The organism is Phytohabitans sp. LJ34 (genome assembly GCF_052068095.1).
Taxonomy (GTDB): Bacteria; Actinomycetota; Actinomycetes; order Mycobacteriales; family Micromonosporaceae; genus Phytohabitans.
This window is the reverse complement of the sequence record NZ_JBQHDG010000019.1, coordinates 56788-169347: the sequence shown is the minus strand read 5'-3', so window position 1 is coordinate 169347 and position 112560 is coordinate 56788. Positions and strand designations below refer to the sequence as shown.

Here is a 112560-nt window from a genome sequence, read left to right as displayed (position 1 = left end):
CCGCGGGCGATGTACTCCTTCAGGATGTCGTTTTGGATCGTGCCGTTGAGCGCGGGGCCGGGCACGCCCTGCTCCTCGGCCACCAGCTGGTAGAGCAGGAGCAGCAGCGAGGCGGGCGCGTTGATCGTCATCGACGTGGAGACCTTGTCGAGCGGGATCCCGTCGAAGAGCAGCCGCATGTCGTCGAGCGAGTCGATGGCCACGCCGACCTTGCCGACCTCGCCGTGCACCATCGGGTCGTCCGAGTCGTAGCCCATCTGCGTGGGCAGGTCGAACGCGACGGAGAGGCCGGTCGTGCCGGCGGCGAGCAGTTGGTGGTAGCGCGCGTTGGATTCGGCGGCCGTGCCGAATCCGGCGTACTGTCGCATGGTCCACGGCCGGGAGGTGTACATCGTCCCGTAGACGCCGCGGGTGTACGGGTACTCACCCGGCACACCCAGGCGCGACGCGAGCTGATCCGGAAGGTCGCTCTCGTCGTATACGGGTTTGATGGGAAAGCCCGACTCGCTCATTAACGGATCCTAAGGCGACACGGCTCGACGTCGCGTGAGGGATACCACACAAGTTGTACGCTAGGCCGTCAACCAACCACAACCAGTGAACCCGGGCCCCGCGACTTTTCTCCGGGCGAGCTACCCCGCAAGATAGGGGGGTTGGTTCCCCGGCCCCTCGATCCCCCTCGGTGGCATAACCAGTGACTCAGATTCCGACGTGGAGTGGCGGACAAGTCAGCCCCACCAACGGACGCGCGGCACCAGGCACCACCATCGGCGGTCGATACGCGCTGCGTGCGGCCGTGGGGCACGGCGGCATGGGCACCGTCTGGCGCGCCGCCGACACCCTGCTTCGGCGAGACGTGGCGGTCAAGGAGGTCATCCTTCCCCCGGGGATGGCGCCCAGCGACCGCGACGCGATGTACGAGCGGACGCTGCGCGAGGCCCGCGCCGCCGCCGCGCTCCAGCACCCGGCCGTCGTGCAGGTCTACGACGTGGTCCACGAGTCCGGGCGGCCGTGGATCGTGATGGAGCTGCTCGACGCGCGCAGCCTCGCCGACATGATCATCGAGGACGGGCCGGTCGCGCCGCGCGCGGTCGCCAAGATCGGCATCGCGCTGCTCGGCGCGCTGGAGGTCGCGCACGCGATCGGCGTGCTGCACCGCGACGTCAAGCCGGCCAACGTGCTGATCTGCACCGACGGCCGCTGCGTGCTCACCGACTTCGGCGTCGCCCGGATGCCCACCGACGTGCAGCTCACCACGCCGGGCATGGTGCTCGGCTCGCCACACTTCATCTCGCCCGAGCGGGCGATGGGGCAAGACTTCGGGCCGCCCAGTGACCTCTTCTCGCTCGGTGTGACGCTTTACACGGCGGTGGAGGGCCGGCCCCCGTTCGACAAGGGTGACCCGATCGAGACCATGCACGCCGTGGTCGAAGACCCGCCCGCCCCGCCGAGCCGGGCCGGCGCGCTCACCCAGGTGCTCTTCGGCCTGCTGGAGAAGGACCCGTCCCGGCGCTACGACGTGATGCTCTCCCGCAACATGCTCCGCGAGCTGCTCGCCGGCCCGCTGGCCAGCAAGGCGCCGGCGCACATGATGACCGACCCGTACGCGGTGGTGCCCGCCCAGCGCTCCGGCTGGCAGCCACCGGCGCCGGCGCCCGCGCCGCAGCCGAGCGGGCAGATCGGCGGGCGGGCGATGCTCCAGCCCGGCGAGTCGCTCACCGACCGGCTCCGCGAGCTGCAAAAGGGTGGAGCCGCGCCGCAGTCGCCCGCGCCGGTCGGCGCGCCTCGCTACGACGAGCCCACCGGCGTCGCGCCCCGCTACGACGAGTCCACGAGCGCCGCACCGACCGCGCCGATCCCGCCGCACGCACAGGTCCAGTCCGCCGCGCGGTACGACGCGCCCACCGGCGCCCAGCCCGCCTGGGAGCGGCCCGGCTGGGGCCCGCCCGGTGCCAAGCCGGCCGGCCGGGGCGCGGCGCTTGTCGAGACCGCCCGCCGCACCGGCGCGCAGCTGGTCACGACCGTCAAGGGCTGGCCGCGCAACGTGCAGATCGCCGCCGCGGCCGGCGTCGCGGCCGTGGTGCTGCTCGGCAGCATCGTGCTGCTCAGCGGCGGTGGCGGTGACGGCGACAACACGCCGGCCCAGGCGGGCAACGTCTCGTCGGAGCCGGTGGCGCCGTCGTTCGAGACCCAGCAGCACGCCGAGCGCGGCGTAAGCCTCAACGTGCCCAAGGGGTGGAAGAAGACCGGCGGCAGCGGCGTCTTCTTCGACTACACCGACCCGGCCGACAAGGGACGCCGGGTGCGCATCCTGGTGGAAAACTCCAAGGCCGAGCCGGTGCGGTTCCTACAGAGCGCCGGTAACCGGCTCCGCGACAACGTGTCGAAAAACTGCGCGCGGCCCTACGCCGAGCTGGGCCTCACCGAGGTCGAGGTCGCCGGCAAGCCGGCCGCCGAGCTGGAGTACACCTGCGGCTCCGGCGGCGACATGCGGCACGGGGTCTGGCGCGCGGTCGTCGAGGGCGGCAAGGCCTACTCGTTCTACCTGACGGCGCCCGAGAGCAAGTTCGCCGACAGCAAGCAGATCTTCGACGAGATGGTGCGGACCTTCCAGCTCACCGCGTGAGCCGGTCGCGCGGTCTTACCGGACACGTGCTATCAAAGCGGCATGGAGGAAACCTCGGCGGAATTCGGGGCACGCGACGTCGTGGGCGACCGCGGCTCCCAGCCGCAGCATGAGGGCACCCACGTAGGGCGCGCACTCGCATGGCTCGATGACGACCCCGACCCGGCGAGCCGGGACGAGTTACGCGCCGTGCTCGACCAGCTGCCGGCCAGCGCCGCCGACCTGGCCGACCGCTTCGCCGGCACGCTGGAGTTCGGCACCGCCGGGCTGCGCGGCCCGCTGCGCGCCGGCCCCAACGGCATGAACCTCGCCGTCGTCACAAGGGCGGCGGCCGGGCTCGTCGGCTGGCTCGCCGCCCGCGGGGCGCAAGGTCCGCTCGTCATCGGGTACGACGCGCGGTACGGCTCGAAGGCGTTCGCCGAGCAGACCGCCCGGGTGGCCACCGGGGCCGGCCGGGAGGCGCTGGTGCTGCCCCGCCCGCTGCCGACGCCCGTCCTGGCCTACGCGATCCGCACGCTCGGCGCGGCCGCCGGCGTGATGGTGACGGCCAGCCACAACCCGCCCCAGGACAACGGCTACAAGGTCTACCTCGGCGACGGCGCGCAGATCGTGCCGCCCGTCGACCGGGAGATCGAGGCGGCGATCCAGGCGGTCGGCCGGGTCGCGGACGTGCCGCTCGGCGCGCCGGGCGAGGTGCTCGGCGAAGACCTGATCACGTCCTATGTGGATGGCGCGGTGGCGGTGGTCGACCCGGACACCCCGCGCGACCTCGCGGTGGCGTACACGCCGCTGCACGGGGTCGGCGCGGCGGTGCTGGCGGCGGCGTTCGCCCGCGCCGGCTTCGCCCGGCCGGCCGTCGTGGCCGAGCAGGCCGAGCCGGATCCGGCGTTCCCCACCGTGGCGTTCCCCAACCCGGAGGAGCCGGGCGCGATCGACCGGGTCGTCGCGCTGGCCACGGCCAACGGCGCGGACATCGCGATCGCCAACGACCCGGACGCCGACCGGTGCGCGGTGGCCATCCCGGACCCTGTGCGCGGCTGGCGGATGCTCCGCGGCGACGAGGTCGGCGTGCTGATCGCCGACCACCTCATGCGGCAGGGCAAGCGCGGGTTGTACGCCACCACGATCGTGTCGTCTTCCCTGCTCAAGGCGATGTGCGCGGCGCGCGGCGTGCCGTACGCGGAGACGCTCACCGGGTTCAAGTGGATCGTGCGGGCCGGCGAGGGCCTGGTCTTCGGATACGAGGAGGCGCTCGGCTACTGCGTGGCGCCTGACCACGTCCGCGACAAGGACGGCATCACCGCCGCCCTCACCGTGGCCGAGCTCGCGGCGGGGCTGAAGGCCGGGCTGGGCACGCTCGCCGACCGCCTCGACGAGCTGGCCTCGGAGTTTGGCGTGTACGTGACCGACCAGCTCTCGGTGCGCGTCGACGCGCCGCACGAGATCCAGGACATCATGGCCCACCTGCGGCAGAAGACGCCGGACGCGCTCCTCGATGACGCGATCACCTCGGTGGAGGATCTCCAGCCCGACGCCGACGTGGTGATCCTGCGCACCGAGAACGCCCGCGTGGTGGTCCGCCCGTCCGGCACGGAGCCGAAGCTCAAGGCGTACCTGGAAGTGGTCGAGCCGGTCGTGGACGAGGACGTGGCCGGAGCCCGCGAACGCGCCGCGGCGTCGGTGCGGGCCCTACGTACGGAGACGGCGGCCGCGCTCGGGATCTGGTGACCCGGTCAGCCGCCAGCCGGGGTCGCGGGGCGGGGAGTGCCCAGCGCCTGCTGGATGGCCTTGGCCAGCGCCGCGATGACCAGCGCGACGCTCGGGCGGATCGTGGACTCCTCCAGGCTCACGTTGCCGGTGAAGCCGGCGCCGCCGCCGATCTTCTCCAGCTGGTTGTGCGCCTCCAGGGTCTCCTCGACGGACAGGCCCAGCGTCGGCTCCATCCGCACGGCCGCGACGAGCGTGGCCAGGGCCGCCGTGCGCTCCGCGGGCACCCCGTCGCCGTTGAGCGCCTTGCTGAGGCGGTCTCGGACCTCGTTTTCCACCGAGGCGTCGATCGTGGGGTAGCGGTGCAGGTGGACGTAGCCCTCCATCGCCGTCTCGTCGACGTCGCAGATCACGCCGCGGGCGCACAGGTCGGCCAGCACCCGGCCACGCAGCCCGTGACGCAGCCGCTGCACCCAGGAGGCGGGCGTATGCGGGGTGTCGGACGCGATCCGGGCGAGGACGTCGTCGGCGATCGGCTCACCGATCGGCTTGTCGTTGGTGACGATGATCGTGCCGTCTGAGTACGCGATCCGACCGGCGAGTGCCAGCTCCACCAGCACGGCCGCGGCCATGCCCAGGTCGAGACCGATCCGGGAGCCGATGGCCTTGCCGGACTCGTTGTCATACGCGAGCAGCAGCAGTTCCTCGGCCAACGCAACGGAGCTCATGGCCCCGAACGGTATCCCGTTCACGCTATTCACGCACTCACCCTCCCAGCCTGGTCTCAGAAGCGGGGGCTGCCGCTCCTCAGAAGCGGGGCATGCCGCCGAACTGGCGGTCGCCCGCGTCACCCAGGCCGGGGACGATGAACGCCTTGTCGTTGAGGCCTTCGTCGATCGAGGCTGTGACCAGGCGCAACGGCAGGCCGGAGCGCTCGAGGCGCTCGATGCCGGCGGGCGCGGCGAGCACGCACAGCACGATGATGTCGGTGCATCCGCGGTCGGCCAGCAGGCGGCAGCAGTGCTCCAGCGAGCCGCCGGTGGCGAGCATCGGGTCGAGCACGAAGACCGGGCGGCCGGCGAGGTCGACGGGGAGCGACTCCATGTACGCGCGCGGCTCGAAGGTGTGCTCGTCGCGGGCCAGGCCCACGAAGCCCATCGACGACTCGGGCAGCAGCGCCAGCGCCGCGTCGGCCATGCCCAGGCCGGCCCTGAGCACCGGCACGAGCAGCGGCGGGTTGGCCAGGCGGGTGCCCTCGGTCGGCGCGACCGGCGTCTGGATCGAGTAGTGCTCGACGGCCAGGGTGCGGGCGGCCTCGTACACGAGCATGGTGGTGAGCTCGTGGAGCGCGGCGCGGAACGCCGCCGAGTCGGTGCGGGCATCGCGCATCGCGGTCAGGCGCGACTGGGCCAGGGGGTGGTCAACGACGAGTACGTCCACGGCGGTCAACCTACCGTTCTCGTGTCTAGACTCGCGGTATGACGGCGACAGCGACGTCGGCGGCGCTGGCCGACATAGGGCGTTCGGATGCGACATTGCGCGCATTCCTGCACGGACTGCCCGGGGTGGATCAGGTCGGCGCCGAGCAGCGGGCCGCCATGCTCGGGACGCGTTCGATCAAGACGACCGCCAAGGCGTGGGCCATCGACCTCGCGATCCGGATGGTCGACCTGACCACCCTGGAGGGCGCGGACACGCCCGGCAAGGTGCGGGCGCTCTCCGCCAAGGCCCGGCGCCCCGATCCGGCCGACCCGTCGTGCCCGGCCGTCGCCGCGGTGTGCGTCTACCCGGCGATGGTGCCGGTCGCTTTCGACGCCCTGCGCGGCTCCGGCGTGCATCTCGCGAGTGTCGCCACGGCGTTTCCGTCCGGGCAGGCGCCGCTCGACGTCAAGCTCGCCGACACCAAGGCCGCCGTCGCGGCCGGGGCCGACGAGATCGACATGGTGATCAACAGGGGGGCTTTCCTGTCCGGGCGCTACCAGGAGGTGTACGACGAGATCGTCGCCGTGAAGGACGCCTGCGGCAGCGCCCACCTCAAGGTCATCCTGGAGACCGGCGAGCTGGCCACGTACGACAACGTGCGCCGCGCCTCCTGGCTGGCCATGCTGGCCGGCGGCGACTTCATCAAGACCTCGACGGGCAAGGTGCCGGTCGCCGCGACGCTGCCGGTGACGCTGGTCATGCTCGAGGCCGTCCGCGACTTCCGGGCCGCGTCGGGCCGCCAGGTGGGCGTCAAGCCGGCGGGCGGCATCCGCACCACGAAAGACGCGATCAAGTACCTGGTGGTGGTCAACGAGACCGCCGGCGAAGACTGGCTCGACCCGGACTGGTTCCGCTTCGGCGCCTCCACGCTCCTCAACGACCTGCTGATGCAGCGCACCAAGCTGAAGACCGGACACTACTCCGGTCCGGACTACTTCACTGTGGACTGACGATGTTCGAATACGCTCCCGCGCCCGAGTCACGCTCCATTGTAGACATCAAGCCGTCGTACGGCTTGTTCGTCAACGGCAAGTGGGTCGACGGCGAAGTGCGCAACAAGACCGTCAACCCGGCCAACGAAGAGGTGCTCGCCGAGGTCGCCTGGGCGACTGAGTCCGAAGTGGATAGTGCGGTGCGCGCGGCCCGCGCGGCGTACGAGAACGTCTGGTCGAGGATGCCCGGCCGCGAGCGCGCCAAGTACCTCTTCCGGATCGCCCGCATCATCCAGGAGCGCGGCCGCGAGCTGGCGGTGCTGGAGTCGCTCGACAACGGCAAGCCGATCCGCGAGTCGCGCGACGTCGACGTGCCGCTGGTCGCCGCGCACTTCTTCTACTACGCCGGGTGGGCCGACAAGCTGGGGTATGCCGGCTTCGGCACCGACCCCCGCCCTGTCGGTGTGGCCGGGCAGGTCATCCCGTGGAACTTCCCGCTGCTCATGCTCGCGTGGAAGATCGCGCCCGCGCTGGCCTGCGGCAATACGGTCGTGCTCAAGCCGGCCGAGACCACGCCGCTGACCGCGCTCGTGTTCGCGGAGATCTGCCAGGAGGCGGAGCTGCCGCCCGGCGTGGTCAACATCGTGACCGGCGCCGGCGAGACCGGCCACGCGCTCGTCTCGCACCCGGGCGTCGACAAGGTCGCGTTCACCGGCTCCACCGACGTGGGGCGGGCGATCGCGCGCGCGGTGGCCGGCACCCGCAAGAAGGTCACGCTGGAGCTCGGTGGCAAGGCCGCCAACATCGTCTTCGAGGACGCCCCGATCGACCAGGCCGTCGAGGGCATCGTCAACGGCATCTTCTTCAACCAGGGGCATGTGTGCTGCGCCGGCTCGCGGCTGCTGATCCAGGAGTCGGTGTACGACGAGGTGCTCGCCTCGCTCAAGCGGCGGATGGCGCTGCTGCGCGTCGGCGACCCGCTCGACAAGAACACCGACATCGGCGCCATCAACTCGGCCGCCCAGCTGGAGCGCATCCGCACGCTCTCGGAGATCGGCTCCGAGGAGGGCGCTGAGCGGTGGTCGCCGCCGTGCGAGCTGCCGGATCGAGGGTTCTGGTTCGCCCCGACGATCTTCACGGGCGTCACCCAGGCACACCGCATCGCCCGCGAGGAGATCTTCGGGCCGGTGCTGTCGGTGCTCACCTTCCGCACCCCGGCCGAGGCGGTCGAAAAGGCCAACAACACACCGTACGGTCTCTCCGCCGGCGTCTGGACCGACAAGGGCTCGCGGATCCTGTGGATGGCCGACCGGCTGCGCGCCGGCGTGGTGTGGGCCAACACGTTCAACAAGTTCGACCCGGCGTCGCCGTTCGGCGGGTACAAGGAGTCCGGCTACGGTCGCGAGGGCGGCCGGCACGGGTTGGAGGCCTACCTTGACGTCTAGTCGCCTGGCGGTCCGCAAGACGTACAAGCTCTTCATCGGCGGAAAGTTTCCACGCAGCGAGTCGGGGCGGTCGTATCTCGTGCAGGACTCCAACGTCGCACTCGCCTCGCGCAAGGACGTGCGCGACGCGGTGGTCGCCGCCCGCGCGGCGGTGAAGGGCTGGTCAGGCACCACGGCGTACAACCGGGGGCAGATCCTCTACCGGGCCGCGGAGATGCTGGAGGGTCGGCGCGACCAGTTCGTGGCGCTCGGCGAGACCGAGGCGGACGTCGACGCCGCGATCGACCGCTGGGTCTGGTATGCCGGCTGGTCCGACAAGATCGCCCAGGTGTACGGCAACGCCAACCCGGTCGCCGGCCCGTACTTCAACCTCTCCTCGCCCGAGCCCACCGGCGTGGTCGGCGTGGTCGCCCCGCCGGAGTCGCCGCTGCTCGGCCTGGTGAGCGTGGTCGCACCGGCCATCGTCACGGGCAACACGGTGGTGGTGCTCGCCGCCGAGGGCCGCCCGCTCGCCGCGGTCACGCTGGCCGAGGTGCTGGCCACCTCCGACCTGCCCGGCGGCGTGGTCAACATCCTGACCGGCAAGGTGGCCGAGACCGGGCCCTGGCTGGCCGCGCACATGGACGTCAACGCGCTCGACCTGGCCGGGGTCCGGGAGGGGGCGCTGGCGGCTTCGCTGGAGGAGGCCGCGGCCGACAACCTCAAGCGCGTGGTACGCCCGCCGGCGGGCCCGGTGGACTGGACCGCAGACCCGGGCGTCGGCAGGATGACCGCCTTCCTCGAAACCAAGACCGTCTGGCACCCCAAGGGCATTTAGCCGGTAAGCTGAGGCGGCATATGGAGGGAGGCGAGGTGACCATTACCGAGTTCATACCAATCGCCGACGAGTGGACAATTGACGACCTGGAGAACCTCCCACAGGGCGTACGTGCCGAGGTCCACAATGGTAATTTGTATGTCATGTCTCCGGCCCGGCTGTGGCATCAGCACGTTGAGAGCGCGCTACGCGACATATTTGTAAGAGCTGGCCGATTTGCATTTACCCAAGTTGGCGTGCTGCGCACCCGCAAGGACGCTCGTGTGGCAGAAGTCGGCGTCTTCCACGACCGACCAACCGACCCGAATGCCGCATGGCACGATCCGGCCGCTTTGGCCTTGATCGCCGAAGTTCGGTCTCCGTCTTCCGATAAAAAAGATCGCAATCCCACATGGTATGCCGATCGAGGAATACCATAGTATTGGTTGGCCGAGCCAATTGAGGGCGATCCCTGGGGCGCTCAGATAATCATGTACGAGTTGGCACAGAAGCCATCCGACATGAGTGAATACGTCGAGCGGCGGCGGGCCACACTTGCCGAGCTGGAGCGCGACGGTCTGGGCTGAGCTGTCCTCATGATCGCGGGCCGCGAGACAAGCCCGGTAGCATCTATGGCGTGATGCGGCTGGGTGAGTTGGAACGTGCGGTGATGGACGTGCTGTGGGATCGCGGCACGCCGTTGACCGTGCGGGAGGTCGCCGAGGCCCTGCACAACCGCGAGCTGGCATACACGACGGTCATGACCGTGCTGGATCGGCTCGCCGGCAAGGAGATGGTCGAGCGCGAGCGGGCCGGGCGGGCGTGGAGTTACCGGCCGGCCGCGAGCCGTGAGGCGTATATCGCTCAGCTCATGCTCGACGCCCTCGACCTGTCCAGCAGCCGCGACGCGGCGCTGGTGCGCTTCGCCCGTTCCGTGAGCGGCACCGAGGCCGAGGTGCTGCGGGCGGCCCTGGCCGAGGAAGCCGCGGACGGCAAAGCGGACAGGAAAGACTGACCGCCATGGTGTACGCCGTGCATTTCGCCGTCGCCGTGCTGGCGTGCTACCTCACCGCCCAGGTGTTGACGCGGTCGACCTGGACATACGATTCGCCGCGCGTCGCGATCGTCTGCTGGCAGGCGGTGGGGCTCGCGCTCGGGCTGGCGGCCATCGGGCTGCCGCTGGCGGCCGGTCTCGCGCCCTACGACGACGGCGTCGGTGACGCTCTCGTGCGGCTCGCCTCGGGTGAGCTGGTGCCGGGCTTCGGGCTGGCGCACGCGGCGCTGGTCGCGGGTGGGTTCGGCGTGGGCGGGGTGCTGGTCGGCACGACCGTCATCTGTGGACTTCGCGCGCTGAGCGCGCAGCGCCGCCACCGTGACCTGCTCACGCTCGTCGCCCGCGACGACCCGGCCGCTCCCGGCGCGCTGGTGCTCGACCACCCGAGCGCCGCGGCCTACTGCCTGCCGGGTGTGCGGCCGACCGTCGTGGTCAGCGCCGGCACGCTCAGCCTGCTCGACCGGGCCCAGCTCGCGGCCGTGCTCACGCACGAGCGGGCACACGCCGACGAGCGGCACGACTTGGTGCTGCTGCCGTTCACGGCGCTGTGCCGGGCGCTGCCCTGGGCGGCGTGGGTGCGGGCCGCGCGCGACACCGTTGCGCTGCTCGTCGAGATGCGGGCAGACGACCGGGCTCGGCGGCACCACATGGACGATGCGCTGGCCGCGGCGCTCCTGCGCTTCGCCGCCGCGCCGTCCCGGGTGACGCCGGCGGGCGCGCTCGGCATCGCGGAGAGCCGGGCCGCGCGCCCGCTGCCGATCACGCTCAGCATCGCCGACAGCCACCTCGACGCCCGGGTGCGCCGGCTGCGCACCGCCGGTCGCCCGCCGCGCGTGCGGGGTGCGATCGCGCTCGGCGTCACGGCGACCCTCGTGGCCACGACCGTCGCGCTCTTCGTCGGATAACCCGCGCCCCTCACCGCGCTGGGCCGCACTGTACAGTCATCTACTACAGGACGTCGTAGAATTAGGTAGACGTCCTACATGTAGGCTGACTGAAGAGCCGCCGACCCGGGAGGGCCCATGGACCCGCTGCTCCTCGCGCGCCTTCAGTTCGCGACCACCACCTCGATCCACTTTCTCTTCGTGCTCGTCACGCTCGGTCTCGTCACGCTGCTGGTCTACTTCCAGACCGCGTGGTTGGTCACCCGCAAGCCGGTGTACGAGCGGCTCACCCGCTTCTGGGGCACCTTCTACCTGGTCAACTACGCGCTCGGCATCACCACCGGCATCGTGATGGAGTTCCAGTTCGGGCTCAACTGGAGCGGCCTCTCGCGCTACGTCGGTAACGTCTTCGGCGCCCCGCTGGCGATCGAGACGCTGGTGGCGTTCTTCCTCGAGTCGACGCTGCTCGGCATGTGGATCTTCGGGTGGCACCGGCTGCGGCGCGGGGCGCACCTCGCGCTCCTCTACGGCGTCGCGATCACCGCGTACGCCTCGGCGTTCTGGATCCTGGTCGCCAACTCGTGGCTCCAGCACCCGGTCGGATACGAGGAGCGCGACCGCATCGCCCACCTCACCGACTTCGGGGCGCTGCTGCGCAACGAGACGTTCGGCATGGCGCTCGGCCACGTGCTGTCGGCCGCGCTCACGACCGGCGGCTTCCTCGTGGCCGGCATCGCGGCGTGGCAGCTCATCCGCCGAAACCCCGACTACGAGGCATGGCGCAAGTCGCTGCGGATCGGCGTCGTCACGGCCAGCATCGGCATCACGCTGGTGATGGGCTTCGGCTTCGCCCAGTTCGGCTACCTCGGCCGCCTCCAGCCGACCAAACTCGGCGACGAGGCGGACAAGAACGCGGCCGCCGCCGACTTCGCCGCCCGCTTCGGTGGCAGCCCGGCTGACTACCTTCCCCCGGTGGGCGCCAGCGCGGCGCTCGGCTTCATGATCCTCATCGCGTTCGCGCTGATGTGGATCTGGGTGTTCATCCCGTTCTTCTACCGCGACTGGATCATCCGCCTGAAGGTGCCGCTCTACCTGCTGCTCGTCGCCACGCCGCTGCCGTTCGTGGCGGCGATCCTCGGCTGGCTCTTCCGGGAGATCGGCCGCCAGCCCTTCGTCGTGTACGGCCTGCTGCGCACCGAAGACGCGGTCACCGGCACCAGCGGCGCGGTGATGCTCAGCTCGTTCGTCGGCTTCACCGTGCTGCTGCTCGGGCTCGCGGTCGCCGACTGGGTGCTGCTCGCCCGCGTCGCGCACCGCGGCACGGCCGACCCAGCACTCGGCCGCCGGCCGGACGAGCCGCTGCCCGTACCCGCCGACCGGCCCGAGCCGGTCCTGGCCTGACGGAGGCACACCGTGGCGACCATCTGGTACGGCCTGCTCGGCCTCTTCTTCGCCGCCTACTTCGTGCTCGGCGGCTTCGACTACGGGTCCGGCCTCCTACTCGCCCGGGCCCGCACCGGCGAAGATCGGCGGGCGGTGCTCACCGCGCTCGGCCCGTTCTTCCTCGGCAACGAGGTCTGGCTGGTGGCGGCGGTCGGCATCCTCTTCGGAGCGTTCCCGATGCTGGAGGGCGAGCTGCTCTCCGGCCTGTACCCGGCCGTGGTGCTGGCGCTGGCCGGCGTGCTCGTGGTCACCGCCGCGGTGCAGTTACGCAGCCGGCCAGCACACGGCCGCACGGCGTGGGACCGCGCCATCATCGGGGGCAGCGCGCTCGCCGCGCTGGGTTGGGGCGCGGTCCTCGGCGGGCTCCTCCAGGGCGTGCCGCTGCACGAAGACGGTCACGTCGAGGGGGTGGGGCACATCGTCACGCCGTTCGCGGCGGCGTCCGGAGTGACGCTGCTCACTCTTGTGGCGGTGCACGGCGCCGCGTTCCTCGCGCTGCGGCTGCCCGGCGGCGGGCACGCCACCATCGGCCGCCGCCTAGCGCCGTGGGCGCTCGCCGCGGTCACGGCCACCACGGTCGTGGGCCTTCTCTCTCCCCGGGTACGCGACGCGGTGCAGCGCCCGGCGGCGGCGGTACCACTGCTGTGTCTGCTGGTGGCGGCGCTGGTGGTCGCCGGCGGCGCGCTCGCCCGGGGGCGGCCGGGCGTGGGTTTCGCCGCCACGTCGGTGGCGCTGGTCGTGCCGGTGGCGCTGGTCGGCCTTGCCCTCTGGCCCTACGCGCTGGTTTCCACCGTGGATCCGGCGGCCAGCCTGACCGTCGCCGACGCCGCCGCGAGCGGTCCCACGCTGCGACTGCTGAGCTGGCTCGCGGTGCCACTCGTTCCGGCCTTATTAAGCTTCCAGGTGATGTCCTGGTGGATCTTTCGCGGACGGATCGACGGCCGGGCGCCGGTGTACTGGTGAGTCGCCGCCCCTTCGATCCACGCCTGCTGCGCCGGGTCCCCGCGACCCGGCGTCAGTTCGCCGCGCTCGCACTCCTCGGCGTGGCCGCCGCGGTGGTCGTGATCGCCCAGGCCACGACGCTGGCGGCGCTCCTTGCCGCGGCGGCGGGCGGGCGGTTGGACCGGGCGGCGCTGGCCGGGTTCGTGGTGGCGGTGGCCGCGCGGGCGGGCGTGGTGTGGGGGCAGGGCGTCGTCGCGGCCCGCGCGGCGGCCACGGTCAAGGCGGCGCTGCGCGGCGAGCTGCTCGGTGCGGTGGGGCGGCGCGGCCCGCAGTGGGTGGCCGGGCAGCGGGCCGGCGAGATCGCCACCCTGGCCGGGCGCGGGCTCGACGCGCTCGACGCGTACTTCACCGGCTACCTGCCGCAGCTCGTGCTCGGCGTGACCGTGCCGGTCGCGGTGCTCGGGCGGATGGTCTTCGCCGACTGGAGCTCCGCGCTGATCGTGGCGGTGACGCTGCCGCTCATCCCGATCTTCGGGGCGCTGCTGGGTTGGCAGACCGAGGCGGCGACCAAGCGCCAGTGGCGGCGGCTGTCGATGCTGGGCGGCCACTTCCTCGACATGGTGGCGGGGCTTGCCACGCTGCGCGCGTTCGGGCGGGAGCGGGCGCAGGTCGAGGTGGTCCGCCGGATGGCCGACGAGCACCGCACGGCGACGATGCGGACGCTGCGGATCGCGTTCCTCTCCGGCATGGTGCTGGAGCTCGTCGCCACGCTCTCGGTGGCGCTCGTCGCGGTGCCGATCGGCCTGCGGCTGCTGGAGGGCGGCGTGGGGCTGGAGACGGCGCTGCTGGTGCTGCTGCTCGCCCCGGAGGCCTACCTGCCGCTGCGCGCGGCCGGCGCCCGCTTCCACGCGAGCGTGGAAGGGCTGACCGCGCTCGACGCGGCACTGTCCCTCTCCACTGTGGAGTCTCCGGCGACCGCCGGGGTCGCGCCCGGTCCGGTGCGGGAGATCCGGCTGGAGTCGGTCACGGTCGAGTACGACCGGACGGTCGCCCTGCGGGACGTCTCGCTGACCATCCGGGCCGGCGAGCGGGTGGCGATCATCGGGCCGAGCGGCGCCGGCAAGAGCACCCTGCTGGGGCTGCTGCTCGGCTTCGTACGGCCGACCGCCGGGCGGGTCCTGATCGACGGCGTCGACCTGGCCACCCTCGACCTCGACGCCTGGCGGAGGCGGCTGGCGTGGGTGCCGCAGCGGGCCCACCTCTTCGCCGCCTCGCTCGCCGGAAACATCCGGCTCGGCGCGCCCGACGCCTCCGACGAAGCGCTGCGGATGGCAGTCAAGGTCGCCGCGCTGGACGACGTGGTCGAGGCCCTGCCCGACGGGCTCGACACGGTGCTCGGCGAGCGCGGCCACGGCCTGTCCAGCGGGCAGCGGCAGCGGGTGGCGCTGGCCCGGGCGTTCATCCGCGACGCGCCGATCCTGCTCCTCGACGAGCCCACCGCCCGGCTCGACGGCGGCTCGGAGGCGGCCGTGCTCGAGGCGACCCGGCGGCTGGTGGCCGGCCGCACGGCGCTGATGGTAGCCCACCGCCCCGCGCTGCTGGCCGAGGCCGACCGGGTGCTCCGGGTGACGGACGGGCACGTGGTCGCGCTCGCGGAGGCGCCGGCATGAGCGCCGTCCTGCGGCTCGCCCGCCCCTACCTCGGCCGGCTGATCGGCGCGGGGCTGCTCGCCGCCGGCACCGAGGCGGCCGGCGTGGCGCTGATGGCGACCGCCACCTGGCTGCTGATGACGGCCGCGGGCCAGCCGCCGATCAGCGCGCTCACGGTCGCGATCGTCTCGGTACGCGCGCTCGCGATCGGGCGGGGTGTGCTCCGGTACACCGAGCGGCTCACCGGTCACGACGCGGTGCTGCGCATCCTCACGGACGTTCGGGCGCGAGTCTTCGCGACGCTCGCCGCCCGTCCCGGCCCCACCCGCTCCGGTGACGCGCTCAGCCGCGTGGTGTCCGATGTAGACGCGGTGCAGGACCTGCTGCTGCGGGTGCTCGTCCCCGGTGCGGCGGCGGCCGCCGTCGGCGTGCTCGCGGTCGGCGGGGCGGCCCTGATCTCTCCCGCCGCCGCGGCCGCGCTCGCGGTGGGCCTGCTTGTCGCCGGCGCCGCCCTGCCCGCGGCGGCCACCGCACTGACCCGGCGTACCGCCGAGCAGGTCGCACCGCTGCGCGGCGCCCTCGCCAACGACGCGGTCGACCTGACGCACGGGGCGGCTGACCTGGCCGCGTACGGCGCGACCGGCACCGCCCTCGACGCGGCCCGGCGCCGGGCCGGCGAGTTGTCCCGGCTGGAGCGGCGGCTCGCCACGGCCGGCTGGGCGGTGGACGCGGCAGGTGTGCTCGTCTCCGGCGCCACAGCGGGCGCGGTGGCGGCGATCGCGCTGCGGGCGGACGTCGACGGGGTGCTCGTCGGCGTACTGGCCGTCGGCACGCTCGCCGCGGTCGAGACCTGCCTGGCTCTTGTCGCGGCGGCTCGGCAGTGGGTCGCCTTGCGGGCGCCACTGGCACGGGTTTCCTCCCTGCTGGTGGAGGCGCCGCCGTCAGCGCCGTCCTCTGTGGACATTTCAGCTATCACCGTGCGATACCGCCCCGATGGGCCGGCGGCGCTCGACGGGGTCCGTGTCGACCTTCCGCCCGGCCGCCGGCTCGGCGTCGTCGGGCCGAGCGGCGCGGGCAAGAGCACGCTGCTGGCCGCGCTGGCCGAGTGGGGTGGGTCGCCGCGTGAGGTGGGTGGGCTGCTCGCCGAGGCGTACGTCTTCCACGCCACCGTGCGGGAAAACCTGCTCCTCGGCCGCCCCGACGCCACCGACGACGAGCTGGCCGCGGCCTGCGCGGCGGCCGGCCTCCTCGATTGGGTACTGGACCAGCCCGAGAGCTGGGAAACGGTCGTCGGCGAGGACGGCGGCCAGCTGTCTGGCGGGCAGCGGCAGCGGCTGGCGTTGGCCCGCGCGGTGCTACTCGACCCGGCTGTGCTCCTGCTCGACGAGCCCACCGAGGGGCTCGACCCGGCGGCGGCCGACGAGGTGCTGGCCGGGGTGCTCGCAGCGGCCCGCGGCGCGGTGGTGCTCGTCACCCACCGGCTGCGCGGGCTCGAGGGCATGGACGAGGTGCTGGTGCTGGAGGCCGGCCGGGTGGTGGCGCGGGGCACCCATGCCGAGCTGGTGGAGGCACCCGGCTGGTACCGCGACCAGTGGCTCGCCCAAGAGGTGGCCGAGCGCGGCTACCTCGCCGCCGGATAGGCCCTTAGGGCCGCTCCCGGATGCCGTGTACCGCCGGCGCGTGGCACGCTCGGGGCCATGCACGCGCCCATCGACGAGTACGTCCGCGCGCTCGACCGTGCCCTCACCGGACCCGGCCGGCTCAAGGGCGACATGCTCCGCGAGGCCCGGCACGGCCTGGCGGACGCGGCGGAGGCGTACCAGGAGGAGGGCCTGCCCCGCGCGGAGGCCGAGCGGCTCGCGGTGGCCGAGTTCGGCGAGGTCCGCGTGCTCGCCCCGGAGTACCAGGCGGAGCTGGGCCTCGGCGCGGCCCGGCGGCTGGCGCTGACGATGGTGTTGGTGCCGGCGCTCTTCGCCACCCTGGCCGACTTCATGTGGCGCGGCTCGCCGTGGTCGGCCGCGGGCGCCCATCCACCGGAGGGATACCTGCTCATCTCGCGGGCGCAGGATCACCTCGGGTACGTCTGGGCCGGGCTGGCGCTGGCCGTCTACCTGTGGCTGGCGTGGGCCGCCCGGCGCGGCCGCCCGACCGGGCGCCACACCGTGCGGGCGATCGGGCTCGCCGCCCTTTCGATCGTGGGCCTGACCTGGCTTGCCAGCACCGTCATCTACCTCTGGTCGGTGTCGCTCTGGGACACGGCGCTCACCTGGCCGCCGATGATCGTGGGCGGGCTGGTGGTGGCGGCGGCGTACGGCTGGCTCGTCAGGTCGGCGGTGACCTGCGTTACCGCAGCGCCGCGCCGCCGACCGGTCACGTCGTAGCCGGTCCCGTCGTGGTGGGTCCCAGGAATCGGCCCACCGTCGTGCTCAGCTCCTCCCAGCTGGCGCGCTCGCCGGCGAGCGCGCGATGGCCGGAGTCGGTGAGGCGGTAGGTGCGGCGCTCCCGGCCGTTGACCGTGCTCCACTCGCTCTCCACGTGTCCGGCCCGCTCCAGCCGGCGCAGCGCGGGATAGATGGTGCCGGTGGGCAGGTTGAGGGTGCCGCCGCTGCGGGATTTGAGCGCCTCGATGATCGCGTAGCCGTGCAGCGCGCCGCCCTCCAGGACGGAAAGCAGCAGCGCATCGAGGTGTCCGTGCAGGGCCTGCGACTTCATAGGTAGTAAGACTACCGATCTGCGCGGGCTTCTCCAACGGGGTGCGGGCGTTCGTCGCGCAGGACGGGCTACTACTGTGTGCGCAGAGTCGCCGACCCGACAGCCATCGGGCCGGTGCCAGACCTGAGCCCACACGGAGGTCAGCGTGGCCCGCCAGTCGCCCAACCGGCCGGACGCCGACAAGCCCGAGCCCGACCTCGAGATCGACGAGGATCTCGCCGAGGAGCTCGAAGAAGACAGCGACGAGCCAGAGTCGTCGGTCGGTGACTCGTCCTTGTGGGCCGATACGAAGATCGATCCCGTCGAGATCGCGCTGCCTTCCGGCGTGGGCTTCACGCTCCGGGCATACCGCCTCTCCACCTCGCTGACCCCCACCGAGGTCGGCGACCGTGACGACGACGACCCGTTCGAGGCGAGGGCCAAGCACGCCGTGCCGGAAGACGACGAGGACACCGTGGTGATCCTCGACGACGACTTCCCGGACGAAGACGACGAGGACGACGACACCGAGGAGATCGCGCGCCGCGGCAAGCACGCGCGCGACGAAGATTCGGAGGAGCCCTCGGCCGAGGAGTTCGACGACGAGGAAGAGGAGGCGGCGGCCGAGGAGGTGCCGGTCTTCCTCAGCCACCGCGGGCGGCTGCTGCTCTTCAAGAGCCCCGAGTCGCTGGTGACCTTCGTGCGCTCCGGCGCGCCCAACGACCTCGCTCAGGTCGACGGGTGGCCCGAGGTGGTCGAGCGGATCCAGCCGAGCCACGTGGCCCCGTCCGACGAAGACTCGTACGAGCTGGATCTCGTCGTGGAAAACCTGCGTGGTGGCCACGACACCTGGGACGTCAACCTGCTGATCGAGGCCGGCGAGGCGGCCCGCGACCTGGCGTACGCCCTGCGCCTCACGCCGGTCCTTACCGCCCTGTCCCCCGGGTCGCCCCTCGATGACCTTGACGAGGCACTTCGTTCCGCCGCGGGTGGTGGTCTGGGTGCCTTCCGGGGTCGACGGCGGCTCAAGAAAATCGGGGCACAACAGGCAAGTCTCGGCTGGCGCACGATTATCGGCAAGATCTCTGCCGCTGTGGACTGGCGCGACTGACCCCTCACCAGGGAGCATCAGTCCTTGGCACACGCTCAAGTCCGGGGAGGAGGACGACGCCGTGGCGCTCGTGCGCGTGTACTGCGGTCTGGCGTCGGCGGCCGAGTCTCGTTTGACGGTCGCTGTCGTCGATGACGCGGGGCGACTGCTCGACGTCTGCGAGGTCAGCGACGACCCTGGGGGTTATGCCCAGCTGGGCGCGCTGCTCGTGGAGCGTTCCAGCGGGCCGACCGGGGTGGCGATCGCCGCGGACAGCGACGATCACCTGGTCCCGTCGCTCCTCACCGCAGCCGGGCGCCCGCTCGCCATCGCCGACGACGACGCGGTCGACGATTACGCAGAGCGCTTCGCCGATGACGAATCGGTGGAGGAGATGGAGTCTCCCGCCGCCGAGCGGCGTGCGGTCGGCCTCGCGCGCGCCCTCCAGGCCGGTGCCCTCTCCGCGGTCGTCCTGCCCGTCCCGCGTGACCTGTTGGCCTACAAGCCGGTACTCGCCGCACACGCCGCACTCTGCAACGGCCGGCTCTCCGCCGCTGTCGCGCTGCGCGAGGTGCTTCGCGAGCTCTACCCGGCCGCCTTGCGCGCGTACCCCGACCCGGCCGAGCCGGTGTCACTCGCGGTGCTCGATGCCCTGCCCGAGCCGAGCCTGCTCAACGGCACCGCCACCGGCCGGGGGCGCGAGTCCACCTCCGCCACCGACGCCGTGATCAGCCAGCTCGCCGCCGAGGGCATCGCCGACGCCGAGACGGTCTCCGAAAAGATCACGGCGCTGCGGGTGGCCATCGCCGAGACCCCGCGCCGCGGCAGCACGAGCAAGGCGCTGGTGCCGGCGATCTCCGAGACCGTGCGCCAGGCGGTCGCCGCCGTGCGTGCCTGTGACCTCGGCTGCGACGCCCTCATCTCGACGCTGAGCGCCCGCCTGACCGCCCCTCCGGCCACGACGGCCACGCGCCGCACGCTGCGCCGGTCGACGGCTGGCACGGCCCAGTCCGCCGCACCGACCGGCGCCGGCCTGCACGCCGTCCGCCCGCCGGCCGAGGAGCCCGCGCCGACCCGTGTGGGCCGCCGGGCCCGCCCCGAGCCCGCCGCCGCGAGCGCCGCCCCCGCGATCCCGCAGGCGCTGACCACGCCGCCGGTAGCGCCCGCGCCCGTTACCCGCCCGCCGGTCGCGCCCCCGCCGGTCAACCGCCCCGCCGCCGCGCGCGGTGGAGACACCGGCCGCCGTCACGCCGAGCCGCCCGCCCGCCCCGCGGCCGCGCCAGCCTCGGCCCCGCCGATGGCACCGGCGTCCGCGCCGCCGGTCGCTCCGGCCTCCGCGCCGCCACTCGCTCCGGCCGCCTCGGCCGAGCCGGTCGTGCGCCCGCCCGTGGCGCCGCCCCCGGCGAGCCGCCCGATGGCCCCGGCGGCCATCAGCGCGCCCACGCCGCTGCCGATCCGCTCCTCGGCGCCGCCCGCGCGGCCGGCGCCCCCGACGGTGTATGGCAACGGCATGGCCGACACCGCACAGATCGCGATGCCGCTTTCCCGGCCCGAGCCGCCGCGCCCGCCGGAGCCGGCGCACCACCCCGAGCCGGTGAGCAACAGGCCCGTCTCCGCGCCGCCGCCTCCGCCGCCCGGCATCACGCCGATCGCGCCCGCCGCCGTGGTGCCTAGCCAGCGTGGTCTGGCGCCGGCCGACAGCGGCGAGCCGTTCCGCGCGACGCTCACCACCGCCGCGATCAACAACGCGCGCGCCGAGCGCCAGCGCCCCACGCCGATCCCGCCGCGCCCCAACACCCGGCACGACGCACCGCCGCCCGACCAGGGTGTCTCGCCCACTCCCGGTGGTTTTGGTGCTACGGATTTGAGCGTGCCCTTGCCGCGACACGCGCCCGAGCCCGGCTCCCGCGCCGCCTGGCCTTTGGTCAACTCGTCCGACAACGACCGCTCCCGTTTGGACACCGAGCCCTCACGGTCCCGCCTCGACGAGCCGGCGGCCCGGTCCCGCTCCGACGCCGACCTGCCCACCCGGTCGCGCCGAGACGAGCCGGCAGCCCCGTCCCGCCTCGACGCCGAGCTGGCCTCCCGGTCCCGCCTCGACGCCGAGCCGGCAGCGCGATCGCGTCTCGACGCGGAGCCGGCGACCCGATCGCGTCTCGACGCCGAGCCAGCGGCGCGGTCCCGTCTCGACGCCGAGCCAGCGACCCGGTCCCGTCTCGACGCCGAGCCAGCGACCCGGTCCCGTCTCGACGCCGAGCCAGCGGCGCGATCGCGTCTCGACGCTGAGCCGGCGGCCCGCGGAGGGGCCCACCAGCGGGCAAACGGCGACCAACCCTACTCGGGCTACAGCGAGCTCGACCGGCCCGCTCAGCAGGCCGCTACGGACGGCCGCGTAAAGCCGCCGTGGCAGGCGGACGACCTGCCCCAGGAGCCGCCGATGCTGCGCCTGGTGGAGCCGCCACCGCTGGCCGACCGCGCGCTCGACGACCGCCCGCTCACCGGCATGACCGCGCTGGACGCCCCGTCCCTGCGCCTCGTCGACGCCGAGACGAGCGACCGCGGTGCCCGCACCGCCCGCTCCCGGCGCGCGGTGGAGCGCAGCGCCGTGCCAGTGGCCGAAGAGGGCGACGGCGACCTGCTGATCTTCGCGCAGACCCGCTCCGCGTGGTTCGTCGGCCACCCGGAGGACGAAAACCAGATCGACTGGACCTCGTCCGCCGACACCGGCTGGCGCGCCGCCTCACAGGCCGCCACGCCGTCCGTGGGCGCCGAGACCACCTCGGGCCTGCCCCGCCGCGTACCCCAGGCCAACCTGGTGCCCGGCTCCGCCCTACCGCCCCGCGAGGAGCGCCCGCTGCGCATCGTCCGCGACGCGCAGAGCATCGCCGCCCACACGACCGGCTACTTCCGCGGCTGGCGTCGCGGGCAGGAGATCGGCGGGTACGCGGTCGGCGGCCGCCCGGGCCGCGAGTCCGCGGGCGGCTGGGACTTCAGCCGCGACTCGGTAGACCGCGAAGACGAGTACCGCTCCGCCGGCTACCGCTCCTAACCCTCACACCCCCGGCCCCGCGAAGCTCTCGCGGGGTCGAGGTGGCCTCGGCCTGTGCGGCTCCGAGGCGAACCAGAGCTACCGCGATGTCCGTCGTGGTCCAGACCGCTGCTCCCGCGGCCTCACCCGTCCGCCGTTGGTCACGCTCATCCCTGCGCGCAACCGGCCCGGCGAGAAGGGGCGGGGGGATGAGCTTGTGCCAGGCAGTGGTCGACGTTTGTCCACAATGCCTGTTCCCGGATCGGCGATCCGGGAAAGCAACAAGGGTTCCGTCGCCGAGAGTAACCGCTGCGGCGGTGTGAACGGCGCGAGATTCGGGATCTGGGAGAGTAAGGCGCTATTTCAACCCTACGTCTCCAAGATCTCGAAGTCTCGCCCCCATTGGCTGGTTACGCTGCGTCAGGATGGCAGAGTTAGGGCCGCGAAGACCCTTCGGGGCTTGTCCCGCGGACCTGGCAGTGCACGGCCGGGGGTTTCGGCGAGCGCTGGCGAGCCGCCGGCCGGAGCGGTGCCCGCGGGAACATACGGTCCGTCGGTGAGGCGGACGGGGCCCATAGGGGCCGCTCGACTTTGGAGTTTGATCCGCTTCTCCGTTCCTTTCGGGTTGTGGTTGGTGCGCCTCCGGCGGGGGGCCCCAGGCTCCGGACCGGGGGCGCCTCGCCTTGTTTTCGCGTTGTTGGTGGGTGGTTGCGGTGGGAGCACGCTGGCTGCGACTCGGGGGTTGACCGGGCCGCGAACACCATGACCGGCGGTAGCCGGCCCACCCTTCCACTGGTGGGGGATGCGGCTCGGCGTGTGGGCGGCGTCATGATCGTTCGCCCGGAAACGACGCGACACGCCGGCAAGAGTGTGGGTATCGGGCGAACGATCATCGGGGAAAGCAGCAAGGGCACGGCTCGACGCACAACCGCCGGACTAGCCGCCGATCATGGCCTTGCCTGCGGGCTTGTGCCGCGGACATGGCAGCGGAGGCCGGGGTTTCGGCGAGCGCTGGCGAGCCGCCGGCCGGAGCGGTGCCCGCGGGAGCATGCGGTCCGCAGGTGACGCGGACCGGGGTATATCCACATGGCACGCAGCCGCCGACGGGCATCGGCCCGCCGGCGGCGAGGTGTGGCGAGCCCTCAGGCGGGTGCTACCGCCCGGGAGCGGCGCATGCTCAGCACGTACTCCACAAGGGAGATGAGCACGTGCTTTGTGGACTCGCGGTTGCGGGCGTCGCAGCTGACCACGGGGATCTCGCTGGAGATGGCGAGCGCGTCGCGCACGTCCTGCGGGTCGTGGTACTGCATGCCGTCGAAGCAGTTGATGGCGACCAGGTACGGCAGCCGCCGGTGCTCGAAGAAGTCGATCGCCGCGAAGCAGTCGGCGAGTCGGCGCGTGTCGACGAGCACGACCGCGCCGATGGCCCCGCGTACCAGCTCGTCCCACATGAACCAGAAACGGGTCTGGCCGGGGGTGCCGAACAGGTAGAGGATCAGGTCGCGGTCGATCGAGATGCGGCCGAAGTCCATGGCCACCGTGGTGGTTGTCTTGCCCGGCACCTGCCGGGTGTCATCCACGCCGACGCCGGCAGACGTCATGATCGCCTCGGTGGTCAACGGCGTGATCTCCGAAACCGAGCCGACCAGTGTCGTCTTGCCAACGCCGAACCCACCGGCGATGACGATCTTCGCCGACGTCACGCGCCCCGTCAGCGGCGGGCGTTGCGACATGTCAGAGCCTGCGAAGTCCACTCAGCACCCTCTCCAGCAATTCAGTGCCCACCGCGTCGTTGGCGTCGTCGAGGGACGTCGGCTCGTACACCGCGAGCAGGCCGTCGGCGGCCATGTCGGCGATGAGGACCCGGGCCACCCCGAGCGGTAGCTGCATCCGCGCCGCGATCTCCGCGAGCGATTGCAGCCGGCCGTCACAGAGCGCGGCGATGTATTGATGCTCCCGGCCCTGACCGCCCTTCGTATTGCCCGCGGACCGTCCTCTTACGGTGGTCTCCACGAGCGCCTCGAGCGCGATCTCAAGCCTGGGACGGGTCCGGCCGCGGGTAACGGCATATGGTCGCACCAGCGCACCGGTCGGCTCGTCGCGTTCCGCCATCATCGCCGTTCACCCCCTCCTGTCGACCCGAACAAATCTCGAACAGAATCCGTGCATCAGCGGCCCCCCGTGTCGGACCGCTTGTGCGCTCAACCCAACATGCCCGCGGTCGTACGCGGAGCGGGCGTCAGCGCGTCGCCCACGCGGTCGACGAGCAGCGCCATCTCGTAGCCGACCTGGCCGACGTCGGAGCTGCGCGCTGCCAACACGGCGAAGGAGGAGCCGTCCGAGATCGACATCAGGAACAGGAAGCCGTTGTCCATCTCGACCACTGTCTGGAGCACCGCGCCGCCCTCGAAGCACCGCGCCGCTCCCTGGGTGAGGCTGACGAGCCCTGACGCGATGGCCGCGAGCTGGTCTGCCCGGTCGCGCGGAAGATCACGCGACGCTGCCAGCAGCAGACCGTCGGCGGACACCGCGACCGCGTGGGCCACGCCCGGCACCCGATCGGCGAAGTTGGCGAGTAGCCAGCCGAGATCCTGCGTTGTTGTCATCCCTCATGCTCCTTCTGGCCGCTCCCGGCCGCGGGGCCCAAACCGGTCTGCGGGGTCTCCCCCGAAGGTGTCGGCTGGTCGTCCTTGGGGTGCGTGCGACCACGCTGCACCCCTCGGTGGTACGCGGACAGCAGACCGCGCACCGCCTCTGGTGTACGACGCTGCACGGCAGCGGCGCCCTTGTCCACCCCACCGGGCACGAGCTGAGCCATCGGCACCCGCTTGGGGAGCCCGGCCTGGGTGGTCTCGGCGGCCGGCCGCTCAGCCGCGGCGCTGGCGGCGCGCCAGCCGTCGTCAGCGGCGGTCTGCCAGCCGCCCGCTGGCTCCCGGCGCGCGCCGTTGCCGTTGCCACCGGAGGGTGGCGGGACGGACGGGCGCGTGGCCGCGGCGGGCACCGGTGTGGCGGTGGGCGCGCTGGCCGTCGGGGTGCCCTGTGGGGCGGGGCTGGCCGGTCGTGCGGCGTCGACGGTGACGAAGTCACCGTTTGGCGCGGACGGTGTGCGCGGCTCCTCTGGCGCAGCACGCCGCCCGGTGCGGAACCAGGCCGACTCCAACTCGCGGAAGATCGGCAGCTCCATGGTCTCGTCTGCGAACCGCGGCTTGGCCGCCTGCCCGGCCTGTGCGGCGGTCGTCGGCCCCGTGGCCGCGGCCGGCGCCGGGGCGGTCGCCTCGGACGCGGGCGTGGCAGCGGCCGGCGGAGTGGTCGCGCTCGGGTCGTTTCGGCTGGTGACCTTGGGCAGCTCGGCGGTCATGTCGAGCGCCGCGGCGAGCTTTTCCGGGACCGGTGGCGTGGTCGTCGGGCCCGTCTCCGCCGCGCTGACCGGCGGCCAGGCCGGCGGCGCCGAAGAGGCCGGCACGACCGGCGGCGTGGCCTGGGTGGGCCGGGACGGGGTCACCGGTGGCGCCGACGCGGGCGGCGGCACCTGAGCCTGCGGCGGGACCGGCGGCGCGGAAACCGGCGGCACGGGCGGAGCGGACACCGGCGGCACCGGCGGGAAGCCGCCGCGCGTCTCCGGATTGGCCGGGATCTGGCGCGGGATGCCCGGCGCCGGAGGGGCGCTGGTCACCTCGCCGTCGACGGTCCAGTGGTCCTGCTGGCCCCGACGCTGCGGCAGCGGGTCGCCCGGCTGGCCGTTCGTCGGCGTACGCGGGCTGAACATCGTGCCCGAGCCGTTGGTGGTGCCGTTGGGCGCCGAGGCCGCGCCGGTGAGGTCGGACCAGGCGGGCATCGACCGCTGCGGCGGACCCGAGGGGCCGACCATGCGGCCACCGTTGAGCGGGGCGGGGTCGAACGGCCGCCCGGGCGGGACGGAGGGCGGACCACTTTCCAGGGCCAGCGGCGTGGGGCCCAGTGGCGGGCGCTGCACCGGCACCGGCATCGGCGTCGGCGGTGCGGTATGCGGGGTGCCCTGGAACTGCGGCACACCCGGCTCGTTGCGCCCGGAGAGCGCGCGCGGCACGAGCACCGATGTCGGCAGGGTCACGTCGGCAACGGTGCCACGCTCGCTAGCCGGCCGCAGCTCGACCTTGACGCCGTGGCGGGCGGCCAGCCGCGCGACCACGACGAGGCCCATCATCCGGGAAACGGCGACGTCGACCAACGGCGGCGTGGCGAGCCGCTCGTTGAGGTCGTGCATCTGGTCGGGCGTGATGCCGATGCCGCGGTCCTCGACGTACAGCACGGCGCGGTCGCCGACCCGGCGCGCCTCGACCATGACGTGCGAGTCGGGCGGCGAGAACGCGGTGGCGTTGTCGAACAGCTCGGCGACCAGGTGGACGAGGTCGTTGACCGCGCTGGAGGCGACCTCGATGTCGCGGTCGATCACGCCGAACTCGATGCGCGTGTAGTGCTCGACCTCGGACTGGGCGGCCCGCAGCACGTCGATGAGGGCGGCCGGCTCGCGCTGGACGCGGGTGGAGTCGGCACCGGCGAGGACCAGGAGGTTTTCGTCGTTGCGGCGCATCCGGGTGGCCAGGTGGTCGAGCTGGAAGAGCTCGGCCAGGCGGTCCGGGTCTTCCTCACCGCGCTCCAGCCGGTCGAGGTGGCCGATCAGCCGGTCGACCAGGATCTGCGAACGGCGGGCCAGGTTGACGAACATCGTCGCGACGGAGGCGCGCAGCGCGGCCTGCTCGGCGGCGGTGCGGACGGCCTCGAGGTGGACGGCGTTGAACGCCTCGGTCACCTGCCCGAACTCGTCCTTGCTCCGGACCGGCAGCGGCTCGGCGATCTGGTTGGCCACCTGCACCGGCGAGAGCTGGCTGGACAGGGCCGGGTCGCGGAGGCGGGAGACGGCCTGCGGCAGCCCGTACTGGGCGACGGAGAGCGCGCCGTGCCGCAGCTCGCGCAGCGACCGGGCCATCGAGCGGGCGACCGCCCAGGCGAAGAGGATCGCGAGCAGGAGGACGCCGAGCAGCACGCCGGCCTCGACGAGCAGCTGCTCGTACTCCTGGTCACGCAGCGTGGTGGCGCGGTCGACGATCTCGCCGTCGACGGAGGTCTCGACCTCGCGGACCAGGTCGGCCTTCGCCAGCAGCGCCGTATCCCAGCTCGCCGCGTCGAACGGCCGGTCACTCGTGTCGGAGCCGGCGAGGCTTTGCAGGTAGCCCGCGTAGCCCTCGACCTTGCGCAGGTCGGAGCCGGCGACCGTCTGGTCGAAGAACTCGCCGTCGGTGCTGGTGGCGACCGCCTTGAACGCCTGCACCGCCTGCTCCTGCCCGGTCTGCGTCTCGATGTACTCCCTACGCAGGTTGGGCGTGAACGCGCCGGTGCTGATGATGCTGAGGCCGACGATCCGCTCCTGGGAGATGAACTCCTTGTAGCGGGCGAGCGCGGCCCCGGCGCGCATCTGGTCGCCGAGGGTCGTGTCGCCGGCGAGCTGTGCCGCCGAGTCGCGCACCGAGATCAGGCTCGTGAGCAGCGTCGTGTAGTTGTTGGTGGTCTGGCTGAGCTGGAGCTTGGCGTTGGTCACCTGGCTGCGGATCGCGGGCAGGTCCGCGAGGCGCTGGTCGATCGTGGTGAGCGTGTCCCGGAAGTTGGCCGGGAGGTCGTCGGCGTTGAGCGCGTTGCGCTCCTGCTGGTAGGGCCGCTTGGTCTCGTCGACCGTCGGCTGCACCTTCGTGTACGCCTCGTTGTACCTCTGCTTGCCGGCCTGATCGGTGGCGCCGAGCAGCATCGCCGCGGCGGCCCGCTCGTTTTGCAGGTTGTGCACCAGAGCGCCGGATGCCTCGGAAAGCTGTGAGAGCGTGCGCGCTCGGTCGGCGTCGTTTGCCGTGCCGAGGTGCTCGATGAGGCCGTTGGTGCCGACCCCGATCGTCGCCAGCGTGGGCACGATCATGATCAGGCCAAGCTTGGACCAAATCGGGAGATCGCGAAGCCGGCCCAGCGGCCGGCGGAGACGCGACATGACAGAGTCCGCCGTCTTCGGCTGCTTACTCACGTCACCGCCCTCTCCAGCTCCGGCACCCGGCCCGTCAAACTGGGCACCGCTCATCGACCGACCCGGTCGGGTCGAACCCCCGAGATTCCATCACGACCCGTGTCAAAGAGAAAGGCCAGGTTCGCCCTAACCGTCCCCGCAATCGGGCGAAGGTAGCTATTGATAGCAATGCGTCCGCGCTCAATTACTGACTGTGACCGCACGTGCTGTCCAACTTGTCCCGCCTAGATCTGGGCCGTGATGACCACCTCGCCAAGGATGGCGACGCTGCCGCGTTGCCGACCATTGCCCGACCGGCCAACGACGGCAAGGCCGAAGTGCCGGTTTACGCACTGCGTGCATACCGCCAAGCAACCACTCGGTGCGCCCCGCCTGACCGAATCGCCACAGTTGAGGACCGGGCGGAGGCACCGTTCTACAACAACTTCGCGTAAGCGGGCTTGATGATCTCGTTGATGATCGCGAGGCGCTCGTCAAAGGGGATAAAAGCGCTCTTCATCGCATTGATCGTAAACCACTGCATTTCGGCCCAGCCGTAGCCGAACGCCTCCACCAGCAGCGCCATCTCCCGAGACATGGACGTGCCGCTCATCAGGCGGTTGTCGGTGTTGACCGTGACCCGGAAGCGCAGGTCGCGCAGCAGGCCGATCGGGTGCTCGGCGATCGACGGCGCCGCGCCGGTCTGCACGTTGGAGGACGGGCACAGCTCCAGCGGGATGCGCTTGTCGCGCACGTACGCCGCGAGACGCCCCAGCACGTCACCGGTGATGTCGTCGACGATCCGCACGCCGTGGCCCAGCCGGTCGGCGCCGCACCACTGGATCGCCTGCCAGATCGACGGCAGCCCGAAGGCCTCGCCGGCGTGGATGGTGAAGTGGAAATTTTCCCGCTGGAGGTACTCGAACGCGTCGAGGTGCCGGGTGGGCGGGAAGCCGGCCTCCGCGCCCGCGATGTCGAAGCCGACCACCCCGGTGTCCCGGTAGCGGACGGCGAGCTCCGCGATCTCCTGCGAGCGGGCCGCGTGGCGCATCGCGGTGAGCAGCGTGCCGATGCGGATCGGCCGGCCCGCGGCAGCCGCACGCGTCGCGCCATCGGCGAACCCGGCGAGCACCGCCTCGACCACCTGCTCCAGGGTGAGCCCGCGGGACAGGTGCTGCTCGGGGGCGAAGCGCACCTCGGCGTACACCACACCGTCGTCGGCCAGGTCGAGCGCGCACTCGGCGGCTACCCGGTGCAGCGCCGCCTCGGTCTGCATCACCGCGACCGTGTGCTCGAACGTCGCGATGTAACGCTCCAGGGACCTGGAGTCGCAGGCTGACACGAACCAGCTGGCCAGCTCGCCCGGGTCGGTGGCCGGGAGCGGATGGCCCACGTCGGCCGCCAGCTCGATGATCGTCGCCGGGCGGAGCCCGCCGTCGAGGTGGTCATGCAACAGGGCCTTCGGGGCCTTGACGATGTCCTCGTACGCGATTGCGACCATGGAAAGATTATGGACGCTGACGTGGTCGCAGAGCTGCGGTGCCCGGTTTGCGGCGAGCCGCTCGAGACCGCGCCCGGAGCGCTGCGCTGCCCGCACGGCCACAGCTTCGACATCGCCCGCCAGGGCTACGTCAACCTGAGCGCCGGGCGCTCCCCGCACCCGGGCGACACCGCCGACATGGTGGCGGCACGCGCCGAGTTCCTGGCCGCCGGGCACTACGACTTCATCTCGGCCGCCTTGGCGGAGGCGGCGTGCGCCGCGTACCAAGGCGGTCTGGTCCTGGACGCCGGAGCGGGCACCGGCCGGCACCTGGCGGCGGTGCTGGACGCCCTGCCGGCCGCGCCCGGTCTGGCCCTGGACGTCTCGAAGCCGGCGCTGCGCCGCGCGGCGCGCGCCCACCCGCGGGCCGGCGCCGCCCTCTGCGACACCTGGGGCCGGCTGCCGGTGGCGGACGGGGCGGCCGGGGTGGTGCTGGACGTGTTCGCGCCGCGCAACGGCCCGGAGTTTCGCCGCGTGCTGCGGCCGGGCGGGGCACTGCTGGTCGTGACGCCCGGTCCGGACCACCTCGCCGAGCTCGTCCAGCGGCTGTCGCTGCTCCAGGTCGACCCGGACAAGGCCGAGCGGGTGGCGGCCAGCCTCGACGGCCACTTCGCCCTCGCCGGCGAGACCGCGCTCACCCGCACCCTGACGCTCAGCCCACAGGAGGCGGCCACCCTGGTCGGGATGGGACCGAGCGCGTGGCACACCACCCCTGTGGCGCTGGACGGCCCGGTCACCGTGACCGCCTCGGTGCGGCTGGGCGTCTACGTGGAGAGGTCGACCTCTTCCCAGCCGGCCGGCGGATCGTGATAAGGCCCCCGGAAGATCACCGCCCACTCCAGGGCCCACCTCCGCTGGCCGATCGCGTTGGCGTCGATCTCGCCGGGCAGCGGCGCGCCGATCCGCTCGGCCTCGAGGTAGCCCCAGTCGAGGCAGTAGTAGAAGTCGAGCACGGTGGCGGCGTCGAGCGCCGAGCGGGGCGCGGCCAGCGTGCGCGAGCGCCACTCCGCGAACGTCTCCCCCGCGGGCAGGTTGGGCAGCAGCTCCACCAGCCGGTCGTCGGCGACCTGCTCCGGGTCGAGGTGCTTGGAGAGGCCGAGGAGCCAGGCCAGCGCGTACACGGCGTCGTGGTGCAGCACGAACGAGCGGTGGTCGCCACGCCCGCCCATCACGAACTGCCACTCCGGTGGCGTCACCTGGTCGACCAGGTGCGAGCCGAGCAGCCAGCTCATCGCCGCCTGGGGCGGCATACCGAAGCAGCGGGCGAGCACCACGTGCAAGATCGCGGCGCGCGCTTCGATCTCCGCGGTCGGCCGCAGCTCGACCTCGTCACCGGGCTCCCAGACCAGCGGAAAGTGCGGCGGCGGCTGCGGCAGCCGCAGGCGGCGCATCTCCTCGACGCTGGCCAAGCGCACGTGCCGCGGGTCGGGAGCCGGAACAGCCACTGGTCTACGTCCCTGCCAATCGTCGCAGCGCCCCCTGGCCTGGGAGAATAGCCGTTTCGGCCGAGCCGCACCACGCCCACTTCCCGATGGATCTCGGCAGCGGCGTTAGCGGTGGTCAGGGCCCGCGTCGCCGCACTCTGTGGGTGGCTTCGGCGGGCACCCCCCACCCAAAAGACAGATCTGAGCTACCGCGATGCCCGTCGTGGTCCGTGCCGTTGCTCCCGCGGCCGCACCCGTCCGCCGCTGGCCGCGCTCACCCCTTTTACCTCCAGTGTGATGGCCACAAACCCTTGGCTGGCTTCGCCGGCCTGGGTGAAGGTGGCCACCGCACTAGCTGCCTTCGTGGTCCGGGGCGGCGTCTCCATCTGGGACCTAGGCGATGCGTTCCATGACCAGGGCGCGCGGGCCCGGGGCGACGTCCGCGACCTCGACCGCGCTGGCCGCCTCCGCCAAGGCGGCGGGGATGCGGCTGGCGTCGTCGGCGCGCAGCTCGAAGAGGGCCTCGCCGGCGCGCACCGGGTCGCCGGGCCGCTTGTGCAGCACCACGCCGGCCGCGGCGCTCACCGGGTCTTCCTTGCGCGCCCGGCCGGCGCCGAGCCGCCAAGCGGCCACGCCGATCCCGAGTGCGTCCACTGTGGAGACGTAGCCGTCGCGGTCGGCGCGCACCGTCTCGGTCTCCCGCGCGACCGGCAGCGGCGCGGCCGGGTCGCCGCCCTGAGCGCGGATCATCGCGCGCCACGAGTCCATCGCCTTGCCGCTCGCCAGCACCTGCGACGGGTCGACGTGCAGCCCGGCGGCGGCGACCATCTCGTCGGCCAGCGCGAGCGTCAGCTCGACCACATCGGACGGTCCGCCGCCGGCCAGCACCTCGACCGACTCGGCCACCTCCACCGCGTTGCCGATCGCGAACCCGAGCGGCGTCGACATGTCGGTGAGCAGCGCGACCGTCGCGACGCCGTGTGCCTTTCCCAGATCCACCATCGTGCGGGCCAGCTCGCGGGCGTCGGCCGCCGACTTCATGAACGCCCCGGAGCCGACCTTGACGTCCAGCACGAGCGCACCGGTGCCCTCGGCGATCTTCTTGCTCATGATCGAGCTGGCGATGAGCGGGATCGCCTCGACGGTGGCGGTGACGTCGCGGAGCGCGTACAGCTTGCGGTCGGCGGGCGCCAGACCCTCGCCGGCCGCGCAGACGACCGCGCCCACGTCGCGCAACTGGGCGACGAACTCCTCGTTGGTCAGGCTCGCCCGCCACCCCGGGATGGCCTCCAGCTTGTCGAGCGTGCCGCCGGTGTGGCCGAGCCCGCGCCCGGACAGCTGCGGCACCGCGGCACCGCAGGCGGCCACCAGCGGCGTCAGCGGCAGCGTGATCTTGTCGCCCACGCCGCCGGTGGAGTGCTTGTCGACGGTCGGGCGGGACACCGCGGAGAGGTCGAGCCGCTCGCCGCTGGCGATCATCGCGGCCGTCCACCGGGCGATCTCCGCCGGCGTCATGCCGCGCAGGAGGATCGCCATGGCGAGCGCGGACATCTGCTCGTCGGCGACCTCGCCCCGGGTGTACGCGTCGACCACCCAGTCGATCTGCGCGTCGGACAGTGCTCCGCCGTCGCGCTTGGTGCGGATCACGTCAACCGCGGCGAAGCCCATCTCACTCTCCATTCGCCGGCGGGTCACCCTCGCCGACCCAGCGCATCTTGCCCTCTTCGTCGATCAGCACCACCCGAGGTGTACGCACCCGGCCCCACGCGATGGCGTCGTCGACGTTGCCCCAGGAGGGTGCCTCCTCCAGGATGCCGGTCTCCTTGCTGTCGGTGCCGGTGGAGCGGTCCCAGTAACCGGTCCAGACCCGCTGCCCGGCGGCCAGGTCGGGGTGCACGAAGACGGTGCCGCGCCCGCGCCACCGCAGCAGCCGGCTGGGTACCTTCGGCCCCTTCGACGCCTCGGCCGCGACGAGATCCTGCGGGCCGAACGCGTACGGCAGCAGCTCGTCGACCCGCAGCGGCCGGGGCACCGCCTCGACCAGGCACTCCGGGCCGCCGTGCTCGAACAGCAACTGCCGGCAGCGGCCGCACGGCATCAGCGGCTCGCCGTCACCGCCGACACACGAGACGGCGACGAGCCGGCCGCCGCCGGTCGCGTGCAGCGAGGACACCATGCCGCATTCGGCACAGAGCGTCACGCCGTACGACGCGTTCTCCACATTGCAGCCCACGACCACCCGCCCGTCGTCGACAAGCCCGGCCACCCCGACCGGGTAGTTCGAGTACGGCGCGTAGGCGTTGCGCATTGCTTCCACAGCCGCCACGCGCAGCTGCTCCCAGTCGATCTCCACGCGTCTTTCTTACCCCTTTATGTACGGCTTGCCATCAGCGGCAGGCGCGCGGACCCGGCCGACCAGGCCGGCGACAGCGAGGATCGTCGCCAGGTACGGCAGCATCGCGAGGAACTGGCTCGGGATCACGCTGTTGATCGCGCCGAGGTAGACGCCGAGCTGGTCGGCGAAGCCGAAGAAGAGCGCGGCCAGCAGCGCGCCCGTCGGGCTCCACCGGCCGAAGATCAGCGCGGCGAGCGCGATGAAGCCCTTGCCGCCGATCATGTTCTTGGTGAACGAGTAGAGCAGCAGCGTGTACGACGCGCCACCGATCCCGGCCACCACGCCGGCGAGCAGCACGTTGCGGTAGCGCAGCCCCAGCACCCGCACGCCGAGCGTGTCGGCCGCCGTCGGGTGCTCGCCCACCGACCGGGTGCGCAAACCCCAGCGGGTGCGGAACAGCCCGACGTGGATGACGAGCACGAGAACCAGCGCGAGGTACAGGAACATGTTGCTCTGGAAGAGCGCCGGCCCCAGCACCGGGATCTCCTTGAGCAGCGGGATGTCCCACTGGCCGAAGTGCGGCGGCTGGTTGTACTTGGCCTGGTCGGTCTGCATCAGCCGCTCGTAGAGGAAGCCGGTGAGGCCGAGCGCGAACAGGTTGAGCACGATGCCCATCACGACCTGGTCGACCAGGTAGCGGATCGTGAAGATCGCCAGCAGCAGCGAGATCAACGCGCCGCCGAGCGCCGCCGCGACGAGGCCGACCCAGGCGTTGGCCGCCATCGTGCCGACCAGCGCGCCGGCGAACGCGCCCATCAGCAGCTGGCCCTCGATCGCGACGTTGACCACACCGGAGCGCTCGCACAGCACGCCGGCGAGGGCGCCGAAGATCAGCGGTACGGCCAGCAGGAACGTGCCGCGCACGATGTTGACCAGCGGCATGAAGTTTTGCCCGGTGGGCGCGTCGCTGATCTGCCAGCACAGGAACGACAGGACCAGGCCGACGAGGCCGATGCCGAGCAGCCACGGAAACCACCGGTCGGCGAACATGGCGGCGCCCGCGGCGGCGGCGATCAGCCCGAAGAGGATCGCACCGACGATGCCGCCGATCGACAGCGCGGCGCCCTGAGCGTCGTCGCTCAGCGTGAACCGCACGGTCTGTGACGTGGCGAGCGAGCCGAACAGCACAGCGGCCAGCACACCGGCGGCGGCGAGGCCCGCGCCGACCTTTCGGGCGCGGGTCCAGAAGCCGGTCGCGACCGGTGCGACGACCGTGTCGTCGGCGGTGATCGTGGACACCGGGGTCACCAGCCCTTCGCCAAGCTCGTCGACAGGCGCGCGGCGCGGGCGGCCCGCAGCCGGAAGATCGCCTTCACCAGGGCCGGCGCGGCGATGAAGATGACGATCAGCGCCTGGAGCACGGTCACCAACTCCAGCGAGATGCTCGACACCGACTGCATCGTGTTGCCACCCGCGCGCAGCGCCCCGAAGAGCAGCGCGGCGAGCGCGACACCCCAGGGTTTGACCCGCCCGAGCAGCGCGACGAGGATGCCGTCGAAGCCGATCTGGGCCACCACCAGCGGGGTGAGCGCGTCGGCCGTGGAGCCGATGACCATGTTGGCCCCGCCGAGGCCGGCCAGTGCGCCGGAGATGACCATGACCGCGACATACGTGGCGGTCACGCTGATGCCGGCGGTCCGGGACGCGTCCGGGTTGTTGCCCACCGCCCGCAGCTCGAAGCCGAGCGTCGATCGGTCGAGCAGCCAGGCAACCGCCCAGACGGCCGCGACCGCGAGGACGATGCCGAGATGCACCCGCAGGTCGTCGCCGAGCAGCCGGGGCAGCTGGGCGGAGGAGTCGACCGGCTTGCTGATCGCGTCGGTGCGGCCCGGGTTCTGGACGCCCTTCTGGACGATGATCCAGGTCAGGAAGTAGATCGCGACGTAGTTGAGCATGATCGTGTTGATCACCTCGTGGGCGCCGGTGCGCGCCTTGAGGAAGCCCGGGATGAACCCCCACACCGCGCCGCCCAGCGCGCCCGCCAGCAGCGCCACGATCAGGTGGAGGACCGGCGGCAGCGGGATCAGGAAGCCGACCAGCGCCGCCATGATCACGCCGATGATCGCCTGGCCCTGCGCGCCGATGTTGAAGAGGCCGCCGCGGAAGGCCAGGGCCACCGACAGGCCGGTGAAGACCAGCGGCGTCGTGTACGTCAGCGTCTCCGAGATCGGCCGGAAGACCGGCACCCAGCCGCCGTCGCCGCTGATCCAGGCACTCACCGCGGACGGGTCGACGATCGAGCCCTTGAAGAGGTTGGCGTACGCCTCGCTGACGACTGTCCAGCTCGCCTCCAGCGCGTCCTGCGGCCGGGCGGTGAAGTAGCTGTACGTCTCCAGCACGTCGGGGTCGGAGATAATGATCAGGATGCCGCCGATGACGAGCGCGAGCACGACCGCCAGGATCGTGACGGTGACCGTGTTGGCGGCCCACAGGCCATGCAGAAACGCCTGGCCGAAGGACTCCCGCTCGTGCTGCTCCGGGGCCTTCTCCTCGGTGAGGCTCATCCTTCCTCCTGGACGACGCCGGCCATCAGGAGGCCGATCTCCTCGCGCGGGGTGTCGGGCGGGACGATAGCGAGGATCCGTCCCCGGTACATCACCGCGATCCGGTCGGCGAGGCCGATCACCTCGTCGAGCTCGCTCGACACCAGCAGCACGGCGGTGTCGATGTCGCGCTCGTGCACGATCCGGCTGTGGATGAACTCGATCGAGCCGACGTCGACGCCGCGGGTGGGCTGCGCGGCGATGAAGAGCTTGAGCGGGCGGGACATCTCCCGCGCCACGATGACCTTCTGCTGGTTACCGCCGGAGAGCGTGCCGACGGCCGATTCGTGAGACGACGTCCGCACGTCGAACTGGGCGATCCGCTCCCGGGCCGACTCCGCGATCGCGTCCGGCCGGAGCACTCCGCGCGAGCCGAAGGGCGGCCGGTCGTAGATGTCCAGCACGAGGTTTTCCGCGACCGTGAACTCTTTGACCAGCCCATCGACGCTGCGGTCCTCGGGCACGTACCCGACGCCGGCGCGGAGCACCTTCTTGGCCGACCAGCCCTCGATCCGCTGCCCGTCGAGCGTGACGGTGCCGGCCAGCACCGGGCGCAGGCCCATGATCGCCTCGACCAGCTCGGTCTGGCCGTTGCCCTGCACGCCGGCGACGCCGAGCACCTCGCCCGCGCGCACCTCGAGGTCGACGCCGGCGACCGCCTGGTGGCCACGCTCGTCGTTGACGACCAGGCCCGCGACCTGGAGGACCGGCGCGCCAGGCTCCTTGGCCTCCTTGGTCACGGTGAGGCTCACGCTGCGCCCCACCATCAGTGCCGCAAGCTCGTCGCGGCTCGCGTCGGGCGTGGCCGTGCCGACGGTACGACCGCGGCGGATCACCGTGATGCGGTCGGCGATGGCCTTGACCTCGCCGAGCTTGTGGGTGATGAAGACGATCGACTTGCCGGCGTCCTTGAGCGACCGCATCACGGCGATCAGCTCGTCGGTCTCCTGCGGGGTGAGCACGGCGGTCGGCTCGTCGAGGATGAGCAGGTCGACCTCGCGGGTGAGCGCCTTGACGATCTCGACCCGCTGCTGGATGCCGACCGGCAGGTCCTCGACCACCGCGTCCGGGTCGACCCGCAGGCCGTACCGCGTGGAGACCTCCTCCACCTCGCGGCGCGCGCGGCGGCGGTCGAGGAAGCCGACGATCCCGCCGCGCACGTTTTCCGCGCCGAGCATCACGTTTTCCGCGACGGTGAAGACCGGCACCAGCATGAAGTGCTGGTGGACCATGCCGATGCCGGCGTTGATCGCGTCCCGGGGGCTGCGGATCTGCACCGGCTTGTCATCGACCAGGATCTCGCCCTCGTCCGGCTGGAGCAGGCCGTAGAGGACGTTCATGAGCGTCGACTTGCCGGCGCCGTTTTCGCCCAGCAGGGCGTGGATCTCTCCTGGCTCCACCGTCAGGTCGATGTGGTCGTTGGCGACCAGCTCACCGAACCGCTTGGTGATGCCGCGCAGCTCGAGTTTCAGCGGAACCTCCCGGTCCGGGTGGTGACAAGGGCGCCCCCCATTGTGGGGGACGCCCTGATCACGAAGGCACGACTACTTGGGCTGAGCCGCCGAGGTGACCTTGACGGCGCCCGAGATGATGTCCTGCTTGAGCTTGTCGATCTCGGCCTTCAGCTCGGCCGGGACCTTGCTGTCGAACTCGTGGTACGGCGCGAGCGAGACGCCGTTGTTGGCCAGCGTGCCGAGGAAGCCCGGCGAGCTGGGCAGTGACTCGCCCTTGGCGCCCTTGGAGACGGCCTCCTTCACGGCGTCGGGGATGTTCTTGACGACCGTGGTGAGGAACGTCGAGCAGTATTGCTGGGCGCTCTCACACCCGTCGACGTCGACCCAGATCACGCTGAACTTGCCGTTGGACGCCTGCGCGGCCGCCGCGGTGCCGAGGCCGGCGCCACCGGCCACCGGCATGACGATGTCGGCACCCTGTGCGACGAGCGTGTCGCTCACCTTCTTGCCCTCGTCCTGCTTCACGAAGTCGTTGGTGAAGGAGCCCTTCTGCGTCTGCTTGTTCCAGCCGAGGACCTGGACGTTCTTGCCCTTGGCCTGGTTGTAGTGCGCGACGCCGTCGGCGAACCCGTCCATGAAGATGGTCACCGGCGGGATCGGCAGGCCGCCGTAGGTGCCGACCTTGCCCGCCTTCGAGTAGCCCGCGGCGAGGTAGCCGGCGAGGAACGCGGCCTGCGCGGTGTCGAACTGCATCGGGTACACGTTGGACACACCCGGGTTGGAGTCGACGATGCCGAACTGCTGGCTCGTGTTGGCCGACGCCACCTTCTTCGTGGCGTCGGTCATGAGGCCACCGACGGCCAGGATGAAGTTGCACTTTTGCGTCACGAAGCCGGTCAGGTTGGGCTCGTAGTCCGCCTCGGCGCTGGACTGGACGCTCTTCGGCTCGATGTTGCTATTTTCGCTGACGGCAGCCTGGATGCCCTTCCAGGCGGAGGTGTTGAACGAACGGTCGTCGATGCCGCCGACGTCGGTCACCATGCAGGCGGTGTACTTCTGAGCGGCTGGGCTCGACCCATTGCCACTCTCCTCGGGCGCGTCTCCACACGCGGCGGCGCTCAGCGCGAGCCCGCCCACCGCGAACAACGAGACGACCCGCATCCCACGCGCAGAGCGCAAGACGGTCTCCTTCCCCAAAGCACACCGCAAAGATTGCGGTGCTTCCACGGTCGGGAGCGTACGCTTCCGTACGCCCGACGGCTGAGATTCGTGCACTGTTGTTGAACCCCTGTTACCCGCCTGTGACCGGCAGGTTCAGAGATCACCAAACCGAACGCGAGCCGTGTTCCGGGTAGTAGAACAGGCTCCTGGGCCATCGGTAATACCCGGAGTGTCCAAAGCGAACCCGCTGACGCTCCCGCCCAGTCGTACTTTCCTCCAAGCGTCAGCGCCAGAAGACGGCGACCGCGGCGTTGACCAGCGTAAGCCCGCCGATCGCCAGGAAGTGGCCCTTGTTGACCACGTCGCGCTTGCGGGAGAAGAACACCATCACGAAGATCATCAGTGCGATGACCAGCTTGACGGCGAGCTTGGCCGGGGCCGGTTCGTCGTCCTCGTCGCGCAGCGGCGCGGCGAGCGCGATGCCGGTGACGAGCTGGGTGATCGAGCCCCAGAGCATCGGCGGGTTGATCCGGGTCGGCCCCGAGACGTACTGGACCACCACCCCGCCGAGCAGCAGCGCGAAGCCGATCAGGTGGGCGTACAGCAGGATGAGTCGCAGAGCCTCCACGGCCGGTGACAATACCGCCTCGCTTACGGAATGAGCATTCGTTTTATATAATTGCCGCCATGCCCCGAGTCTCGGACGAACACCTGGCCGCGCGGCGGCAGCAGATCCTCGACGCCGCATACACCTGCTTCAGCCGCAACGGCTTCCACAGCACGTCGATGCAGGACGTGATCGCCGAGGCAAACCTCTCGGTCGGCGCCGTCTACCGCTACTTCAAGAGCAAGACCGATCTGGTCACCGCGATCGCCGAGGCCGCACTGGAGGGCGCCGAGGACGTGTTCGGTGAGCTCACGGCGCACGAGCCGCCGCTGCCGCTGGCCGAGGCGATGGACCGCGCGCTCGGCTTCGCCGACTCGCAGACCGGCCCGCGCGGCGCGCTGCGGATCGCCATCCAGGTCTGGGCCGAGTCGCTGCGCGACCCGGCGCTGGCGGCGTTCGTCGCGGAGAAGTACGGCCGCTTCCGCGCGCTCTTCGCCGGGCTGGCCCGCCGCGCGCAGGAAAACGGCGAACTGCCCGCCGACGCCGACCCGGACGCGATCGGTGCGGCGCTGTTCGGCATGGTCCCCGGCTTCGCGCTCCAGCGCATCCTCGCCAACGGCCCGGATCGCAAGACGTACGCCGAGGCGATCCGGGTCCTGTTAAAGGGTTGAATCTCCAGTGGCTGGAGGTTTCACGATCGGTCTCATGCACATCGGAGAGCTCGCTCGACGCACCGGCCTGTCGGTGAAGACGATCCGGTACTACTCCGACCTCGGGCTCGTGCCCGAGGTCGCGCGGACCCGGACCGGACACCGGCGGTACGACGCGGAGAGCGCCCTGCGCCTCGACTTCGTGCGCACGCTGCGCGAGCTCGGCCTCGACCTGGCCACCATCCGGCGGCTGCTCGACCAGGAGGCCGACCTGCGCAGCGTGGCTTTGCGCCACGCGGAGGCCCTCGGAGCGCAGATCCGGGTGCTGCGCGTGCAGCGAGCGGTGCTGCGCGCGCTGGCCAAGCATGAGCCCACGCCACAGGAGGTGGACCGGATGAACCGCATCGCACGCGCCACGGCCGAGGAGCGCCGCCGCATCATCGCCGAGTTCTTCGACAGCGTCTTCGAGGGCATACCCGTCGATCCCGAGTTCGAGGGCCGGATGCGCTCGGTGGCGCCCGAGCTGCCCGACGAGCCCACCGACGAGCAGGTCGACGCCTGGCTGGATCTGCACGAGCTGGTCAGCGACCCGGACTTCCGGGCACTGCTGCGCCGGATGAGCGAGGGCTCGTTCGGCGGCGACGCGCCGGCGACCCCGGCGGTCGGCCAGCAGACCGCAGACCTGGTCGCGGAGAAGGCCGGCGCGGCCGTCTCGGCCGGCGTCGACCCGGCCTCCGCGGCCGCGGCCCCGATCGTCGACGACCTGATCGCGGCGATGGCCGCCACGTCGGGGCGGACCGACATGCCGGGGTACCGGCGGGAGGTGCTCGCCGCGCTGGAGACCTCGACCGACCCCCGGCCGGAGCGGTACTGGCAGCTCATGGCGATCATCAACGGCTGGCCGCCGATCCCGGCGCAGACCCCGCTTTACGCGTGGCTGCGGGATGCCCTGCGCGCCACCACGGGATAGCAACCTCTTGCGCGCGACGTAAGAAGTTGCTGGTGCGCTAGCGTATTCGCCATGGCGGCACGACTGCTCGACATCGCCCAGCAGGCCGGGGTCAGCGAGGCCACCGTGTCCCGCGTCCTCAACGACCGGCCTGGCGTGTCGACCGAAACCCGCCAGGCGGTGCTGACCGCGCTGGACGTCCTCGGTTACGAGCGTCCAGCGCGGTTGCGCAAGCGCAGCGCCGGCCTGGTGGGCCTCGTCGTGCCCGAGCTCGACAACCCGATCTTCCCGGCGTTCGCCCAGATCATCGAGTCCAACCTGGCGCAGGGCGGCTACACGCCGGTGCTGTGCACGCAGACGCCGGGCGGCGTGACCGAGGACGAGTACGTGGAGATGCTGCTCGACCGCCAGGTCTCCGGCATCGTGTTCGTCTCCGGCCTGCACGCCGACACCACCGCCGACCACGAGCGCTACCACAAGCTGCTCGACCGGCCGCTGCCGATCGTGCTGGTCAACGGGTACGTCGCCGGCATCGACGCGCCGTTCGTCTCGTGCGACGACACCGCGGCCGGCGAGCTCGGCGTGGCACACCTCGTCGCGCTGGGCCACCGGCGCATCGGGCTGATCTCCGGTCCCAGCAGGTTCATGCCGGTGCAACGCAAGATCGCCGGGTACCGGGCGGCGATGAAGAAGCTCGTCGGGCTCACCGACCCGGCGGTCGACGAGCTGATCTCGCTGTCCCTCTTCGGCGTCGAGGGTGGACAGGCGGCCGCCGGCCGGCTCTTCGATCGCGGCGTCACCGGCATCGTGTGCGGCTCCGACCTGATGGCGCTCGGCGCGATCCGGGCCGCCCGCCAGCGTGGACTGTCCATCCCGGACGACGTGTCGGTGGTGGGATACGACGACTCGCCCCTGATCGCGTTCACCGACCCGCCGCTGACGACCGTGCGGCAGCCGGTGACCGCCATGGCGGTCGCGGCCGTGCGCGCCCTGATCGACGAGATCAACGGCCACGCCACCCACCGCTCCGAGTACGTCTTCCGCCCCGAGCTGGTGGTCCGCGCCTCGACGGGCGCCGCGCCCGTGCCGGTGCCCGCTTGAAGCCGTGGACCGACCCACCTTTGACGGCAGGCCGGTCCACTTACGGGAGGAAAGCGACTCCCGGCGGCCCGTGGTGGCCCTGGGAGCCACCCATTTCCACAGTCGCCCGTCGGCGCGGAGCGCAACGAACGACCGGGCTCCTCCCTGTCCTACCCCGCCAGGCGCGAAGCTATGCGTGACATTCCGGCGCGTACTTCTTCCGGCGGCGGGGGCGGGGAGGCCTCGACCATCTGGTCTTCGCCGGCCGCGTCGCCGCCGGCCAGGCCAAACTCGTCGTAGTCGCCGAAGTCGGCGGCGTCGTCGGCCGTGGCACGGTCGTCTTCGGCCGCCATCCGGGCCGCCGCGATCTCGCCCTGGATCTCCTCGACGCTCACGTGCGGCAGCAGCGGCTCCACGACCGCCATCAGGTCTTCGTCGGCCACCACCGACTCGGCCAGCGCGAGCGCGTGCGGCCGCTCGTAGGGGCCGCAGACCACGGGCTCCCACTCTTCGTCGTCGCCGAGCGGGCCGAACGTCACGATCCACGGCAGATCACGTGCCGGCGAGTCCTCGGCCAGCTCCAGCGTCACCAGTGCCCCCATTCAAGTCATCATGAGCTGTCTGGGCGCCGTGGATCCTCGTTTTCGGACAAATCGGCGTCGGGCGGCGTCTCCGCCGCCAGGTCGGTCACCTCCCCGTGCGTGCTGGTCGCGGCCAGCGCGGCGCCGAAGAGCAGGAGCTGGTTGAGCAGATATAAGTAGAGCAGCAGGCCGACCGCGCCGGTCACCACGGTGTACGCCGGATTGCGGTCGATCCGGATCACCCATTCCCGGCCCAGAGTGTTGAGCAGCGTGATGCCGGCCGCGACCACCAGCACGGACGGCAGCAGGCGGCGGATCGGCATGCGGAGGCGAGGCACCACCACCAGCAGGGCGGTCGCCAAGACCAGGTTGAACGCCACGGTCAGCACCCACCGGACGACGGTGAGCGCGATGGAGTCGTCCCGGCTGAGCAGCCAGCCCACCAGCGCCTCGGCCGTGTCCGCGGCGGCCACCGAGAGCGCGAGCAGGAAGAAGACCACGAGAAGCACGGCCATGTCGATGATCCGGCGCACCACGAGGTTGCCGGGCTGCTGCGGCACCTCGTACAGGGCCCGCTGCGAGGAGCGGATCGCCTCCACCCAGCCGATTCCGGTGACCGTCAGGGTCAGCAGGCCGACGACGCCGACCGTGCCGCTGCTCTCCTGGATCTGCTGGAGCTGAAGGAACGGCAGGTTCTGGCTGAGGAAGTCGTCGACCGCCTGCCGCAGCGCCTCGTTCCGGTTGAGCACGAAGCCGAATGCCCAGTACGCGACGAGGCCCAGCGCGAAGACCGCGAAGAACCCGTAGTAGGCGATCGCCGCCGCCAAGCGGCCCCCCAGCACCGCGCCGTAGCGGTCGAGCGCTCGAAAGAGATGGTCGAACGCGCGGGACCGGCGACGGGCGGCGTCGAGCCGCCCGTTGATGCCCGCTTCCACCCGGGCGACGATGTTCACGCCGACATCTTGACGGATGCGCGCTCATCGCGCGCGTCAGCTCCCGAGACGAAAATCCCGGCGTGGCTGCCAGCGCGCCTCACCCGTGTGGGAGAAGAGGGTGAATGCGTCCACTTGAAACAGTGCGGAGAAGCCGGCGAGGTCCTCGTAGACCGCGTCGAGCGCCTCGGGCGACACGTCCTGCGCGACCGTCACGTGCGGGTGATACGGGAAGCGGAGCTCACGGTGGATGTCACCGGTCTTGCCGATCGCGGCGGCGAGCAGCTCGCACTCGCTGATCCCGGCCGCGACGACGACGAAGACCACCTCGGTCAGCGGCCGGAACGTGCCGGTGCCGCGCAGGTGCAGCGAAAACGGCGGATGCGCGGCCGCCACCGCGGCCAGGTGGTCCTCGATCGCGGGCAGCCGGTCGGGCTCGATCTCGGTCGGCCCGAGCAGGGTGAGGTGCGCGGGCACGTACGCGGCCTGCGGGTCACCCGCCTCGGCGCGGCGGCGGGTGAGGATGCCACCCCACGGCTCGGGAATGTCGATGGCCACCCCGATCCGGGTGACCCGATCATCGGCGGCGGCCACCCGGCTACGCGCCCCGGCCCGGCGACAAGAAACCCACCCGGTCGTACGCCCCGCGGAGGGTCTCGGCGGCGACCGCGCGGGCCTTCTCCGCGCCGATCGCGAGCAGCTTGTCGAGCTGGGCGGGGTCGTCGAGGTAGGCCCGGGTGCGCTCCTGCATCGGCTTGACGAACTCGACCACCACCTCGGCGAGGTCCTTCTTGAGGTCGCCGTACCCCTTGCCGTCGTACGCCGCGACGAGGTCGTCGATGGTGCGGCCGGTGAGCGCCGAGTAGATCGTCAGCAGGTTGGAGACGCCGGGCTTGGCCGCCTGGTCAAAGACGATCTCGCGACCGGTGTCGGTGACCGCCGAGCGGATCTTCTTCGCCGAGCGGGCCGGGTCGTCGAGCAGCTCGATGATGCCGGCCGGCGACGACGCCGACTTGGACATCTTGGCGGTCGGCTCCTGTAGGTCGGTGATCTTCGCGGTGTCGCGCACGATGTACGGCGCCGGCACCGTGAACGTCTTCCCGAAGAGCGTGTTGAAGCGCTGTGCCAGGTCGCGGGTCAGCTCCAGGTGCTGACGCTGGTCTTCGCCCACCGGCACCGCGTCGGCCTGGTAGAGCAGGATGTCGGCGGCCTGGAGGATCGGGTAGGTGAACAGGCCGACACTGGACCGGTCGGCGCCCTGCTTGGCCGACTTGTCCTTGAACTGGGTCATCCGGCTCGCCTCGCCGAACCCGGTGATGCAGCTCAGCACCCAGCTCAGCTGCGGGTGCTCCGGCACGTGCGACTGCACGAAGAGCGTGCACCGCTCCGGGTCGAGGCCGGCCGCGAGCAGCTGGGCCGCCGACAGCCGGGTGCGCTGGCGGAGCTGGGCGGGGTCGTGGCCCATCGTGATCGCGTGCAGGTCGACGACGCAGTAGAAGGTGTCGTGGGTCTCCTGCATCGCGACCCAGTTACGCACCGCGCCAAGATAGTTACCCAGATGGAACGAGTCGGCGGTCGGCTGGATGCCGGAAAGCACCCGGGGGCGGGGGGTTGCGTCAGACACCGACATGCCGGCCATTCTGACAGGAGTGGCCGGAACCGCGGACGCCGGCCATGGCTCATACGGGCAGAGATCGTAGACAAAGGCGGGTGGTCGGTGCCGGGACGGGACGCGCGGGCTGCGGCGGAGCAGGCGATGGGTGAGCTGTACCACGCCTGTTACCGGCGCTTGGTCGCGCAGGTCTACGCGTTCACCACCGATCTGACGGAGGCGCAGGACGTGGTGCAGGAGGCATTCGCGCGGGCACTGGCCCGGCCGCACGCACTGGCCGACGTGGACAACCCGGAGGCCTGGTTGCGCACGGTGGCGGTCAACGTGGTCCGCCGGCGGTGGCGGCGCCGCAAGCTGCTCGACACGATCCTGCTCCGCGACCGCCCGGTGGCCCGCATGGTGGAGCCGGCGCCCGGTCCGGAGCGAGCCGACCTGCGGGACGCGCTGGCCGGCATCCCCACCCCATACCGCGAGGTGATCGTCCTGCACTACTTCGCCGACCTGCCGGTCGAGGAGGTGGCGGCGGTGCTGGAGGTGCCTGTGGGCACGGTCAAGTCCCGCCTGTCCCGCGGCCGCGCCGCCCTCGCCGAGCGGCTCGGCGACTACCGCGACCTCGGCACCACCTCGACGGAGGTGGCCCGTGCCTGACCTGGAGACAAGGCTCGCCCGCGAGCGCGACGGCCTGCTCGACGCGATCGAGCAGCCGCCGCTGGAGCGAGTCGGCGCGCGGGCGACCGCCATCCGCCACCGCCGCCGGGCGCGGCGGGTCGGCGCGGTGCTGGCGGTCGTGGCGGTGGCCGGCTTCGCGGCGCTGCGGCCGTGGAGCACCGACCAGAAGCCGCCACCGGTGGCCGACCCAAGCCCTTCGCCGGGCGTCGTCTACACCGACGCCGGCATCACGATCAACGGCCTGACCGGCGACCCCATCCTCGACCTGCGCGGCCAGGTCACCGACGTCGACTTCACCGACCCCGACCACGGGTACGCCCTGGTGCGGTGCGAAGACGGCAGTACGCCCTGCGCACCGAGCCTCGCCCGCACCGTCGACGGCGGCCTCACCTGGGCCAGGGCCACCCTGCCGCCGACGGCGGACGCCGACCTCGACCTGACCGCGTTCCCGGACGGGCGGCTCGTCGTCGCCGGATACGTCTCCACCAACGGCGGGGAGACCTGGCTGGCCACCACCCGGCCCAACGGCGCGGCCACCGCGGTCGGCGCGGGCCAGCTCCTCCGCCTGGGCGGCGACACCGTCGAGGTCTGGAGCTCCATGTTCGGATACCGCGGCGAGCTGGTGAAGCAGCCGGAGGGCATGGCCGTGAAGTGGGTCGCGGGCGCACCCACGGCGACCGGTGCGTGGTGGGTCGGCGGCACGCGAAACGGCGCGCCGGCGGTGGCCGTGACCCGCGACGGCGGGCGGAAGTGGACCGTCCACCCGCTCGGCGCGACCGGTTCGACGGCGCAGGTGGCGGTGCTCGGCGAGCGGGTGTACGTCACGGTGCTCGGCGCCGAGCGGGAGATCTCCGCGATTTACCTGTCGACCGACTCCGGCCAGCGGTTCACGCCCACCACGGCCGGCCGGGTCGCACCGCCGGACAAGCTGGCCGGCGAGGTGGTGCCGCTGCTCGACGGGCGGCTGCTGGCCACCGGCGCCGACCGGCGGTGGTACCTCAGCGACGACGACGGACGCACGTTCACCCAGGCCGACGGCAACCTCCCGGCGGTCGGGCGGATCGTCCGCATACCCGCCGGCTACGTGGCGTTCGACCTCTTCGGTTCCGGCTGGACGGCCTTCTCGGTCGACGGTTCGACCTGGCGCAAGCTCCAGGTGTACTGAGCCGCTACGCGTTTTCCTTGATCGTCACCTCGACTGGGGCGCGGGTGGTCGGGACGGGCGCCGCGGGCGGCGACTGCGCGGCGATGCCCACCCGGGCCACCCGGCGGCCGTCGAGCTCCAGCACGCGCAGGCGCCAGGCGGCCGGCTCTCCGCCGTCGTCTTCCGGCACCACGGCCGTCACCTCGTCGCCGACCACCGGGAGCCGGCCCAGCCGCGCCATCACGAAGCCGCCGACCGTCTCGTAGGGCCCGGTCGGGAGCGGGAAGCCGGCCCGCTCGGCGAAGTCGGCGAGGTTGAGCCGGCCGTCCACCTCCGCACCGGCGGGGGCCGGGTCGGGTGCCGCGTCGTACTCGTCGTGGATCTCGCCGACCAGCTCCTCGATGAGGTCTTCGAGGGTGACGATGCCGGCCGTGCCGCCGTACTCGTCGACGACCACCGCCAGGTGGTGCCGCTCGCGGCGCATCTCGGAGAGCGCGGCGAGCACCCGCTTGCTCCCGGGCAGCCGCTTGACCTCGCGGGTCAGCTCGCGGATCGTCGCGCGGCCGTCGCCCGGCGGCCGGATCAGCAGGTCGCGCAGGTGCACGAAGCCCACGACGTCGTCGTGTGTGCCGTCGATTACGGGGTATCGGGTGTGTGTCTCCGCCCGTACCATCTGGGCCGCCTCGGCGAGCGTGAGCCCAGCGTCGAGAAAGGTCACGTCGGTGCGCGGCATCATCACCTCGCGGACAAGGCTGGCGCCGGCGGTGAGCACCTCGTCGATGATCCGGCGCTCCACCGGATCGAGCAGCGTGTTGGCCGCGATCAGGTCACGCAGCTCGGCCTCGCTGATCCGCTCGCGTCCCGCGGTGCGGTCGGCGCCGAGCAGCCCGGCGACCACGTCGGCCAGCCGGATCACGATCCGGGCGGCGGCGCGCCTGACCGGACCGGGCTCTCGTCGGGAACGCCCCGACGCCGTGGTATGCCGTCGGGGCACGGCGTTACCGCCGCCCGTGTCCTGCATGGGGAAATGCCGTGTCTCGCATAGGGAAATGGTAGACAGGCGCCAGCGCATGCGCGTCCCGGCCACTGTTCGAACATGTTTACTTTTGCTCGAACCTGGTGGAATACTTGCCTCGGTACCTTAGACCGATGAGAGAGGGCACCACGTGAAACTGCTCGTCACCGGCGGCGCCGGATACGTCGGCAGCGTCGTCAGCCGGATGCTCCTCGACGCCGGCCACGAGGTGGTCGTCCTCGACGACCTGCGCACCGGCCACGCGGTCGCGGTGGCGCCGGACGCCACGTTCGTGCGGGCGTCGATCCACGACGCGGCCCAGGTGCTCACGCCGGAGGCCGGGTTCGACGGGGTGCTCCACTTCGCCGGGCTGATCGCCGCCGGCGAGTCGATGGCCAAGCCCGAGCTCTACTGGGACGACAACGTCATCGCCTCCCTCGCCCTGCTCGACGCGGTGCGCGCGGCCGGGGTGCGGCGGTTCGTCTTCTCCTCCACCGCCGCGGTGTATGGCAACCCGACCGAGCTGCCCATCCGCGAGTCGGCGGTCAAGCACCCCACCAGCACGTACGGGGCGACCAAGCTGGCGTTCGACCTGGCGCTGACGTCCGAGTCGTTCGCGCACGAGCTGGCCGCGGTGTCGCTGCGCTACTTCAACGTCGCCGGTGCCTACCTGCGCCCCGGTGTGTCGATCGGCGAGCGGCACGACCCGGAGACCCACCTCATCCCGATCGCGCTCCAGGTCGCCGCCGGCAAGCGCGACAAGCTCCAACTCTTCGGCGACGACTACCCCACCGACGACGGCACCTGCGTGCGCGACTACATCCACGTCGAAGACCTGGCCCGCGCCCACCTGCTCGCGCTCGAGTCGGCCAAGCCCAGCGAGCACAAGATCTACAACCTCGGCAGCGGCAGCGGCTTCTCCAACCGCCAAGTGGTCGACGTGGTCCGCGAGGTCACCGGCCACCCGCTACCGGTCGAGATCGCGCCCCGCCGCTCCGGCGACCCGGCCTCGCTCGTCGCCTCGTCCGACCTGGCCCGCCAGGAGCTCGGCTGGACGCCGACCAGGACCACGCTGCACGACATGGTCTCCGACGCGTGGGCGTTCTACCGCGAGCACGTGTCATGAAGCAGTTCCTCACCGTCTACGGGGCCGAGCCCGACGGCGTGTGGGCGGCGCCCGGCCGGGTCAACCTGATCGGCGAGCACACCGACTACAACGACGGCTTCGTGCTCCCGTTCGCGCTGCCCCAGCGCACGGTCGTCGCCGCGTCCCGTGTGGACACTCCGGAGTGGACGGTGTGGTCGGAGCAGGCCGACGAGCGGATCACGTTCGACCTGTCCGAGCACGTGTCAGGCTGGGGAGCTTACGTCGCGGGCGTCGTGTGGGCGCTGCGCGAGGCCGGCCACCAGGTGCCCGGCGCCCGCATGGCCATCACCTCGGACGTGCCGCTCGGCGCCGGCCTGTCGTCGTCGGCGGCGCTGGAGTCCGCGGTGCTCACCGCGCTCGTCGACCTGGGCGGCCTCGATCTGCCGGTCGACCAGCGTCCACGGCTGGCCCAGCGCGCCGAAAACGAGTACGCCGGGATACCCACCGGCATCATGGACCAGTCCGCCTCGATCCGGTGCCGGGCCGGGCACGCGCTGTTTCTCGACTGCCGGTCCCTGGAGGTCGAGCACATCCCGTTCGACGTGGCGGCTGCCGGCCTCGCCGTGCTGATCGTCGACACCAAGGCGCCACACCGCCACGTCACCAGCGAGTACGCCGCCCGCCGCGCCACCTGCGAGGAGGCCGCCCGCGCCCTCGACGTGCAGGCCCTGCGCGACGCGACGCTGTCGATGGTGTCGGGCTTGGCCGACCCCGTCCAGCGCCGCCGGGCACGCCATGTGGTGACCGAAGACCAGCGCGTACTCGACACGGTGGAGCTGCTGCGCCAGGGCCGGGTGCGCGAGATCGGCCCGCTGATGACCGCCTCACACGCCTCCATGCGCGACGACTTCGAGATCACCGTCCCCGAGGTCGACACGGCCGTAGAGGGCGCCCTGTCCGGCGGCGCCTACGGCGCCCGCATGACCGGCGGCGGCTTCGGCGGCTGCGTGCTGGCGCTGGTCGACGCCGACGCGACAGACAAGGTCGCGGCCACGGTCGCCTCCGCGTTCGCCGACCGGGGTTTCACGCCGCCCGAGCCCTTCGTCGCCGTCCCCGGCCCCGGCGCCACCCGCCTGTAGCGGTTGGCCCCACCCACGCCCGGCCCCGGTCCCCCGCGTGTTGATCAGGGAGTTGGCGGGCGTGTCCGTCGGCGTGCCGCTACACAAACTCCCTGATCAACCACAGCTGGGGGTGAGCGCGACCAGCGGCGGACGGGTGAGGCCGCGGGAGCGACGGTCTGGACCACCGCGGACGTCGCGGTAGCCCAAATCTTCTAAGCGGTCTCGATGATCATGCCGGCGGCGACGGTCCTGTTGGTGGTCTCGTCGATGAGGATGAAGCCGCCGGTGGTGCGGTTGCGGCGGTACTCGTCGGCGAGCAGGGGGACGGTCGTGCGCAGGCGGATGCGGCCGATCTCGTTGAGCGTGAGCTGGGTGGCGCTTTCGTCACGGTGCAGCGAGTTGACGTCGAGCCGGTACTGGAGGCCGCGGACCACCGCGCGGGCGGCGCGGGTGGTGTGCTTGAGCGCGTACTTGCCGCCGACGGTCAGCGGGCGGGTCTCGTCCATCCAGCAGACCATCGCCTCGATGTCCTGCGCGACCGCGGGTGCGTTGTGCGGGCGGCAGATCATGTCGCCGCGGGAGATGTCGATCTCGTCTTCCAGGCGCACCGTGACCGACATCGGCGGGTAGGCCTCGGCTACCGGGCCGTCGGCGGTGTCGATCGCGGCGATCCGGCTCGTGAAGCCGGAGGGCAGCACCATCACCTCGTCGCCCGGCTTGAGCACGCCCGACGCCACCTGGCCGGCGTAGCCGCGGTAGTCGGTGACGGTGGTGGACTGGGGGCGGATCACGTACTGCACGGGAAAGCGCACGTCGACGAGGTTGCGGTCGGAGGCGATGTGCACGTGCTCCAGGTGGTGCAGCAGCGACGGGCCCTCGTACCAGGGGCTCTTGTCGGAGCGGCTGACAATGTTGTCGCCGTGCAGGGCGGAGATCGGGATGACCGTGAGATCCGGCGCCTCGAGCTTGGCGGCGAAGCTCGTGAACTCGTCCGCGATCCGCTCGTAGACCTCCTGCGACCAGTCGACGAGGTCCATCTTGTTGACGCACAGGACCACGTGCGGCACCCGCAGCAGCGAGCAGAGGAACGCGTGCCGCCGGGACTGCTCCACCAGGCCCTTGCGGGCGTCGACCAGGATCAGCGCCAGGTCGGCGGTGGAGGCGCCGGTGACCATGTTGCGCGTGTACTGGATGTGGCCGGGGGTGTCCGCGATGATGAACTTGCGCCGGGGCGTGGCGAAGTAGCGGTAGGCCACGTCGATCGTGATGCCCTGCTCCCGCTCGGCGCGCAGGCCGTCGGTGAGCAGCGCGAGGTTGGTGTACTCGTCGCCGCGGGCCAGGCTGACCGCCTCGACGGCCTCCAGCTGGTCGGTGAAGAGCGACTTGGTGTCGTAGAGCAGGCGCCCGATCAGGGTGGACTTGCCGTCGTCGACACTCCCGGCGGTGGCGAAGCGGAGCAGGTCCATCGCGCGGGTCTCCAGGACGGAGGCGGTCATCAGAAGTAGCCCTCCCGCTTGCGGTCTTCCATCGCCGCCTCGCTGACCCGGTCGTCGCCGCGGGTGGCGCCGCGCTCGGTGATGCGGGTGGCGGCGACCTCCTCGATCACCTTCTCCACGGTGTCGGCGACGGAACGGACGGCCGCGGTGCACGACGCGTCGCCGACCGTGCGGTAGCGCACCGTCTCGACGAACGGGGTCTCGCCGGCGCGGGCCGCGAGGAACTCGTTTACCGCGTACAGCATGCCGTCGCGCTCGACGACCTCGCGCTCGTGCGCGTAGTAGATCTCCGGCAGCGCGAGGCCCTCGGCGGCGATGTAGTGCCACACGTCGAGCTCGGTCCAGTTGGAGAGCGGGAAGACGCGGATCGACTCGCCCGCGTGGTGGCGCCCGTTGTAGAGCGACCACAGCTCGGGGCGCTGGTTTTTCGGATCCCACTGGCCGAAGTCGTCGCGGAAGCTGAACACCCGCTCCTTGGCCCGGGCCTTCTCCTCGTCGCGGCGGGCGCCGCCGAAGAGCGCGTCGAACCGGTACTTTTCCACGGCCGCGAGCAGCACGGGGGTCTGGATGCGGTTACGCATGCCGTCGGCCGACTCGCGCACCAGGCCCGCCTCCAGCGCCTCGGGCACGCTCGCGACGACAAGGTGCAGCCCCAGCTCCTCCACCCGGGAGTCGCGGTAGGTGAGGACCTCGGGGAAGTTGTGACCGGTGTCGACGTGCATCACCGGGAACGGGATGCGGGCCGGCGCGAAGGCCTTTTCCGCCAGGCGCAGCATCACGATCGAGTCTTTGCCGCCGGAGAAGAGCAGCACCGGCCGCTCCAGCTCGGCGACGACCTCGCGCATGATGAAGATGCTCTCGGCTTCGAGAGCGGCCAGGTGCGAAACCCGGTAAGTCTGCGTCTGGCTCACTCTTCCAGACCTTTCCGATCGGTTAACCCCGGATCACTCTACCTTCAGCTGCCGCCGCAGCGCCGCCAGCAGCTTGGGGGCGAGATCCTTCCGGCAGACCAGGAGATCCGGCAGCCGGGGATCGGCCTGATTGTATTTCAGCGCGGACCCGTCGATCCGGGAAGCGTGCAGCCCGGTGGCCGCCGCCACAGCGACCGGCGCGGCGGAGTCCCACTCGTACTGGCCGCCCGCGTGCACGTACCCGTCGACCTCGCCGCTGATGACTGCCGCGATCTTGGCGCCGGCGGAGCCCATCGGCACGAGCTCGGCGCGCACCTCCTCCGCGACCGCGGTGAGGAACGCCGGCGGCCGGCTGCGGCTCGCCGCCAGGCGCGCGGGGCCACCGCTGGCCGTCATCGGTGGATACGCCGGCGGGTAGTCCGTGGCCAGCACCCGGTGCTGCGCCGGCAGCGCCACCGCACCGGCCGCGAGCCGCAGCTGGCCGGTCGCGTGGCGGGACCAGAGCGCGACGTGCACCGCCCAGTCGGCCCGGCCCTCCTCGGCGAACTCGCGGGTGCCGTCGAGCGGATCGATGATCCACACGCGGTCGGCCTCGAGGCGGGCGGGCGGCCGCGGGCCGTCACCCTCGACCCACGCCTTGCGGGCGTGGTCGTCTTCCTCGGACAGCACCGCGTCGGCCGGACGCCACCGCGCCAGCTCGGTGCGGATCAGGTCGTGCGACAGCTTGTCGCCGGCCGCCTTGAGCGCGGCCGAGTCCTGGTGCCCGCGCTCGGCCCGCACCTCGAGCAGCAGCTCACCGGCGCGGGCGGCGAGCCACCGGGCGAACGCGCCGTCGACCACCGGGGGCGCCATCAGTACGCTCCCGCGGACCGGGCCACGGCGGACACGGTGCGCGCCATGATGACCAGGTCGAACGACAGGGACCAGTTCTCCACGTACCGCAGGTCCAACCGGACCGCCTCCTCCCACGGCAGGTCCGACCGACCGGAAACCTGCCACAACCCGGTCATGCCGGGCTTGACCGCGAGCCGGCGCCGGACGTCGTCCGCGTAGGCCGCCACCTCCTCCGGCAGCGGTGGGCGCGGGCCCACCAACGACATCTGGCCGCGTAGCACATTGAACAGCTGCGGCAGCTCGTCGAGCGAGAGCCGGCGCAACCACCGACCGACGGGCGTCACCCGCGGGTCGTCTCGCACCTTGAAGAGCACGCCGTCGTGCTCGTTGAGGTGCCGGATCTCCGCCAGCCGCGCCTCCGCGTCGAGGTGCATGCTGCGGAACTTGTACATCACGAACGGCTGCCCGTCCCGGCCCACCCTGACCTGACGGAAGAATACCGGCCCAGGTGAGTCTCGACGGATCCGGACGGCGAGAGTCAGTAACAGCGGCGACAGCAACGCGAGTAGCACCGCGGCGCCCACCCGGTCGACGACCTCCTTGACCACCCGGGCGCCGCCCTCCAGCCGCGGATGCTCGACGTGCAGCATCGGCAGCCCGTCGACGGGGCGGATCGTGGTGCGGTCACCGGCCACGTCGACGAGCGCGCTCGCCACGATCAGGTCGACCTCGTCGCGTTCCAGCCGCCACGCGAGCCGGCGCAGCGCGTCCCCGTCCAGCTCCGGGCAGGAAAGCACGATCACCGTGTCGGCGGCGGCCGCGTCGACCGCGTCGGCCGCGTCGTCGAACGTGCCGTACACCGGCAGCCCCACGTTTCCGTCACCGCCCGCGGGCAGGCACGCGCCGACGACCTCCAAGCCGTGGTACCGCTCGCGGCGCAGCTGCCGGGTGATGTGCACGACCGCCAACTCGTGCCCCACGACGATCACGCGGCGCAGGCACTCGCCCCGCTCGCGGGCCCGGTGCAGGTGCTTGCGGGCCGCGAAGCGCACCGCCAGGGCGCTCGCCGTCGCGACCGGCAGCGCCACCAGCACGTAGAAGCGGGCGGTGGGCAGGTCGAGGGCGTACGACACGATCGCGGCCGCCGCGATCAGGCTGAGGCCGGCGCGGATGACCCGCTGGTACTCGTCGGTGCCCACGTAGAGAAACCGGCCCTCGTACGTGCGGTGCAGCGCGAGCACGCCGACCAGCAGCGCCGGCAGCAGCAGGGAGAGCAGCAGGTACACCCGGTTGTACGAGGTCACCGTCTGGCCGAAACGCACCTCGAACGCCAGCGCGCCCGCGGCCACGCCGACGAGCAGGTCGCCGAGGAGCAGCCGCCGCACGTACCGCGACTCCCAGGCGGCGCGCCGGGACAGGGCGACGTGGCGGCCCGGCGACCGCCGCGACGGGCGGACCGGCAGCGGCGTCGGGAAGAGATCAAGGTCGTCTTCGACATCCCACAGCTGCCGCACCGTGCCCCCCGATGATCGCGTCTGTCGTGACCAACGGGTTGACCGGTCTGGGCGTCACGCCCCGTTATAGGCGTTCTGCGCAACTTCCACACCGCGGGTGACAACCGTCTCGACGACGTCAGCCGCCCGATCGACAAGGAACTCGAGCTCCTTGCGCTCGGCCGCGTTGAAGTCGGACAGCACAAAATCGGCCGGATCCTGCCGCCCCGGTGGCCGCCCGATGCCGAACCGCACCCGCACGTAATCCTTGCTGCCCAAGGACTTCGACATCGACCGCAGCCCGTTGTGGCCGCCCTCGCCGCCGCCGATCTTCGCGCGCACCGTCCCGTACCCGAGATCGAGCTCGTCGTGCACGGCGATGATGTTGCCGATGGGGATCTTGTAGAACTGGGACAGCGCCGCCACCGGCCCGCCGGACAGGTTCATGTACGTCAACGGCTTCGCCAGCACCACCCGCGGCCCACCCGGCACCAGCCGCCCCTCCGCGACCTCGGCCACCGCACGCTTGTGCCGGCCGAAACGCGCGCCGATCCGCGCGCCGAGCAAGTCGGCCACCAAGAAGCCGGCGTTGTGCCGGTTGCCCGTGTACTCCCGGCCAGGGTTGCCGAGCCCGACCACGAGATAGGTCTCGTCCATCACGCTGCCCTTTACGCAAAAGGGGGCCCGCCGGGCCCCCTTTCATCGCCTGTCGAATCAGGCCGACGCGGCGGCCTCGGCCGGCTGCTCGTCGGTGGCGCCCTCCGGAGCGGCTTCCTCCGCCACCTCGGCGGTCTCGCCCTCCAGCTCCTCGGCGCTCGGCGCCACGGAGACCACGGCGATGACCGTCTCGGGGTCGGCGGCCAGCTCGGAGCCACGCGGCAGCGTGACGTCGGCGGCGGTCACCCGCGAGCCACCCTCGAGACCCTCGATCGAGACCTCCAGGTGGTCGGGCAGGTGCAGCGCCTCAGCGACGATCGAAAGCGTGTTGCTCTCGGTCACGACCAGGGTGCCCCGGGCCGCCTCACCGATCAGCTGCACCGGAACGTCGACGGTCACCTTTTCGCCACGCTTGACGATCAGCAGGTCGACGTGCTCGAAGGTGTCCTTGATCGGGTCACGCTGGATCGCCTTCGCCAGGGCCAGCGTGGTGCTGCCTCCGACGACGTCGATCGCGAAGACCTGGTTGAGACCGCCGTGGCGGATCGCGGCGGCGAACTCACGAGCGGGAAGCGCGATGTGCACCGGCTTCTCGCCATGGCCGTAAAGGACGGCGGGCACCTTGCCGGCCCGACGGGTGCGACGGGCACCGCCCTTGCCGAACTCGGTGCGGGGCTCGGCGCTGATCTTTACCTCGGACACGGGAGTACTCCTGATGTTTCGTCTTTGCTGCATGAGGTCGGCGGCGGTGCCGGGCGAGGGGCGCGCGGGGCAGGGCCCGGAGCACCGCGTCGATCACGGTGCGCCGCGGAATGCGCTGTGTCAGCAGCAGCCCGCAGGACACCCTCGCCGTGGCAACCGCTCCAGTCTAGCGGAGCCGGACGCCGTGATCCGCCGGGGTGGCTCCCTCTAGCTCAATCCGCCAAACAGGGTCGTAACGGAACCGTCATCGAAAACCTCACGGATCGCGCGAGCCAGCAACGGCGCGATCGACAGCACGGTGATCTTGTCAAGGTGCTTCTCCGCCGGCAGCGCCAGCGTATTCGTCACAACCAGCTCGCTGATCCTGCTGTTCTTGAGCTTCTCCGTCGCCGGGTCGGAAAGCAGCGCGTGCGTCGACGCCACCACCACGTCGGCGGCACCCGAGTCGTACAGGATGTCGGCCGCCCGCGTGATCGTGCCACCCGTATCGATCATGTCGTCGACGATCAGGCAGACCCGCCCCTCGACCTCACCCACCACACGGTTGGCGACCACCTGATTGGGCTTCATCGGATCGCGCGTCTTGTGGATGAACGCCAGCGGGCACCCGCCCAACCGGTCGGTCCACCGCTCGGCCACCCGCACCCGACCCGAGTCCGGCGCCACCACCGACAGCGGCCGGCCGGCGTACTTGCGCTCCACATAGCCGGCCAGCGTGTCCATCGCGAACAAGTGGTCGACCGGCCCGTCGAAGAAACCCTGGATCTGCGCGGTGTGCAGGTCGACCGTGAGGATCCGGTTGGCACCCGCCGTCTTGAGCAGATCGGCCACCAGCCGCGCGGAGATCGGCTCCCGCCCGCGGTGCTTCTTGTCCTGCCGCGAGTACGGGTAGAACGGCAGCACCACCGTGATGCGCTTGGCCGAGCCCCGCTTCAGCGCGTCGACCATGATCAAGGTCTCCATGACCCACTTGTTGACACCCTGACCGATCGACTGCACCACGAACGCGTCCGAGCCGCGCACGGACTCCTTGTAGCGCACGAAAATCTCGCCGTTCGCGAAGTCGTACGCATCGGTGGGTGTCGGTGCGACGCCCAAAGCCGCACCGATCTCGTCGGCAAGCTCCGGAAAACCGCGGCCTGAGAAGAGCATCAGGCTCTTGCGGTTTTCCGCGACGATGCTGCCCATCGGCAATCCGCTCCCGTGGGTCGGTGGGGCTAACGAGTCACTCGGTTGCAGTATCTCCCGAGGTCAACCCATCCTGCCCGGCATCGCCCCCGCCGTGCGTTGTCTCACTTCGCGCTTTTCTCGCCGCCTCCGCGGCCGGGGTGCCCGGGCGCTTACGCTCCGTCCACCCCTCGAACGTACGCTGCGGGCCACCCGACACCGCCAGCGCACCCGGCGGCACATCCTCGCGGACCACCGTGCCGGCGCCCGTGTACGCGCCGTCGCCCACCTCGACCGGCGCCACGTACATCGTGTCGACACCACCCTTCACGTGGCTGCCGATCACCGTGCGGTTCTTACGGGTGCCGTCGTAGTTGGCGAACACCGACGCCGCACCGATGTTGGTCTGCTCGCCGATCGTCGCGTCACCCACGTACGACAAATGCGGCACCTTCGTGCCCTCGCCGATCTCGGAGTTCTTCACCTCGACGAACGTGCCCACCTTGGACTTGCGGGCCAGCCTCGTACCCGGACGCAGGTACGCGTACGGCCCGACACCAACCTCCGGACCCACCTCCGCGCCGACCGAGTGCACGCGGACGACCGACGCGCCCGCCCCAACCGTCGTGTCGATCAGCGTCGTGTCCGGGCCCACCACCGCGCCCGCCGCGACCGAGGTGGCGCCGCGCAGCTGGGTGTTTTGGTCGACGACCACGTCACGCTCCAGCGTCACGGTCACGTCAACCCACGTCGTCGCCGGGTCGAGGATCGTCACACCAGCCCGCATCCACGCCCTGTTGACCCGGTCACGCAGCAGCGCCCGCAGCGCCGCAAGCTCCGCGCGGTCGTTGCAGCCGAGCGTCTCCGTGACCTCCGACGCCACGTGAACGCCCACCGCCTGGCCGTCGGTCGCGAGCAGACCGAAGACGTCCGTCAGGTACTCCTCGCCCTGCTCGTTGTCGGTCGACAGCTTGCTCAACGCCTCACGCAGCAGAGCGCCGTCGAACGCGTAGATGCCCGCGTTGATCTCGCGAACGGCGCGTTGCTCGGCGGTCGCGTCGCGCTCCTCGACGATCCGCTCCAGGCGGCCGGACTCGTCACGCACGATGCGTCCCAGGCCGGTCGGGTCGGCCACCTCGGCGGCCAGCACGGTCGCGGCCAGGCCCGCCGCCTCGTGCGCCTCGACGAGCTCGCGCACCGTCTCCTGACGCAGCAGCGGCACGTCGCCGTTGAGCACGACCACCGTGCCGCCGGCGTCGCCCGCGGCCTCCAGCGCGATACGCACCGCGTGGCCCGTGCCGTGCTGCACGGCCTGCAACACCGGCTCGGCGGCGGGGGCCACGTCGGCGAGGTGCGCCTTGACCTCCTCGGCACCGTGACCGACGACGACGAGCGTGCGCTGTGCCTCAAGACCGGCGGCGGCAGCCAGCACGTGTCCGACGAGGGTGCGACCGAGCAGCGGGTGCAGCACCTTCGGGAGCGCCGACTTCATCCGCTTACCCTCACCGGCGGCAAGGACGACGACGGTACGGGACTGGGAGGACGTCACGAGGTAGCTCCCTCAGGGGTGGCTGTGGGTTGCGGCCTCATGGTAGTCGCGCACCCTGCCGGCCCTACCGGAAGGGGCGGGCGTTACGATCCGGACATTCCAGGGCTAGCTCGGGCGCCAGGACTCGAACCTGAACATACGGCACCAAAGGCCGCAGTGCTGCCAATTACACCACGCCCGACCAAATCGGACCTAACGGACCTCGTCGTCAGATCGCAAGGAGAACCTTACTCCGCCGACAACGCCGCGAACACGCCGGCCATCAGACCTCCGACGTGGACGTAGAGCTGTCGGCTACGAGGCACATTGATCACGAGGCAGCCATGGTAGTCGTCGCCCTGGTTGCGCCGATTTGTGGATGGCTTGTGCCGCTTGAGCGTGGGGCGCTTCATGTCGCCTACCGCGACGCCGATGCGATCCGCCCACCAACGACACGCGGCGAGCGCGTCGGCGGACTCGTGGATGTGTACCCGGTACGTAAGCTGCCGGCGCTCGACGCCAAGCATCTCGACGAATCGGAGGAAGATCTCGACCAGTCCGGGATCGCTGTTGGTGAAGTTCAATTCATGCTGCTCACGCCAGGGTTTGCTCTTGGAACCCTCACACCAGTACGCGACCGCGCCGGCGATCAACAGCTCGCGGTCCTTCAGCCGGCCGACCCACTTGGCCGCCTTGTCCCGGATGTCGGCCTCCAGCTCGTCGCGAGCGACCCGGTACTCGCCCCATCGGGCGTCGGTCATGACCTTGGAGTGGGCGCGCCGCCGGGCACGCTCCGCCTCAGGATCCTTGTCGTAGGGGATGTGCCGGACCCACAGGTAGGCGGTCGACTTCGACACCTCGAGCTCGTCGGCGATGGCGTTGACCGACATGCCTTGGCCGCGCAGCTCGATCGCTCGGGCGCGCAACTCGTCTTTGGCGTTCGGCCGGCGGGTCCACTCGGGCGGCGGAACGCCGCGGAGTAGATCTTGGAGCAGCTCTTTGCCGATGCCGAGCCGCTCGCGGATCTGGCGGGACGAGAGTGCTTCTTCGGTGCGTAGGCGCCGCGCTTCGGCGGCCAGGGGATGCGTCATGACGGGCACGCTAGGAGACGTGTGCGGGCGGTGGGGTCAGCGTCGCTCGGCGTGTAAATCGCTATGCCACGTCAACGTGCGATTGGGTCCGGCTCCAGAGGATTCACAGGAAGGAAAAGGGGTAGACCACTGTCAGACTACGGTTGCGTAAGTTACGGTGACGTAGGCGTAGCTTTGAACCCCCGGACGCCCAAAGCCCCACTTCAGCGCAGCGAGGTGACATGTCCACAGCCACCCTCGACGACACCACCGTCAAGAATCCGAAGCCGCTCACCGACGGCAAGCAGTCCACCGGCATCCTGATCGGCCTCTGGGCCTTCGTGGTGCTCCCGTTCCTCGCCGTCTTCGCCGCCGTGCCGATCGCATGGGGCGGCTGGCTCGGCTGGACCGACGTCGCGATCTTCCTCGTGCTGTACTCGGTCTCCGGCCTCGGCATCACCGTGGGCTTCCACCGCTACTTCACCCACGGGTCGTTCAAGGCGAAGCGGTGGCTGCGGGTGTCGCTGGCCGTGGCCGGCTCGTTCGCGGTCGAGGGCAACATCACGCAGTGGGTGGCGGATCACCGCCGGCACCACATGTTCTCGGACGTGGAGGGTGACCCGCACTCGCCGTGGCGCTTCGGCACGGGCTTCTGGGCGCTGACCAAGGGTCTGTGGTTCGCCCACATGGGTTGGCTCTTCCACCGCGAGCTGTCCAACCGTGACCGCTTCGCGCCGGACCTGGTGGCCGACAAGGACATCAACAAGGTCGACCGGCTGTTTCCCCTGCTGGTGACGATCTCGATGCTCGCACCGGCGGTCGCGGGCGGGCTGGTGACCTGGTCGTGGCAGGGCGCGCTGACCGCGTTCTTCTGGGCCGGTCTCGTGCGCGTCGGCCTGCTCCACCACATCACCTGGTCGATCAACTCGATCTGCCACGTCTACGGTGAGCGCCCCTTCGAGGTGCGCCAGGGTGACAAGGCGGCCAACTTCTGGCCGCTGGCGATCCTGTCGTTCGGCGAGAGCTGGCACAACCTGCACCACGCCGACCCGACGTGCGCCCGCCACGGCGTGCTGCGCGGCCAGATCGACATCTCGGCGCGCGCCATCTGGATCTTCGAGAAGCTCGGCGCGGCGTATGACGTCCGCTGGCCGAAGCCGGAGCGCATCGCGGCGAAGCTGGTAAAACCGACCTCGTGACTGACAGCCCGAGCACCAACGGGGTGGCGCCGGCCAAGACCGGCAGCCGGGTGCGGATGCCCGCGGCGCAGCGCCGCGAGCAGCTCATCTCGATCGGACGCGAGCTTTTCGCGGAGCGCGGGTTCGACGCGACCTCCATCGAGGAGGTCGCGTCGCGCGCGAAGGTCTCCAAACCCGTCGTGTACGAGCACTTCGGCGGCAAGGAGGGCCTCTACGCGGTGGTGGTCGACCGCGAGGTCCGTTCGCTGCTCGACCGGATCACCAACGCGCTGACCGCCGGCCATCCCCGCGAGCTGCTGGAGCAGGCGGCGCTGGCGCTGCTCGACTACATCGAGTCGGAGACCGACGGCTTTCGGGTGCTGGTGCGCGAGTCGCCGCTGTTGTCGTCCGGTGGCAATTTCAGCAGTGTGCTCAACGACATCGCGCACCAGGTGGAGCACATCCTGGGCGCCGAGTTCAAGACGCGCGGGTACGACCCGAAGCTGGCCGAGCTCTACTCGCAGGCGCTGGTGGGCATGGTGGCGCTGACCGGCCGCTGGTGGCTGGAGGTGCGCAAGCCGCGTAAGGACACGGTGGCGGCGCACCTGGTCAACCTCGCGTGGAACGGCCTGTCGCACCTGGAGGCGAAGCCGGCGCTCCTCACTCGGCGGGCGAAGTAGTGGCGGGTGCGGCGTTGCGCCGGTAGGCCTCCTCGGCTTCGACGTCTTCGGACGAGCCGACCTTGTCGTACAGGCCGGCGGTGAGCACCAGCAGCCCGAAGATGAACGACACGATGCTGTTGACCATCGAGAAGTTGAGGATGTTGGCGTCGGTCTCCATCAGCGTCATCATGGTCAGCCCGACCAGGATGAACACCAGGCCGGCACCGAGGTTGACCATGTGTTCGACGTTGCCGCCGATGACCGCGGCGGCGAGCAGCACGGCGCCGTAGACGACCGACAGGATGGCGAAGGCCAGGTTGGTGCGCAGGCCGAGCACCCACACGTCGCCCCGGTCGAAGAGCGGGTCACCCGCGGTCTGGATCAGGCCGATGATGCCGAAGACCAGGATGTACAGGCCGATCAGGCCGGAGAGCGTGCGGTACAGCGGTCGCATTGGATGATTGACCGGGATGTGCGCCATACCAGGATTGTCACCCGGTGGCGGCCTCTCCGCAGCCGCAAACGGCTACTCGAGCAGGAGCCTGGCGTCGCGCGATGCCCGGGCCTGCTCGTCGGTGCCGAGCTTGCCGTACATGCCGGCGAGCAGCAGCACGAGCGCCAGCACCATCGTGACGATGACGGTGGGCATCGTGAAGTTGAGGTAGTTGGCGTCGGTGCGCATCACGGCGAGGCCGGCGAGGCTGAGCCCGCCGAGTCCGTACCCGGCCGCCTTGTGGATCGCCACGTCGATGTTGCGGCCGACGGCAACGCCGATCAGGATGATCAGCCCGACGGCGATCGAGATGACCGAGTGGCCGAGGTTGGTGCCCTGCCAGAGGGCCTCGGCGTCGTTCTGGGCGAAGAACTCGTCGCCGCTCGTTTCGATCAGCCCGAGGACGCCGAAGACGATCAGATAGAGGCCGGCCAGCCCGCCGAGCGCCCGGTAGGTGGGGCGCAGCGGGTGGTTCACGGGAAAGTGGCTCGCCATGGCCCGTGATTCTGGACCATCGGTCTCATCCGGCCTCGGGCAGCCCCACGATCAGTGATCTGGCACCTGGTCGGCGAGCGCGAGCCAGGCCTCTTCCGTCTCGGCGCGCTCCGCCTGTGCGGCCTTGAGCTGCGCGTCGAGCTCGGCGATCCGGGCGTAGTCGGTGGCGTGGCGGGCCATCTCGTCGTGCAGCGCCGCTTCCCGCTGTTCGAGCTTGGCGACGGTGCGCTCCAGCCGGGCCAGCTCCTTGCGGGCGGCGCGCGTGTCACCTGCGGACGGCCGGGGTCCTCGTTCCGCCCGTGCTGGCGGCGTGGCCTCCTGGGTGACGGACGCCAGGTACTCCTCGACGCCGCCGACGAGGTGGCGGAGCTGGCCGTCGCCCATCAGCGCGTACACCGTGTCGGTGACCCGCTCGACCAGGTAGCGGTCGTGGCTGGCCACCACCAGCGTGCCGGGCCAGCTGTCGAGCAGGTCTTCGAGCGAGGCGAGGGTGTCGGTGTCGAGGTCGTTGGTGGGCTCGTCGAGCAGGAGCACGTTGGGCTCGCCGGCGAGGAGGCGGAGCATCTGGAGTCGCCGCCGCTCGCCGCCGGAGAGGTCGGACACGGGTGTCCACACGCGACGGTCGGTGAACCCGAACACCTCGGCGAGCTGTGCGGCCGACAGCTCGCGGTCGCCGAGCTTGACCCGCTTGGCGACCTCTTCGACCGCCTCCAGCAGGCGCAGGTGGCCGGGCAGCTCGGCCAGCTCCTGGGAAAGGAACGCGGTGCGCACCGTGGCGCCCACCCGCAGCGTGCCCTCGGTCGGTGCGAGCCGCTGCGCGAGCAGCCGCAGGAGCGTGGTCTTGCCGGCCCCGTTGGCGCCCAGGATGGCGATGCGGTCGCCCGGCCCGACCTGCCACGTGACCTGGTCGAGGATCTTCTTGGGTCCGGCGTGGAGGGTGACGTCGGCCAGGTCGTACACCTGCTTGCCGAGCCGTGCGGTGGCGAGCCTGCGCAGGGAGACGGTGTCGCGCGGCGGTGGCACGTCGGCGATGAGCGCGTTTGCCGCCTCGATCCGGAAGCGTGGCTTGGACGTGCGGGCCGGCGGCCCGCGGCGGAGCCAGGCGATCTCTTTGCGGAGGAGGTTTTGCCGGCGGGCCTCGGTGGCGGCGGCGACCCGTTCGCGCTCGGCGCGGGTGAGGGTCCAGGCCGCGAAGCCGCCCTCGTACGCGCGCACGGCCTGGTCGGCGACCTCCCAGGTGGCGGTGCAGACCGCGTCGAGGAACCACCGGTCGTGGGTGACGACCACGAGCGCGCCGCGGCGGCCGGTGAGGTGGTTGGCCAGCCAGTCGACGCCGGCCACGTCGAGGTGGTTGGTGGGCTCGTCGAGGATCAGCAGGTCGGCGGCGCGGACCAGCAGCGCGGCCAGCGCGACGCGCCGCCGCTCGCCGCCGGACATCGGCCCGACGGGCTGGTCGAGGCCGAGGTGGGGCATGCCCAGACCGTCCAGGATGGAACGGACGCCCGCGTCGCCGGCCCACTCGTGCTCGGCCGCGAACCCTTCACCGAGCCAGGCGGTGCCGATCACGACGTCGTGGACGGTGGCGTCGGCGGCCAGGTCGAGCGACTGTGGCAGCCACGCCACGCGCAGGTCGCGGCGGTGGGTGACCCGGCCCGCGTCCGGCTCTTCGATCTTGGTGAGCAGCCGCAGCAGCGTCGACTTGCCGGCGCCGTTGAGGCCTACGACGCCTACCCGGTCGGCGTCGTCGAGCCCGAGGGAGACGTCGGTGAGCAGGGGGCCGGCCGCGCCGTACCCCTTGGACACCCGGTCCAGGTTGACGATGTTGGCCATCAGACGACGCGGGCTCCGGCGACCGGGCCGTGCGCGGTGCGGGCTGCGCGGCACACCTCGGCCGCGGTCAGGTCTTCGGCGATCTGGGTGGCGTGCTGGCCGTCGGCGGCGAGGAACACGCAGGTGGGACCGGAGCCGGAGACGAGGCCGGCGAGCGCGCCGGCGGCGTGGCCGGCCTTGAGCACGTCGGCGAGGCCGGGCCGCAGGGAGAGGGCGGCGGCCTGGAGGTCGTTGTCGAGCGCCGCGCCGAGCACGGCCGGGTCGCGCTGCCGCAGGGCGGCGAGCAGCTGGTCGGCGCTGCCGAGCAGCGGGTTGCTGGCGTGGCCGGGGAGGCGCGGCGCCTGCCCGGCCTCCCGCAGGCGGTCGAGCTCGCGGTAGACGTCTGGTGTGGAGAGGCCGCCGTCGGCGATCGCGATCACCCAGTGCCACGAGCTGGGCCGGGCGAGCACCGGGCTGACCGCTTCGCCCCGGCCGGTGCCGAGGGCGGTGCCCCCGTATACGAGGAAGGGCACGTCGGAGCCGACGCCGGCGGCGACCGCGGCCAGCTCGTCGCGGGAGAGGCCGAGCCCCCACAGCGCGTCGCAGGCGACGAGCGCGGCGGCCGCGTCGGCGCTGCCACCGGCGAGGCCGGCCGCGAGCGGGATCTGCTTGCGCAGGTGGAGGCGGGCGTGTGCGGGCACCTTGGCGTGGGCGGCGAGGGCGCGGGCCGCGCGGATCACCAGGTTGCTCTCGTCGAGGGCCAGCTCGCCGGCCCCCTCACCTTCCATGGTGAGCGTAAGCGTGTCGCCGCGGCGTGCGGTCAGCTCGTCGTACAGCGAGATCGCGTGGTAGACGGTGCTGAGCTCGTGGTATCCGTCCGGCCGCGCGGGCCCGACGCCGAGGTGCAGGTTGATCTTCGCGGGGACGCGCACCTTCACCGGCCCGGACGCCGCGAGGCGCGGCCGGTCCAGCTCCTCGTCCGGCCGCCAAGCCTCGGTCACGGAGCGATGTCCTGCACTCGCGCTCGCACGTCCGTCAGACTACTCGGCGGCCCGGCTCGGTACGGGCGCGGCAAGCGCTATGGCGACGAACTCGTCCACCGTCAGCGACTCGCCGCGCGCGCCCGGATCGACGCCGGCCGCCTCCAGCACGGCCGCCGCGCGGTCGGGGCCGCCCGCCCAGCCGGCCAGCGCGGCCCGGAGGGTCTTGCGCCGCTGGGCGAATGCGGCATCGACGACCGCGAACACCCGCTCGCGCGGGGCGGCCGGCTGCTCACGCTTGGTGAAGGCGACGAGCCCGGAGTCGACGTTGGGTACGGGCCAGAAGACGCTCGGCGGCACCCGGCCGGCGTTGCGGGCGCCCGCGTACCAGGCGAGCTTGACCGACGGCACGCCGTAGACCTTCGAGCCGGGCCCGGCCACGAGCCGGTCGGCGACCTCCTTCTGCACCATGACCAGCCCGTGCCGCAGGGTGGGCAGCTCGGCGAGCAGGTGGAGGACCACGGGGACGGCCACGTTGTACGGCAGGTTGGCGACCAGCGCGGTCGGCGCCGGGTGGAGGTCGGCCGCGGTGATCCGCAGCGCGTCGGCGTGGTGCACGGTGAGGTTGGCGGGGTGGCCGGCGGTCTCGGCGAGCGCGCCGGCCAACACCGGGTCGATCTCCACCGCGTGGACGTGGCGGGCGGCGGGCAGCAGGCCGAGGGTGAGCGAGCCGAGACCGGGCCCCACCTCGACCACCACGTCATCGGAGTCGAGGGCGGCGGCGGTCACGATGCGGCGCACCGTGTTGGGGTCGTGCACGAAGTTTTGCCCGAGGCGCTTGGTGGGCGCGACCCCCAGCCGCGCGGCGAGCGCCCGGATCTCCGCCGGGCCGAGCAGGTCGGCTACCACGGCCCGAAGACGCGGTCGCCGGTCGCGGAGATCGCGGCGCAGAGCTCGTCGAGGTCGGCCCCGGTCGCGTCGGCCAGGTGGCGGACGGTGAGCGGGATCAGGTACGAGGCGTTCGGCCGGCCCCGGAACGGCATCGGCGTCAGGTAGGGCGCGTCGGTTTCGACGAGCATCTGCTTGATCGGCGTGACCCGGGCCGCGTCGCGCAGGGCCACCGCGCTGGCGAACGTGACCGTGCCGGCGAAGCTCAGCACGTACCCGCGGCGCACGCACTCGGCGGCGAAGTCGGCGTCGCCGGAGAAGCAGTGCAGCACCACCGCCTCCGGGGCGCCCTCGTCGTCCAGGACGCGGAGTATGTCGGCGTGCGCGTCGCGGTCGTGGATCACCAGCGCCTTGCCGTGCCGCTTGGCGATCGCGATGTGCGCCCGAAAGCTCGCCTCCTGCGCGGCCCGCCCCTCGTCACCGGTGCGAAACGTGTCCATGCCGGTCTCGCCGACACCGCGTACGCGCTCGTGGCCGGCCAGGTCTTCGATCACGCGCAACGCTTCGTCGAGATCACTCAGGCGTGGCGCCTCGTTGGGGTGCAGCGCCACGGTCGCGACGATCGCCGGGTGCTGGTCGGCGACCTCGACACCCCAGCGCGACGAGTCCACGTCGACGCCCACCTGCACCAGCCGGTCGACACCCGCCGCCGCGGCGAGCCCGACGAGCTCGGCCACGCCACCCGGCGCACCCTCCTCGGCCACGGTGATGTCCAGGTGGGTGTGGCTGTCGATCACGGGGACCGCCAGTGGCTCCGGTGGCGGCGGAAACTCCCCTTGGCGCTGGCGTCGCGAACTCCTCATCGCGCCCAGCATCCCACGGGCGTGTCGTGCCGGGTGTCACAGGTAGGCGTAACCCTGCGTTCACCCACCGGCACGGGCTGCGGCCTATTGTCGGCGGGGTGACAGTGACCCCTTCGCCCACACAGCCGCACATGGCGGGCGCGGGTTTGCACGTCACATACGAGGGCGTGATCTACACGGCCGAGGAGCTGGCGCACGGCGCGGCCTACGAGCTGTTCAGCAGCGACCCGGCCGACGGCTTCGAGCGCAACCCTCGTCCCGGCGCCGCCTACCCGTGGCACAGGTTCGTGCACGTCACCGAGGTGACCTCGGTCGACGGCGTGCGCGCGGCCGCGCCCGAGGGGCTTGAGGCGCCGCTCATGGTCCCGCTCAATAGGGCCCGCGGGTGGCACGACATCCACGCGCTCAGCCAGTCTCCGGCGTTCGCGCACGACCCGACCGTCAGCGGCATCCGGCGCACGGCCGCGATCCGCCGCGGCACCCGCATGTTCAAGGTGCTCTCGGCCCGCCAGCTCTCCGGTTACCTGCGGGGGTGGCTGCCGCACGGGTTCTGCTACCGCGAGCACGACGTCGCCCACCTGCGTACGCCGGCCAATCTGGCGCTGCTGCGCACCGACAGCGAGTCCGCGCGTGACGACCCGGACGTGGTGTTCGCGATCCGGTGGCGGGCCGTCGACCCGTATGACTTCGAGATCCCCCTCGGCGACAATCAGGGCGGCCTGGCCGGCATGCCCTCGCACGACCGCATGGGCGCGCCGGTGCTGGGCACCGGGTTCACACCGAGTGGGCGGTTCGTGATCCCCGAGTTCGTCACCACCGACTTCGCCGACCTGCCGCTGCCGTCCAATGCCACGCTGCTGGCGTATACGCCGGATGGCACCGAGGTCGCGCTGTACACGTATCAGCCGGAGCAGCGAGGCTGGCTGCGCATGGTCGGCCCGCAGTGGCGCCACCTGCTCCACAGCGTGCCCGACATCGCGCCCGAGCAGGAGTACGTGCCGAGCGACGAAAAGACCAAGTCCACCCGCCTGGTGGGGCGCTACCGCGGCCAGGAGTACGAGGCGGTGGCCGACCCGCCCGGCGAGTTCCGGGTGCTGGCGATGACCCGGGCCGCGCGCTACCCGGTGGAGGCCCTGGCCCGCCGCGCGGCCTACGCCCGCTGGCGCGGTGCCGATTGCCTGGTGCTCCGGCAGGAGTCGGGCTGGACCCGGCTACGCCTGTGCCGCCCCGACCCCGACAACGTGGCGGCGCTCGGCGCCCAGTGCTACGAGCGCGGCGTCTACGAGGCGTGGGCGCCGGCGGCCGAGATCACCGACCACCGCATCGTCAACATCGAGTACGCCCTCTAAAGACCAAGACCCTTTGAGCTGCCGCGACGTCCGTCGTGGCCCAGACCGCTGCTCCCGCGGCCTCACCCTCCGCGGTTCACAACCGGGACGACCCCGGCCTCGCGCGATTGTCAAGGTCGCGGAAGCACACCACGGTGCGGCACGCTTCCTCCTTGATCGGCGTGAGGGGATCGGCAATGCCGTCGCGGTCCATGCCGCTGCTCACGGACAGACGCGCCATCACCGTCAGTAACGGCCACAGCGGGCGTAAAACCGCGTCCGATGCCAGATCTTGGAGAGTTAGGGCGCTATTTCAGCCATAACTCTCCAAGATCTGAAAGCCCTACCCCGACACTGGTAACGCTACGTCAGGATGTCGGGGAGTAGAGGCATACGGCTGTCCGCGAACTCACCCGGGGGCTTGTCCCGCGGACTCGGCAGTGGACGGCCGGGGAATTCGGCTCGCCCTGGCGAGCCGCCGGCCGGGAACGGTGCCCGCGGGAGCATACGGTCCGTAGCTGACGCGGACCTGGGAAATCTGCCTCGAATTTGACCATGCATTGTGGCCAGGCGCGCCAACCCCGACCGCGAAGCTCTCTAGTGGCAGCTCCGTACCACGATCCGTTGGCAGACGGGGCGGCTTGATAGCGATCAAGGATCAACGCTGCGCCAACCACCCGACCGCGCCGCCAACGCGGTCAAGCCCCGACAAAACGGGGAAGCAGCGGTCGGGACAGTGCGGTAGCTCAAACCTTGGTTGAAGTGCCCTGAGGGTGAGCGGCTACCTGAGGCCGACGATGCGCAGGATTTCTTCCAGGGGCATCGAGCGCACCGCGGCGCGCACCAGGCTGACCGTCCACGCGGGCACGTCGCCGCGCTGCTCGGCGTCGTCGAGTGCCTTGTTGACCGCGGCCCGCACCGTGCGGTCGACGGTCGGCGGGTCCCAGTCGACGTCGGCGAAGCCGGGCTGGCCGGCCAGTGCGAGCAGGAAGCGCTCGCGCGACATGCCGAGCTCGCACGCCGCGCCGTGCAGCGCGCTGTATGCCACCCGCTGCACCAGCGCGTCGACGCCGTCGCCGGGGTAGGGATCGGGCGGGGCCGCGCACGGGTCGGTCTCCTGGTAGCGCCCGTGGTCGCGGGCGCCGGCGGCCACTTCCGCGGCGACCAGGGCGGGCCCGGCCAGCACGAGAACAGCGAGCACCGCGGTCGGGCCGGCACGCCACCGCGGGTACGCCATGGATGGCCGGCGCACCGCGAAGGCCGCGAGGACGGTCAGGAGGGCGAGCGCCGCGGCGGCAAGGAAAGCCGGGCGGAACGCCCGGGTGAGCACGGCGCTGAGGCGGTGGTCGACCTCCTCGACCACGGCGGTGGTCGCCTCCGCGCGGTCGGTGGTGTCGACGGCGGCGGCCAGGTCGGGCACGGCCCCGCGCGGCGCCCCGACGAACGTGTCGCGCACCGAGAGCGCGAGCCGCAGCTTCTCCTGCACCGGCATGCGGGCGTCGAGCAGCACGCCGGTGCCGGTGACCACGGCCTGCTGGGCGCCGTCGGTGAGCGAGCCGGCCAGCAGCGGCGCGATCACGACGAGGCCGAGCACCAGGCCGGCGTGCTTGGCCGCCACCACCGAGCCGCCCGACCGCACGATCGGGGCCGAGGCGGGCACCGCGGCCGCCGAGAGCACCCGCGCGACCACGCCGAAACCGGCGCCGCACAGGAAGAGCGCCACGGCCGCCCAGGCCAGGCCCGCCGCGGGCAGGAACGCCAGGCCCAGCAGGCCGGTGCAGAGCGCGAGAGTGCCACCCACGACGCGGACCGCGGGGCCGGCGCTCGCGGTCAGGCGGCTGGCGATGATCGTGCCGGCCGGCAGCGCCATCATCACGAACGCCGCCGCGAGCGGGCTGAACCGCCAGATCTCGACGAGCAGCAGCACGCCGAGGAAGAGCGCGCCGACGAGCCCGGCGAAGAGCGTGACGTAGCCGGCGGTCGCCCACAGCGGGTTGGTGGCCGGCACGTCGGGCTCAGGCTCCAGCGCCGGCGTGGGTGACAGCGCGAGCACGCCGAGCGCCAGCAGCGCCACCGGCACCTGAGCGAGGAAGATCACCCGCCAGTCGAACGCCTCCGTGAGCGCGCCGCCGAGCGCCGGGCCCACGGCCAGGCCCGCGGTGGCGGCACCGCTCCACAGGCGCCGGCCACGATCCCGCCCCACATGCGCGCTGAGCAGCTCGAGCGCCCCGGACAGCAGCGCGGCCGCGCCGATGCCCTGCACCACGCGGCCAGCGAAGAGGCCACCCAGCGAACCGGTGAGGCCGCACCACGCCGAGCCGGCCGCGAAGAGGGCGAGGCCGGCCATCGTGAGGGGCCTGGTCGGCAGCCACCGGCGCACGATCACCAGCGCCACCGCCGCGGCCGTCACCGCGACCGCGTAGCCGGTCAGCACCCAGGAGACGCCGACGATCGTCGTGTCGAAGCGCGCGTAGATCGCGGGGAGGGCCAGCGCGACGATGGATGCGTCGGCGAACGCCAACGCGACGACACCGGTCAGGGTGGCGGCCGGCATCTTCACGCCTGCCAGTCTCCCGGGTACGCGCTACGCCGCGACACCCTGAAAAGCCCCTTACTCCCCCGGATCTAGGCGAGCGAGCTCCTCGTCGACGATCGAGGGGTCGAGCTTGCGGAAGACCGGCTTGGGCGGGGCGAGCGCGCGACCGGCCTCGATCGGCACCGACTCCCACCGCGCGCCAGCCGTGTAGTCGCCGGTCAGGATCGGGTACGACGGGCCGCCGTCGAGATCCTCGACCTGGACGATCGAGGGCATCGGCGCGTGTACGCCGGCGCCGCCGAGCAGCTCGTGCACCTTCTGCGCGCTGTGCGGCAGGAACGGCGTGAGCAGCGTGTTGCAGTCGCTCACCGCCTGAAGCGCCACGTGTAGCACGGTGCCCATCCGCTCCGGGTCGTCCTTCATCTTCCAGGGCGCCTGGTCGGACAGGTACTTGTTGGCCTCGCCCACGACCCGCATCGCCTCGCCGATCGCCTGCTTCTGGCGGTGCTTTTCGAGCAGGCTCCCGACGCCTGCGAACGCCTTTCGGGAGGTCTCCAGCAGCGCCTGGTCTTCGGCCGTCAACTCGCCCGCGGGTGGGATGGCGCCGAAGTTCTTGGCGGCCATCGAGATCGAACGGTTGACGAGGTTGCCCCAGCCGGCCACCAGCTCGTCGTTGTTGCGCCGCAGGAACTCGGCCCAGGTGAAGTCGGTGTCCTGGCTCTCCGGGCCGGCCACGGCGATGAAGTAGCGGAGGGCGTCCGCGTCGTACCGCTCCAGGAAGTCGCGCACGTAGATGACCACCTGGCGGGACGAGGAGAACTTGCGCCCCTCCATCGTCAGGAACTCGCTGGAGACCACCTCGGTCGGCAGGTTGAGGCGGCCCAGCCGGCCGGGCTCGCCGCCGCGGTCGCCCTCACCGGAGTAGCCCAGCAGGAGCGCCGGCCAGATCACCGAGTGGAAGACGATGTTGTCCTTGCCCATGAAGTAGTAGGCGCGGACCGGCTCTTCGGACCACCACTTGCGCCACGCCTCCGGGTCGCCGGAGCGGCGGGCCCACTCGATCGAGGCGGACAGGTAGCCGATCACCGCGTCGAACCACACGTAGATGCGCTTGTCGGTGCGGTCGCGCCAGCCCTCCAGCGGGATCGGCACACCCCACTCCAGGTCGCGCGTGATCGCGCGGGGCTGGAGGTCGTCCAGGAGGTTTTTGGAGAAGCGCAGCACGTTGGGGCGCCAGCCCTCGCGCGAGTCGAGCCACTTGCCGAGCGCCTGGGCGAACGCGGGCAGGTCCAGGAAGAAGTGCTCGGTCTCCACGAACCGCGGCGTCTCACCATTGATCTTGGAGCGCGGGTTGATGAGGTCGATCGGGTCGAGCTGGTTGCCACAGTTGTCGCACTGGTCGCCACGCGCACTGTCGTACCCGCAGATGGGGCAGGTGCCCTCGATGTACCGGTCGGGCAGCGTGCGCCCGGTCGACGGGGAGATCGCGCCCATCGTGACCTTGGGGACGATGTATCCGTTGCGGTGCAGCCCTTCGAACAGCTCCTGCACCACGGCGTAGTGGTTGCCGGTGGTGGTACGGGTGAAGAGGTCGTAGGACAGGCCGAGCCCGTGCAGGTCTTCCACGATCACCCGGTTGTACCGGTCGGCCAGCTCGCGCGGGGTCACGCCCTCCTTGTCGGCCTGCACCTGGATGGGCGTGCCGTGCTCGTCGGTGCCCGAGACCATGAGCACGTCGTGGCCCGCCATCCGCATGTAGCGGCTGAACACGTCGGAGGGCACCCCGAAGCCGGAGACATGACCGATGTGGCGCGGACCGTTGGCATACGGCCAGGCGACAGCCGCGAGAACGTGACTCATAGCGCCCAAGCCTAGTTACTCGAGATTCGCCGACACGCGCGGAACGCTACGCGCTCGGTGCCGCTCGGCGTTGTCCAATGAAGGTTGTGACCGGATCAGCGCCACAACCAGGCGAAACGCACCTGCCCGACACTTCGGCGGGTTCAAGTCCGTGGGCGTCGGACGGGCCCGACGGCGCCTGGTGGCGCGGCGACCCGGCGGCCGCGGCGGCACGGTTCGCCGCGTTGCGCCCGATCGAGCCGATCCCGCCCGCCCCGACGGTCACCCTGGCGGCGCCACTGCCGGCCGAGCCCGTCCCGGCGGATCCGGCGGCCGGCGGCCACTCGCTGCCTGAGACGCTGCCCGCCCTGGTCGCGGCCCAGCCGCCCACCGCGGCCCAGGAGCCGGTCGCGGCCCAGCCGCCCACCGCGGCTCAGGAGCCGGTCGCGGCCCAGCCGCCCACCGCGGCCCAGGAGCCGGTCGCGGCCCAGCCGCCCACCGCGGACGGGGAGCCGGCGCCGGCGGTTGCCGAGGAGCGGCCCGCGCCGGCCACTTCCGATGCGGAGGCCGTCGAGGCGGAGACATTCGAGGCGGAGGTTGCCGAGGCGCGGGCCGTCGAGGCGCACGCCGTCGAGGCGCCGGCCACCGAGACACAGGCCGTCGAGGCGCCGGCCACCGAGGCGGGCGCCGTCGAGACACAGGCCGTCGAGACACAGGCCGTCGAAGCGGCGCCAGACGCGGAGGCCGTCGAGGAGCCGCCCGCACCGGAGCCACTCGACGAGCCGGCGGAAGCGGTCGCGCCACCGGCCGAGCCCGAAACACCCGAACCGGAGCCCGCCGCACAAGAAAAGCCCGCTGACGAAGAGTTCGAAGCCCCGTCGGCGCAGGCCACGATCACGCAGCCCATCGCCGTGCAGGCCGAGCGGGCCGAACGGGAGACCGAAGCGGCCCGGGAGACCGTCCGGATCGCGGCCGTGTCGGAGCCCGACGAGCGCCCGTTCTGGATGCCCGTCCAGGAGATGCCCCGCGGCTCCCGCCGCCCGCCCACGCACGGCCGCCCCGGCCGGCCACCCAAGCCGCCCCGCCGGCCGGCGACCGGCTTGATCGCGCTGCTGGTGTTCGCGCTGCTGGCGACGTTCTTCGCGTGGGTCAGCGCGGAGCCGCTCTGGCTGGCCGTCGGCCACGGCGACAAGGGCACCGCGACGGTCACCGAGTGCACCGGCAACGGCGTGTCGCAGCGCTGCCTGGGCGAGTTCACGGCCGCGGGCGGCGCCTTCACGGCCGAGCGCGTGCGCCTGCTCGGCGTCGGCGAGCAGGACGGCGCCGGCACCACCGTGACCGCCAAGATGGTCGGCTCGGACAGCGGCCGCGCCTACGTCGACGCGGCCAGCGGCGTCCTGCACCTGCGCTGGGGCCTCGGCATGGGCCTGGTCGTGCTCTGCGGCCTCGGCATCGTGTGGGCCACCGGCGCGCTGCGGCTCGAAGACAGCCGCTCCCGCCGCCGCGCCGCCCTCGCCGGCCTCGCCGCCCCGCTCCTCGTCGCGGTCGCCTTCCTGGCCGCGACCTTCTAGTGCGGTGGCCACAAACCTTCACCGGGTGAGCGGCGGCCTTCGGCCACCGCTCACCCGGGCCGGCGAGGCCGGCCAACGTTTGTGGCCACCGCGCTAGCGACCCCTGCGGACTTCACCCTGGTTGTCGGGTCGCGGCTCCGGACCGAAAAGGGTGGTGGCGTTCAAGCCCGCCGATCCGTTAGCGTGCCCCCGCCCGGCCCGAAGGGCCAGCGACCACCGGGGGATCTCATGGCCACACGCGGCACCGCCCTGCTCGGTTTGGGCCTCGTCGGCGTCGTGCTCGGCACTGCCGGATGCATCGGCACCGACCACCCCGAGCCGCGGCCGCTGGAGAGCAGCACCACCTCCGCCGCGGCGCTCCCCGAGGGCCGGGACGAGTTTCTCGAGGCGCTGCGACGGACTCAGGGGGCGAGCCATCGTTACACCGCGGGCGGCGACCTGCCCGATGGGGAACGTGTGCAGGCGTCCGGCGCCTTCGACTCCAAGGCGCGGCTCTTCGAGGCGAAGATCAAGACCAGTGGCGGGAAGTACCCGTCGCACACCCACCGGATCGTCGTCGGCAAGCACGACTACATGCGCAACGTAGGTGACAAGTACTGGGTCCACCTCGACCTCAGCCGGGTGAAGAAGGACAGCCTCGTCTACTTCGACATGAGCGATCCGACCGGCCTCACGGAGTTCGGCTCGCTGATCGGTTCGATGCGGCGCACCGCGCCGGGCAAGTACCAAGGGCACTTCAACCCCGAGAGTGGGCCCCGCCCGTTTCTGCCGCTGGGCGCGCCTGGCGTGGTGTCGCTCGGCATCCGCATCGCCGACTTCACGGCCACCACCGACGCCAAGGGGTGGGTCACGTCGATCACGGTGGAGCTGGAGCCCAGCAAGGGGCCGAAGCTGTCGATGACCACCACGTTCAGCGGCCACGGCACGAAGCTGCCGATCAAGGCGCCGCCGAAGGCGCAGGTGCGCGAGGCCGACGGCATGTACTACGCCAAGTGAGGGGCGTGCACCACCTCGTAGACCTCGCGGCGGCGCAGCCCGTACTCCTCGGCCACCGCCGTGATGGCATCCCTCCGGGTGGTACCCGCGGCCTCCAGGCGGGCGACCGCGGCCCGGACCTCGCTCGCGGGCGGTGCGGCGCGGTCGGCCGGCGTGGCTCCGCCGACGACCAGGGTGATCTCGCCGCGGGGCTGGCCCGCCGCGGCCCAGGCCGCGAGCTCGCCGAGCGGGCGGCGGAGCACCTCCTCGTAGGTCTTGGTCAGCTCCCGGCACACCGCCGCGGGCCGCTCCGCGCCGAACGCCTCCGCCAGGTCACCCAGGCAGGCGGCCACCCGGTGGGGCGACTCGAAGAAGACCATCGTGCGCGGCTCGCCGGCGAGCTCGCGCAGCCGGGCGCGGCGGGCACCGGCGGCGCGGGGCAGGAAGCCCTCGAAGCAGAAGCGGTCGGCGGGCAGCCCGGACACGGCCAGTGCGGTGGTCACCGCGCTGGGGCCGGGCACGGCGGTCACCGGTATCCCGGCGTCGAGCGCGGCCCGCACCAGCCGGTAGCCGGGGTCGGACACGCTCGGCATGCCCCCGTCGGTGATCAGCGCGACGAAGGACCCCTCGCGGAGCGCGTTGACCAGGTCCGGAGTGCGGCGTTCCTCGTTGCCCTCGAAGTAGGAGACGATCCGGCCGGCGACGTTGATCTCCAGGTCACGCGCCAGCCGGGTGAGTCTGCGAGTGTCCTCGGCCGCCACCACGTCGGCGGTGGTTAGGGTGTCGCGCAGGCGGACAGAAGCGTCGGCGACGTTGCCGAGCGGCGCGCCAACGAGCACCAACCTGCCACTACCGGACGTTTCACCCACAGCTAACGGCCTTTCATCGAAGTTCATGACACCAACAGATGGGCAGTGCGCGCCAGATCACACTCCGGCAGCCTACGATCGCGGGGTGACCCCGGCGGCGACAGCACAGACAGCCAGCCCAACGGCACCGGAGGCCGCACCCGAGGCGGCCGAGACGACCGGTGTCGTTGCCCATGGCGACGACAGGCCCGAGAGCGAGCCGGAGCGTTCCGGCGTCGCCGAGATCGTGCGGCGGCGGCTGCTGCCGTTCGACGCGCGGCTGGACCCGTACTCGTGGTTGGCCACCGGCGTCATCGTGCTCATCGCGGGCATCCTCCGCCTGGTCAACCTCAACAGGCCCAAGGGCCTGATCTTCGACGAGGTCTACTACCCCACCGACGCCTGGGACATGTTGCAACACGGCGTGGAGTGGGACGACAAGAACAACGGCCCGGCCTACGTCGTCCACCCGCCACTCGGCAAGTGGATGATCGCGATCGGCGAGCAGACCTTCGGATACAACGAGTGGGGCTGGCGGATCTCCGCCGCGGTCATCGGCACCCTCTCCGTCCTGCTCATGGTGCGCATCGCCCGCCGCATGTTCCACTCCACGGTGCTCGGCTGCGCGGCCGGCCTGCTGATGGCGCTCGACGGTTTCCACCTCGTGCTGTCCCGCATCGGCCTGCTCGACATCTTCCTGATGTTCTTCATCCTGGCCGCGTTCGGCACGCTGGTGATGGACCGCGACTCCCGGCGCGCCAGATGGCTACGCGCCCTGGAAGGCGGCCTCGACCCCACCGCACCCGGCCGCGCCGGCCGCCTGCCCATCCGCGTCCCGTGGTGGCGCATCGCCACGTTCGCCCTGCTCGGCTGCGCCTGCGCGGTCAAGTGGAGCGCGATCTGGTTCGTGCCCGTCTTCGTGCTGATGATCGTGCTGTGGGAGGTGGGCGCCCGCCGCTCGGCCGGCGTGCGCAGGCCCTGGCGCGACGCGTTCATCGGTGAGACCGGCTGGCTGCTGCTCGGCGCGGTGGTGATGGTGCTGACCTACACGGCTAGCTGGTCCGGATGGTTCCTCACCGACGACGGATACTTCCGCCACTGGCTCGCCGACAACGGCCGCTCCGAGCCACCCATCATCGGCGCGCTGCACAACCTGTGGCACTACCACGTAGAGGCCTACAAGTTCCACAGCGGACTCGACGACAAGCACCAGTACCAGTCCTGGCCCTGGCAGTGGCTGCTGCTCGGCCGGCCGATCGCGTTCCACTGGACCACCGACGGCGCCTGCGGTGCCTCCAGCTGCGCCTCGCACATCCTGCTGCTCGGCACGCCGCTGCTGTGGTGGTCGTTCATCCCGGCACTGGCCGCGCTGGCCTGGTTCGGCATCGCCCGCCGCGACTGGCGCGCCGGCGCGATCCTCCTCTGCGTGGCCGCCGCGCTGCTGCCCTGGTTCTACTTCGCCGCACAGCACCGCACGATGTTCGCCTTCTACGCGCTGCCAGCCGAGCCGTTCCTGATCCTGGCCGTCGTCTACGTGCTCGGCGCGATCATGACACCCGCCAGATCCCTGGCCACCACCGACGGCCGACCACCAGACTCAGGCGTCGACCGGCGCATGGTCGGCGCCGTGATCGCCGGCGCCTACGTGCTGCTGGTCGCCATCTGCTTCGCGTACTTCTATCCGATCTTCGTCGGACAATCCATCCCATACGAAGACTGGTCCGCCCGCATGTGGCTGGGCGGCCGCTGGATCTAGGTCCGCTCTCCACTCTCGACTTTCACAGAACGCCGCATGATGCATGACCAAGGCCCAGTGGGCAGCGAGTAGATCTAGACGCGTTTCGGGGTCAGGGTCGCCGCCCGTCGTGGCATTACGTCGAGGCGGATTTTCCCACGTCCGCGTCAGCGGCGGGCCGTATGTGCGGGTCCCCGGGGAAACGTGGAGCGCAGCGGAGCGTTTTCTTGGGGTGCTTTCCCGCGGGCACCGTTCCCGGCCGGCGGCTCGCAGAGCGAGCCGAAAGCCCCGGCCGTCCACTGCCAGCTCCGCGAGACAAGCCCCGAGGGGGGGTCTTTCGCGGGCAGTGGCAGACCCCAACCCCCGCCACCCTGACGCAGCGTAACCAGGCCCAGCGCCGGGACTTCGAGATTCTCGCATCGCGCACACCGCGGCGGCGGTTACTCGCGGCGACGAAACCCCGGTTACTTCCCGGATCGCCGATCCGGCAGCAGGCATTGTGGACAAACGTCGACCACCGCCTGGTGCGGGGTGAGCGTGACCAGCGGCGGACGGGTGAGGCCGCGGGAGCAGCGGTCCGGACCACGACGGACGTCGCGGTAGCTCAAATCTCTGTCTAAATAAGGGATTCAGCGGCCGAAATCCCCCCGAGCCCGAAGGGTCTCTAGACGACTTGTGGTCGTCCCCAAACCCAAAATCGTCTAGATCTACTCTTCGGACCGGCATGAATATCGAAGGCCAGCGGAGCGATCGCCGCACTGAGCCAAGCGCAGCGATCGCGCGAAGCCCAGCCCATGCCGTCATCCACCAGCGCCGGGGCCGCCATGCCACGCGCGCACAGTGACAATCAGTCGGCGGCTGACGGCTGGTCCCGCGGGGGCACGACGGGCGACCAAACGCGGACGTGGGGCATGTCAAAGCACCGGCAGCTCGACCAGGCCTCGGGCGCGAAACGTCGGCCGCCACCGCAGCTCCTCCACCGGCACGGCCAGCGCCAGATCCGGCAGCCGGCGCAGCAGCGTGCCGACGGCGATCCGCGCCTCCAGGCGGGCCAGCGGCGCACCCAGGCAGTAGTGGATGCCGTGGCCGAGCGAGAGATGCGGGTTTTCCGCCCGCCCGAGGTCGACCGTGTCCGGGTCCTGCCACCGCGCGGGGTCACGGTTGGCCGCCGCCAGCCCGAGCAGCACTGTCTCGCCCTTGGGGATCGTCACCTCGCCGATCGTCACGTCTTCGGTCGGGAAGCGGCGGATCGACACGGGCGCCGGGGGTTCGTGGCGCATGAGTTCGTCCACAGCGGACGGCAGGAGTGCCGGGTCGGCGCGGAGCGTGGCCGCCAGGCCCCGGTCGCGCAGCAGTGCCAGGACGGCGTTGCCGATCAGGTTGACGGTGTTTTCGTAGCCCGCGAAGAGCACCAGGAACGCCAGCGACGTCAGCTCGTCCTCGGAGAGCCGGTCGCCCTCGTCGCGCGCGGCGATCATCGCGGAGAGCAGGTCGGGGCCGGGCGTGGCGCGGCGGTGCGCGACGAGTTCGGACAGGAAGTGGTGGATCGACACGATCGCCGCGCCGGCCGCCTCCCGCGAGCTGGTGACCATGTCGTTGGTCCAGCCGCGCAGGCGCGCGAGGTCTTCGAGCGGCACGTCGAACATCTCGCCGACCACCCCGATCGGGAGCGGCTCGGCGTACGTGGCGATCAGGTCGACCGGCCCGCTGGCGGGCAGCGCGTCGATCAGCCGGTCGGCGAGGCGCTGCACGCCGGGCCGCATCTCCTCGACCCGCCGTGGCGTGAACGCCTGGCTCACCAGCGAACGGATGCGGGTGTGCTGCGGCGGGTCCATGTTGAGCAGGTTGGCGTCGAGCGCGGGCGGCAGCGTGAAGCCGGCCCAGCCGGTCGCGTGCCGCTTGTCGAGCGAGAGCCGCGGGTCGGCGAGGGCCGCCCGCACCTCGGCGTAGCGGGTCACCAGCCAGACGGGCGACCCGTCCGGCAGCGCGATCTTCCGAGCGGGTCCCACATCTGCGCTCACATCGCCACCTCGGTCTCTTCGGCGGGAAGTGCGTCGCGGCCGGCCACCGCGGCGGCCACCACCGGCGAGCCGGCGTAGGCGCGCGACACGCGGACGAGCCGGGCCACCTCCTGTGCCAGGTCGGTGCCCTCGTCCGGGCGGCCGGGCGCCGGCTCGCCGGCGCCGTCGCCTTCCTCGGCCGCTCGCGGCGATCCGTGTGCGTACGCCCGGACCGCGCCGCGCAGCCGGGCCGCCTCCATCACCGCCGCCAGGTCGTCTGAGCGCAGCCCCAAGCGCGTGCCTATCCGCCCGGCGCGGCTGGCGGCGGCCTCGTCCAGGTACGGACGGAGAGCCAGCGAGCCGTCGTACAGCTCGATCACCCGGCGGTAGAGGCGGCGGTCCAGGTTGGACAGCGGGGCGGCGACGGGCGGGTCGAGCGCGATCTGGGGCATCAGCCGGTGCAGGTCCGACCACAGTGGCTGGAGCTGCCGGTACTGCCGGCGGCGGCGCACCCAGCCGCGGAACTGGGACAGCCGCGGACCCCAGGCCGGCATGGTGAGCCCGAGGACGACCAGGAGCGCGCCGAGGCTCGCCGCGGGCGGTGCGAGCGGCTCCCACCGGCGGATGTCCGCGCCCGCCTGCGCGCCGATCACGTCGGCGACCCGGACGCCGGCGTAGACCAGCCCGCTCGCGGCGCCGACCGCGGTGGTGCGCAGGCCGCGCCGCAGCCACGAACGGCCGGCGACGTGCGCGTACGGCCAGCAGAGCCGGACCACGTCGACCATGCCGAGTGCGAACGCGGAGAGGTAGACGAGCAGGTACGCGGCGAAGATCGGGCGCTCGGCGTACGTGGTCACGAAGTCGGTGGTGTGCGGCTCGGTCGGCCCGGCGGCGAGGAACAGCACCACGAGCGCCACCGCCGCCACCGCGAGGAGGGTGAGCCGCGCGCGGGCCCGCCGCCGGGCCACCTCGGGCGGGTTGACCCACCACAGCACGAGCAGCTGCACCGTGCCGGAAAACGCCACCACGCACAGGTGTGCCCAGAGGGCGGCGAGGTTGGGTACGCCGGTGACGCGGTCGAGCCAGCTCCACACCGCCGGCGTGGACACGGTGAAGGTGGAGCCGAGCAGGGCCAGCGCGCCGCACACGGCGATCCGCGACGGGTTGCGCCCGCGGCGCAGGTCGCGGATCTTGACCGCGAGGCCGATCCAGGCCACGGCGGCCAGCGCCGGGTAAAGCACCTGGTGCATACGGTCTCCCCGATGCTACGGCTCGTCGGTCACGTATCCGCTGAGTCTGATGGCGTGCTCACCGGCTCACCCTAGTGAGCGCTCGATCCGCGCCACCACGTCCACGGCGTCCATCGGCACGTGCCAGGTGCGTTCCGGCGCCCAGGAGTGGGCTCGGCGCAGCAGCAGCTCGGCGATGATCTCCGCCTCGGCCTCCTCGCGGCGGTCGTAGCCGGCGTCGCGCGCGAGTGCCTGCCGCACGACGATCGGATCCAGTGTGGACAGCAGGGCGGGCGTGCCCGGTTCGGAGTCTTCGATGTGGCCGGTCGTGTGGCCGGCGATCAGGTGGCCCAGCTCGTGGGCGATGATGTGCTGCTGGTGGAGCGGGCGGGTGCCGCTGTCGTAGCAGAGGTAGTGCGCCCGGCTGCCGCTGATCACCAGCCCGGAGGGCCCGTCGGCGGGCATCGCGACCGGGAGCAGGTGGATCGGCTCACCGATCCGGTCACCCACCTCGCGACACAGCGCCTCCGCGTCGAACGGCACGGGCACGCTGATGTCGCGCACGAGCCGGGCGCACTGGCGGCGCATCCGCCGCCGGTCTTCGCTGCCCTCGTCCCAGCCCAGCCACGGGGTCACGATCGCGCCTCCCGCCCGGACGCGACGCTCGATCCGTCCGGCTTGTCTTCGTCGCTCAGCCCTTCGAGCTCGAGGCAGCGGTCGACGACCTGCTGCACGAGCCGCTGGCTGGCTTCGGAGAGCCCGGCGCTCTCCAGCACGGTGCGCAGCGCCACCCGCTTGGCGCCCAGCTGGCGCAGGCTGGAAAGCAGTTCGAGGTCGCGGTCGGTGCGGCGGGTAACGGCCTCGTCGAAGAAGTACGCCGGGGCGACCCCGAAGAACCCGGCCAGGGCCTGTAGGTGGCGCATCGTGGGGTTGGTGCGCTCGCCACGACGAAGCATCCACAGGTAGGTGGCCGACATGCTCTCGCCACCGTCGCGGATGGCGGAGGCGACCTCCTCGTTGCTGTACGGCCCGCGATCCCGGGGGTGGATCGTGCGGAAGAGCTGATTGATCTTGTCCGCGAGGGTGCGCGGCTCACCTGGAGTCGTCACCGGGGATCACCTCCGATGGACCGGGCCGACCGGTGTGGACCAGGAGCCTGTCCCGGCCCACACCGGTGACCGCCGCCGACACGCGCCCTCGGCGCCCTTGAGACGACGAGAGCGCCCCCCGTTATGGCCGGCGGTCCGGGACAAGCCTCGCGACCAAGGGGGCACAATGTCAACTCGTGTGAAAGAAACTCGATCCGAACGTTCATGTTAGTTGACACCGGGAATATCGGCGGGACAGCGACGAGCAGGCCCAACGGGCCCCGGAGCAGGGATCTTGTGCCCAACTATGTCCGATATACCCAAGCGCAAGATCAGGGCGGGGTTTTCTGGACTGGACACAAAGAGGCGCGCCCCGATCGCCTGCCACGGGGGAAGCGGGCGATAGGGGCGCGCACCGGTCAGCTTAGTCACCCCGGATCAACCGCACAACGGGTCACGGCTGGTCAGATTTCTGACGCAACGACCGTGACATCGACCACTATCCCTGTACCCGTGATCTTCGCGTGCGACATGTCCGGTATGTACGAATAAGGAGGAGGTTTCGCGACGTGCCCCCAAGCGAGCCGGTCTCACAACTCAAGTAGATCTTGAGGTTTCTCACGTAGACGGCGGTCGCTATACGTTCAATCGTCGCTATCCGGACAGTAACCACATTCTGGGCCGCCCATTACAGCAGGTCACAGCGTTTCACTAAACGTGAGTGGAGCGGCACGCCAACATTTCGGACAATTCTTTCCGCGATTCTGGCGTCCCCAATCGGAGGACCGAGAATGCGGATCAGTTGACACCCGCTCTTTACGCTCCCCCGGTGACTCGACCAGAGGGTTCCACGCCGGTGTTCGTCGACGCTAGCGGGCGGCGCCGCCGGCGAGTGCGCCGCATCGCGTACGCCGTCGGTGCGGCCTGCCTGACCTACACCTGCCTCGTCGGCGCAAGTGTCATCGGGCAGCCGGCGCGTCCGGGCGCGCTAGCCCCGCTCCCGGCGCCCGCCGACCGGCCGCTCCCAGCGGTCCGGCAGACCCAGCCACCGGAGCCGCACACCGCCGGCGTGCCACTCCCGCCCGGCGACCGCCCGAACGTCGAAGCCGTCCCGATGCGGGTGCAGCGGCGTGAGCCCGCCGGGCCGCCACCGCGGCGGCCGCCGCGCGCGCCGAAGCCGCCACTGATCGAGTCGACCCCGCTGCCCGCACCCACCACCCCGCGGCCGGCACCCACCGACCCGCCCGCACCCACGGAACCGCTGCCGCCGACCGACCCGCCACCGACCGACCCGCCGGCGCCCGAGCCGACCGACCCGCCGGCGCCGGAGCCCACGCCGGAGCTGCCCCTGCTCGGCCCGATCCTCGGCCTGCTGTCCGGCGGGTCCGCGCGGCGATGAAGCCCCGCCGCGCCGTCACCTTCGCCCTCCTGCTGGTCTTCCTGAGCGTGCTCTCCGTGGAGGCGTACGCGAGCGCCCGGTTCACCCCGGACGCCAGCGGCCCCGACGGCGGCACCCGCGACGCCGTGCCGGCGGAGATCAGCGCCGGCGGGCCGATCGTCAACGCCGGCGGCGGTCCGCCCCGCTCGTACCGGCTGCCCGCCAAGACCATCGCGCTCACGTTCGACGACGGGCCGGACCCGTGGTGGACGCCACGGATCCAGCGGGTGCTCGACCGGTACGGCGTCGACGCCACCTTCTTCGTCGTCGGCTCGCAGGTCGCCCGCCACCCGGACCTGGTGCGCCGCCTCGTCGCGAACGGCCACGAGCTGGGCGTGCACACGTTCACCCACCCGCGGCTGTCCACACTGGCCGGCTGGCGGCGGCGCGCCGAGTACTCGCAGACCCAGCTCGCGATCGCCCGTGCCGCCGGCGTACGCACGTCGCTGATCCGCTTCCCGTACTCCTCCCAGCCCGACGCGATCGACGACGGCGAGTGGGAGCTGATCCGCGAGGCCGGCCGGCTCGGCTACCTCGTCGTGGTCAACGACCGGGACAGCCGCGACTGGGCTCGGCCCGGCGTCGACGCCATCGTGCGCGACGCGACGCCGCCCGGCGACTCGGGCGCCATCGTGCTGATGCACGACGCGGGCGGCGACCGCGCGCAGACCGTGGCGGCGCTCGACCGGCTCATCCCCCGGCTGCTCGCCCGCGGCTACCGCTTCACCACCGTCACCGGCGGGCTCAACCACGCGCTCGCCCACCCCACCCTCGCCCAGAACCCGGCCGCGTCCACCGCCGACAGGTGGCGCGGCACCGCCCTCGTGTGGGCGGTGGGAATCGCCGACGGCGTGCTGGCCGGCATCACGATCGTCTTCGTCGCGGTGGGCGCGCTGGCGGCCGGGCGGACGCTGCTGCTGCTCGCCCTCGCCGGCCGCCACGCCCGCCGGCGCCGCTCACCCACGTGGTCCTGGGGCCCGCCGGTCACCGAACCGGTGTCGGTCATCGTGCCCGCGTACAACGAGAAGGAGGGCATCGCCGCGGCCGTGCGGTCGCTGGCCGGCGGCGACCATCCCCGCATCGAGGTCATCGTGGTGGACGACGGGTCGACGGACGGCACCGCCGGCATCGTCGAGGCGCTCGGACTGCCCAATGTGGACGTGATCCGCAAGCCCAACGGCGGCAAGGCGAGCGCGCTCGACGCGGGCGTGGCCGCCGCACGACACGAGCTCGTGGTGATGGTCGACGGCGACACCATCCTCGAGCCCGACGCGGTGCGCCGCCTCGTGCAGCCCTTCGCCGACCCGTCGGTGGGCGCGGTCGCCGGCAACGTCAAGGTGGGCAACAGGCACAGCCTCGTCGCCCGGTGGCAGCACATCGAGTACGTGATCGGCTTCAACCTGGACCGCCGCCTCTACGAGACGCTGCGGTGCATGCCGACCGTTCCCGGCGCGATCGGCGCCTTCCGGCGCCGCGCGCTGATCAGCGTCGGCGGCATGAGCGACGACACCCTCGCCGAGGACACCGACGTCACGATGGCCCTGCTCCGCGCCGGCTGGCAGGTGGTGTACGAGGAGGGCGCGCGGGCCTGGACCGAGGCGCCGGTGACGCTGGCCGAGCTGTGGAAGCAGCGGTACCGCTGGAGCTACGGCACCATGCAGGCGATGTGGAAGCACCGGCGGGCCCTGCTGGAGAAGGGGCCGTTCGGGCGTTTCGGCCTGCCCTTCCTGGCCCTCTTCGGGGTGGCGCTGCCGCTGCTCGCGCCGGTCATCGACCTGCTCGCCGTCTACGGGCTGCTCTTCCTCGGCTGGACCGAAACCGCCCTCGCGTGGGCAGGCATGCTGGCGCTGCAAGTGGTCACCGCGGCGGTGGCGTTCCGGCTCGACCGGGAGAGCCACCGTCCGCTGTGGGTACTCCCGCTTCAACAGTTCGCCTACCGCCAGCTGATGTACCTCGTGCTGCTCCAGTCCGTGGTGACCGCGCTGACCGGTGCGCGGCTGCGCTGGCAGAAGATGCACCGCACAGGGGTCACCGGCCGTGCGTGACCGTTACCTCGACACGCTCCGCGCCGCCGCGATCGTCCGGGTCGTCGTCTACCACGCGTTTCCGGTCGCCTGGCTCGGCTACGCGTTCCCCGCGATGGGCGTGATGTTCGGCATCGGGGGCTCGCTGATGGCGCTCTCGCTGGACCGCTCCGGCGGTGCCCCCGACCGCGTGCTGGCGAGCCGGCTGCGCCGGCTGCTGCCCGCCTTCTGGGCGCTCGGGGCGGTGCTGGTGCCCGCCATGCTGTGGTCCGGCTGGGCAGATCGTCCACATTGGCCGAAGCTGCTGCTCTGGCTGGTGCCGCTCGCCCCGCCGCCGGGCAGCACCTGGGCGCTGCCCGCGACCGAGGTGCTGTGGTACATCGTCACCTACCTCTGGTTCGTCATCCTGTCGCCGATCCTGCTGTGGTCGTACCGCCGGTGGCCGCTGCGGACCGCGCTGCTGCCACTCGGCCTGGTGTTCGTGGCGGGTGAGGCGACCGTGATGAGCGACCTGGCCACGTTCGGCGCGTGCTGGGTCGCCGGCTTCGCCCACCGCGACGGCGTGCTGCGCCGCATGGCCAAGCCGCTGCTGGCCGCCGTGGCTCTTGCCTGCGTCGGGGCTGGTGTCTCGTGGGTTTTGATCTTCACGCCCGGCGAGTTCGACCTCAACGACATCCCGCCCGCCCAGGCCCTCTACTCGCTCGGTTTCGTGCTCGTGCTGCTGCGGCTGTCACCCCGCCTGGACTGGCGCCCACTCGACCGCGTGGTGTCCGTGCTCAACCGCCGCGCCGTCACCATCTACCTCTGGCACAACCCGGCGATCGCGGCCTGCTTCGTGGTGGGCGACGCGGTCGGCGCGTGGCGGCTTGGCCAGGCGGGCTACCTGGCGGTGGCGCTGGTGCTGCTGCTGGTGCCGGTGACACTGCTGGGCCGGCTCGAGGACATCTCCCGCCTAAGCTCCGGGTATGGACGTGGTAGAGCGGCTGCGAGCGATCTGCACGGCGTTTCCGGAGGTGACCGAAAGACCTAGCCACGGCGCGCCGACCTGGTTCGTGCGAGACAAGAAGACTTTCGTCACGCTGTGGGAGCACGGCCACCACGACGCCGACTTCCCGCATCTGTGGTGCGCCGCGCCACCCGGCGCCCAGGGTGAGCTGATCGCCGAACGCCCCGAGCGCTTCTTCCGCCCGCCGTACGTGGGCCACCGCGGCTGGCTCGGCGCCCGCCTCGACGGCGAGGTCGACTGGGCCGAGATCGCCGAACTCTGCGAAGACGCCTACCGCACGATCGCGCCCGCGACCCTGGTCAAGCGGCTGGACGCCGAAACTCGACCCGCCACCGACCCGCGACCTTCTCGACCGTAACCGGCGACGGATACCGGTTGACGGACTCGATGTCTTCGCCGCCCGACCGGCTCACCTCATCGGGATCCGTCATGCCCCATATCCCAGGGCGCGCGTAAGGGCGTCTGATGAAAGGTGGTGGAGCTGAGGGGATTTGAACCCCTGACCCCCTCGATGCGAACGAGGTGCGCTACCGGTCTGCGCCACAGCCCCGCCGCTGAGCCGGAGCCCAGCAAGCCAGCCCGCACCCCGGCAAAACCTGGCAGCGGACCGGCGCCAAGGCTAACAGGTCGCCCAGGCGGACCGCGAATCAGATCCCGGCGCGGCGCGGTCAGGCCGAGTGGGCCGCGCCCGGCCGCCCGGCCTCGTACGCGCGGCCGCGCAGGCCACCCGCCCGGCGGTAGGAGACCGACGGTGCCTGGCCGCCGGTGTCCAGGCCCATCGCGGCCCGGCGGACGGCCTCGCGCTGGGCGGCCAGGCGGCGCTGCTGCTCGCGCCGCAGCGCTGCCCGGCGGGCCTGCTCGCGGCGTACCTCCGCCTGCCGTGCGGCCAGCCAGGCGGCCTCCCGTGCCTCATGGCGGCGACGGCGGCGTTCCTCCAGGGCCCGGTTGCGCAGGTGCACCATGTACACCACGAGCAGCGTCCCGGTCACGGAAACGCTGATCCAGAAGCCGGGTCCGACGACGATGACGCCGACCAGTTCGACGAGGTTGAGCAGAAACAGCGCCGCGAGCACCCGGCGGCGGCGGTAGATCGCCGGCGTGTGGCGGCGCACCGGTGGGCGGCGGCGGGGGCGGGCGGGCACCGACCGCAGGCGGCCGCGGCGGCCGGTGGGTGCGGGCGAGACCGGGGCAGCGGAGACCGGGATGCCGGAGACCGGCGCCGCGGGGCGCAGGGACAAAACCACCCTTGAAGCGCGGATCGGGCGGGGCCCAGGCACGGTGCGGCGGCGGCGCTGGCGCTGGAGCACCCGTGCCGTCGACTGCGCCCGCTCCGCCACCAGGCGTTCTGTCGCGTCGTACCGGCGTACCAGCGCCGGCGCGAGGGCGAGTAGCCCGGCGGCGGCGAGGACGGCGAGGAGCACCGAGGTCGGCACCCTCACCCCTCCCATCACCCCATACCGTGTCCCGGTTAACTGAGGTTAAAGGGGGCTGACCAGGATAGACGCGCGCCGCGCCGGCACCCGATGTTGAAAGATCAATTAGCGGTCGCGCGCAGGCGGTGCCATCTCGCCAGCAGGCCACCGTCCGCGGCGACCTCCTCGCTGGTCAGCGCGTACCCGATGTGGTCGCGCCAGGCGCCATCGATGTGCATGTACCGCGGGTGGTAGGCCTCCTCGCGGAAGCCGAGCTTTTCGACCACCCGGCGGGACGGTTTGTTTTCCGGCCGGATGTTGACCTCGACACGGTGCAGCCCGCCCGGGCCGAACGCGTGGTCGACCGCCAGCGCCAGCGCGGTCGGGATCACGCCCTGACCCGCGACGCGCGAGTCGATCCAGTAGCCCACGTACGCCGAGCAGAACGCGCGGCGCACGATGTTGCCCAGGTTGAGGTGGCCGACAAGGTGGCCGCGCAGGCACACCGCGAACGGCATGCTCTCGCCGCGCCGGGCCGAGCGGCGCTGGTCGCGGTGCACGTACCGGAAGGCGCTCGGCGAGTTGAGCTCGGCCCACGGGCCGGGTGGGGACGACTCCCACGGTGCGAGCCACTCCTGGTTGGCCCGGCGCACCTCTGACCAGGTGTTGGCGTCGGAGCGGCGGTAGGGGCGCAGCGAGACGTGCCCGTCGACTAAGACGACCGGCCATCCCGGCGACACCCCGAAGATCATCTGCGCCGGTCCAGCAGCAGCACATCCACGGTGGAGCCGGCGGTCGCGGTGGTGACCTTCTCGCCCAGGACCAGCAGCCCGTTGGCGTCGGCCAGCCCGGACATCGTGTACGGCCCGCCGGGCAGCGGCTGCACCGTGTATCCCCCGCCACGCCGCTCGGCGACGTGGGCCGGCCGGAACTCGCGCAGCCCCGCCGGCGACGGCACGGTCTCCAGCAGGTGGGCGCGCACGCTCGGCCGGAAGACCGGCTCGGCCCCGGCGAGCAGCTGGATGGCGGGGCGGGCCAGGACCTCGAAGCCGATCAGTGCGGCCGCGGGTTCACCCGGTAGACACACGATCGGCACCTCCTCACCACCGACCGTACCGAATCCCAGGGTGGTTCCGGGATACAGTGCGACCTCCTCGAACGTCACCGCGCCATCGCGGCGGGAGAGGATGCGGCGCATCATGTCGCCCGGTCCGGTGCCGGTGCCTCCGGTGGTCACGATGAGGTCGGCGCGCAGCGTCTGGTCCTCGAGAAGCCCCCGCAGCCCCTCGGGGTCGTCGTCGCAGATGCCCACCCGGTAGGCCATCGCCCCGGCCTCCACCGCCGCGGCGGTGAGCGCGTGCGAGTTGGCGTCGACCACCTGGCCGGGCTGGCTGGCCCGACCGACGTCGACGAGCTCGTCGCCGGTGGCCACGACGACCACCCGCGGGCTGGAGCGGACCACCACGTGGCCGATGCCGGTGGCCGCGAACACCGCCACGAGCGCCGGGTTGATCTCGGTGCCGGCCCGGGCCAGCACCGTGCCGGCGGGAAGCTCCTCGCCGGCGCGGCGCAGCCCGTACCCCCGCTTGGGGGCCTGGAAGATCTCGACGGCGGCCATGCCCTGGTCGGTCCACTCCACCGGCACCACGACGTCGGCGGCGGCCGGCAGCGGCGCGCCCGCGGCGACCGAGAAGCAGGTCCCCGCGGTGAGCCGCACCGGCCGCCAGCTGGCCGCGCCGAGGTCACCCACGACGTTGAGCCGCACACCGCTCGCCCGCGGCGCCCCGTCGAGCGAGGCGGACGCGGCGGCGACGTCCTCCCACCGGGCCGCGTACCCGTCGACCGCGGCCTGGTCGAAGGCCGGGTAGGCGTGCGCCGCCACCACGTCCTGGGCGAGCACGTTGCCGTACGCCTGGGTGAGGTCGAGGTCGAGCGGTGGCAGCGGCCGCAGCCTGCGCAGCACGCTGCCCAGGTAGTCGGCGAGCGGCGTCAGCTCGTTGGCGGCCGCCTCGGCATCGGCCGTGGCTGTCATGTCCGTGTCCCCACAAAATCACGCAGCCACGAAGTGAACGCCGGGCCCAGATCCTCGCGCTGGCTCGCGATCTGCACGACCGCCTGAAGGTAGCCAAGCGGCATGCCGGTGTCGTAGCGGGTGCCGCGGTAGACGATGCCGTGCACCGGTGTCCCTTCGGAGAGCAGTAGCGCCATCGCGTCGGTCAGCTGGATCTCGCCGCCGCTGCCCGGCTTGGTGCGCTTGATCGCGTCGAAGATGGTGCCCGGCAGGATGTATCGCCCCAGCACCGCCAGGTTGCTCGGAGCGTCTTCCATCGCGGGCTTCTCCACCAGGCCGGTCACCCGCACCACCTCGCCGATGTCGGCGACCTCCGGCTCGGGGTCGGCGACGGAGGCGATGCCGTAGCGCTTGGTCTCTTCGGGCGCCACCTCCATGAAGGACAGCACGATGCCGCCGGTGCGCGCCTGAAGCTCCAGCATCGCCGGCAGCAGCGGCTCGGCCAGGTCGACGAACTCGTCGCCGAGCAGCACCGCGAACGCCTCGTCGCCGACGTGCGCCTCACCGACCCCGACCGCGTGGCCGAGCCCGAGCGGCTCGTGCTGGCGGCAGGCGTAGATATCGGCGATCTGGCTGGGCCGGCGCACCGCCGCGAGCCGCTCCTGGTCGCCCTTCTCCTCCAGGCGCGCCTCCAGGTACGGCTGGCGGTCGAAGTGGTCGATCATCGATGTCTTTCCGCGCCCGGTGATGAGCAGGACGTCGCTGATCCCGGCGGCCGCGGCCTCCTCCACGATGTACTGGAGGACCGGGCGGTCGACGACCGGCAACAGCTCCTTGGGCACCGCCTTCGTGGCGGGCAGGAAACGGGTGGCCAGGCCGGCGGCCGGGATGACCGCCTTAACGGCTCGCCGACCAGAGGGGAGGGTGGTGGCTGCGTGCTCCGACATGCCGCGAGACTATCGGCCACGGCTCTGTCGCGGCGGGTGAGTCCCAGGTGACGCGCCGCCGGCCCGGGGTAGATCGTCGTCGGGCGGGGCCGCGCCGGCCAGCACGGGTAGCTCTCGGGACTCCGGGCGCTTACCATCCGCCGCGATCCGGTACGTGTCGCGTCCGGCCGCTTTCGCCGCGTACAGGGCGTCGTCGGCCGCATCCAGCACCTGCGCTCCGGTCACGCCGTGGTCCGGATAGACGGCGATGCCGATCGAGACCGACACCTCGATGACCTCGTCACCGCAGGTGATCGGCGTGTCGCGGACCGCCGCGCCCAGGCGCTGGGCCACGGTCGCGCCACCCCGCGCGTCGGTTTCCGGCAGCAGCACCACGAACTCCTCACCCCCCTGCCGGAACGCGAGGTCGACCTCGCGCACCTCGGCTCGCACCCGCCGGGCGAACTCGGCGAGCACCGCGTCACCCGCCGCGTGCCCGTGGGTGTCGTTGACCTCCTTGAACCGGTCGAGATCGAGCGCGAGCACCGCGAGCATGCGGCCGAAGCGGCTGGCCCGCTCGACCTCACGGCGCACCGATTCCTTCAGATAGCGGTAGTTCCAGAGCCCGGTGAGCGGGTCGGTGAGCGAGAGCCGCTGCGCCTCCTCGTGTACCCGCACGTTGTCCACGGCCACCGCCGCCTGCCCCGCGAACGTGCGGAGCGTGACGAGGTCCGCGTCGTCGAACTCGTCCATGCCCAGCCGGTCGTACAGGGCGAGCACGCCGAGCGCGGGCGGCTCGAGGTCCGCGCCGTGGGTGGGGCTGGCGAAGGGCACGGCCACGTACGTACGGCAGCGGGGCTCGTCGTCCAGCATCGGCGGCCCGTCCCGGTCGACCCGCCCGCGCAGCGGTTCGCCAGTGGCGGCCACCGTCCCGAGGAGACCTCGACCCACCGGCACCCGGGGATCGGGATCCTCCAGCCCTTCCGCGCACTGCGCGACGAGTACCCCAGTCGCCGGGTCGAGCAGCAGCACCACGCCGGCCCGCGCGCCGGTCGCGGCGAGTGCGGTCTGGAGGATCACCTGGAGGATGCGGTGCAGGTCGTGGGTGCTGGAGAGCGTGTCACCCAGCACGGCGAGGTGGTTGCGGAGCTGGTCACGGCTGGCGGTGAGCGCCCGCACGTACGACTGGGTCTCGCGGGTCATCCGGTTGAACGCCGCGGCCAGCCGCCCCACCTCGTCGCGGGCCCGCACCGGAACGCGGGCGGCCAGGTCGCCGCCGGCCACCCGGTCGGCGGCACGCCCGAGCTCGGCCAGCGGACGGGTGGTCGAGCGGGCCAGCCACCAGGCGGCGAGCACCGCGAGCAGCCCGGCCAGCACCACGGCGGCCACGAGCACGGCGTAGATCCCGTCCGGCTCGCTGCGCGGCACCGAGAGCGCGAGCGGCAGCGGCTGGCCGGGCGAGGGGTCGAGGCGCCGCACGTAGCGGCCGGGTGCCGACTCGGCGACGGACTCTCCACGTACCCCCAGGGCTGCCTGGACCACCGCGTCGCGGTGGCGGGGCGACTCGGTGGTGTAGGTCGGACCGGCCCGCGTCGTGACCGCCGCGCCCGCCGCGTCGGCGAGCCGGCGCACGAAGGCCGCGTCGACGGCCTGCGCGGCCTCGACCCAGCCGAGGACGGCGCCGGCGGCGTCGCGCATCTCGACCCGCACGGCGAGCGCCTGGAACCCCTCCGGTGCCGCCCCGGAGCAGTCGGCCCACGGCCGCGCCGGGCCGCCGGGCGTGGTGACGCCGTCGACCTGCACCACCGCGGCGAGCCCGCGGGCGATCACCTGGTCGGCCACCGCGAGGCGCAGCTCTGGCGTGGACGGGAGGGCGACGGCGTCGGCCACCGCGTGCAGCTGCTGGCAGAGGGCGCCGACCGAGGACCGGACGGTGGTCGCGGCGACGTCCAGCCGATCGACCGACCGGTCGCGGCTCACCGCCGCCACGGTGGCGCCCACGAAGAAGGCTCCGAGCAGCACAGGACCGAGCACGACGGCGAGGAAAGCGGTGGTAAGCCGCCCACGCAGCGTCACCGATCCCCCTCTCGGTTTCCTCCCTCTCGGTGCGATGCTGACACAAGGGGAATAACGCGGCCGGGTTATGGCAGGAGTGTTGCGTGCCGGATTTATCGGATCTTCCGCGAAAAGCGACCCTACGGGCCGCGCTGCTCAACCGCCGCCGGTCGTTGCCGGCACCGTCGCTGGAGGACGCGTCGGCCCGCGTCGTGGCCGAGCTTGCCACTCTGGTACGCCGCCAGGGGCCCGCCTGCGTCGCCGGCTACGTCCCCGTCGGGGCGGAGCCGGGCGGCCCCGGGCTGCCGGACGCGCTCGCCGGCATGCTGAGCCCGGAGGGGCGCGTGCTGCTCCCGGTCGTGCTGCCCGACCTCGACCTCGACTGGGCCGTCTACCACGGTCCGTACTCGCTCACGCCCGGCCCGCACGGGCTGCGCGAGCCCAGCGGCCGCCGGCTGGGGCCGGACTCGATCGCCACCGCCGAGATGGTGGTGGTGCCGGCCGTGGCGGTCGACGTGCGGGGCGCGAGGCTGGGCCGGGGCGGCGGCTCGTACGACCGCGCGCTCGCCCGGGTGCCACCGGAGACCCTGGTCGTGGCCCTGCTGCACGACGGCGAGGTGGTCGAGGAGGTGCCCGACGAGCCGCACGACCGGCGGGTGGGCGCGGTGATCACGCCAGGTCACGGCCTGGTGATGTTGCCCGCTTGAAGTGGACGCGTGGACGTTCTTGGCGCATGATTAGCACTCGGATTAGTGGAGTGCCAGTCTGCGGAGGATCCGTTGCCCACCTACCAGTACGCCTGCACCGCGTGCGGCCACCAGCTCGAGGCGGTGCAGTCCTTCACCGACCAGCCGTTGACCGAGTGCCCGGCGTGCGAGGGCCGCCTGCGCAAGCTGTTCAACTCCGTCGGCATCGTGTTCAAGGGCTCGGGCTTCTACCGCACCGACTCCCGCTCATCGGCCGACAAGTCCTCCACCGACTCGTCGTCCTCCTCGGAGAAGTCGTCGTCCTCGACCTCGTCGCCGGAGAAGTCGACCACGTCCTCCTCCACGACGTCCTCGTCCTCGTCGACGACGTCATCGTCGTCGTCCACGTCCAGCTCGACCAAGCCGGCCGCGGCGACGACCTCCTAGCAGATCTACCGGCCGTCGGGGCGTTATCCACACCCGGGCCGGTTATCCACAGGCGCCCGGGCGCACCGAGCAGACCTCACCGGCGGCCACCTACCGTCCTCGGCATGCGGGAGCCCACCCTCGACCCCGTACGCCGACCCCGGATGCCGCGCGGCCGCACCATGCTGCGCGCCGGGCTGATCGCCGCGCTGCTGCTGACCGCGGTCGCCGCGCTCTACGCCCGCGACCCCGCCGCCTGCCCTCCACCACCGCCGGCGGCCGTCGCCTCGGCGCCTTCCGTCGACCCGAGCGGTCGCCTGGCCGTGCCACCGGGTGCGGTGGGCGTGCCGGTGCGGCTGGCCGAGCCCGCTGTGCTGGCGCTCGTCCACCCAGGCGACCGGGTCGACCTCCTCGCCGCGAGCGGCGCCGGTGCGGCCACGGCGTCGCCCCGACAGCCCGCGCTTCAGGCACGGGACGCGCTCGTGCTGGGCGTGGTGGGCGCCGACGGCGCGGTGCTGCTGGCCCTCAGCCCGGAGCGGGCACGCGCGATCGTCGGCCTACCCGACGGCACCCGCTTCGGCGTGATCGTGCGGCCGAAGTGACTACTCCCAGTGCGGGGGTCGATCCTCCAGCAGGCGGTCGTCGTTGGAATGCGACCACTCGCCCCAGCCACGATCGGTGTCGTCGCGAGTCTGGTCCGGCAGCACCGGGAGATCGTCCTCATCGAGGTCGACCAGGCGGTCCGGATCTTCGCGCAGGTCTTCCGCCCCGTTCACGCCAAGCAGCGTACCGAGGCATGGTTAACCGCGGGGGACCGGTTGGCGTTGATAGCGTCGGTCAGCGTGACGACCCGCAACGGCGGCCCGGCCGACGACGAGTTCTGGCGGCGGCCAGCGGACGGCAGCACCCCGCCCCCGCCCGCGCCGCCTCCCACCGAGCCGGCTCCACCGGCATACCCGGGCCCACCGCCCAGCGCACCGCCGCCGAGGGGGTGGCGTCCGCCGATCGTCATGCAGCCGGCCGCGCCCCGCGAGCTCCCCCGGCAGGACAGCGTCGGGATCGACGAGGAGGAGCGAAGCGCGCGCACGCTGACGTACGGGATCGGCATGATCGCCGCGGCCGTGCTCGTGGTGGTCGTCTGCCTGCTCTGCTCGCGCGCGCTCTTCTGACGACGCTCCCAGTGCGGTGGCCACAAACGGTGGCCGGCTTCGCCGCCCGGGTGAAGGTTTGTGGCCACCCCACTAGAGACCTTTCGGAGTCGGGGTGGACTGGCTTTGAATTCCTGTTAGGACGGAGATTGGGCTACCGCGATGTCCGTCGTGGTCCGGGCCGTTGCTCCCGCGGCCTCGCCCTTCACGGTTGGTCGCGGTCACCCCTCCGGGGAGGGGATTTGCCGGCAATGTCTGTTGACGGCAGGGCTTCGTCGCTGACAGTAACGGCCGCAGGGTATGTGAGCAGCTCCGATGCCAGATCTTGGAGAGTTAGCGCGCCATATCAGCCCTAAGCCTCCTAGATCTCGAAGTCCCGGCCCCTGGGCTGATAGCGCCGTGTCATAACCGGTGCGACCCGCGGGCACCCCCGTCCGACAAGGGTCCGGCCCGGTGGGCTTGCGGCGCGGACCTGGCAGCGCGGGGCGGGGGTTTCGGCGAGCGCCAGCTCGCCGCCGACCCGCGCGGTCTCCGGCGGGAGCAGCGATCCGCGAGTGACACGGACCCGGGCAAACTCAAGCTCGAGGCGCACCACGACGGCGCCACCTGATCCCGAAAGGTCTCTAGATGCCGCTCCAGACGGCGTCGGCTCCTGAGTCGCCGGTCAGGAAGACGTAGACGCCGGTGACGCCGGCCAGGATGATCACCGCGGCGCCGAGCACCCAGGTCAGCCAGAGTGGCACGCCGCCTGCGGTGCCGCGGCCGCTCGTCAGGCCGTTGGTGACGAAGACGAGCAGCAGTGTGCCGGCACCGAGGCCGAGGCTAAACCAGAAGGTCAGATCGCCGTACCCCTGGTGGTCGTTGACCTTGTCGAGGATCTCCTGGCCGTAGTTGGCGGCGACGAGCCGCTCCTCCAGCCGCTCTCCGGACTTCCGGGCCACGAACGCCGCGGCCGGTCCGGCGATCGCGAGCAGCGCGGCGGCCCAGCCGATCCGCAACCGCACGCGAGGGACCAAGGTGTAGACCACCGCGGCAAGCCCCAGCAGTGGGATGAAGACCACCGCGGCGTGCACCACGAGGGGATGCGTCGGCAGGCCCATGATCTCGTCGAACACGAGTCCTCCTTCAGGGATCCACGTAACCGCGAGATCATCGTACGATTTGTCCGTCTCGCGGATGTGGCCCCTTGTCAGTGGGGTTACGCGGACAGAGTCGAGGCGGTTCATCCAGGTTCCGCCTGCCTTGCTGGTGACGAATCCACGTGCTGTTATTGCTAGATGCACGGCGAGGAGCTATTGCGGTCGCGTGGCCTGCGGGTAACGCGACCGCGGCTCGCGGTGCTCGATGTGCTGGCCGGCGGTGGCCATCTGGAGGTCGACGAGATCGCTCGTCGAGTGCGCACCCGTCTCGACTCGGTCTCCACCCAGGCCGTCTACGACGTGCTCGGCGCGCTTTCCCGCGCCGGCCTGGCCCGCCGTCTCGAGCCCGCTGGCAGCCCCGCCCGCTACGAGGCCCGCGCCGGTGACAACCACCACCACGTGGTCTGCCGCGGCTGTGGCGAGGTGGCCGACATCGACTGCGCCGTGGGCGAGGCGCCCTGCCTCGACCCCCACGTCTCGCACGGCTTCCAGATCGACGAGGCCGAGGTGACGTACTGGGGCCTGTGCCCGATCTGCCAGGCTCGCAAGGCCGATGACATCTGAGGATCTCGGCCTCTTCGGTCCCGATTCGGTGAGCTGGCGCGTGCACGAGGAGCCGATCCTCTTCGTCGGCGGCCTGCGCTCGCTCTACCTCCAGGCCCTGCATCCCCTGGCGGTCGCCGCCGTGGTGCAAAACTCCGACTACAAGGCCGACCCGTGGGGCCGGCTGGTGCGCACCTCGCAGTACGTGGGCACCACCATCTACGGCACCACCGCCCAGGCCGAGGCCGCCGGCCGCCGGGTGCGCGCGCTGCACGCGCGGCTGCGCGCCACGGACCCGCGCACCGGCGCCGAGTTTCGGGTCGACGAGCCCGACCTGCTGCGGTGGGTGCACGTGGCCGAGGTCGAGTCGTTCGTCTCCACGGCCCGCCGCGCCGGCGTGCGCCTGACCGCGGCCGAGGTCGACGCCTACTACACCGAGCAGCGCCGCGTCGCCGCACTGGTCGGCCTCGACCCCGCCACCGTGCCCGGCACGGCCGCCGAGGTGGCCGAGTACTACGAGCGGGTCCGTCCCGAGCTGGGCATGAGCAAGGCGGCGGCGGAGACGTTCTTCTTCCTCAGCCACCCGCCGCTCCCCTGGCGCCTGGGCCTCACACCGGTGCGCCTGGCCTACATGGGTATCGCCGCCACCGCCTTCTCGCTGCTGCCGCCGTGGGCCCGCCGCATGTACGGCGCACTGGGCCTCCCCCTGGCCGACGTCTCCGCCGGTGTATCCGTGCGCGGCCTACGCCTGCTCGTGGCCACCCTGCCCAAGCGCTACCGCACCGGCCCGATCTACAAGCAAGCCATGGAGCGCGCCGCCCGCCGGGCCGTCGACTCCGTCCCCGGCTAAATCGTTGGACGCGCCGGGCCGCCCGCGGCGATCGTGGGCGTATGCGCCAAGAGGAGATCTGGGACGTCGAGGCCGCCGAGAGCTATGACACGCCAGGTCGCGGCATGTTCGCACCCGAGGTGCTCGGCCCGACCGTAGACCGCCTGGTCGCCCTGGCCGACGGCGGGTCCGCGCTGGAGTTTGCCATCGGCACCGGCCGGGTGGGCATCCCCCTCGCCGAGCGGGGCGTGCCCGTCACCGGCATCGAGCTGTCGCGCCCGATGGTCGAGCGCCTCCGCGCCAAAGTGGACGAAGCGACGCTCCCGGTCATCATCGGCGACATGAGCACGACGGTCGCCCCCGGCGATTACACGCTGGTCTACCTGGTCTTCAACACGATCTCCAACCTGCTCGAACAGGCCGAGCAGGTCGCCTGCTTCCGCAACGCCGCCCGCCACCTCACACCCGGTGGCCGGTTCGTCATCGAGCTGTGGGTGCCCGAGCTGCGCAAGCTCCCGCCGGGTCAGCAGGCCGTGGTGTGGCACACCGAGGCGGGCTACATCGGCCTGGACACCTACGACGTGCTCCGCCAGCACGTCGTCTCGCACCACTTTCACTTCGGCGAGGGCAAGGAGGCGCGACTAGGCCGCAGCCCGCACCGTTACATCTGGCCGGCCGAGCTCGACCTCATGGCCCAGATGGCCGGGTTTGAGCTGGAGAGCCGGCACGCCGACTGGTCCGGCGCCGACTTCACCGCCGACTCCCGATCACACGTCTCCGTCTACCGCCTCCCGCCGACGCCCTCGACGCCGGCCACGGTCTAGAGGCCTTTCGGCTTCGGCCGCTAAGCCCTATCCAGAGACCTTTCGGAGTCGGGGTGGCTTCGACCCCCTATTTAGACAGAGATTTGAGCTACCGCGGCGTCCGTCGTGGTCCAGACCGCTGCTCCCGCGGCCTCACCCGTCCGCCGTTGGCCACGCTCACCCTGCGCGCAACCGGCCGGGAGGAAAGGGGGCGTGGTGACGGAGCTCGCGCCGGGCGGTGGCCGGCGTTTGTCCAGAATGTCTGTTCCCGGATCGGCGATCCGGGAATGCAATGGGGTCGTCGTCGCCGCGTGTAACCGCCGCTACCCCGACTCCGAAAGCTCTCTAGAGCGAGCTACCGCGACGTCCGGTCGTGGTCAAGACCGCTGCTCCCGTGGCCTCACCCATCGGCCGGGGGTGGGGTGAGCACGCGGTCGACGGCGGCCCAGGGGTCCTTGGCCGGTGCCTCGACGCCCGCCGGGCAGCTCTTGCGGAAGTCGCACCAGGTGCAGATCGGGCCGGGTGTCGTCGGGAACGCCGCGTCGGGGTCTGCCCCGTCGGCGACCGCGCGCTCGGCGGCCACGATGTCGCGGGCGGTGTCTTCGGCGCGGGTGACCTGGCGGGCCAGCGACTCCGGCGTGTGCTCGTGTGCCGCGACCGTGCCGGACGGGAGGTGGTGCAGCTCGACCCGGCGGCAGGGGCGGCGGAAGACCCGCTCGGCCGCGTACGCGTACAGCGCGAGCGCCTGGGAGCCTCGGGCGTCGTCGGCGTCGAGGCCCGAGCGGCCGGTCTTGTAGTCGACGATCGCCAGCTCGGGTCCGTCGGGACCGGTGCGGGAGTCGATGCGGTCGGCGCGGCCGTTGAAGGCCAGCACCGCGGTCTTTACCGCCACGACCCGCTCGACGCCGAGTGGCTCGACGGCCGGGTCGAGGGTCTCCACATAGGACTCTAGCCACTCCAGCGCCCGCCGGTATGCCGTGCGCTCCTGCGCCTCGTCGCGGTAGCCCTCGCGCACCCAGGTGCCCTTGAGCAGGGTGGGCAGCGCCTCGGGGCGGCGGCGGTCGGCGGGCAGGGCGAACCAGTTTCGCAAGGCGGTGTGCACGCTCGCGCCCAGCGAATTGTGCGCCCACGGCGGGCCCTTGGGCGGCGTCGGACGGTCAACGTAGGAGTATCGGTAGCGGCGCGGGCAATCCTCGTAAGAGCCCAGCTTGCTGGGCGTGCAGACGAAGAGCCGCTCCGGCATGCCCTCGAAGCCGAGCTGCTCCGGCACCGGCCGCCCGGCGCCGCGCGTGCGCGGGGTCGCGGAAGTCACCCCACGATCCTCCCACTGGCGTACGACAATCGGCGGCTTCACCCGCCGTTCGTGTACTCCCGCACGAAAGCGGCCACCGCGTCGGCGATCAACTGCACGGCGATGGCGGCCAGCAGCAGGCCGGCGATCCTGGTCAGCACCTCGATGCCGCTCGGGCGGAGCACCTTCACGATCCCGCCCGAGAAACGCAGCGCCAGCCAGACCGCGGCCATCGCCGCGACGATGCCGACCGCGACCGCGACGTGGTCGGCCACGCCGTCGGCCCGCTGGACGAAGAGCATCGTCGCCACGATCGCGCCGGGGCCGGCGAGCAGCGGCGTACCCAGCGGCACCAGCGCGATGTTGGAGGTGACCTGCTGGTTGGGGTCGCCGGTACGGCCGGTGAGCAGCTCCAACGCGATAAGGATCAGCAGCAGGCCGCCGGCGCCCTGCAACGCGGGCAGGTCGACGTGGAGGTAGTCGAGGAGCGTCTGGCCCGCCACCGCGAAGACTACGATCACGCCGAACGCGAGCGCGACGGCCTGCGTGCCGGCCCGGTTGCGCTCCCGCGCGGAAAGGGTGCCGGTGAGCGCGAGGTAGATCGGCACCATGCCCGGCGGATCCATGATCACGAGGAGCGTGACAAAAACCTCGCCGAACAGCTTGAGATCCACAAGGTCACGCTAGAGGACTGATCATGCTCCGAGGACGGGTACACCCGAGGCGGCCGCCACGATCGCCTCGTACACGGCGGGCTCCGTCGTGTACGCGCCGAGCTTGACCTGCTTGTGCGTGCCGTGGAAGTCGGACGAGCCGGTCACCACCAGCCCCAGCTCGGTGGCGAGCCCGCGCACGTGCTCGCGCTCGGCGGGCGAGTGTGCCTCGTGGTCGGCCTCCAAACCGAAGAGGCCGGCCGCGGCCAGGTCCACGATCAGCGAGTCGGGCACCACCTTGCCGCGCTTGGTGGCCTTCGGGTGGGCGAAGACCGGCACGCCACCGGCCGCGCGCACCAGCCGCACCGCCTCGAACACGTCGGTGTCCTCTTTGGGCACCCGGTAGCGCTCGCCCAGCCACCGATCCTCGAACGCCTCGTCGGTGTCGGCCACCAAACCGGCCCGGATCAGCGCCCGCGCGATGTGCGGCCGCCCGACGGTGCCGCCGGCGGCGTACCCGTGCACCTCGTCCCAGGTCACGTCGACCCCGTCGGCCCGCAACAGCTCGACGATGCGCTGAGCCCGCTCCACGCGGCCGCGCCGCACCCGGGCCAGCTCGGCCACCAAGGCTGGTGCGGTGGGGTCGAAAAGGTACGCAAGCAGGTGCAGCGGGATGGCCGGCACCTGCCCGTACCACCGGCAGGACAGCTCGGCCCCGCGCACCAGCACGAGGCCGGCGGGCCGGGCCTGCTCGGCGGGCGCCCAACCGGCCGTCGTGTCGTGGTCGGTGATGGCCAGCACGTCGAGGCCGGCCTCCGCGCCGGCGGCGACCAGCTCGGCGGGGGTGAGGGTGCCATCGCTGGCGGTGGTGTGTGCGTGCAGGTCGATGCGCATCAGACAAGCATGGGGTCCACCACGAGCAGGCGGTCGTTGCCGTCGGCGCCGGGCACCGGCACCTCTTCGACCTGCGGCTTCTTTCCCGCCTTGACGCGCATGAGGTCGCCCTCGCGGGAGACGTGCACAAGCGTGTCGCGGCCGGCCCAGGCGGCCTGGTCGCTCAGCGCGGGACCGGCGTCGGCCGCGCTGGCCTTGCCGTTGAAGGCGACGCGCAGGTCGACGAGCCGCGCCCGGCCGGCGCCGGCGGCCACCAGCCAGTGACCGTCGGGCGAGACCGTGCCGGCGCCACGCGGGTTGAGCTGAAGGGCGCAGGCCGTCTTGAGCACGGTCAGCGCGTTGACCGCGTCGAGGAGCGCGAGGCACGGGCGGTCGCCCGCCTCGGCGGAGACCTGGCCGACGACCGTGCGGCCGTCGGGCAACGGCCCGTAGATCTCGGAGGTGCCCGCCGTCCACACCGGGGTGTACAGCGTGTCCTGGCGCGGCCACCACACGTCGAACCCGTTTCGCGAAGCGCCGGAGGCCGAGCGCTCCATGAGCACGCCCTGCCCCACGAAGCTCACCGGCCGCCCTTCCAACGGCGCGGCCGTCTGCGTGGCGTCTTTGAGGGCGCCCTGCTCGACGACGGCGCTGAAGAGGCGGGCGCTGTCGCGCCAGGCGACCCGGCGGCCGTCGGGAGCCACCGCCACCGCGTCGACCGCGGGAAGCACCTGGATCGAGGAGCCGTCGGGCGCCACGTACCAGAGGGTGGCGCCGCCAGCGGGCGGGACACCGACGACGAGCCAGCCCTTGTTTGTCTCGTGTGCCCGCGTCACGGTGCCGATCTGGGGCAGCGTGATCGCGGTGCCGCTCGACGTACGCAGCTGGGTGGAGACGACAAGGTCGACCGGCACGTCGACGGCGGACATCGGGTCGCTGTCGAGGCTGCCCATGGGAGCCGGCACGGCGGTGGTCGGCTCGACCGCGGGCAGCGACTGGTTGATCTCCGGATCGGGGTCGGCCACCCAGGCGGGCCCCTGGTAGCGCCCCTCCTCAGGGTTGAGCCGGACCACGCCGACGGTGGCGACGGCTGTCGCGGCGACGAGCAGGACGGTGCCCGCGACGGAGCGACGCCGGCTGATGCGACGCCCCTTGCGGATCGCCTGCCCGCCGGGGTCGTGCCCGCCCACCGCCTGCCCCGGGGCGGCGGCACGCGAAAGCGTCTCCCGAAGTGCCTGCTCCAGATCGTCCGATGCCACGCCCATTGGACGCCTTGGCGACGGCCGCAGGTTGTCCGGCTCGCCCATCGTCACCCGCGCTCCAGACCGGCGGCGGGTGCCGGGATCGGCGGAATCGGCAGGACCGGTGCCGGCCGCACGCGGGTGGGTGCGGGCTTGGGCTCCGGCGCGGGGCCGGCTGGCCCGCGCTTTGCCCGGGCGTCGCCCTGGACGCCGGCTTCCGCAGCCTCCGGCGCGAGGCCGGCGGCACCAAGACGCTGGCGCAGCGTGTGCAGGGCGCGCGAGGTCTGGCTCTTGACCGTGCCGGTGGAGATGTCGAGCAGCGCGGCGGTCTGCGCCTCGGTCATGTCTTCGTAGAAGCGCAGGACCAGCACCGCGCGCTGGCGGGCCGGCAGCGCCTTGACGTGCCGCCACAGCGCGTCGCGCTCAAGCTGCTCGTCGATCTGGTCGGGGGCGGCCCGCTCGGGCAGGATCTCGGTGGGCCGCTCGCCGTGCCACCGCCGCCGCCACCAGCTCGTGGCGGTGTTGACCAGCACGCGTCGCGCGTACGGCTCGACGGCCTCGATCTCACCCAGCCGCTTCCACGCCAGGTAGGTCTTGGTGAGGGCGGTCTGTAGGAGATCTTCGGCCGTGGCCCAGTCACCGGCCAGCAGGTAAGCCGTGCGCAGCAGGGCAGCGGAGCGAGCCGCGACGAACTCGCGGAACTCCTCCTCCATTTCCTGCCTGGCGGCCGACACCATCGCCTCCCCATGACATGTGTCCTCCCGAAGGTTGTCACAGCCTTTGGGCAAGGAACATGGCACGGACGGCCAAACCAGCGTTAGGCCCCGTCGTCGGCCTTGATGTCTTCCGCGTCTTTACCGAGGCGCGCCTCGACCGCCTGCGGCTCGTACATCTCCTCGACCACGCGAAGATAGAGCTCATTGGGGTTGGGCAGGTGTTTGACCTCGCGGAGCGCCTGATCTTGGCCGGCCGACTCGAGCACGAACGTGCCGTAGTTGAGCATGCGGCCGAGCGGGGACTGCTCGTATTTCATGTCGGTGACGCGCAGCAACGGCATCATGCCGACTTTGCGGGTGATGATGCCGTTGACCACCATGACGCGCTTGTTGGTCAGGATGAACCGGTCGAAATACCAGTCGCCGACCTGCCACGCCACCCAGCCCATGACGCCGAACCAGACGATGACGGCGGCGGTGGTGAGGCCGCGGACATCCTGGCGGGCGAGGAAGCCGGAGAGGTAGCCGAGCGCGAAGGTCGCGGCGGTGCCGATCAGCAGCGGCGTGGTCAGGTGGATCCAGTGCCGCTTCCACTCCCCGCGGTAACGCTCCGTAGGGAAGAGGTATCGGGCGACCAGCGAGCTCGGCTCGTCTTCGAGCGGGAGCACGCGCCGCGGCCCGATCGGCATGCCCGCGGCGTCGGTGCGCAGGCCGGCCAGCTCGTCTTCGGAAAACTCGGGAGGCAGGTAGCCACCGCGCCCGTCGTCGTGGGCATAGCTGGCATTTTCGGAGTAGGCCGGGCCGTCCGAATAGGAAGGGCCGGTCGAGAAGGCGGCGTCATCGCTGTAGCCCGGGCCCTCGTCGCCCCGCGGCATGCGGGGAATGGGCTCCGTATCCCGCTGGCGGTGGGATCGGTCGGGCTCGTCAGGGTCGTCGGGGGGTCCGCCCGGTGCACTGCCCATGGACAGCTATGCGATCAGGCTCGTGACGAAGTCGCCAAGCCCCCGCCCGATGTCGCCAACCGTGCTGCCCAGAGACTGGAACACGTCGGCCGCGGAATCCGGCCGGTAGGCGATGAAGAAGAGCAGGAACGCGATGCCGCCCCAGGTGAGGATCTTCTTGACCATTGCGGGCCGTCCCTCCGCACTCCAGCCGAGCCGGTGCCGGCAGTACCCAGAGTATACAAGTGAGCGTCTTTACGTGTTCGGTTCAATCACTGGAAAACGCATTCACGCTCTCCCGTGCAAGTACGGCGACGGCGCGCCATACACGAGCTCGGGCGGCAGCCACTCAGAGAGGTCGTGCACGACGACATGCTCCGCGAGGAGGTAACCCGCACTCGCCGGCCAGGCTATCGCATACAGCCACATTCCCCTGGCTTCTCCGGCATAGGCGCTCCGATCCGTCGGCGACTTCACAGACCACAGTGGAGTCGGATGACCGCCCACTTTGATCTTTGCGTGCGGTCCACCGTGGTCACCCGCGGGCGGGCCCGCGTCGCCCAGCGCGTCGGCGATGAGCGCGCCCGGATCGAGCCCGGGCAAACCGCCGAACCTGTTGCCCAGACCGACGCCCGGCTCCTCGGCCACGAACACGAGGTCGGCCGGACCGCCGCGCAGCGGGGACGGACCGCTGCATGCCACGGCGGTGGCGCGCACGCCGGTGCGGTCGTCGCCGGCCCACGCCACGCCGGTCATCATCCAGCCCTGCTGGAGCGGCCAGGGGCACCACACCGGCACGGCCGGGCGACCGGTCGCCACCTGGGCTTTTTCGACCGCGGCCAGGACGCTCGCCACGATGTCCGCGCTGACGTGCTCGGCGACGTGGAGCGGCGGCACCGGGCCGTCGTCGTCGCAGCGCCACTCGGTGTGCATCAGGTCAGGCGGTCGCACCGGACCGCCACATCTAGGGCAACTCACCGCAACGCCCACCTCACTACGGTGCGGGCCTTGCCGCCTCCCCGTCAAGGCCTTCCGGCGGCGGCCCGGCGTGCGCGCGAATCCACGCGTGCATGGCGATCCCGCTGGCGACGCCCGCGTTGATCGAACGGGTCGACCCGTACTGCGCGATGGAAAAGACCTGGTCGCAGGCGCCCCGCGCGATGTCGGAGAGGCCCGGGCCCTCCTGCCCGAACAGCAGCGCGCAGCGCCGCGGCAGCGTCACCGCCTCCATCGGGTGAGCGCCCGGCAGGTTGTCGATGCCCACCACCGGCAAGTCGTGCGCGTGCGCCCAGGCGACGAACTCCTCGATCGTCTCGTGGTGGCGCACGTGCTGGTAACGGTCGGTCACCATCGCACCCCGGCGATTCCACCGGCGGCGGCCCACGATGTGCACCTCCGCCGCGAGGAAAGCGTTCGCGTTGCGCACCACCGTGCCGATGTTGAGGTCGTGCTGCCAGTTTTCGATCGCCACGTGGAAGTCGTGCCGCCGCTGGTCCAGGTCGGCCACGACCGCCTCGCGCCGCCAGTACCGATAGCGGTCGACGACGTTGCGCCGGTCGCCGTGCGCGAGCAGCTCCGGGTCGAGGCGCGGATCGGCCGGCCAATCGCCCGGCCACGGTCCGACCCCGACCTCGAGCTCATCACCACTCACGGTCATCAGAGGGTACGGGCTGCCGGCACCCCGCCGCGAAGCGGTGCTCAGGCGAGGGCCAGGGCGACCGCCAGGTCGTCGAGGAACCGCCGCTCCGCGGCGCTCACCTGCTCGCCGCCCAGCCCGAGCACCCCACCCGAGCGGGCCGCGCCGCAGACCCGGGCGGCCACGGACTGCACCCACTGGCGGTATGCCGCCGAGTCGGCCGGGTCGGCCCGCGCGGCAAGCACACCTGTCGCCCGCTGGCAGGCCTCCAGCACCTCGGCGAGGCCGGCGGCCCGGTCGGTGAACTCTTCGGCGGCGGGCCGGTCGTCGTCGGCCTCGGCGTAGATGGCGGACACCACGGCTCGGACCAGATCACTGTCGAACGCCCGCCCGGCGGCGATCGCGTCGAGGCCGGCGAGGCCCTCGGCGACCGTGCGGCGTGGGCCGTCCGGCTCGGCGGACGTGGCTGCCACGATCACCCGCGCGGGCAGGTGGGTGAGCAGCTCCCACTCACCCGGCGGGAACGCCATCGCGGCGACCTGGCCGCCGATACGCTCGCGAGCTTGCGAGCGGGCCATTGGGCTCAGCGATGACTCACCGCGCAGGCCGCGCGCTCCCGCGGCCGTGGGTGTCGGGTCTCCGGAAGCGGATTGGCTCGGCATAGCGACCTCCCGAGGTCAGCATATGCCCAGTTTGCGGCAATGCGCGGCTTGCCGCACGAGCTTGCGTGTCGGTGTTCAGCCCTTTGGTTCGGGGAAGCTGGGCCGCTCCGGATCCGCGCCGGCGAGCACCGCGGCGGCCGTGTACTCCTTCTTCGGCACCATGACCCGCCGGCGGAACACGCACACCAGCGTGCCGTCCTGCTTGTAGCCCTTCGTCTCCACGGACACCACGCCACGGTCGGACTTCGAGGTCGACTCGCGCTTGTCCAGCACGGTCGTCTCGCCGTAGATGGTGTCGCCGTGGAAGGTGGGCGCGACGTGGCGCAGCGACTCGACCTCGAGGTTGGCGATGGCCTTGCCGCTCACGTCGGCGACGGACATGCCCAGGAGCAGGGAGTAGATGTAGTTGCCGACCACGACGTTGCGCTTGAAGTGCGTGGACGTCTCGGCGTAGTGGGCGTCCAGGTGCAGCGGGTGGTGGTTCATCGTGAGCAGGCAGAACAGGTGGTCGTCGTACTCCGTGACGGTCTTGCCCGGCCAGTGCCGGTAAACCGCGCCGACCTCGAACTCCTCGTAGTACCGGCCGAACCGCATCCACGCCCTCCCTCACGCCTACCGCGTAGAGCAAGGATGCCTTATCGATGGTTAAGCCGGGGGTCGAGGGTAGAACACCGGAAAACTGACCCCGGACGCAATGAGCGGCGGGGCCCTCCCCGGCACCCGCCGCCCACGCTTGTGCAGTTGATTTTGCCGTGCAACTCGCACTGGAGAAAGGTTTCAGGGCGAGACGGAGGTCACAGTTACCTTTTTGTGACATTACAGTCGGTGAGAGTCGAACGACTTGTGACCTACCGTTACCGATCTTCAAGGCCGGCGGCGGCCAGCACGGACGAGGTTTTCACTGTTTCGGGCAGGTAAACTGGTGGAATCGCTCCCATCACCATGGGTAATTGGCCAGTCATCGCTGTTGGTCACTGTTTCGACGCTCGCCGTAGGGGCACCGTGAGAGTGCTGGTGAGGCCCGCCACGCCACGCCCGGTGTCCGGTTCGTCGGGAATGCTGACCGGCCTCGTTAGGTTTCAGTACGCGTAGGTGAAACCCCGTGATCGGAGAGATCAAATGGCGACCGTTGAGCTGACCACGGCGAACTTCGACGAGGTGACCAGCCAGGACGGCACCGTACTGGTCGACTTCTGGGCCAGCTGGTGCGGTCCTTGTGTCCGCTTCGCGCCGATCTACGAGCGCTCGTCGGAAAAGCACCAGGACATCGTGTTCGGCAAGGTCGACACCGAGGCGCAGCAGGAGCTGGCCGCCAAGTTCGACATCCGGTCCATCCCGACCATCATGGCCATCCGCGACGGCGTGATCGTGTTCGCGCAGCCCGGCGCGCTGCCGGAGTCGGCGCTCGAGTCGCTCATCGAGCAGGTGCAGGCGCTCGACATGGAAGACGTCCGCAAGAAGCTCGCCGCCCACAACCACTGACGTAGACCCGCCGCGGAGGGCGCCCCTCACCGTTGAGGGGCGCCCTCGCTATCTGACGTGCTCCTCGTACGCGGCGATGGTGTCGGCGAGGATCTCGGCACCCGGACGGGCCCAGAGGTCGGCGTGGAAGACCTCGACCTCGACCGGCCCGGTGTAGCCGGCGGCATCGACCGCCTCGCGAAAGCGCCGCAGCTCGATGCACCCCTCTCCCGGCAGCCCGCGGCCCAGCAGCACGCCCTCGGGCAGCGGGGTGATCCAGTCGGCCGCCTGGAAGCAGGCGATCCGCCCCTCCCGCCCGGCCCGCTCGATCTGCGCCCACACCGTGTCGTCCCACCACACGTGGTAGGTGTCGACGACCACGCCGACCGCCTCGGCCGGGTAGGGCGCGGCGAGGTCGAGCGCCTGGCCGAGGGTCGACACCACGCACCGGTCCGAGGCGAACATCGGGTGCAGCGGCTCGATCGCGAGCTGAACCCCCGCGTCCTGAGCGACCGGCACCAGGCTGCCGATCGCCTCACCGACGTGGCGGCGGGCCGCGTCGATGTCACGGCCACCGGGCGGCAGCCCGCCCGATACCAGCACCAGCACGGGCGCCCCGAGCCTATGCGCCTCCGCGACGGCGCGACTGTTCTCCTCGTACCAATGGGGGGTTTGGAAGAAACCCCCGCGGCACAGTGAGGTGACCTCGAGCCCGGCGTCTCTCACGAGCGCCGCGGTCTTCTCCAGGCCGAACTCCGCGACCTGCTCGCGCCACAGCCCCACGCGCGTGACGCCGGCCTCGACACACCCGGCCACCAGGTCGGGGATCGGCCACCGGTTGGCCGTCGCCTGGTTGAACGAGAAGCGCGTCACAGCTCTGGGATCTCGATGCGGCGGCCTTCGCGGGCGGAGCGCAGGCCCAGCTCGGCCAGCTGGACGCCGCGGGCGCCGGCCCACAGATCCCACGTGTACGGCGCGTCGTCGACCACGTGCCGCAGGAACAGCTCCCACTGCGCCTTGAAGCCGTTGTCGAACTCCTCGTTGTCCGGCACGACCTGCCACTGTGCGCGGAAGTCTTCGGTGGCGGGCAGGTCAGGGTTCCACACCGGCTTGGGCGTGCTGGCGCGGTGCTGGATGCGGCAGTTACGCAAGCCGGCGACCGCGCTCCCCTCGGTGCCGTCGACCTGAAACTCCACAAGCTCGTCGCGGTAGACCCGCACGGCCCACGAGGAGTTGATCTGCGCGACGATGCCGCCCTCGATCTCGAAGATGCCGTACGCCGCGTCGTCGGCGGTCGCCTCGTATCCCTCGCCGGCCTCGTCCCACCGCCGGCCGATGTGTGTGGTGACGTGCGCGCTGACCGCGCTGACCCGGCCGAAGATCTGCTCCAGCACGTAGTGCCAGTGCGGAAACATGTCCACTGTGATCCCACCGCCGTCGGCGGCCCGGTAGTTCCACGAAGGACGCTGGGCGGTCTGCCAGTCGCCCTCGAAGACCCAGTAGCCGAACTCGCCACGCACGGACAGGATGCGGCCGAAGAAGCCGCCCTCCACCAGGCGGGCCAGCTTGCGCAGGCCGGGCAGGAAGAGCTTGTCCTGCACGACGCCGTGCTTGATGCCGGCGCCGTCGGCCAGGCGGGCCAGGTCGACGGCGGTGGTCAGGTCTTCGGCGATCGGCTTTTCGGTGTAGATGTGCTTGCCCGCGTCGATCGCGGCGCGCAGCGCCTTCTCCCGCTGGGCGGTCACCTGGGAGTCGAAGTAGACCTCGACGTCGGGGCGGGCCAGCGCGGCCGTCAGGTCGGTGGTCCAGTCGGTGAGCCCGTGCCGGTCGGCGATCTCCCGGAGCTTGGTCTCGCTCCGGCCCACGAGCACCGGCTCCGGCCACAGCCGGGTGCCGTCGCGCAACGGCAGGCCGCCCTGCTCGCGGATCGCCAGCAGCGACCGCACCAGATGCTGCCGATATCCCATCCGGCCGGTCACGCCGTTGAGCGCGATGCCGATCGTCCTGCGGGCCATGGAAGGTCCAATCGTTCTAAGGTAAGCGCTTTCCTCGATCACGGTACTGGCGGTCGCTGTTGCGCTGCAAGGCCTTTCCTATATATGGGCAGGTCCACGGTATTCTCAGTCGGCAAATAAACCTGGGTGCCGTGGGCTGGCGCCGGTGCGCGTGGGTCGGAGGTCTCAGATGGCGACGCTTGCCGATGTGGCGCGGCGTGCGGGCGTTTCGCCGGCCACCGCGTCACGGATCATCAACGGCAGCTCAAAGCCGGTCACCGACGCGCTCCGCGAGCGGGTGCTGGCCGCCGTCGAGGAGCTTCAGTACGTGCCGAACGCGCACGCCCAGCTCCTGGCGCGCTCGCACCGCACCGCGATCGGCGTGATCGTGCACGACGTCTCCGACCCGTACTTCGCGGAGATCACCCGCGGCCTCCAGCGGGTCGCCACCGCGCACGGCCGGCTCGTCATCATCTGCAACAGCTACCGCGACCCGGTCAAGGAGCTGGAGTACGTCGAGCTGCTCCGCGCCCACCAAGTCGCCGCGATCGTGCTCGCCGGCTCCGGCTACCACGACGAAGACTTCACGAAGGCACTCGACGGCAAGCTCCGGGTGTACGAGAGCACGGGCGGCCGGGTGGCGGTGATCGGCCGGCACGAGCACGCCGGCGACGCGGTCGTGCCCGACAACGAGATGGGCGGCTACCTGCTGGCCAGCCACCTCTACGAGCTCGGCCACGAGCGGATCGGCGTGATCGCCGGCCCCAAGCAGCTCACCACCACGACCGACCGCCTCGCCGGCCTGCGCCGGGCCGCCCGCGAGCACGGCCACAAGCTGCCGGCGACCCGCGTGGCGTACGCCGACTTCGACCGCACGAGCGGTGCCGAGGCGGCCGCCGCGCTCCTGGATGCCGAGCCTGACCTCACCGCCATGGCCGCGCTCAACGACTCGATGGCCATCGGCGCGCTGTCGCTGCTGCGCTCGCGCGGCATCGCGGTGCCCGAGCGGGTGAGCGTCATCGGCTTCGACGACATGCCGATCGCCCGCGACGTGACGCCGGCGCTGACCACCGTGCGGCTGCCGCTCGTCGACATGGGCGCGCGGGCGATGACACTCGCTCTGGAGGAGCCGGCCGATCACACGGCGCCCCGGATCGAGCAGGTCGGCGCCGAGTTGGTCCGCCGCGACAGCACCGGCGCGCCACGCCCGTAATTGCTTGCACTGGACTCGTACGCATGTTCGAATAGACTGCATGCGCTGGGACAACCTGTCGGCTCCCCCCGACGGAGAGGTCCCTGACGGGCCAGCGCCAGCGGCTCCACCCCTGCCGCTGGCGCTGCCCGGCGCGGTGGCCCGCACGTTCGACACGCCGGGCTTCGCCGGCATGACCTTCTACGAGGTGCAGGCCAAGAGCATCATCAACAAGGTGCCGGCGTCGTCCCGCATGTCGTTCCTGTGGACGATCAATCCGTATCGCGGATGCGGCCACGCGTGCAGCTACTGCTTCGCCCGCGGCACGCACACCTACCTCGATCTCGACGCGGGCCACGACTTCGACACCAAGGTCGTGGTGAAGGTCAACGCGGGCGAGCTCGTGCGGCGCGAGCTCGCCGCGCCAAAGTGGCGGGGCGAGCACATCGCGATGGGCACCAACGTCGACCCGTACCAGCGGGCCGAGGGGCGATACCAGTTGATGCCGAGGATCCTGTCGGCGCTGCGCGACTTCGCCAACCCGTTCTCGATCCTCACCAAGGGCACGCTGATCCTGCGCGACCTGCCCCTGCTCCGGCAGGCCGCCGAGGTGACGCAGGTCGGCGTCGCGATGTCGGTGGGCTTCGTCGACGAGCGGATGTGGCGGTCGGTCGAGTCGGGCACGCCAAGCCCGCGACGCCGGCTCGACGCGGTGCGCACGCTGACCGACGCGGGCTTTCGGGTGAGTGTGCTGATGGCGCCGATCCTGCCCGGCCTCACCGACACCGACGACTCGATCGAGGCGACGGTGGCGGCGATCGCGGCCTCCGGCGCGGCCAGCGTCACGCCGATCCCGCTGCACCTGCGGCCCGGCGCCCGCGAGTGGTACGCGTCGTGGTTGACCCGCGAGTTTCCGGCTCTCGCCCCGCACTACCGCCGGCTGTACGGGCGGGGTTCCTACCTGCCGAAGGAGTACCAGCGGGAGGTGACCGCGCGGGTGCGCATTGCCGCGCGGCGGCACGGCCTCGACCGCGCCGAGCCGGGCGATGCCCGCCAGACCGAGTCGCCCCCGCCCCCACCCGAGCCGGAGCAGTTAACCCTTCTGTAGTTCGAACCTGCTCTACTTCGGAGCGTGCCTCCGCTGGATGAGCTTCTCGCCGCGGTACGAGCTCGGGTAAACCGATACGTCAACAGCGGCGATGCCGAAGACGTGCTCGACCCGGCCGGTGTGCGTGACGCGCGGGCGCTGCTGGCGATGACCGACGAGACCAGGGACGCCGGCGCGTGGATCCACGCGTACCACGCGGCCGGGCTGCTGCACCAC

109 protein-coding genes, 2 tRNA genes and 1 pseudogene (2 of these 112 cut by a window edge) are annotated in these 112560 nt (G+C 71.7%); 45 read left to right on the top strand and 67 right to left on the bottom strand.

Features of this window, described 5'->3' with window-relative positions:
• Positions 1-512: the start of an acyl-CoA mutase large subunit family protein gene (locus ACTMTJ_RS31050; protein ID WP_441222178.1), read on the bottom strand. The gene continues 1057 nt to the left of window position 1, outside the view; only the first 512 of its 1569 coding nucleotides appear in the window; its start codon is at positions 510-512; the stop codon falls past the left edge of the window.
• Between the two features lie 182 nt (positions 513-694).
• On the opposite strand from ACTMTJ_RS31050, the gene ACTMTJ_RS31045 reads away from it, so the two are divergent.
• Complete coding sequence (locus tag ACTMTJ_RS31045) at positions 695-2626, top strand: protein kinase domain-containing protein (RefSeq protein ID WP_441222176.1); 1932 nt, start codon at positions 695-697, stop codon at positions 2624-2626.
• Positions 2627-2668: 42 nt separating this feature from the next.
• Positions 2669-4354 (top strand): phospho-sugar mutase, encoded by a 1686-nt coding sequence (locus ACTMTJ_RS31040; RefSeq protein ID WP_441222174.1) that lies wholly within the window; start codon positions 2669-2671, stop codon positions 4352-4354.
• Between the two features lie 5 nt (positions 4355-4359).
• Here ACTMTJ_RS31040 and ACTMTJ_RS31035 read toward each other — a convergent pair whose 3' ends face one another.
• Positions 4360-5061, bottom strand: coding sequence for a GOLPH3/VPS74 family protein (locus ACTMTJ_RS31035; RefSeq protein WP_441222172.1), 702 nt, complete (start codon positions 5059-5061; stop codon positions 4360-4362).
• Positions 5062-5140: 79 nt separating this feature from the next.
• Entirely contained in the window at positions 5141-5773 is a 633-nt protein-coding gene (gene upp / locus ACTMTJ_RS31030; protein ID WP_441222170.1) for a uracil phosphoribosyltransferase, read from the bottom strand.
• A gap of 38 nt (positions 5774-5811) precedes the next feature.
• Between upp and deoC the strand changes: the two genes are divergently transcribed.
• From deoC to ACTMTJ_RS30970, 12 genes are all read left to right on the top strand, one after another.
• Positions 5812-6765: a deoxyribose-phosphate aldolase gene (deoC, locus tag ACTMTJ_RS31025; protein WP_441222168.1), complete on the top strand. Its 954-nt coding sequence runs from the start codon at positions 5812-5814 to the stop codon at positions 6763-6765.
• 2 nt (positions 6766-6767) lie between these two features.
• Positions 6768-8192: an aldehyde dehydrogenase family protein gene (locus ACTMTJ_RS31020; protein WP_441222166.1), complete on the top strand. Its 1425-nt coding sequence runs from the start codon at positions 6768-6770 to the stop codon at positions 8190-8192.
• The gene (locus tag ACTMTJ_RS31015; protein WP_441222164.1) at positions 8182-9009 is read left to right on the top strand and encodes an aldehyde dehydrogenase family protein; all 828 of its coding nucleotides are present in this window, start codon (positions 8182-8184) and stop codon (positions 9007-9009) included. The genes ACTMTJ_RS31020 and ACTMTJ_RS31015 overlap by 11 nt, the downstream gene beginning before the upstream one ends.
• 35 nt (positions 9010-9044) lie before the next feature.
• A complete protein-coding gene (locus ACTMTJ_RS31010; RefSeq protein WP_441222162.1) occupies positions 9045-9428 on the top strand; it encodes a Uma2 family endonuclease in 384 nt (127 codons plus the stop codon).
• A gap of 6 nt (positions 9429-9434) precedes the next feature.
• Positions 9435-9575: a hypothetical protein gene (locus tag ACTMTJ_RS31005; RefSeq protein WP_441222160.1), complete on the top strand. Its 141-nt coding sequence runs from the start codon at positions 9435-9437 to the stop codon at positions 9573-9575.
• Between the two features lie 50 nt (positions 9576-9625).
• Positions 9626-10003 (top strand): BlaI/MecI/CopY family transcriptional regulator, encoded by a 378-nt coding sequence (locus ACTMTJ_RS31000; protein ID WP_441222158.1) that lies wholly within the window; start codon positions 9626-9628, stop codon positions 10001-10003.
• Between the two features lie 5 nt (positions 10004-10008).
• A complete protein-coding gene (locus tag ACTMTJ_RS30995; RefSeq protein WP_441222156.1) occupies positions 10009-10947 on the top strand; it encodes a M56 family metallopeptidase in 939 nt (312 codons plus the stop codon).
• Positions 10948-11064: 117 nt separating this feature from the next.
• Positions 11065-12327, top strand: coding sequence for a cytochrome ubiquinol oxidase subunit I (locus tag ACTMTJ_RS30990; protein WP_441222154.1), 1263 nt, complete (start codon positions 11065-11067; stop codon positions 12325-12327).
• Between the two features lie 12 nt (positions 12328-12339).
• Positions 12340-13332 (top strand): cytochrome d ubiquinol oxidase subunit II, encoded by a 993-nt coding sequence (locus tag ACTMTJ_RS30985; protein ID WP_441222152.1) that lies wholly within the window; start codon positions 12340-12342, stop codon positions 13330-13332.
• Positions 13329-14981, top strand: a complete 1653-nt coding sequence (cydD, locus tag ACTMTJ_RS30980; RefSeq protein WP_441222150.1) for a thiol reductant ABC exporter subunit CydD — start codon at positions 13329-13331, stop codon at positions 14979-14981. The genes ACTMTJ_RS30985 and cydD overlap by 4 nt, the downstream gene beginning before the upstream one ends.
• Positions 14978-16600, top strand: a complete 1623-nt coding sequence (gene cydC, locus ACTMTJ_RS30975; RefSeq protein WP_441222148.1) for a thiol reductant ABC exporter subunit CydC — start codon at positions 14978-14980, stop codon at positions 16598-16600. The genes cydD and cydC overlap by 4 nt, the downstream gene beginning before the upstream one ends.
• A 57-nt stretch (positions 16601-16657) precedes the next feature.
• Positions 16658-17341: a permease prefix domain 1-containing protein gene (locus ACTMTJ_RS30970; protein ID WP_441222146.1), complete on the top strand. Its 684-nt coding sequence runs from the start codon at positions 16658-16660 to the stop codon at positions 17339-17341.
• On the opposite strand, the gene ACTMTJ_RS30965 is transcribed toward ACTMTJ_RS30970, so the two are convergent.
• A complete protein-coding gene (locus tag ACTMTJ_RS30965) occupies positions 17331-17672 on the bottom strand; it encodes a PadR family transcriptional regulator (RefSeq protein ID WP_441222144.1) in 342 nt (113 codons plus the stop codon). The genes ACTMTJ_RS30970 and ACTMTJ_RS30965 overlap by 11 nt on opposite strands.
• 145 nt (positions 17673-17817) lie before the next feature.
• Here ACTMTJ_RS30965 and ACTMTJ_RS30960 point away from each other — a divergent pair, with 145 nt between their 5' ends.
• Positions 17818-18762 carry a DNA primase gene (locus ACTMTJ_RS30960; protein ID WP_441222142.1) on the top strand — a complete coding sequence of 315 codons (945 nt, stop codon included), beginning with the start codon at positions 17818-17820 and terminating at the stop codon, positions 18760-18762.
• A 61-nt stretch (positions 18763-18823) separates the two neighbouring features.
• The gene (locus tag ACTMTJ_RS30955) at positions 18824-21790 is read left to right on the top strand and encodes a transposase (protein WP_441222140.1); all 2967 of its coding nucleotides are present in this window, start codon (positions 18824-18826) and stop codon (positions 21788-21790) included.
• A gap of 1121 nt (positions 21791-22911) precedes the next feature.
• On the opposite strand, the gene ACTMTJ_RS30950 is transcribed toward ACTMTJ_RS30955, so the two are convergent.
• The 5 genes from ACTMTJ_RS30950 to ACTMTJ_RS30930 all read right to left on the bottom strand — a co-directional run bounded on the left by ACTMTJ_RS30950 (position 22912) and on the right by ACTMTJ_RS30930 (position 29292).
• A complete protein-coding gene (locus tag ACTMTJ_RS30950; protein ID WP_173040105.1) occupies positions 22912-23502 on the bottom strand; it encodes a GTP-binding protein in 591 nt (196 codons plus the stop codon).
• Between the two features lies 1 nt (position 23503).
• Positions 23504-23881, bottom strand: coding sequence for a DUF742 domain-containing protein (locus ACTMTJ_RS30945; protein WP_441222264.1), 378 nt, complete (start codon positions 23879-23881; stop codon positions 23504-23506).
• Between the two features lie 89 nt (positions 23882-23970).
• Entirely contained in the window at positions 23971-24375 is a 405-nt protein-coding gene (locus ACTMTJ_RS30940; RefSeq protein WP_441222138.1) for a roadblock/LC7 domain-containing protein, read from the bottom strand.
• Complete coding sequence (locus tag ACTMTJ_RS30935) at positions 24372-27812, bottom strand: nitrate- and nitrite sensing domain-containing protein (RefSeq protein ID WP_441222136.1); 3441 nt, start codon at positions 27810-27812, stop codon at positions 24372-24374. The genes ACTMTJ_RS30940 and ACTMTJ_RS30935 overlap by 4 nt, the downstream gene beginning before the upstream one ends.
• 415 nt (positions 27813-28227) lie before the next feature.
• Complete coding sequence (locus tag ACTMTJ_RS30930) at positions 28228-29292, bottom strand: adenosine deaminase (protein WP_441222134.1); 1065 nt, start codon at positions 29290-29292, stop codon at positions 28228-28230.
• Between the two features lie 9 nt (positions 29293-29301).
• Between ACTMTJ_RS30930 and ACTMTJ_RS30925 the strand changes: the two genes are divergently transcribed.
• The gene (locus ACTMTJ_RS30925; RefSeq protein ID WP_441222132.1) at positions 29302-30141 is read left to right on the top strand and encodes a putative RNA methyltransferase; all 840 of its coding nucleotides are present in this window, start codon (positions 29302-29304) and stop codon (positions 30139-30141) included.
• Here the strand turns inward: ACTMTJ_RS30925 and ACTMTJ_RS30920 are convergent.
• The 8 genes from ACTMTJ_RS30920 to ACTMTJ_RS30885 form a co-directional block, all read right to left on the bottom strand.
• Positions 30096-30722, bottom strand: coding sequence for a DUF4272 domain-containing protein (locus ACTMTJ_RS30920; RefSeq protein WP_441222263.1), 627 nt, complete (start codon positions 30720-30722; stop codon positions 30096-30098). The genes ACTMTJ_RS30925 and ACTMTJ_RS30920 overlap by 46 nt on opposite strands.
• Positions 30723-31148: 426 nt before the next feature.
• On the bottom strand, positions 31149-32435 hold the full coding sequence (locus ACTMTJ_RS30915) for a thymidine phosphorylase (RefSeq protein WP_441222130.1): 1287 nt from the start codon (positions 32433-32435) through the stop codon (positions 31149-31151).
• Positions 32425-33108 (bottom strand): cytidine deaminase, encoded by a 684-nt coding sequence (locus tag ACTMTJ_RS30910; protein ID WP_441222128.1) that lies wholly within the window; start codon positions 33106-33108, stop codon positions 32425-32427. Before ACTMTJ_RS30910 ends, ACTMTJ_RS30915 begins: the two co-directional genes overlap by 11 nt.
• Positions 33109-33117: 9 nt before the next feature.
• Positions 33118-34389: an ABC transporter permease gene (locus ACTMTJ_RS30905; RefSeq protein WP_441222126.1), complete on the bottom strand. Its 1272-nt coding sequence runs from the start codon at positions 34387-34389 to the stop codon at positions 33118-33120.
• Positions 34390-34394: 5 nt separating this feature from the next.
• The gene (locus ACTMTJ_RS30900) at positions 34395-35654 is read right to left on the bottom strand and encodes an ABC transporter permease (protein WP_441222124.1); all 1260 of its coding nucleotides are present in this window, start codon (positions 35652-35654) and stop codon (positions 34395-34397) included.
• The gene (locus ACTMTJ_RS30895; RefSeq protein WP_441222262.1) at positions 35651-37105 is read right to left on the bottom strand and encodes an ABC transporter ATP-binding protein; all 1455 of its coding nucleotides are present in this window, start codon (positions 37103-37105) and stop codon (positions 35651-35653) included. Before ACTMTJ_RS30895 ends, ACTMTJ_RS30900 begins: the two co-directional genes overlap by 4 nt.
• 132 nt (positions 37106-37237) lie before the next feature.
• On the bottom strand, positions 37238-38308 hold the full coding sequence (locus ACTMTJ_RS30890; RefSeq protein WP_441222261.1) for a BMP family lipoprotein: 1071 nt from the start codon (positions 38306-38308) through the stop codon (positions 37238-37240).
• A gap of 283 nt (positions 38309-38591) precedes the next feature.
• Positions 38592-38936, bottom strand: a complete 345-nt coding sequence (locus ACTMTJ_RS30885; RefSeq protein WP_441222122.1) for a hypothetical protein — start codon at positions 38934-38936, stop codon at positions 38592-38594.
• Positions 38937-38995: 59 nt separating this feature from the next.
• Here ACTMTJ_RS30885 and ACTMTJ_RS30880 point away from each other — a divergent pair, with 59 nt between their 5' ends.
• Genes ACTMTJ_RS30880 through ACTMTJ_RS30870 form a run of 3 tightly spaced genes read left to right on the top strand, consistent with a single transcriptional unit; the run spans position 38996 to position 41615 of the window.
• Positions 38996-39586: a TetR/AcrR family transcriptional regulator gene (locus ACTMTJ_RS30880; RefSeq protein ID WP_441222120.1), complete on the top strand. Its 591-nt coding sequence runs from the start codon at positions 38996-38998 to the stop codon at positions 39584-39586.
• 34 nt (positions 39587-39620) lie between these two features.
• Positions 39621-40535 carry a MerR family transcriptional regulator gene (locus ACTMTJ_RS30875; protein WP_441222118.1) on the top strand — a complete coding sequence of 305 codons (915 nt, stop codon included), beginning with the start codon at positions 39621-39623 and terminating at the stop codon, positions 40533-40535.
• A 51-nt stretch (positions 40536-40586) separates the two neighbouring features.
• The gene (locus ACTMTJ_RS30870; RefSeq protein ID WP_441222117.1) at positions 40587-41615 is read left to right on the top strand and encodes a LacI family DNA-binding transcriptional regulator; all 1029 of its coding nucleotides are present in this window, start codon (positions 40587-40589) and stop codon (positions 41613-41615) included.
• A gap of 149 nt (positions 41616-41764) precedes the next feature.
• On the opposite strand, the gene ACTMTJ_RS30865 is transcribed toward ACTMTJ_RS30870, so the two are convergent.
• From ACTMTJ_RS30865 to trpS, 4 genes are read right to left on the bottom strand one after another with little or no spacing between them, the layout of a single operon-like run.
• On the bottom strand, positions 41765-42196 hold the full coding sequence (locus ACTMTJ_RS30865) for a hypothetical protein (RefSeq protein ID WP_441222115.1): 432 nt from the start codon (positions 42194-42196) through the stop codon (positions 41765-41767).
• An 8-nt stretch (positions 42197-42204) separates the two neighbouring features.
• On the bottom strand, positions 42205-43128 hold the full coding sequence (locus tag ACTMTJ_RS30860; RefSeq protein WP_441222113.1) for a YihY/virulence factor BrkB family protein: 924 nt from the start codon (positions 43126-43128) through the stop codon (positions 42205-42207).
• 36 nt (positions 43129-43164) lie between these two features.
• Positions 43165-43701, bottom strand: a complete 537-nt coding sequence (locus tag ACTMTJ_RS30855; RefSeq protein ID WP_441222111.1) for a 2'-5' RNA ligase family protein — start codon at positions 43699-43701, stop codon at positions 43165-43167.
• Positions 43702-43705: 4 nt separating this feature from the next.
• Complete coding sequence (gene trpS / locus ACTMTJ_RS30850; protein ID WP_441222109.1) at positions 43706-44737, bottom strand: tryptophan--tRNA ligase; 1032 nt, start codon at positions 44735-44737, stop codon at positions 43706-43708.
• A 126-nt stretch (positions 44738-44863) separates the two neighbouring features.
• Here trpS and ACTMTJ_RS30845 point away from each other — a divergent pair, with 126 nt between their 5' ends.
• Both ACTMTJ_RS30845 and ACTMTJ_RS30840 read left to right on the top strand, forming a co-directional pair.
• On the top strand, positions 44864-45367 hold the full coding sequence (locus ACTMTJ_RS30845; protein WP_441222107.1) for an RNA polymerase sigma factor: 504 nt from the start codon (positions 44864-44866) through the stop codon (positions 45365-45367).
• On the top strand, positions 45360-46553 hold the full coding sequence (locus tag ACTMTJ_RS30840) for a WD40/YVTN/BNR-like repeat-containing protein (protein ID WP_441222105.1): 1194 nt from the start codon (positions 45360-45362) through the stop codon (positions 46551-46553). Before ACTMTJ_RS30845 ends, ACTMTJ_RS30840 begins: the two co-directional genes overlap by 8 nt.
• 4 nt (positions 46554-46557) lie before the next feature.
• Here the strand turns inward: ACTMTJ_RS30840 and ACTMTJ_RS30835 are convergent, their stop codons facing one another.
• Positions 46558-47553: a hemolysin family protein gene (locus tag ACTMTJ_RS30835; RefSeq protein WP_441222103.1), complete on the bottom strand. Its 996-nt coding sequence runs from the start codon at positions 47551-47553 to the stop codon at positions 46558-46560.
• Positions 47554-47698: 145 nt separating this feature from the next.
• Here ACTMTJ_RS30835 and galE point away from each other — a divergent pair, with 145 nt between their 5' ends.
• Both galE and galK read left to right on the top strand, forming a co-directional pair.
• Positions 47699-48673 (top strand): UDP-glucose 4-epimerase GalE, encoded by a 975-nt coding sequence (gene galE, locus ACTMTJ_RS30830; RefSeq protein ID WP_441222101.1) that lies wholly within the window; start codon positions 47699-47701, stop codon positions 48671-48673.
• A complete protein-coding gene (galK, locus tag ACTMTJ_RS30825; RefSeq protein WP_441222099.1) occupies positions 48670-49773 on the top strand; it encodes a galactokinase in 1104 nt (367 codons plus the stop codon). The genes galE and galK overlap by 4 nt, the downstream gene beginning before the upstream one ends.
• A gap of 194 nt (positions 49774-49967) precedes the next feature.
• Here the strand turns inward: galK and ACTMTJ_RS30820 are convergent, their stop codons facing one another.
• The 10 genes from ACTMTJ_RS30820 to ACTMTJ_RS30775 form a co-directional block, all read right to left on the bottom strand.
• Positions 49968-51251 carry a sulfate adenylyltransferase subunit 1 gene (locus tag ACTMTJ_RS30820; protein ID WP_441222097.1) on the bottom strand — a complete coding sequence of 428 codons (1284 nt, stop codon included), beginning with the start codon at positions 51249-51251 and terminating at the stop codon, positions 49968-49970.
• Complete coding sequence (cysD, locus tag ACTMTJ_RS30815; RefSeq protein ID WP_441222095.1) at positions 51251-52162, bottom strand: sulfate adenylyltransferase subunit CysD; 912 nt, start codon at positions 52160-52162, stop codon at positions 51251-51253. Before cysD ends, ACTMTJ_RS30820 begins: the two co-directional genes overlap by 1 nt.
• A gap of 33 nt (positions 52163-52195) precedes the next feature.
• Positions 52196-53014, bottom strand: a complete 819-nt coding sequence (locus ACTMTJ_RS30810) for a 3'(2'),5'-bisphosphate nucleotidase CysQ (protein WP_441222093.1) — start codon at positions 53012-53014, stop codon at positions 52196-52198.
• The gene (locus ACTMTJ_RS30805) at positions 53014-54510 is read right to left on the bottom strand and encodes a sugar transferase (protein WP_441222091.1); all 1497 of its coding nucleotides are present in this window, start codon (positions 54508-54510) and stop codon (positions 53014-53016) included. The genes ACTMTJ_RS30810 and ACTMTJ_RS30805 overlap by 1 nt, the downstream gene beginning before the upstream one ends.
• Before the next feature lie 54 nt (positions 54511-54564).
• Positions 54565-55146 carry an aminoacyl-tRNA hydrolase gene (gene pth / locus ACTMTJ_RS30800; protein WP_441222089.1) on the bottom strand — a complete coding sequence of 194 codons (582 nt, stop codon included), beginning with the start codon at positions 55144-55146 and terminating at the stop codon, positions 54565-54567.
• A 57-nt stretch (positions 55147-55203) separates the two neighbouring features.
• Positions 55204-55848 carry a 50S ribosomal protein L25/general stress protein Ctc gene (locus ACTMTJ_RS30795; RefSeq protein ID WP_441222087.1) on the bottom strand — a complete coding sequence of 215 codons (645 nt, stop codon included), beginning with the start codon at positions 55846-55848 and terminating at the stop codon, positions 55204-55206.
• Positions 55849-56055: 207 nt separating this feature from the next.
• Positions 56056-57036 (bottom strand): ribose-phosphate diphosphokinase, encoded by a 981-nt coding sequence (locus ACTMTJ_RS30790; RefSeq protein WP_441222085.1) that lies wholly within the window; start codon positions 57034-57036, stop codon positions 56056-56058.
• 37 nt (positions 57037-57073) lie between these two features.
• Complete coding sequence (glmU, locus tag ACTMTJ_RS30785) at positions 57074-58564, bottom strand: bifunctional UDP-N-acetylglucosamine diphosphorylase/glucosamine-1-phosphate N-acetyltransferase GlmU (RefSeq protein ID WP_441222083.1); 1491 nt, start codon at positions 58562-58564, stop codon at positions 57074-57076.
• A gap of 109 nt (positions 58565-58673) precedes the next feature.
• A tRNA-Gln gene (locus tag ACTMTJ_RS30780) sits at positions 58674-58745 on the bottom strand.
• Positions 58746-58791: 46 nt separating this feature from the next.
• The gene (locus ACTMTJ_RS30775; RefSeq protein WP_441222081.1) at positions 58792-59634 is read right to left on the bottom strand and encodes a helix-turn-helix domain-containing protein; all 843 of its coding nucleotides are present in this window, start codon (positions 59632-59634) and stop codon (positions 58792-58794) included.
• Between the two features lie 221 nt (positions 59635-59855).
• Between ACTMTJ_RS30775 and ACTMTJ_RS30770 the strand changes: the two genes are divergently transcribed.
• Both ACTMTJ_RS30770 and ACTMTJ_RS30765 read left to right on the top strand, forming a co-directional pair.
• A complete protein-coding gene (locus tag ACTMTJ_RS30770; protein ID WP_441222079.1) occupies positions 59856-60812 on the top strand; it encodes an acyl-CoA desaturase in 957 nt (318 codons plus the stop codon).
• Positions 60813-60868: 56 nt separating this feature from the next.
• Complete coding sequence (locus tag ACTMTJ_RS30765; RefSeq protein WP_441222260.1) at positions 60869-61471, top strand: TetR family transcriptional regulator; 603 nt, start codon at positions 60869-60871, stop codon at positions 61469-61471.
• Here the strand turns inward: ACTMTJ_RS30765 and ACTMTJ_RS30760 are convergent.
• The 6 genes from ACTMTJ_RS30760 to ACTMTJ_RS30735 are packed head-to-tail and all read right to left on the bottom strand — an operon-like array spanning position 61452 to position 66993.
• Positions 61452-61934, bottom strand: a complete 483-nt coding sequence (locus tag ACTMTJ_RS30760; protein WP_441222078.1) for a DUF4383 domain-containing protein — start codon at positions 61932-61934, stop codon at positions 61452-61454. The genes ACTMTJ_RS30765 and ACTMTJ_RS30760 overlap by 20 nt on opposite strands.
• Before the next feature lie 45 nt (positions 61935-61979).
• The gene (locus tag ACTMTJ_RS30755; RefSeq protein WP_441222076.1) at positions 61980-62441 is read right to left on the bottom strand and encodes a DUF4383 domain-containing protein; all 462 of its coding nucleotides are present in this window, start codon (positions 62439-62441) and stop codon (positions 61980-61982) included.
• 51 nt (positions 62442-62492) lie between these two features.
• A complete protein-coding gene (locus ACTMTJ_RS30750; RefSeq protein WP_441222074.1) occupies positions 62493-64271 on the bottom strand; it encodes an ABC-F family ATP-binding cassette domain-containing protein in 1779 nt (592 codons plus the stop codon).
• Positions 64271-65251, bottom strand: coding sequence for a 4-(cytidine 5'-diphospho)-2-C-methyl-D-erythritol kinase (locus ACTMTJ_RS30745; RefSeq protein ID WP_441222072.1), 981 nt, complete (start codon positions 65249-65251; stop codon positions 64271-64273). Before ACTMTJ_RS30745 ends, ACTMTJ_RS30750 begins: the two co-directional genes overlap by 1 nt.
• 39 nt (positions 65252-65290) lie before the next feature.
• Complete coding sequence (gene rsmA / locus ACTMTJ_RS30740) at positions 65291-66139, bottom strand: 16S rRNA (adenine(1518)-N(6)/adenine(1519)-N(6))-dimethyltransferase RsmA (RefSeq protein WP_441222071.1); 849 nt, start codon at positions 66137-66139, stop codon at positions 65291-65293.
• Positions 66133-66993 (bottom strand): TatD family hydrolase, encoded by an 861-nt coding sequence (locus ACTMTJ_RS30735; RefSeq protein ID WP_441222069.1) that lies wholly within the window; start codon positions 66991-66993, stop codon positions 66133-66135. Before ACTMTJ_RS30735 ends, rsmA begins: the two co-directional genes overlap by 7 nt.
• 86 nt (positions 66994-67079) lie before the next feature.
• On the opposite strand from ACTMTJ_RS30735, the gene ACTMTJ_RS30730 reads away from it, so the two are divergent.
• Positions 67080-68330 carry a hypothetical protein gene (locus ACTMTJ_RS30730; RefSeq protein WP_441222067.1) on the top strand — a complete coding sequence of 417 codons (1251 nt, stop codon included), beginning with the start codon at positions 67080-67082 and terminating at the stop codon, positions 68328-68330.
• Positions 68331-69090: 760 nt separating this feature from the next.
• On the opposite strand, the gene ACTMTJ_RS30725 is transcribed toward ACTMTJ_RS30730, so the two are convergent.
• Positions 69091-70863, bottom strand: coding sequence for an MFS transporter (locus tag ACTMTJ_RS30725; protein WP_441222259.1), 1773 nt, complete (start codon positions 70861-70863; stop codon positions 69091-69093).
• Positions 70864-70920: 57 nt separating this feature from the next.
• On the bottom strand, positions 70921-72705 hold the full coding sequence (metG, locus tag ACTMTJ_RS30720; RefSeq protein ID WP_441222065.1) for a methionine--tRNA ligase: 1785 nt from the start codon (positions 72703-72705) through the stop codon (positions 70921-70923).
• 86 nt (positions 72706-72791) lie between these two features.
• Between metG and ACTMTJ_RS30715 the strand changes: the two genes are divergently transcribed.
• Together ACTMTJ_RS30715 and ACTMTJ_RS30710 are read left to right on the top strand one after the other, a co-directional pair.
• A complete protein-coding gene (locus tag ACTMTJ_RS30715) occupies positions 72792-74255 on the top strand; it encodes a hypothetical protein (protein WP_441222063.1) in 1464 nt (487 codons plus the stop codon).
• 228 nt (positions 74256-74483) lie between these two features.
• Positions 74484-75251: a hypothetical protein gene (locus tag ACTMTJ_RS30710; RefSeq protein ID WP_441222061.1), complete on the top strand. Its 768-nt coding sequence runs from the start codon at positions 74484-74486 to the stop codon at positions 75249-75251.
• On the opposite strand, the gene rsmI is transcribed toward ACTMTJ_RS30710, so the two are convergent.
• Entirely contained in the window at positions 75239-76126 is an 888-nt protein-coding gene (gene rsmI / locus ACTMTJ_RS30705; protein ID WP_441222059.1) for a 16S rRNA (cytidine(1402)-2'-O)-methyltransferase, read from the bottom strand. The two genes, ACTMTJ_RS30710 and rsmI, sit on opposite strands and share 13 nt — an antisense overlap.
• Here rsmI and ACTMTJ_RS30700 point away from each other — a divergent pair.
• Positions 76125-77834: a dolichyl-phosphate-mannose--protein mannosyltransferase gene (locus tag ACTMTJ_RS30700; RefSeq protein WP_441222058.1), complete on the top strand. Its 1710-nt coding sequence runs from the start codon at positions 76125-76127 to the stop codon at positions 77832-77834. The two genes, rsmI and ACTMTJ_RS30700, sit on opposite strands and share 2 nt — an antisense overlap.
• 893 nt (positions 77835-78727) lie before the next feature.
• Here the strand turns inward: ACTMTJ_RS30700 and ACTMTJ_RS30695 are convergent.
• From ACTMTJ_RS30695 to ACTMTJ_RS30680, 4 genes are all read right to left on the bottom strand, one after another.
• Positions 78728-79834, bottom strand: coding sequence for a cytochrome P450 family protein (locus ACTMTJ_RS30695; RefSeq protein WP_441222056.1), 1107 nt, complete (start codon positions 79832-79834; stop codon positions 78728-78730).
• Positions 79831-81063: an MAB_1171c family putative transporter gene (locus ACTMTJ_RS30690; protein ID WP_441222054.1), complete on the bottom strand. Its 1233-nt coding sequence runs from the start codon at positions 81061-81063 to the stop codon at positions 79831-79833. Before ACTMTJ_RS30690 ends, ACTMTJ_RS30695 begins: the two co-directional genes overlap by 4 nt.
• Before the next feature lie 66 nt (positions 81064-81129).
• Positions 81130-81678, bottom strand: a complete 549-nt coding sequence (locus ACTMTJ_RS30685; RefSeq protein WP_441222053.1) for a hypothetical protein — start codon at positions 81676-81678, stop codon at positions 81130-81132.
• Positions 81675-82151 (bottom strand): XRE family transcriptional regulator, encoded by a 477-nt coding sequence (locus ACTMTJ_RS30680; RefSeq protein WP_441222051.1) that lies wholly within the window; start codon positions 82149-82151, stop codon positions 81675-81677. The genes ACTMTJ_RS30685 and ACTMTJ_RS30680 overlap by 4 nt, the downstream gene beginning before the upstream one ends.
• An 808-nt stretch (positions 82152-82959) precedes the next feature.
• On the opposite strand from ACTMTJ_RS30680, the gene ACTMTJ_RS30675 reads away from it, so the two are divergent.
• The 4 genes from ACTMTJ_RS30675 to ACTMTJ_RS30660 are packed head-to-tail and all read left to right on the top strand — an operon-like array spanning position 82960 to position 86956.
• A complete protein-coding gene (locus tag ACTMTJ_RS30675; RefSeq protein ID WP_441222049.1) occupies positions 82960-83529 on the top strand; it encodes a hypothetical protein in 570 nt (189 codons plus the stop codon).
• Complete coding sequence (locus ACTMTJ_RS30670) at positions 83526-85613, top strand: bifunctional polysaccharide deacetylase/glycosyltransferase family 2 protein (RefSeq protein WP_441222047.1); 2088 nt, start codon at positions 83526-83528, stop codon at positions 85611-85613. Before ACTMTJ_RS30675 ends, ACTMTJ_RS30670 begins: the two co-directional genes overlap by 4 nt.
• A complete protein-coding gene (locus ACTMTJ_RS30665; protein WP_441222046.1) occupies positions 85606-86622 on the top strand; it encodes an acyltransferase family protein in 1017 nt (338 codons plus the stop codon). The genes ACTMTJ_RS30670 and ACTMTJ_RS30665 overlap by 8 nt, the downstream gene beginning before the upstream one ends.
• Positions 86606-86956 carry an MmcQ/YjbR family DNA-binding protein gene (locus tag ACTMTJ_RS30660; protein ID WP_441222044.1) on the top strand — a complete coding sequence of 117 codons (351 nt, stop codon included), beginning with the start codon at positions 86606-86608 and terminating at the stop codon, positions 86954-86956. Before ACTMTJ_RS30665 ends, ACTMTJ_RS30660 begins: the two co-directional genes overlap by 17 nt.
• A gap of 115 nt (positions 86957-87071) precedes the next feature.
• On the opposite strand, the gene ACTMTJ_RS30655 is transcribed toward ACTMTJ_RS30660, so the two are convergent.
• The 6 genes from ACTMTJ_RS30655 to ACTMTJ_RS30630 all read right to left on the bottom strand — a co-directional run bounded on the left by ACTMTJ_RS30655 (position 87072) and on the right by ACTMTJ_RS30630 (position 93023).
• A tRNA-Ala gene (locus ACTMTJ_RS30655) sits at positions 87072-87148 on the bottom strand.
• A 118-nt stretch (positions 87149-87266) separates the two neighbouring features.
• On the bottom strand, positions 87267-88031 hold the full coding sequence (sepX, locus tag ACTMTJ_RS30650; RefSeq protein WP_441222258.1) for a divisome protein SepX/GlpR: 765 nt from the start codon (positions 88029-88031) through the stop codon (positions 87267-87269).
• Positions 88032-88132: 101 nt separating this feature from the next.
• A complete protein-coding gene (locus ACTMTJ_RS30645) occupies positions 88133-88762 on the bottom strand; it encodes a GNAT family N-acetyltransferase (RefSeq protein ID WP_441222042.1) in 630 nt (209 codons plus the stop codon).
• Positions 88759-90042: a molybdopterin molybdotransferase MoeA gene (locus ACTMTJ_RS30640; protein WP_441222040.1), complete on the bottom strand. Its 1284-nt coding sequence runs from the start codon at positions 90040-90042 to the stop codon at positions 88759-88761. Before ACTMTJ_RS30640 ends, ACTMTJ_RS30645 begins: the two co-directional genes overlap by 4 nt.
• Positions 90039-90968, bottom strand: coding sequence for a UTP--glucose-1-phosphate uridylyltransferase (locus tag ACTMTJ_RS30635; RefSeq protein WP_441222038.1), 930 nt, complete (start codon positions 90966-90968; stop codon positions 90039-90041). The genes ACTMTJ_RS30640 and ACTMTJ_RS30635 overlap by 4 nt, the downstream gene beginning before the upstream one ends.
• A 9-nt stretch (positions 90969-90977) precedes the next feature.
• On the bottom strand, positions 90978-93023 hold the full coding sequence (locus ACTMTJ_RS30630; RefSeq protein WP_441222036.1) for a diguanylate cyclase: 2046 nt from the start codon (positions 93021-93023) through the stop codon (positions 90978-90980).
• 83 nt (positions 93024-93106) lie between these two features.
• Here ACTMTJ_RS30630 and ACTMTJ_RS30625 point away from each other — a divergent pair, with 83 nt between their 5' ends.
• Both ACTMTJ_RS30625 and ACTMTJ_RS30620 read left to right on the top strand, forming a co-directional pair.
• Positions 93107-93709: a 5-formyltetrahydrofolate cyclo-ligase gene (locus tag ACTMTJ_RS30625; protein ID WP_441222034.1), complete on the top strand. Its 603-nt coding sequence runs from the start codon at positions 93107-93109 to the stop codon at positions 93707-93709.
• A 45-nt stretch (positions 93710-93754) separates the two neighbouring features.
• Positions 93755-93874, top strand: a pseudogene (locus tag ACTMTJ_RS30620) (FmdB family zinc ribbon protein); the annotation flags it as partial.
• A gap of 62 nt (positions 93875-93936) precedes the next feature.
• On the opposite strand, the gene ACTMTJ_RS30615 reads toward ACTMTJ_RS30620, so the two are convergent.
• Positions 93937-94095, bottom strand: a complete 159-nt coding sequence (locus ACTMTJ_RS30615) for a hypothetical protein (RefSeq protein WP_441222265.1) — start codon at positions 94093-94095, stop codon at positions 93937-93939.
• A gap of 144 nt (positions 94096-94239) precedes the next feature.
• Here ACTMTJ_RS30615 and ACTMTJ_RS30610 point away from each other — a divergent pair, with 144 nt between their 5' ends.
• Complete coding sequence (locus tag ACTMTJ_RS30610; protein WP_441222032.1) at positions 94240-94716, top strand: flagellar biosynthesis protein FlgA; 477 nt, start codon at positions 94240-94242, stop codon at positions 94714-94716.
• Here the strand turns inward: ACTMTJ_RS30610 and ACTMTJ_RS30605 are convergent, their stop codons facing one another.
• Positions 94717-94890: a hypothetical protein gene (locus tag ACTMTJ_RS30605; protein WP_441222030.1), complete on the bottom strand. Its 174-nt coding sequence runs from the start codon at positions 94888-94890 to the stop codon at positions 94717-94719. It lies immediately after the preceding gene.
• 66 nt (positions 94891-94956) lie between these two features.
• On the opposite strand from ACTMTJ_RS30605, the gene ACTMTJ_RS30600 reads away from it, so the two are divergent.
• Positions 94957-95283, top strand: coding sequence for a translation initiation factor 2 (locus ACTMTJ_RS30600; protein ID WP_441222028.1), 327 nt, complete (start codon positions 94957-94959; stop codon positions 95281-95283).
• A 602-nt stretch (positions 95284-95885) separates the two neighbouring features.
• Here the strand turns inward: ACTMTJ_RS30600 and ACTMTJ_RS30595 are convergent.
• Complete coding sequence (locus tag ACTMTJ_RS30595; RefSeq protein ID WP_441222026.1) at positions 95886-96377, bottom strand: DUF2231 domain-containing protein; 492 nt, start codon at positions 96375-96377, stop codon at positions 95886-95888.
• Positions 96378-96539: 162 nt separating this feature from the next.
• Here ACTMTJ_RS30595 and ACTMTJ_RS30590 point away from each other — a divergent pair, with 162 nt between their 5' ends.
• The 3 genes from ACTMTJ_RS30590 to ACTMTJ_RS30580 are packed head-to-tail and all read left to right on the top strand — an operon-like array spanning position 96540 to position 98597.
• Positions 96540-96965: a Fur family transcriptional regulator gene (locus ACTMTJ_RS30590; protein ID WP_441222024.1), complete on the top strand. Its 426-nt coding sequence runs from the start codon at positions 96540-96542 to the stop codon at positions 96963-96965.
• Positions 96955-97794: an oxygenase MpaB family protein gene (locus ACTMTJ_RS30585; RefSeq protein ID WP_441222022.1), complete on the top strand. Its 840-nt coding sequence runs from the start codon at positions 96955-96957 to the stop codon at positions 97792-97794. The genes ACTMTJ_RS30590 and ACTMTJ_RS30585 overlap by 11 nt, the downstream gene beginning before the upstream one ends.
• Positions 97795-97835: 41 nt before the next feature.
• The gene (locus ACTMTJ_RS30580) at positions 97836-98597 is read left to right on the top strand and encodes a class I SAM-dependent DNA methyltransferase (RefSeq protein WP_441222012.1); all 762 of its coding nucleotides are present in this window, start codon (positions 97836-97838) and stop codon (positions 98595-98597) included.
• 379 nt (positions 98598-98976) lie between these two features.
• Here ACTMTJ_RS30580 and ACTMTJ_RS30575 read toward each other — a convergent pair whose 3' ends face one another.
• From ACTMTJ_RS30575 to ACTMTJ_RS30525, 11 genes are all read right to left on the bottom strand, one after another.
• Positions 98977-99819, bottom strand: a complete 843-nt coding sequence (locus ACTMTJ_RS30575; protein ID WP_441222257.1) for a RecB family exonuclease — start codon at positions 99817-99819, stop codon at positions 98977-98979.
• Positions 99820-99926: 107 nt separating this feature from the next.
• On the bottom strand, positions 99927-100541 hold the full coding sequence (locus ACTMTJ_RS30570; protein ID WP_441222010.1) for a MarC family protein: 615 nt from the start codon (positions 100539-100541) through the stop codon (positions 99927-99929).
• A 21-nt stretch (positions 100542-100562) separates the two neighbouring features.
• A complete protein-coding gene (locus ACTMTJ_RS30565) occupies positions 100563-101414 on the bottom strand; it encodes a PHP domain-containing protein (protein WP_441222008.1) in 852 nt (283 codons plus the stop codon).
• Positions 101414-102652 carry a hypothetical protein gene (locus ACTMTJ_RS30560; RefSeq protein WP_441222006.1) on the bottom strand — a complete coding sequence of 413 codons (1239 nt, stop codon included), beginning with the start codon at positions 102650-102652 and terminating at the stop codon, positions 101414-101416. The genes ACTMTJ_RS30565 and ACTMTJ_RS30560 overlap by 1 nt, the downstream gene beginning before the upstream one ends.
• Before the next feature lie 50 nt (positions 102653-102702).
• A complete protein-coding gene (locus tag ACTMTJ_RS30555) occupies positions 102703-103368 on the bottom strand; it encodes a SigE family RNA polymerase sigma factor (protein ID WP_441222004.1) in 666 nt (221 codons plus the stop codon).
• Between the two features lie 83 nt (positions 103369-103451).
• On the bottom strand, positions 103452-104312 hold the full coding sequence (locus ACTMTJ_RS30550; RefSeq protein WP_441222002.1) for a PH domain-containing protein: 861 nt from the start codon (positions 104310-104312) through the stop codon (positions 103452-103454).
• A 6-nt stretch (positions 104313-104318) separates the two neighbouring features.
• Positions 104319-104477 (bottom strand): hypothetical protein, encoded by a 159-nt coding sequence (locus tag ACTMTJ_RS30545; RefSeq protein ID WP_441222000.1) that lies wholly within the window; start codon positions 104475-104477, stop codon positions 104319-104321.
• A 102-nt stretch (positions 104478-104579) separates the two neighbouring features.
• Entirely contained in the window at positions 104580-105269 is a 690-nt protein-coding gene (locus tag ACTMTJ_RS30540; RefSeq protein ID WP_441221998.1) for a DUF6758 family protein, read from the bottom strand.
• Positions 105270-105285: 16 nt separating this feature from the next.
• Positions 105286-105948: a TrmH family RNA methyltransferase gene (locus ACTMTJ_RS30535; protein ID WP_441221996.1), complete on the bottom strand. Its 663-nt coding sequence runs from the start codon at positions 105946-105948 to the stop codon at positions 105286-105288.
• A 41-nt stretch (positions 105949-105989) separates the two neighbouring features.
• Positions 105990-106505: a hypothetical protein gene (locus ACTMTJ_RS30530; RefSeq protein WP_441221994.1), complete on the bottom strand. Its 516-nt coding sequence runs from the start codon at positions 106503-106505 to the stop codon at positions 105990-105992.
• 159 nt (positions 106506-106664) lie between these two features.
• On the bottom strand, positions 106665-107183 hold the full coding sequence (locus ACTMTJ_RS30525) for a MaoC family dehydratase (RefSeq protein WP_441221992.1): 519 nt from the start codon (positions 107181-107183) through the stop codon (positions 106665-106667).
• 525 nt (positions 107184-107708) lie between these two features.
• Here ACTMTJ_RS30525 and trxA point away from each other — a divergent pair.
• Complete coding sequence (trxA, locus tag ACTMTJ_RS30520; RefSeq protein WP_441221990.1) at positions 107709-108071, top strand: thioredoxin; 363 nt, start codon at positions 107709-107711, stop codon at positions 108069-108071.
• A gap of 48 nt (positions 108072-108119) precedes the next feature.
• Here the strand turns inward: trxA and ACTMTJ_RS30515 are convergent, their stop codons facing one another.
• Together ACTMTJ_RS30515 and ACTMTJ_RS30510 are read right to left on the bottom strand one after the other, a co-directional pair.
• Positions 108120-108923, bottom strand: a complete 804-nt coding sequence (locus ACTMTJ_RS30515) for a sugar phosphate isomerase/epimerase family protein (RefSeq protein ID WP_441221988.1) — start codon at positions 108921-108923, stop codon at positions 108120-108122.
• A complete protein-coding gene (locus ACTMTJ_RS30510; RefSeq protein WP_441221987.1) occupies positions 108920-110065 on the bottom strand; it encodes a Gfo/Idh/MocA family protein in 1146 nt (381 codons plus the stop codon). The genes ACTMTJ_RS30515 and ACTMTJ_RS30510 overlap by 4 nt, the downstream gene beginning before the upstream one ends.
• 169 nt (positions 110066-110234) lie before the next feature.
• Here ACTMTJ_RS30510 and ACTMTJ_RS30505 point away from each other — a divergent pair, with 169 nt between their 5' ends.
• The 3 genes in view from ACTMTJ_RS30505 to ACTMTJ_RS30495 are tightly spaced (at most 40 nt apart) and all read left to right on the top strand, a layout consistent with a single transcriptional unit that may run on beyond the window.
• Positions 110235-111257 carry a LacI family DNA-binding transcriptional regulator gene (locus ACTMTJ_RS30505; protein ID WP_441221985.1) on the top strand — a complete coding sequence of 341 codons (1023 nt, stop codon included), beginning with the start codon at positions 110235-110237 and terminating at the stop codon, positions 111255-111257.
• 40 nt (positions 111258-111297) lie between these two features.
• Positions 111298-112344 carry an Rv2578c family radical SAM protein gene (locus ACTMTJ_RS30500; protein ID WP_441221983.1) on the top strand — a complete coding sequence of 349 codons (1047 nt, stop codon included), beginning with the start codon at positions 111298-111300 and terminating at the stop codon, positions 112342-112344.
• A gap of 24 nt (positions 112345-112368) precedes the next feature.
• On the top strand, positions 112369-112560 hold the beginning of the coding sequence (locus ACTMTJ_RS30495; RefSeq protein ID WP_441221981.1) for a hypothetical protein. Its footprint extends 984 nt past the window's final position; only the first 192 of its 1176 coding nucleotides appear in the window; it begins with the start codon at positions 112369-112371; its stop codon lies off the right edge, out of view.

What these genes read in the sequence shown, in the direction of transcription:
- ACTMTJ_RS31040 (WP_441222174.1), top strand. Translation starts at nt 2,669, where the DNA reads ATGGAGGAAACCTCGGCGGAATTCGGGGCACGCGACGTCGTGGGCGAC.
- ACTMTJ_RS31035 (WP_441222172.1), bottom strand. Translation starts at nt 5,061, where the DNA reads ATGAGCTCCGTTGCGTTGGCCGAGGAACTGCTGCTGCTCGCGTATGAC.
- deoC (WP_441222168.1), top strand. Translation starts at nt 5,812, where the DNA reads ATGACGGCGACAGCGACGTCGGCGGCGCTGGCCGACATAGGGCGTTCG.
- ACTMTJ_RS31020 (WP_441222166.1), top strand. Translation starts at nt 6,768, where the DNA reads ATGTTCGAATACGCTCCCGCGCCCGAGTCACGCTCCATTGTAGACATC.
- ACTMTJ_RS30995 (WP_441222156.1), top strand. Translation starts at nt 10,009, where the DNA reads ATGGTGTACGCCGTGCATTTCGCCGTCGCCGTGCTGGCGTGCTACCTC.
- ACTMTJ_RS30990 (WP_441222154.1), top strand. Translation starts at nt 11,065, where the DNA reads ATGGACCCGCTGCTCCTCGCGCGCCTTCAGTTCGCGACCACCACCTCG.
- cydC (WP_441222148.1), top strand. Translation starts at nt 14,978, where the DNA reads ATGAGCGCCGTCCTGCGGCTCGCCCGCCCCTACCTCGGCCGGCTGATC.
- ACTMTJ_RS30970 (WP_441222146.1), top strand. Translation starts at nt 16,658, where the DNA reads ATGCACGCGCCCATCGACGAGTACGTCCGCGCGCTCGACCGTGCCCTC.
- ACTMTJ_RS30965 (WP_441222144.1), bottom strand. Translation starts at nt 17,672, where the DNA reads ATGAAGTCGCAGGCCCTGCACGGACACCTCGATGCGCTGCTGCTTTCC.
- ACTMTJ_RS30950 (WP_173040105.1), bottom strand. Translation starts at nt 23,502, where the DNA reads ATGTCGCAACGCCCGCCGCTGACGGGGCGCGTGACGTCGGCGAAGATC.
- ACTMTJ_RS30945 (WP_441222264.1), bottom strand. Translation starts at nt 23,881, where the DNA reads ATGGCGGAACGCGACGAGCCGACCGGTGCGCTGGTGCGACCATATGCC.
- ACTMTJ_RS30940 (WP_441222138.1), bottom strand. Translation starts at nt 24,375, where the DNA reads ATGACAACAACGCAGGATCTCGGCTGGCTACTCGCCAACTTCGCCGAT.
- ACTMTJ_RS30930 (WP_441222134.1), bottom strand. Translation starts at nt 29,292, where the DNA reads ATGGTCGCAATCGCGTACGAGGACATCGTCAAGGCCCCGAAGGCCCTG.
- ACTMTJ_RS30925 (WP_441222132.1), top strand. Translation starts at nt 29,302, where the DNA reads ATGGACGCTGACGTGGTCGCAGAGCTGCGGTGCCCGGTTTGCGGCGAG.
- ACTMTJ_RS30920 (WP_441222263.1), bottom strand. Translation starts at nt 30,722, where the DNA reads ATGCGCCGCCTGCGGCTGCCGCAGCCGCCGCCGCACTTTCCGCTGGTC.
- ACTMTJ_RS30915 (WP_441222130.1), bottom strand. Translation starts at nt 32,435, where the DNA reads ATGGAGAGTGAGATGGGCTTCGCCGCGGTTGACGTGATCCGCACCAAG.
- ACTMTJ_RS30900 (WP_441222124.1), bottom strand. Translation starts at nt 35,654, where the DNA reads ATGAGCCTCACCGAGGAGAAGGCCCCGGAGCAGCACGAGCGGGAGTCC.
- ACTMTJ_RS30890 (WP_441222261.1), bottom strand. Translation starts at nt 38,308, where the DNA reads ATGCGGGTCGTCTCGTTGTTCGCGGTGGGCGGGCTCGCGCTGAGCGCC.
- ACTMTJ_RS30880 (WP_441222120.1), top strand. Translation starts at nt 38,996, where the DNA reads ATGCCCCGAGTCTCGGACGAACACCTGGCCGCGCGGCGGCAGCAGATC.
- ACTMTJ_RS30875 (WP_441222118.1), top strand. Translation starts at nt 39,621, where the DNA reads ATGCACATCGGAGAGCTCGCTCGACGCACCGGCCTGTCGGTGAAGACG.
- ACTMTJ_RS30870 (WP_441222117.1), top strand. Translation starts at nt 40,587, where the DNA reads ATGGCGGCACGACTGCTCGACATCGCCCAGCAGGCCGGGGTCAGCGAG.
- ACTMTJ_RS30865 (WP_441222115.1), bottom strand. Translation starts at nt 42,196, where the DNA reads ATGGGGGCACTGGTGACGCTGGAGCTGGCCGAGGACTCGCCGGCACGT.
- trpS (WP_441222109.1), bottom strand. Translation starts at nt 44,737, where the DNA reads ATGTCGGTGTCTGACGCAACCCCCCGCCCCCGGGTGCTTTCCGGCATC.
- ACTMTJ_RS30845 (WP_441222107.1), top strand. Translation starts at nt 44,864, where the DNA reads ATGGGTGAGCTGTACCACGCCTGTTACCGGCGCTTGGTCGCGCAGGTC.
- ACTMTJ_RS30835 (WP_441222103.1), bottom strand. Translation starts at nt 47,553, where the DNA reads ATGCAGGACACGGGCGGCGGTAACGCCGTGCCCCGACGGCATACCACG.
- galK (WP_441222099.1), top strand. Translation starts at nt 48,670, where the DNA reads ATGAAGCAGTTCCTCACCGTCTACGGGGCCGAGCCCGACGGCGTGTGG.
- ACTMTJ_RS30820 (WP_441222097.1), bottom strand. Translation starts at nt 51,251, where the DNA reads ATGACCGCCTCCGTCCTGGAGACCCGCGCGATGGACCTGCTCCGCTTC.
- ACTMTJ_RS30810 (WP_441222093.1), bottom strand. Translation starts at nt 53,014, where the DNA reads ATGGCGCCCCCGGTGGTCGACGGCGCGTTCGCCCGGTGGCTCGCCGCC.
- pth (WP_441222089.1), bottom strand. Translation starts at nt 55,146, where the DNA reads ATGGACGAGACCTATCTCGTGGTCGGGCTCGGCAACCCTGGCCGGGAG.
- ACTMTJ_RS30790 (WP_441222085.1), bottom strand. Translation starts at nt 57,036, where the DNA reads ATGGGCAGCATCGTCGCGGAAAACCGCAAGAGCCTGATGCTCTTCTCA.
- ACTMTJ_RS30775 (WP_441222081.1), bottom strand. Translation starts at nt 59,634, where the DNA reads ATGACGCATCCCCTGGCCGCCGAAGCGCGGCGCCTACGCACCGAAGAA.
- ACTMTJ_RS30770 (WP_441222079.1), top strand. Translation starts at nt 59,856, where the DNA reads ATGTCCACAGCCACCCTCGACGACACCACCGTCAAGAATCCGAAGCCG.
- ACTMTJ_RS30765 (WP_441222260.1), top strand. Translation starts at nt 60,869, where the DNA reads ATGCCCGCGGCGCAGCGCCGCGAGCAGCTCATCTCGATCGGACGCGAG.
- ACTMTJ_RS30760 (WP_441222078.1), bottom strand. Translation starts at nt 61,934, where the DNA reads ATGGCGCACATCCCGGTCAATCATCCAATGCGACCGCTGTACCGCACG.
- ACTMTJ_RS30755 (WP_441222076.1), bottom strand. Translation starts at nt 62,441, where the DNA reads ATGGCGAGCCACTTTCCCGTGAACCACCCGCTGCGCCCCACCTACCGG.
- ACTMTJ_RS30750 (WP_441222074.1), bottom strand. Translation starts at nt 64,271, where the DNA reads ATGGCCAACATCGTCAACCTGGACCGGGTGTCCAAGGGGTACGGCGCG.
- ACTMTJ_RS30735 (WP_441222069.1), bottom strand. Translation starts at nt 66,993, where the DNA reads ATGCTGGGCGCGATGAGGAGTTCGCGACGCCAGCGCCAAGGGGAGTTT.
- ACTMTJ_RS30725 (WP_441222259.1), bottom strand. Translation starts at nt 70,863, where the DNA reads ATGCCGGCCGCCACCCTGACCGGTGTCGTCGCGTTGGCGTTCGCCGAC.
- metG (WP_441222065.1), bottom strand. Translation starts at nt 72,705, where the DNA reads ATGAGTCACGTTCTCGCGGCTGTCGCCTGGCCGTATGCCAACGGTCCG.
- ACTMTJ_RS30710 (WP_441222061.1), top strand. Translation starts at nt 74,484, where the DNA reads ATGGCCACACGCGGCACCGCCCTGCTCGGTTTGGGCCTCGTCGGCGTC.
- ACTMTJ_RS30700 (WP_441222058.1), top strand. Translation starts at nt 76,125, where the DNA reads ATGACACCAACAGATGGGCAGTGCGCGCCAGATCACACTCCGGCAGCC.
- rsmI (WP_441222059.1), bottom strand. Translation starts at nt 76,126, where the DNA reads ATGAACTTCGATGAAAGGCCGTTAGCTGTGGGTGAAACGTCCGGTAGT.
- ACTMTJ_RS30690 (WP_441222054.1), bottom strand. Translation starts at nt 81,063, where the DNA reads ATGCACCAGGTGCTTTACCCGGCGCTGGCCGCCGTGGCCTGGATCGGC.
- ACTMTJ_RS30670 (WP_441222047.1), top strand. Translation starts at nt 83,526, where the DNA reads ATGAAGCCCCGCCGCGCCGTCACCTTCGCCCTCCTGCTGGTCTTCCTG.
- ACTMTJ_RS30645 (WP_441222042.1), bottom strand. Translation starts at nt 88,762, where the DNA reads ATGATCTTCGGGGTGTCGCCGGGATGGCCGGTCGTCTTAGTCGACGGG.
- ACTMTJ_RS30640 (WP_441222040.1), bottom strand. Translation starts at nt 90,042, where the DNA reads ATGACAGCCACGGCCGATGCCGAGGCGGCCGCCAACGAGCTGACGCCG.
- ACTMTJ_RS30635 (WP_441222038.1), bottom strand. Translation starts at nt 90,968, where the DNA reads ATGTCGGAGCACGCAGCCACCACCCTCCCCTCTGGTCGGCGAGCCGTT.
- ACTMTJ_RS30610 (WP_441222032.1), top strand. Translation starts at nt 94,240, where the DNA reads ATGCGGGAGCCCACCCTCGACCCCGTACGCCGACCCCGGATGCCGCGC.
- ACTMTJ_RS30590 (WP_441222024.1), top strand. Translation starts at nt 96,540, where the DNA reads ATGCACGGCGAGGAGCTATTGCGGTCGCGTGGCCTGCGGGTAACGCGA.
- ACTMTJ_RS30585 (WP_441222022.1), top strand. Translation starts at nt 96,955, where the DNA reads ATGACATCTGAGGATCTCGGCCTCTTCGGTCCCGATTCGGTGAGCTGG.
- ACTMTJ_RS30580 (WP_441222012.1), top strand. Translation starts at nt 97,836, where the DNA reads ATGCGCCAAGAGGAGATCTGGGACGTCGAGGCCGCCGAGAGCTATGAC.
- ACTMTJ_RS30575 (WP_441222257.1), bottom strand. Translation starts at nt 99,819, where the DNA reads ATGCCGGAGCGGCTCTTCGTCTGCACGCCCAGCAAGCTGGGCTCTTAC.
- ACTMTJ_RS30565 (WP_441222008.1), bottom strand. Translation starts at nt 101,414, where the DNA reads ATGCGCATCGACCTGCACGCACACACCACCGCCAGCGATGGCACCCTC.
- ACTMTJ_RS30550 (WP_441222002.1), bottom strand. Translation starts at nt 104,312, where the DNA reads ATGGGCAGTGCACCGGGCGGACCCCCCGACGACCCTGACGAGCCCGAC.
- ACTMTJ_RS30545 (WP_441222000.1), bottom strand. Translation starts at nt 104,477, where the DNA reads ATGGTCAAGAAGATCCTCACCTGGGGCGGCATCGCGTTCCTGCTCTTC.
- ACTMTJ_RS30535 (WP_441221996.1), bottom strand. Translation starts at nt 105,948, where the DNA reads ATGACCGTGAGTGGTGATGAGCTCGAGGTCGGGGTCGGACCGTGGCCG.
- ACTMTJ_RS30530 (WP_441221994.1), bottom strand. Translation starts at nt 106,505, where the DNA reads ATGGCCCGCTCGCAAGCTCGCGAGCGTATCGGCGGCCAGGTCGCCGCG.
- ACTMTJ_RS30525 (WP_441221992.1), bottom strand. Translation starts at nt 107,183, where the DNA reads ATGCGGTTCGGCCGGTACTACGAGGAGTTCGAGGTCGGCGCGGTTTAC.
- trxA (WP_441221990.1), top strand. Translation starts at nt 107,709, where the DNA reads ATGGCGACCGTTGAGCTGACCACGGCGAACTTCGACGAGGTGACCAGC.
- ACTMTJ_RS30510 (WP_441221987.1), bottom strand. Translation starts at nt 110,065, where the DNA reads ATGGCCCGCAGGACGATCGGCATCGCGCTCAACGGCGTGACCGGCCGG.
- ACTMTJ_RS30505 (WP_441221985.1), top strand. Translation starts at nt 110,235, where the DNA reads ATGGCGACGCTTGCCGATGTGGCGCGGCGTGCGGGCGTTTCGCCGGCC.
- ACTMTJ_RS30500 (WP_441221983.1), top strand. Translation starts at nt 111,298, where the DNA reads ATGCGCTGGGACAACCTGTCGGCTCCCCCCGACGGAGAGGTCCCTGAC.